Annotated in this window: 130 protein-coding genes, 1 other RNA gene, 4 pseudogenes and 1 riboswitch (2 of these 136 cut by a window edge); of the genes and pseudogenes, 45 read left to right on the top strand and 90 right to left on the bottom strand. The window is 44.1% G+C overall.

Translation table 11 applies throughout. The features are described from left to right. Positions 1-275, top strand: partial view of a LysR family transcriptional regulator gene (locus MJQ52_RS01725; RefSeq protein WP_094246861.1) — the end only. Its footprint begins 628 nt before the window's first position; only the last 275 of its 903 coding nucleotides appear in the window; its start codon lies off the left edge, out of view; it ends in the stop codon at positions 273-275. A gap of 60 nt (positions 276-335) precedes the next feature. Here the strand turns inward: MJQ52_RS01725 and proB are convergent, their stop codons facing one another. The 4 genes from proB to MJQ52_RS01705 all read right to left on the bottom strand — a co-directional run bounded on the left by proB (position 336) and on the right by MJQ52_RS01705 (position 3,878). Beyond that, positions 336-1,454 (bottom strand): glutamate 5-kinase, encoded by a 1,119-nt coding sequence (gene proB / locus MJQ52_RS01720; RefSeq protein WP_014305177.1) that lies wholly within the window; start codon positions 1,452-1,454, stop codon positions 336-338. Between the two features lie 24 nt (positions 1,455-1,478). Further along, entirely contained in the window at positions 1,479-2,327 is an 849-nt protein-coding gene (gene proC, locus MJQ52_RS01715; RefSeq protein WP_014418088.1) for a pyrroline-5-carboxylate reductase, read from the bottom strand. A gap of 176 nt (positions 2,328-2,503) precedes the next feature. Then, entirely contained in the window at positions 2,504-2,872 is a 369-nt protein-coding gene (gene rtp, locus MJQ52_RS01710) for a replication termination protein (RefSeq protein WP_003153833.1), read from the bottom strand. Positions 2,873-3,161: 289 nt separating this feature from the next. Further along, the gene (locus tag MJQ52_RS01705; RefSeq protein WP_003153828.1) at positions 3,162-3,878 is read right to left on the bottom strand and encodes a 3-ketoacyl-ACP reductase; all 717 of its coding nucleotides are present in this window, start codon (positions 3,876-3,878) and stop codon (positions 3,162-3,164) included. Positions 3,879-4,007: 129 nt separating this feature from the next. On the opposite strand from MJQ52_RS01705, the gene MJQ52_RS01700 reads away from it, so the two are divergent. Both MJQ52_RS01700 and MJQ52_RS01695 read left to right on the top strand, forming a co-directional pair. After that, on the top strand, positions 4,008-4,313 hold the full coding sequence (locus tag MJQ52_RS01700) for a DUF948 domain-containing protein (protein WP_025852259.1): 306 nt from the start codon (positions 4,008-4,010) through the stop codon (positions 4,311-4,313). A 65-nt stretch (positions 4,314-4,378) separates the two neighbouring features. After that, positions 4,379-5,140, top strand: a complete 762-nt coding sequence (locus tag MJQ52_RS01695; RefSeq protein ID WP_069448817.1) for a hypothetical protein — start codon at positions 4,379-4,381, stop codon at positions 5,138-5,140. 30 nt (positions 5,141-5,170) lie between these two features. Here MJQ52_RS01695 and MJQ52_RS01690 read toward each other — a convergent pair whose 3' ends face one another. Genes MJQ52_RS01690 through MJQ52_RS01680 form a run of 3 tightly spaced genes read right to left on the bottom strand, consistent with a single transcriptional unit; the run spans position 5,171 to position 8,941 of the window. Beyond that, positions 5,171-6,418 carry an RbtT/DalT/CsbX family MFS transporter gene (locus tag MJQ52_RS01690; protein ID WP_014305179.1) on the bottom strand — a complete coding sequence of 416 codons (1,248 nt, stop codon included), beginning with the start codon at positions 6,416-6,418 and terminating at the stop codon, positions 5,171-5,173. Between the two features lie 47 nt (positions 6,419-6,465). Beyond that, positions 6,466-7,932, bottom strand: coding sequence for an FGGY-family carbohydrate kinase (locus MJQ52_RS01685; RefSeq protein WP_094246859.1), 1,467 nt, complete (start codon positions 7,930-7,932; stop codon positions 6,466-6,468). Then, the gene (locus MJQ52_RS01680; RefSeq protein ID WP_094247881.1) at positions 7,925-8,941 is read right to left on the bottom strand and encodes a 2-hydroxyacid dehydrogenase; all 1,017 of its coding nucleotides are present in this window, start codon (positions 8,939-8,941) and stop codon (positions 7,925-7,927) included. The genes MJQ52_RS01685 and MJQ52_RS01680 overlap by 8 nt, the downstream gene beginning before the upstream one ends. Before the next feature lie 122 nt (positions 8,942-9,063). Continuing rightward, a riboswitch (SAM riboswitch) is annotated at positions 9,064-9,156 on the bottom strand. A gap of 146 nt (positions 9,157-9,302) precedes the next feature. Between MJQ52_RS01680 and MJQ52_RS01675 the strand changes: the two genes are divergently transcribed. Next, on the top strand, positions 9,303-11,366 hold the full coding sequence (locus MJQ52_RS01675; RefSeq protein WP_094246858.1) for a molybdopterin oxidoreductase family protein: 2,064 nt from the start codon (positions 9,303-9,305) through the stop codon (positions 11,364-11,366). A gap of 220 nt (positions 11,367-11,586) precedes the next feature. Here the strand turns inward: MJQ52_RS01675 and MJQ52_RS01670 are convergent, their stop codons facing one another. Then, positions 11,587-11,811, bottom strand: a complete 225-nt coding sequence (locus MJQ52_RS01670) for a hypothetical protein (RefSeq protein WP_094247880.1) — start codon at positions 11,809-11,811, stop codon at positions 11,587-11,589. A gap of 199 nt (positions 11,812-12,010) precedes the next feature. Here MJQ52_RS01670 and MJQ52_RS01665 point away from each other — a divergent pair, with 199 nt between their 5' ends. After that, positions 12,011-12,589: a MarR family winged helix-turn-helix transcriptional regulator gene (locus MJQ52_RS01665; protein WP_094246857.1), complete on the top strand. Its 579-nt coding sequence runs from the start codon at positions 12,011-12,013 to the stop codon at positions 12,587-12,589. Beyond that, the gene (locus MJQ52_RS01660) at positions 12,582-12,863 is read left to right on the top strand and encodes a hypothetical protein (protein ID WP_070081957.1); all 282 of its coding nucleotides are present in this window, start codon (positions 12,582-12,584) and stop codon (positions 12,861-12,863) included. Before MJQ52_RS01665 ends, MJQ52_RS01660 begins: the two co-directional genes overlap by 8 nt. A gap of 267 nt (positions 12,864-13,130) precedes the next feature. Here MJQ52_RS01660 and MJQ52_RS01655 read toward each other — a convergent pair whose 3' ends face one another. Then, positions 13,131-13,877, bottom strand: a complete 747-nt coding sequence (locus tag MJQ52_RS01655; protein ID WP_070081958.1) for an SDR family NAD(P)-dependent oxidoreductase — start codon at positions 13,875-13,877, stop codon at positions 13,131-13,133. Positions 13,878-14,045: 168 nt separating this feature from the next. On the opposite strand from MJQ52_RS01655, the gene MJQ52_RS01650 reads away from it, so the two are divergent. Then, positions 14,046-14,402 carry a winged helix-turn-helix transcriptional regulator gene (locus MJQ52_RS01650; protein ID WP_014417586.1) on the top strand — a complete coding sequence of 119 codons (357 nt, stop codon included), beginning with the start codon at positions 14,046-14,048 and terminating at the stop codon, positions 14,400-14,402. Between the two features lie 599 nt (positions 14,403-15,001). Here MJQ52_RS01650 and csaA read toward each other — a convergent pair. The 4 genes from csaA to MJQ52_RS01630 all read right to left on the bottom strand — a co-directional run bounded on the left by csaA (position 15,002) and on the right by MJQ52_RS01630 (position 17,450). Next, positions 15,002-15,334 carry a chaperone CsaA gene (gene csaA, locus MJQ52_RS01645; RefSeq protein WP_094246856.1) on the bottom strand — a complete coding sequence of 111 codons (333 nt, stop codon included), beginning with the start codon at positions 15,332-15,334 and terminating at the stop codon, positions 15,002-15,004. A 68-nt stretch (positions 15,335-15,402) separates the two neighbouring features. Beyond that, positions 15,403-16,113, bottom strand: coding sequence for an AraC family transcriptional regulator (locus tag MJQ52_RS01640; RefSeq protein ID WP_094246855.1), 711 nt, complete (start codon positions 16,111-16,113; stop codon positions 15,403-15,405). A gap of 51 nt (positions 16,114-16,164) precedes the next feature. Further along, the gene (locus MJQ52_RS01635) at positions 16,165-16,731 is read right to left on the bottom strand and encodes a TetR/AcrR family transcriptional regulator (protein WP_094246854.1); all 567 of its coding nucleotides are present in this window, start codon (positions 16,729-16,731) and stop codon (positions 16,165-16,167) included. After that, positions 16,731-17,450 (bottom strand): MBL fold metallo-hydrolase, encoded by a 720-nt coding sequence (locus MJQ52_RS01630; protein WP_094246853.1) that lies wholly within the window; start codon positions 17,448-17,450, stop codon positions 16,731-16,733. The genes MJQ52_RS01635 and MJQ52_RS01630 overlap by 1 nt, the downstream gene beginning before the upstream one ends. Positions 17,451-17,674: 224 nt before the next feature. Between MJQ52_RS01630 and MJQ52_RS01625 the strand changes: the two genes are divergently transcribed. Further along, positions 17,675-18,196, top strand: a complete 522-nt coding sequence (locus MJQ52_RS01625) for a kinase (protein WP_094246852.1) — start codon at positions 17,675-17,677, stop codon at positions 18,194-18,196. Between the two features lie 29 nt (positions 18,197-18,225). Here MJQ52_RS01625 and czrA read toward each other — a convergent pair whose 3' ends face one another. Then, on the bottom strand, positions 18,226-18,558 hold the full coding sequence (gene czrA / locus MJQ52_RS01620) for a Zn(II)-responsive metalloregulatory transcriptional repressor CzrA (RefSeq protein WP_007407993.1): 333 nt from the start codon (positions 18,556-18,558) through the stop codon (positions 18,226-18,228). A gap of 191 nt (positions 18,559-18,749) precedes the next feature. Between czrA and MJQ52_RS01615 the strand changes: the two genes are divergently transcribed. Next, complete coding sequence (locus MJQ52_RS01615) at positions 18,750-19,415, top strand: lysozyme family protein (RefSeq protein ID WP_003153802.1); 666 nt, start codon at positions 18,750-18,752, stop codon at positions 19,413-19,415. 64 nt (positions 19,416-19,479) lie between these two features. On the opposite strand, the gene MJQ52_RS01610 is transcribed toward MJQ52_RS01615, so the two are convergent. Both MJQ52_RS01610 and MJQ52_RS01605 read right to left on the bottom strand, forming a co-directional pair. Next, entirely contained in the window at positions 19,480-20,016 is a 537-nt protein-coding gene (locus tag MJQ52_RS01610) for a DUF420 domain-containing protein (RefSeq protein ID WP_003153801.1), read from the bottom strand. A gap of 144 nt (positions 20,017-20,160) precedes the next feature. Continuing rightward, complete coding sequence (locus MJQ52_RS01605; protein WP_031379041.1) at positions 20,161-20,943, bottom strand: VLRF1 family aeRF1-type release factor; 783 nt, start codon at positions 20,941-20,943, stop codon at positions 20,161-20,163. A 188-nt stretch (positions 20,944-21,131) separates the two neighbouring features. Between MJQ52_RS01605 and MJQ52_RS01600 the strand changes: the two genes are divergently transcribed. Both MJQ52_RS01600 and MJQ52_RS01595 read left to right on the top strand, forming a co-directional pair. Then, a complete protein-coding gene (locus tag MJQ52_RS01600) occupies positions 21,132-21,635 on the top strand; it encodes an N-acetyltransferase (protein ID WP_014305189.1) in 504 nt (167 codons plus the stop codon). 63 nt (positions 21,636-21,698) lie between these two features. Continuing rightward, complete coding sequence (locus MJQ52_RS01595; protein ID WP_077722447.1) at positions 21,699-22,676, top strand: S66 family peptidase; 978 nt, start codon at positions 21,699-21,701, stop codon at positions 22,674-22,676. A gap of 31 nt (positions 22,677-22,707) precedes the next feature. Here MJQ52_RS01595 and MJQ52_RS01590 read toward each other — a convergent pair whose 3' ends face one another. The 7 genes from MJQ52_RS01590 to gerPC all read right to left on the bottom strand — a co-directional run bounded on the left by MJQ52_RS01590 (position 22,708) and on the right by gerPC (position 28,383). Further along, on the bottom strand, positions 22,708-23,100 hold the full coding sequence (locus tag MJQ52_RS01590; RefSeq protein WP_094247879.1) for a hypothetical protein: 393 nt from the start codon (positions 23,098-23,100) through the stop codon (positions 22,708-22,710). 161 nt (positions 23,101-23,261) lie between these two features. Further along, entirely contained in the window at positions 23,262-24,134 is an 873-nt protein-coding gene (locus tag MJQ52_RS01585; RefSeq protein WP_003153795.1) for a 3D domain-containing protein, read from the bottom strand. Between the two features lie 235 nt (positions 24,135-24,369). Then, complete coding sequence (recQ, locus tag MJQ52_RS01580) at positions 24,370-26,148, bottom strand: DNA helicase RecQ (RefSeq protein ID WP_070081962.1); 1,779 nt, start codon at positions 26,146-26,148, stop codon at positions 24,370-24,372. 107 nt (positions 26,149-26,255) lie between these two features. Continuing rightward, positions 26,256-26,441: non-coding RNA, 6S RNA (ssrS, locus tag MJQ52_RS01575), on the bottom strand. 214 nt (positions 26,442-26,655) lie between these two features. After that, on the bottom strand, positions 26,656-27,282 hold the full coding sequence (locus MJQ52_RS01570; RefSeq protein ID WP_094246851.1) for an FMN-dependent NADH-azoreductase: 627 nt from the start codon (positions 27,280-27,282) through the stop codon (positions 26,656-26,658). Positions 27,283-27,426: 144 nt separating this feature from the next. Continuing rightward, positions 27,427-27,918, bottom strand: coding sequence for a TraR/DksA family transcriptional regulator (locus tag MJQ52_RS01565; protein ID WP_094246850.1), 492 nt, complete (start codon positions 27,916-27,918; stop codon positions 27,427-27,429). Between the two features lie 84 nt (positions 27,919-28,002). Continuing rightward, complete coding sequence (gene gerPC / locus MJQ52_RS01560; RefSeq protein WP_094246849.1) at positions 28,003-28,383, bottom strand: spore germination protein GerPC; 381 nt, start codon at positions 28,381-28,383, stop codon at positions 28,003-28,005. A gap of 92 nt (positions 28,384-28,475) precedes the next feature. Here gerPC and MJQ52_RS01555 point away from each other — a divergent pair, with 92 nt between their 5' ends. After that, positions 28,476-28,709 (top strand): hypothetical protein, encoded by a 234-nt coding sequence (locus MJQ52_RS01555; RefSeq protein ID WP_014305194.1) that lies wholly within the window; start codon positions 28,476-28,478, stop codon positions 28,707-28,709. On the opposite strand, the gene MJQ52_RS01550 is transcribed toward MJQ52_RS01555, so the two are convergent. Further along, positions 28,696-29,178, bottom strand: coding sequence for an Hsp20/alpha crystallin family protein (locus MJQ52_RS01550; RefSeq protein ID WP_094246848.1), 483 nt, complete (start codon positions 29,176-29,178; stop codon positions 28,696-28,698). The genes MJQ52_RS01555 and MJQ52_RS01550 overlap by 14 nt on opposite strands. Positions 29,179-29,248: 70 nt before the next feature. Here MJQ52_RS01550 and MJQ52_RS01545 point away from each other — a divergent pair, with 70 nt between their 5' ends. After that, positions 29,249-29,521 (top strand): hypothetical protein, encoded by a 273-nt coding sequence (locus MJQ52_RS01545; RefSeq protein ID WP_003153786.1) that lies wholly within the window; start codon positions 29,249-29,251, stop codon positions 29,519-29,521. Beyond that, the gene (locus MJQ52_RS01540) at positions 29,518-29,751 is read left to right on the top strand and encodes a hypothetical protein (protein ID WP_003153785.1); all 234 of its coding nucleotides are present in this window, start codon (positions 29,518-29,520) and stop codon (positions 29,749-29,751) included. Before MJQ52_RS01545 ends, MJQ52_RS01540 begins: the two co-directional genes overlap by 4 nt. Positions 29,752-29,795: 44 nt before the next feature. Here MJQ52_RS01540 and MJQ52_RS01535 read toward each other — a convergent pair whose 3' ends face one another. The 3 genes from MJQ52_RS01535 to MJQ52_RS01525 form a co-directional block, all read right to left on the bottom strand. Next, positions 29,796-30,140, bottom strand: coding sequence for a PH domain-containing protein (locus MJQ52_RS01535; protein WP_003153783.1), 345 nt, complete (start codon positions 30,138-30,140; stop codon positions 29,796-29,798). Between the two features lie 293 nt (positions 30,141-30,433). Then, positions 30,434-30,574, bottom strand: a complete 141-nt coding sequence (locus tag MJQ52_RS01530) for a DUF4025 domain-containing protein (protein ID WP_003153781.1) — start codon at positions 30,572-30,574, stop codon at positions 30,434-30,436. A gap of 65 nt (positions 30,575-30,639) precedes the next feature. Beyond that, positions 30,640-30,843, bottom strand: coding sequence for a DUF6501 family protein (locus MJQ52_RS01525; protein ID WP_003153779.1), 204 nt, complete (start codon positions 30,841-30,843; stop codon positions 30,640-30,642). A 183-nt stretch (positions 30,844-31,026) separates the two neighbouring features. Between MJQ52_RS01525 and MJQ52_RS01520 the strand changes: the two genes are divergently transcribed. From MJQ52_RS01520 to MJQ52_RS01510, 3 genes are all read left to right on the top strand, one after another. Next, positions 31,027-32,514, top strand: a complete 1,488-nt coding sequence (locus MJQ52_RS01520; protein ID WP_094246847.1) for an aldehyde dehydrogenase family protein — start codon at positions 31,027-31,029, stop codon at positions 32,512-32,514. A gap of 96 nt (positions 32,515-32,610) precedes the next feature. Further along, on the top strand, positions 32,611-34,494 hold the full coding sequence (locus MJQ52_RS01515; protein ID WP_094246846.1) for a terpene cyclase/mutase family protein: 1,884 nt from the start codon (positions 32,611-32,613) through the stop codon (positions 34,492-34,494). Then, positions 34,491-35,336 (top strand): superoxide dismutase, encoded by an 846-nt coding sequence (locus MJQ52_RS01510; protein ID WP_070081967.1) that lies wholly within the window; start codon positions 34,491-34,493, stop codon positions 35,334-35,336. Before MJQ52_RS01515 ends, MJQ52_RS01510 begins: the two co-directional genes overlap by 4 nt. 39 nt (positions 35,337-35,375) lie before the next feature. Here MJQ52_RS01510 and MJQ52_RS01505 read toward each other — a convergent pair whose 3' ends face one another. Next, positions 35,376-36,713 carry a sodium-dependent transporter gene (locus MJQ52_RS01505; protein WP_094246845.1) on the bottom strand — a complete coding sequence of 446 codons (1,338 nt, stop codon included), beginning with the start codon at positions 36,711-36,713 and terminating at the stop codon, positions 35,376-35,378. A gap of 203 nt (positions 36,714-36,916) precedes the next feature. On the opposite strand from MJQ52_RS01505, the gene MJQ52_RS01500 reads away from it, so the two are divergent. Continuing rightward, the gene (locus MJQ52_RS01500; protein ID WP_094246844.1) at positions 36,917-37,885 is read left to right on the top strand and encodes a bile acid:sodium symporter family transporter; all 969 of its coding nucleotides are present in this window, start codon (positions 36,917-36,919) and stop codon (positions 37,883-37,885) included. Positions 37,886-37,912: 27 nt separating this feature from the next. On the opposite strand, the gene MJQ52_RS01495 is transcribed toward MJQ52_RS01500, so the two are convergent. The 9 genes from MJQ52_RS01495 to cdaS all read right to left on the bottom strand — a co-directional run bounded on the left by MJQ52_RS01495 (position 37,913) and on the right by cdaS (position 50,143). Continuing rightward, positions 37,913-38,659, bottom strand: a complete 747-nt coding sequence (locus tag MJQ52_RS01495; protein WP_094246843.1) for an MBL fold metallo-hydrolase — start codon at positions 38,657-38,659, stop codon at positions 37,913-37,915. Between the two features lie 73 nt (positions 38,660-38,732). Beyond that, the gene (odhB, locus tag MJQ52_RS01490) at positions 38,733-39,980 is read right to left on the bottom strand and encodes a 2-oxoglutarate dehydrogenase complex dihydrolipoyllysine-residue succinyltransferase (RefSeq protein ID WP_064107643.1); all 1,248 of its coding nucleotides are present in this window, start codon (positions 39,978-39,980) and stop codon (positions 38,733-38,735) included. 15 nt (positions 39,981-39,995) lie between these two features. Continuing rightward, positions 39,996-42,830, bottom strand: coding sequence for a 2-oxoglutarate dehydrogenase E1 component (gene sucA, locus MJQ52_RS01485; RefSeq protein WP_094246842.1), 2,835 nt, complete (start codon positions 42,828-42,830; stop codon positions 39,996-39,998). Between the two features lie 227 nt (positions 42,831-43,057). Then, positions 43,058-44,974, bottom strand: coding sequence for a vWA domain-containing protein (locus tag MJQ52_RS01480; RefSeq protein ID WP_094246841.1), 1,917 nt, complete (start codon positions 44,972-44,974; stop codon positions 43,058-43,060). A 10-nt stretch (positions 44,975-44,984) separates the two neighbouring features. Beyond that, a complete protein-coding gene (locus MJQ52_RS01475; RefSeq protein ID WP_003153758.1) occupies positions 44,985-45,875 on the bottom strand; it encodes an AAA family ATPase in 891 nt (296 codons plus the stop codon). A gap of 77 nt (positions 45,876-45,952) precedes the next feature. Further along, entirely contained in the window at positions 45,953-46,543 is a 591-nt protein-coding gene (locus MJQ52_RS01470; protein ID WP_057080768.1) for a superoxide dismutase family protein, read from the bottom strand. An 82-nt stretch (positions 46,544-46,625) separates the two neighbouring features. After that, a complete protein-coding gene (locus tag MJQ52_RS01465) occupies positions 46,626-47,867 on the bottom strand; it encodes a LysM peptidoglycan-binding domain-containing protein (RefSeq protein ID WP_014305202.1) in 1,242 nt (413 codons plus the stop codon). Between the two features lie 319 nt (positions 47,868-48,186). Beyond that, positions 48,187-49,398, bottom strand: a complete 1,212-nt coding sequence (locus MJQ52_RS01460) for a macrolide family glycosyltransferase (RefSeq protein WP_024085478.1) — start codon at positions 49,396-49,398, stop codon at positions 48,187-48,189. Between the two features lie 118 nt (positions 49,399-49,516). Continuing rightward, positions 49,517-50,143: a sporulation-specific diadenylate cyclase CdaS gene (cdaS, locus tag MJQ52_RS01455; RefSeq protein WP_014305204.1), complete on the bottom strand. Its 627-nt coding sequence runs from the start codon at positions 50,141-50,143 to the stop codon at positions 49,517-49,519. Between the two features lie 276 nt (positions 50,144-50,419). On the opposite strand from cdaS, the gene MJQ52_RS01450 reads away from it, so the two are divergent. Further along, positions 50,420-51,781 (top strand): MATE family efflux transporter, encoded by a 1,362-nt coding sequence (locus MJQ52_RS01450; RefSeq protein ID WP_094246840.1) that lies wholly within the window; start codon positions 50,420-50,422, stop codon positions 51,779-51,781. A 13-nt stretch (positions 51,782-51,794) separates the two neighbouring features. Next, positions 51,795-52,643: an STAS domain-containing protein gene (locus MJQ52_RS01445; protein WP_094246839.1), complete on the top strand. Its 849-nt coding sequence runs from the start codon at positions 51,795-51,797 to the stop codon at positions 52,641-52,643. Positions 52,644-52,669: 26 nt separating this feature from the next. On the opposite strand, the gene bshB2 is transcribed toward MJQ52_RS01445, so the two are convergent. The 4 genes from bshB2 to rarD form a co-directional block, all read right to left on the bottom strand. Further along, on the bottom strand, positions 52,670-53,335 hold the full coding sequence (gene bshB2, locus MJQ52_RS01440) for a bacillithiol biosynthesis deacetylase BshB2 (protein ID WP_031379023.1): 666 nt from the start codon (positions 53,333-53,335) through the stop codon (positions 52,670-52,672). A gap of 17 nt (positions 53,336-53,352) precedes the next feature. Then, the gene (locus tag MJQ52_RS01435) at positions 53,353-53,703 is read right to left on the bottom strand and encodes a YojF family protein (RefSeq protein WP_007611980.1); all 351 of its coding nucleotides are present in this window, start codon (positions 53,701-53,703) and stop codon (positions 53,353-53,355) included. Continuing rightward, on the bottom strand, positions 53,700-53,978 hold the full coding sequence (locus tag MJQ52_RS01430) for a hypothetical protein (protein ID WP_003153742.1): 279 nt from the start codon (positions 53,976-53,978) through the stop codon (positions 53,700-53,702). The genes MJQ52_RS01435 and MJQ52_RS01430 overlap by 4 nt, the downstream gene beginning before the upstream one ends. Positions 53,979-54,045: 67 nt before the next feature. Further along, entirely contained in the window at positions 54,046-54,888 is an 843-nt protein-coding gene (gene rarD, locus MJQ52_RS01425; RefSeq protein WP_229154247.1) for an EamA family transporter RarD, read from the bottom strand. A gap of 151 nt (positions 54,889-55,039) precedes the next feature. On the opposite strand from rarD, the gene MJQ52_RS01420 reads away from it, so the two are divergent. Further along, positions 55,040-55,504 carry a hypothetical protein gene (locus tag MJQ52_RS01420; protein ID WP_014305207.1) on the top strand — a complete coding sequence of 155 codons (465 nt, stop codon included), beginning with the start codon at positions 55,040-55,042 and terminating at the stop codon, positions 55,502-55,504. Positions 55,505-55,537: 33 nt separating this feature from the next. Here MJQ52_RS01420 and MJQ52_RS01415 read toward each other — a convergent pair whose 3' ends face one another. Beyond that, on the bottom strand, positions 55,538-55,777 hold the full coding sequence (locus MJQ52_RS01415) for a hypothetical protein (protein WP_003153736.1): 240 nt from the start codon (positions 55,775-55,777) through the stop codon (positions 55,538-55,540). 201 nt (positions 55,778-55,978) lie between these two features. Here MJQ52_RS01415 and MJQ52_RS01410 point away from each other — a divergent pair, with 201 nt between their 5' ends. Together MJQ52_RS01410 and MJQ52_RS01405 are read left to right on the top strand one after the other, a co-directional pair. Beyond that, positions 55,979-56,368, top strand: coding sequence for a tautomerase family protein (locus MJQ52_RS01410; RefSeq protein WP_015388106.1), 390 nt, complete (start codon positions 55,979-55,981; stop codon positions 56,366-56,368). A gap of 57 nt (positions 56,369-56,425) precedes the next feature. After that, the gene (locus MJQ52_RS01405; RefSeq protein WP_094246837.1) at positions 56,426-56,791 is read left to right on the top strand and encodes a hypothetical protein; all 366 of its coding nucleotides are present in this window, start codon (positions 56,426-56,428) and stop codon (positions 56,789-56,791) included. Positions 56,792-56,830: 39 nt separating this feature from the next. Here the strand turns inward: MJQ52_RS01405 and MJQ52_RS01400 are convergent, their stop codons facing one another. Further along, complete coding sequence (locus MJQ52_RS01400) at positions 56,831-57,172, bottom strand: winged helix-turn-helix transcriptional regulator (RefSeq protein WP_003153729.1); 342 nt, start codon at positions 57,170-57,172, stop codon at positions 56,831-56,833. A 129-nt stretch (positions 57,173-57,301) separates the two neighbouring features. Between MJQ52_RS01400 and MJQ52_RS01395 the strand changes: the two genes are divergently transcribed. Next, positions 57,302-57,910 (top strand): nitroreductase family protein, encoded by a 609-nt coding sequence (locus MJQ52_RS01395; RefSeq protein ID WP_031379019.1) that lies wholly within the window; start codon positions 57,302-57,304, stop codon positions 57,908-57,910. A 43-nt stretch (positions 57,911-57,953) separates the two neighbouring features. On the opposite strand, the gene MJQ52_RS01390 is transcribed toward MJQ52_RS01395, so the two are convergent. Beyond that, the gene (locus MJQ52_RS01390; RefSeq protein WP_094247878.1) at positions 57,954-58,556 is read right to left on the bottom strand and encodes an alpha/beta hydrolase; all 603 of its coding nucleotides are present in this window, start codon (positions 58,554-58,556) and stop codon (positions 57,954-57,956) included. Positions 58,557-58,558: 2 nt separating this feature from the next. Then, positions 58,559-59,482 (bottom strand): ring-cleaving dioxygenase, encoded by a 924-nt coding sequence (locus tag MJQ52_RS01385; protein ID WP_094246836.1) that lies wholly within the window; start codon positions 59,480-59,482, stop codon positions 58,559-58,561. Positions 59,483-59,667: 185 nt separating this feature from the next. Here MJQ52_RS01385 and MJQ52_RS01380 point away from each other — a divergent pair, with 185 nt between their 5' ends. Further along, the gene (locus MJQ52_RS01380) at positions 59,668-59,868 is read left to right on the top strand and encodes a DUF3311 domain-containing protein (RefSeq protein WP_003153716.1); all 201 of its coding nucleotides are present in this window, start codon (positions 59,668-59,670) and stop codon (positions 59,866-59,868) included. After that, positions 59,868-61,358 carry a sodium:solute symporter family protein gene (locus MJQ52_RS01375; protein WP_094246835.1) on the top strand — a complete coding sequence of 497 codons (1,491 nt, stop codon included), beginning with the start codon at positions 59,868-59,870 and terminating at the stop codon, positions 61,356-61,358. The genes MJQ52_RS01380 and MJQ52_RS01375 overlap by 1 nt, the downstream gene beginning before the upstream one ends. A gap of 34 nt (positions 61,359-61,392) precedes the next feature. On the opposite strand, the gene MJQ52_RS01370 is transcribed toward MJQ52_RS01375, so the two are convergent. Both MJQ52_RS01370 and bglA read right to left on the bottom strand, forming a co-directional pair. Beyond that, positions 61,393-62,871, bottom strand: a complete 1,479-nt coding sequence (locus MJQ52_RS01370; protein WP_094246834.1) for a glycoside hydrolase family 30 protein — start codon at positions 62,869-62,871, stop codon at positions 61,393-61,395. Positions 62,872-63,018: 147 nt separating this feature from the next. Next, on the bottom strand, positions 63,019-64,461 hold the full coding sequence (bglA, locus tag MJQ52_RS01365) for a 6-phospho-beta-glucosidase BglA (RefSeq protein ID WP_094246833.1): 1,443 nt from the start codon (positions 64,459-64,461) through the stop codon (positions 63,019-63,021). A gap of 248 nt (positions 64,462-64,709) precedes the next feature. On the opposite strand from bglA, the gene MJQ52_RS01360 reads away from it, so the two are divergent. Then, complete coding sequence (locus tag MJQ52_RS01360) at positions 64,710-65,435, top strand: GntR family transcriptional regulator (RefSeq protein WP_071391727.1); 726 nt, start codon at positions 64,710-64,712, stop codon at positions 65,433-65,435. Positions 65,436-65,495: 60 nt separating this feature from the next. Here the strand turns inward: MJQ52_RS01360 and ctpA are convergent, their stop codons facing one another. Continuing rightward, entirely contained in the window at positions 65,496-66,899 is a 1,404-nt protein-coding gene (gene ctpA, locus MJQ52_RS01355) for a carboxy-terminal processing protease CtpA (RefSeq protein ID WP_094246832.1), read from the bottom strand. 146 nt (positions 66,900-67,045) lie between these two features. On the opposite strand from ctpA, the gene MJQ52_RS01350 reads away from it, so the two are divergent. Both MJQ52_RS01350 and MJQ52_RS01345 read left to right on the top strand, forming a co-directional pair. Continuing rightward, positions 67,046-67,747: a class I SAM-dependent methyltransferase gene (locus tag MJQ52_RS01350; RefSeq protein ID WP_094246831.1), complete on the top strand. Its 702-nt coding sequence runs from the start codon at positions 67,046-67,048 to the stop codon at positions 67,745-67,747. Between the two features lie 92 nt (positions 67,748-67,839). After that, positions 67,840-68,094 carry a hypothetical protein gene (locus MJQ52_RS01345; RefSeq protein ID WP_003153704.1) on the top strand — a complete coding sequence of 85 codons (255 nt, stop codon included), beginning with the start codon at positions 67,840-67,842 and terminating at the stop codon, positions 68,092-68,094. A 43-nt stretch (positions 68,095-68,137) separates the two neighbouring features. Here the strand turns inward: MJQ52_RS01345 and MJQ52_RS01340 are convergent, their stop codons facing one another. Both MJQ52_RS01340 and deoD read right to left on the bottom strand, forming a co-directional pair. Continuing rightward, positions 68,138-68,956, bottom strand: a complete 819-nt coding sequence (locus MJQ52_RS01340) for a M15 family metallopeptidase (RefSeq protein ID WP_003153703.1) — start codon at positions 68,954-68,956, stop codon at positions 68,138-68,140. Between the two features lie 83 nt (positions 68,957-69,039). Further along, a complete protein-coding gene (gene deoD / locus MJQ52_RS01335; protein ID WP_003153702.1) occupies positions 69,040-69,738 on the bottom strand; it encodes a purine-nucleoside phosphorylase in 699 nt (232 codons plus the stop codon). Between the two features lie 135 nt (positions 69,739-69,873). On the opposite strand from deoD, the gene MJQ52_RS01330 reads away from it, so the two are divergent. Further along, entirely contained in the window at positions 69,874-69,999 is a 126-nt protein-coding gene (locus MJQ52_RS01330) for a hypothetical protein (protein WP_003153701.1), read from the top strand. Between the two features lie 54 nt (positions 70,000-70,053). Here MJQ52_RS01330 and MJQ52_RS01325 read toward each other — a convergent pair whose 3' ends face one another. The 3 genes from MJQ52_RS01325 to MJQ52_RS01315 all read right to left on the bottom strand — a co-directional run bounded on the left by MJQ52_RS01325 (position 70,054) and on the right by MJQ52_RS01315 (position 71,292). Continuing rightward, positions 70,054-70,374, bottom strand: coding sequence for a YodL domain-containing protein (locus MJQ52_RS01325; RefSeq protein WP_003153700.1), 321 nt, complete (start codon positions 70,372-70,374; stop codon positions 70,054-70,056). 59 nt (positions 70,375-70,433) lie between these two features. Continuing rightward, a complete protein-coding gene (locus tag MJQ52_RS01320) occupies positions 70,434-71,045 on the bottom strand; it encodes a phosphatase PAP2 family protein (RefSeq protein WP_094246830.1) in 612 nt (203 codons plus the stop codon). Positions 71,046-71,118: 73 nt separating this feature from the next. Beyond that, a complete protein-coding gene (locus tag MJQ52_RS01315; RefSeq protein ID WP_003153696.1) occupies positions 71,119-71,292 on the bottom strand; it encodes a YozD family protein in 174 nt (57 codons plus the stop codon). Positions 71,293-71,409: 117 nt separating this feature from the next. On the opposite strand from MJQ52_RS01315, the gene MJQ52_RS01310 reads away from it, so the two are divergent. Next, a complete protein-coding gene (locus MJQ52_RS01310) occupies positions 71,410-71,553 on the top strand; it encodes a hypothetical protein (protein WP_012117771.1) in 144 nt (47 codons plus the stop codon). Here the strand turns inward: MJQ52_RS01310 and MJQ52_RS01305 are convergent. The 15 genes from MJQ52_RS01305 to cgeC all read right to left on the bottom strand — a co-directional run bounded on the left by MJQ52_RS01305 (position 71,550) and on the right by cgeC (position 83,315). After that, positions 71,550-72,230 (bottom strand): hypothetical protein, encoded by a 681-nt coding sequence (locus MJQ52_RS01305; protein ID WP_003153690.1) that lies wholly within the window; start codon positions 72,228-72,230, stop codon positions 71,550-71,552. The two genes, MJQ52_RS01310 and MJQ52_RS01305, sit on opposite strands and share 4 nt — an antisense overlap. A 145-nt stretch (positions 72,231-72,375) precedes the next feature. After that, positions 72,376-72,657, bottom strand: a complete 282-nt coding sequence (locus MJQ52_RS01300; protein WP_223883509.1) for a glyoxalase — start codon at positions 72,655-72,657, stop codon at positions 72,376-72,378. Between the two features lie 320 nt (positions 72,658-72,977). Next, positions 72,978-73,202 (bottom strand): YozE family protein, encoded by a 225-nt coding sequence (locus MJQ52_RS01295; protein ID WP_016936640.1) that lies wholly within the window; start codon positions 73,200-73,202, stop codon positions 72,978-72,980. Positions 73,203-73,276: 74 nt separating this feature from the next. Further along, on the bottom strand, positions 73,277-73,555 hold the full coding sequence (locus MJQ52_RS01290; RefSeq protein ID WP_077722472.1) for a YokU family protein: 279 nt from the start codon (positions 73,553-73,555) through the stop codon (positions 73,277-73,279). Further along, complete coding sequence (gene ablA, locus MJQ52_RS01285; RefSeq protein ID WP_031379013.1) at positions 73,552-74,973, bottom strand: lysine 2,3-aminomutase; 1,422 nt, start codon at positions 74,971-74,973, stop codon at positions 73,552-73,554. The genes MJQ52_RS01290 and ablA overlap by 4 nt, the downstream gene beginning before the upstream one ends. After that, the gene (gene ablB / locus MJQ52_RS01280; protein ID WP_094247865.1) at positions 74,970-75,842 is read right to left on the bottom strand and encodes a putative beta-lysine N-acetyltransferase; all 873 of its coding nucleotides are present in this window, start codon (positions 75,840-75,842) and stop codon (positions 74,970-74,972) included. The genes ablA and ablB overlap by 4 nt, the downstream gene beginning before the upstream one ends. Then, positions 75,805-77,106 carry a peptidase gene (locus tag MJQ52_RS01275; RefSeq protein ID WP_374106999.1) on the bottom strand — a complete coding sequence of 434 codons (1,302 nt, stop codon included), beginning with the start codon at positions 77,104-77,106 and terminating at the stop codon, positions 75,805-75,807. The genes ablB and MJQ52_RS01275 overlap by 38 nt, the downstream gene beginning before the upstream one ends. Further along, the gene (locus MJQ52_RS01270; protein WP_025852465.1) at positions 77,078-77,773 is read right to left on the bottom strand and encodes a 3-oxoacid CoA-transferase subunit B; all 696 of its coding nucleotides are present in this window, start codon (positions 77,771-77,773) and stop codon (positions 77,078-77,080) included. The genes MJQ52_RS01275 and MJQ52_RS01270 overlap by 29 nt, the downstream gene beginning before the upstream one ends. Continuing rightward, the gene (locus MJQ52_RS01265) at positions 77,758-78,447 is read right to left on the bottom strand and encodes a CoA transferase subunit A (protein WP_094247864.1); all 690 of its coding nucleotides are present in this window, start codon (positions 78,445-78,447) and stop codon (positions 77,758-77,760) included. The genes MJQ52_RS01270 and MJQ52_RS01265 overlap by 16 nt, the downstream gene beginning before the upstream one ends. 6 nt (positions 78,448-78,453) lie before the next feature. Further along, the gene (locus MJQ52_RS01260; RefSeq protein ID WP_094247863.1) at positions 78,454-79,785 is read right to left on the bottom strand and encodes an aspartate aminotransferase family protein; all 1,332 of its coding nucleotides are present in this window, start codon (positions 79,783-79,785) and stop codon (positions 78,454-78,456) included. A gap of 267 nt (positions 79,786-80,052) precedes the next feature. Next, on the bottom strand, positions 80,053-80,499 hold the full coding sequence (locus tag MJQ52_RS01255; protein WP_014305226.1) for an AraC family transcriptional regulator: 447 nt from the start codon (positions 80,497-80,499) through the stop codon (positions 80,053-80,055). A 137-nt stretch (positions 80,500-80,636) separates the two neighbouring features. Next, positions 80,637-80,783 carry a YjcZ family sporulation protein gene (locus tag MJQ52_RS01250; protein ID WP_014418145.1) on the bottom strand — a complete coding sequence of 49 codons (147 nt, stop codon included), beginning with the start codon at positions 80,781-80,783 and terminating at the stop codon, positions 80,637-80,639. Between the two features lie 78 nt (positions 80,784-80,861). Further along, positions 80,862-81,641 carry a GNAT family N-acetyltransferase gene (locus MJQ52_RS01245; protein WP_063636667.1) on the bottom strand — a complete coding sequence of 260 codons (780 nt, stop codon included), beginning with the start codon at positions 81,639-81,641 and terminating at the stop codon, positions 80,862-80,864. 38 nt (positions 81,642-81,679) lie between these two features. Beyond that, a complete protein-coding gene (locus MJQ52_RS01240) occupies positions 81,680-82,951 on the bottom strand; it encodes a glycosyltransferase family 2 protein (protein WP_094247862.1) in 1,272 nt (423 codons plus the stop codon). A gap of 64 nt (positions 82,952-83,015) precedes the next feature. Next, positions 83,016-83,315: a spore maturation protein CgeC gene (cgeC, locus tag MJQ52_RS01235; RefSeq protein WP_079891442.1), complete on the bottom strand. Its 300-nt coding sequence runs from the start codon at positions 83,313-83,315 to the stop codon at positions 83,016-83,018. 211 nt (positions 83,316-83,526) lie between these two features. Between cgeC and MJQ52_RS01230 the strand changes: the two genes are divergently transcribed. Together MJQ52_RS01230 and MJQ52_RS01225 are read left to right on the top strand one after the other, a co-directional pair. Next, positions 83,527-83,958 carry a hypothetical protein gene (locus tag MJQ52_RS01230; RefSeq protein ID WP_029326144.1) on the top strand — a complete coding sequence of 144 codons (432 nt, stop codon included), beginning with the start codon at positions 83,527-83,529 and terminating at the stop codon, positions 83,956-83,958. A gap of 6 nt (positions 83,959-83,964) precedes the next feature. Further along, positions 83,965-84,921 carry a CgeB family protein gene (locus tag MJQ52_RS01225; RefSeq protein WP_094247861.1) on the top strand — a complete coding sequence of 319 codons (957 nt, stop codon included), beginning with the start codon at positions 83,965-83,967 and terminating at the stop codon, positions 84,919-84,921. A gap of 49 nt (positions 84,922-84,970) precedes the next feature. On the opposite strand, the gene phyC is transcribed toward MJQ52_RS01225, so the two are convergent. Next, the gene (gene phyC / locus MJQ52_RS01220) at positions 84,971-86,122 is read right to left on the bottom strand and encodes a 3-phytase (protein ID WP_070081991.1); all 1,152 of its coding nucleotides are present in this window, start codon (positions 86,120-86,122) and stop codon (positions 84,971-84,973) included. A 315-nt stretch (positions 86,123-86,437) separates the two neighbouring features. On the opposite strand from phyC, the pseudogene MJQ52_RS01215 reads away from it, so the two are divergent. After that, positions 86,438-86,857, top strand: a pseudogene (locus MJQ52_RS01215) (SDR family NAD(P)-dependent oxidoreductase); the annotation flags it as partial. Positions 86,858-86,896: 39 nt separating this feature from the next. Here the strand turns inward: MJQ52_RS01215 and sprB are convergent. Continuing rightward, positions 86,897-87,073, bottom strand: a complete 177-nt coding sequence (gene sprB, locus MJQ52_RS01210; RefSeq protein ID WP_094247860.1) for a recombination directionality factor SprB — start codon at positions 87,071-87,073, stop codon at positions 86,897-86,899. Between the two features lie 350 nt (positions 87,074-87,423). Continuing rightward, positions 87,424-87,759, bottom strand: coding sequence for a DUF3221 domain-containing protein (locus MJQ52_RS01205; RefSeq protein ID WP_223883510.1), 336 nt, complete (start codon positions 87,757-87,759; stop codon positions 87,424-87,426). A 441-nt stretch (positions 87,760-88,200) separates the two neighbouring features. On the opposite strand from MJQ52_RS01205, the gene MJQ52_RS01200 reads away from it, so the two are divergent. Beyond that, on the top strand, positions 88,201-88,437 hold the full coding sequence (locus MJQ52_RS01200) for a hypothetical protein (RefSeq protein WP_063636671.1): 237 nt from the start codon (positions 88,201-88,203) through the stop codon (positions 88,435-88,437). Between the two features lie 123 nt (positions 88,438-88,560). After that, positions 88,561-88,935, top strand: a complete 375-nt coding sequence (locus tag MJQ52_RS01195; RefSeq protein WP_094247859.1) for a YoqO family protein — start codon at positions 88,561-88,563, stop codon at positions 88,933-88,935. 238 nt (positions 88,936-89,173) lie between these two features. Here the strand turns inward: MJQ52_RS01195 and MJQ52_RS01190 are convergent, their stop codons facing one another. Then, positions 89,174-89,626 carry a hypothetical protein gene (locus MJQ52_RS01190; RefSeq protein ID WP_094247858.1) on the bottom strand — a complete coding sequence of 151 codons (453 nt, stop codon included), beginning with the start codon at positions 89,624-89,626 and terminating at the stop codon, positions 89,174-89,176. A gap of 350 nt (positions 89,627-89,976) precedes the next feature. Here MJQ52_RS01190 and MJQ52_RS01185 point away from each other — a divergent pair, with 350 nt between their 5' ends. The 3 genes and pseudogenes from MJQ52_RS01185 (at position 89,977) to MJQ52_RS01175 (ending at position 92,637) form a co-directional block, all read left to right on the top strand. Continuing rightward, positions 89,977-91,113 (top strand): Rap family tetratricopeptide repeat protein, encoded by a 1,137-nt coding sequence (locus tag MJQ52_RS01185; protein ID WP_094247857.1) that lies wholly within the window; start codon positions 89,977-89,979, stop codon positions 91,111-91,113. Continuing rightward, entirely contained in the window at positions 91,103-91,285 is a 183-nt protein-coding gene (locus MJQ52_RS01180; RefSeq protein ID WP_003153655.1) for a hypothetical protein, read from the top strand. Before MJQ52_RS01185 ends, MJQ52_RS01180 begins: the two co-directional genes overlap by 11 nt. A 326-nt stretch (positions 91,286-91,611) precedes the next feature. Continuing rightward, a pseudogene (locus MJQ52_RS01175) lies at positions 91,612-92,637 on the top strand (hypothetical protein). Between the two features lie 59 nt (positions 92,638-92,696). Here MJQ52_RS01175 and MJQ52_RS01170 read toward each other — a convergent pair. The 4 genes from MJQ52_RS01170 to MJQ52_RS01155 form a co-directional block, all read right to left on the bottom strand. Next, entirely contained in the window at positions 92,697-93,056 is a 360-nt protein-coding gene (locus tag MJQ52_RS01170; protein WP_003153654.1) for a hypothetical protein, read from the bottom strand. Positions 93,057-93,268: 212 nt separating this feature from the next. Beyond that, on the bottom strand, positions 93,269-93,727 hold the full coding sequence (locus MJQ52_RS01165) for an SMI1/KNR4 family protein (RefSeq protein WP_094247856.1): 459 nt from the start codon (positions 93,725-93,727) through the stop codon (positions 93,269-93,271). A 15-nt stretch (positions 93,728-93,742) separates the two neighbouring features. Next, positions 93,743-95,542, bottom strand: a complete 1,800-nt coding sequence (locus MJQ52_RS01160) for a T7SS effector LXG polymorphic toxin (RefSeq protein ID WP_094247855.1) — start codon at positions 95,540-95,542, stop codon at positions 93,743-93,745. Positions 95,543-95,578: 36 nt separating this feature from the next. Further along, a complete protein-coding gene (locus tag MJQ52_RS01155; protein ID WP_088412337.1) occupies positions 95,579-96,013 on the bottom strand; it encodes an SMI1/KNR4 family protein in 435 nt (144 codons plus the stop codon). A gap of 261 nt (positions 96,014-96,274) precedes the next feature. On the opposite strand from MJQ52_RS01155, the gene MJQ52_RS01150 reads away from it, so the two are divergent. Next, positions 96,275-97,255 (top strand): thermonuclease family protein, encoded by a 981-nt coding sequence (locus MJQ52_RS01150; protein ID WP_003153650.1) that lies wholly within the window; start codon positions 96,275-96,277, stop codon positions 97,253-97,255. A 138-nt stretch (positions 97,256-97,393) separates the two neighbouring features. Here the strand turns inward: MJQ52_RS01150 and MJQ52_RS01145 are convergent, their stop codons facing one another. Beyond that, on the bottom strand, positions 97,394-97,714 hold the full coding sequence (locus MJQ52_RS01145; protein WP_070081995.1) for a hypothetical protein: 321 nt from the start codon (positions 97,712-97,714) through the stop codon (positions 97,394-97,396). Between the two features lie 520 nt (positions 97,715-98,234). On the opposite strand from MJQ52_RS01145, the pseudogene MJQ52_RS01140 reads away from it, so the two are divergent. Beyond that, positions 98,235-99,919: pseudogene (locus MJQ52_RS01140) on the top strand (recombinase family protein). Beyond that, positions 99,895-100,515: pseudogene (locus MJQ52_RS01135) on the top strand (polysaccharide biosynthesis protein); the annotation flags it as partial. The pseudogenes MJQ52_RS01140 and MJQ52_RS01135, both read left to right, overlap by 25 nt. A gap of 40 nt (positions 100,516-100,555) precedes the next feature. Here the strand turns inward: MJQ52_RS01135 and msrB are convergent. Continuing rightward, on the bottom strand, positions 100,556-100,990 hold the full coding sequence (gene msrB / locus MJQ52_RS01130; RefSeq protein ID WP_007409536.1) for a peptide-methionine (R)-S-oxide reductase MsrB: 435 nt from the start codon (positions 100,988-100,990) through the stop codon (positions 100,556-100,558). 1 nt (position 100,991) lies between these two features. Further along, a complete protein-coding gene (msrA, locus tag MJQ52_RS01125; protein WP_003153641.1) occupies positions 100,992-101,525 on the bottom strand; it encodes a peptide-methionine (S)-S-oxide reductase MsrA in 534 nt (177 codons plus the stop codon). A gap of 128 nt (positions 101,526-101,653) precedes the next feature. Here msrA and MJQ52_RS01120 point away from each other — a divergent pair, with 128 nt between their 5' ends. Continuing rightward, positions 101,654-102,079, top strand: a complete 426-nt coding sequence (locus MJQ52_RS01120; protein WP_003153639.1) for a MarR family transcriptional regulator — start codon at positions 101,654-101,656, stop codon at positions 102,077-102,079. Between the two features lie 50 nt (positions 102,080-102,129). Here the strand turns inward: MJQ52_RS01120 and MJQ52_RS01115 are convergent, their stop codons facing one another. The 5 genes from MJQ52_RS01115 to ilvA form a co-directional block, all read right to left on the bottom strand. Then, positions 102,130-102,693: a YpmS family protein gene (locus tag MJQ52_RS01115; protein ID WP_003153637.1), complete on the bottom strand. Its 564-nt coding sequence runs from the start codon at positions 102,691-102,693 to the stop codon at positions 102,130-102,132. Between the two features lie 9 nt (positions 102,694-102,702). After that, positions 102,703-103,458: an SGNH/GDSL hydrolase family protein gene (locus MJQ52_RS01110; protein WP_077722484.1), complete on the bottom strand. Its 756-nt coding sequence runs from the start codon at positions 103,456-103,458 to the stop codon at positions 102,703-102,705. 77 nt (positions 103,459-103,535) lie between these two features. After that, positions 103,536-104,117 (bottom strand): SCO family protein, encoded by a 582-nt coding sequence (locus MJQ52_RS01105; RefSeq protein ID WP_003153633.1) that lies wholly within the window; start codon positions 104,115-104,117, stop codon positions 103,536-103,538. A 99-nt stretch (positions 104,118-104,216) separates the two neighbouring features. Continuing rightward, positions 104,217-104,468: a DUF2535 family protein gene (locus tag MJQ52_RS01100; RefSeq protein ID WP_094247854.1), complete on the bottom strand. Its 252-nt coding sequence runs from the start codon at positions 104,466-104,468 to the stop codon at positions 104,217-104,219. 92 nt (positions 104,469-104,560) lie between these two features. Then, positions 104,561-105,829 carry a threonine ammonia-lyase IlvA gene (gene ilvA, locus MJQ52_RS01095; protein WP_031379000.1) on the bottom strand — a complete coding sequence of 423 codons (1,269 nt, stop codon included), beginning with the start codon at positions 105,827-105,829 and terminating at the stop codon, positions 104,561-104,563. Between the two features lie 184 nt (positions 105,830-106,013). On the opposite strand from ilvA, the gene MJQ52_RS01090 reads away from it, so the two are divergent. Further along, a complete protein-coding gene (locus MJQ52_RS01090) occupies positions 106,014-107,006 on the top strand; it encodes a sigma 54-interacting transcriptional regulator (protein WP_094247853.1) in 993 nt (330 codons plus the stop codon). Positions 107,007-107,022: 16 nt separating this feature from the next. Next, positions 107,023-107,661, top strand: a complete 639-nt coding sequence (gene trhA, locus MJQ52_RS01085; protein WP_003153625.1) for a PAQR family membrane homeostasis protein TrhA — start codon at positions 107,023-107,025, stop codon at positions 107,659-107,661. 41 nt (positions 107,662-107,702) lie between these two features. Here the strand turns inward: trhA and MJQ52_RS01080 are convergent, their stop codons facing one another. From MJQ52_RS01080 to MJQ52_RS01055, 6 genes are all read right to left on the bottom strand, one after another. Next, a complete protein-coding gene (locus tag MJQ52_RS01080; RefSeq protein ID WP_015417675.1) occupies positions 107,703-108,326 on the bottom strand; it encodes a lysophospholipid acyltransferase family protein in 624 nt (207 codons plus the stop codon). 15 nt (positions 108,327-108,341) lie between these two features. Beyond that, on the bottom strand, positions 108,342-108,827 hold the full coding sequence (locus MJQ52_RS01075; RefSeq protein ID WP_015417676.1) for a dihydrofolate reductase: 486 nt from the start codon (positions 108,825-108,827) through the stop codon (positions 108,342-108,344). After that, entirely contained in the window at positions 108,824-109,618 is a 795-nt protein-coding gene (locus tag MJQ52_RS01070; RefSeq protein WP_003153622.1) for a thymidylate synthase, read from the bottom strand. The genes MJQ52_RS01075 and MJQ52_RS01070 overlap by 4 nt, the downstream gene beginning before the upstream one ends. Positions 109,619-109,717: 99 nt before the next feature. Then, positions 109,718-110,326, bottom strand: a complete 609-nt coding sequence (locus tag MJQ52_RS01065) for a YpjP family protein (protein WP_031378998.1) — start codon at positions 110,324-110,326, stop codon at positions 109,718-109,720. A gap of 262 nt (positions 110,327-110,588) precedes the next feature. Continuing rightward, a complete protein-coding gene (locus MJQ52_RS01060; RefSeq protein WP_031378997.1) occupies positions 110,589-111,359 on the bottom strand; it encodes a class I SAM-dependent methyltransferase in 771 nt (256 codons plus the stop codon). Positions 111,360-111,398: 39 nt separating this feature from the next. Continuing rightward, positions 111,399-111,539, bottom strand: partial view of a BrxA/BrxB family bacilliredoxin gene (locus MJQ52_RS01055; protein ID WP_003153619.1) — the 3' portion only. 294 nt of this gene lie beyond the right edge of the window; only the last 141 of its 435 coding nucleotides appear in the window; its start codon lies off the right edge, out of view; it ends in the stop codon at positions 111,399-111,401.

Raw genomic sequence — 111,539 nt, 5'->3', positions numbered from 1 at the left:
GACAGGCCGGCTTTGCGCCGCTTGTATCGACGGAAGGCGAGGATTTAGATGCCATTAAAGGATTAGTCTCCGCGGGGATGGGAGTTACTTTATTACCTGAAAGCACCTTTGCAGAAACCACACCCCGGTTCACGATCAAAATTCCGATTGAATTTCCTCAAGTGAAGCGCACCGTAGGCATTATTAAACCAAAAGGAAGAGAGCTGGCTCCGTCTGCAAATGATTTCTATCATTTTGTCATTCAATTTTTCTCCAAACTTGAACAATATCAATAAAAAACAAACCCGAGCTTCAAAACGAAGCCTCGGGCTTTTTCATATTTTTATAGATCTTTCTCAGCCGATCGGAATGGATAGTTCAACGTGGCAGACAAACGCTTCCGGATCAATGACTGATTGATCGGTCTGTTTGTGCGGCGTTTCTTTAAATGTCTTCAGCTGGGCTGAGGAATAGTTGACGATGCCGAGTCCGAGCTCTTCTCCCTGCTGATCAAGCAGCCTGACAACCGCTCCGCTGCTGAATCTGCCCTTAATCTGTTCGATATCCTGCGGTGACAGTGCCATATTTCCGTTCGCGACATCGCGGCTGCTTTTCTTTTCCATCACAATTTCGCCTTCGGGGCCGGAATTAAATGCAAGCCATTGTTCTTTGTGGTTTAACGGCAGGGTTCCTTCCGCTTCAAAATAAGTTCCTTCAGCCGCCTCATCTACCGCTTGAAGCAGAATGTCCGGAATGTTAGCCTGCCCGAGAAAGCCTTTAATACCGGAGGCCATCACAATTTTAAAAGCATCCAGTTTCGAACGCATTCCGCCGGTTCCCATTTCACTCCCGGCATCTCCCGCGCTTGCTTCTATTTCCGGAGTGATGTCACTTACATGTCTGATTCTTTTCGCTTTCGGGTTGCTGCGCGGATTATCATCATATAAACCGTCAATGTCTGATAAAATTACAAGCATGTCGGCATCAATTAAACCTGCCACCTTCGCTGCGAGTGTATCGTTATCTCCGAATTTCAGCCGGTTGACTGTGACCGTGTCATTTTCATTAATAATCGGAATAATGCCTCGTTCCAAAAGGACGTTCATCGTATTGCGCACATTATGGTAGCGGTATTCGTCGGAAAAGTCGCTTCTTGTAATTAATATTTGTGATGCGACATAACCGTGCGCTAAAAACAGCTTTGAATAAGCCTCCATTAATAATCCCTGCCCGATGGAAGCAGAAGCCTGTTTTTCAGGGAGGCCTTCCGGTTTCTGAATAAATCCGAGCTTCCGATAACCTGCCGCCACTGCGCCGGAAGATATTAAAATCACTTCATAGCCGCTGTCTTTCAGCTGTGCGATTTGATCCACCAATGCTTCCAGCTTTCTTCTGCTGATTTCCCCGTGCAGGCTCGTCAGTGAGCTGCTTCCGATTTTCACCGCGACTCTTTTGATCTTCGTCCGAGACGTCACTGTATCACTCCTGTTTCTTAACGATTATAGTGCTGCCGTTTTTTCAATTGTTTTGCTGATCTCAATAGAACGTTCGGTCGCATGTTTAATGGCTTTGGCAATGGCTTCTCCACCGCCTTCTGACCTGAGCGCATCGAGGCCGGCTTCCGTCGTGCCGTTTGGAGAGGTGATGTTTTCCCGAAGCACATCCGGTTTTTCACCCGTTTCCATCAGCATTTTAGCAGCGCCCAATAACGTTTGCGCGCCGATTTTGCGGGACAGCCGTTTGTCTAAGCCGGCTTCTTCACCTGCTTTTTCAATAAACTCCATTAAATAATAGAAGTACGCCGGTCCGCTGCCTGCGATGCCGGTGAAAATGTCCATCTGATCTTCCTTGATCACGTACACTTCCCCGAGGCATTCCAAAAGGGATACCGCGGTTTTTGCTGAACCGTAAGAGACATGGTCTCCGAAAGCCGCAGCTGTTGCCGATTCGCCGATCATGCTGGATGTGTTCGGCATCACTCTTACAACTGGCTGACGGTCATGTAATGATTGTTGTATAAATGAGGTTGTTATGCCTGCCAGAACAGACAGGATGATTTGATGAGGTTGAATACGCCGTTTCAGCGTAGCAAGAGCGATTTCAGCATCCTTCGGTTTCATGGCTAAAATAAAGACATCAATGTCTTCGGTTTTCATGCTGTCAAAAGCAATGCCTTGAATTCCGTATTGATGTTCCAATTCAGCGAGTCGCTCTGTATTGCGGCGGTTTGTCACGCAGATGTTTTGGTTGGGAATTTTTTTTGCGCGGACCATGCCTGATATCATTCCTTCAGCCATTGATCCTGCTCCGATAAAAGCAACTTTCTTTTGATCTAAGATCGGTAACATCTCCCTTGTTCGTATTTTGTTCGTATTTTTCACACGTTTTTTATGTTACCACTTCAGGAGTCGATGTCAAGTTTGGAGGTTTTATTGATATGTATTGTTCCGAGCCTGTTATTATGTATAATGAATCACAGAACAAACCTTTTGAGCCCGGGAGGCCGGGAGCGTTCCGGCCGGATTTAAAAATTATCTGAAATGGCTTTTTCTATCAGCTTTTTGCAGCGGTCAAGCTCTGTCTTCAGCTGTTTTTTGTAAAGCTTTGCAGCTTCATAGTCTTTAAATTGATAGAGAACGACTTCCTGGAGTTTGGCTCCCTCTTTTTTCACTTTTACTTGCTTTAAAATCCCGTCATCCAAAAGTTCGTGAAGTGAACGGTACACCTCGGTATGATTCGGCTTAAAACCGATGGGTTTAAATTCCGAACGCAGCACTTCGAGAAGCTTCAGTCCGTAAAGCCGTTCCTGCTCTGTCATTGTAATCATGTAAAGCTTTAAAAAGGCTCTTTGTTTCACTAAAAAACCGGTTGAACTTCTTTTTTCTTCTTTCAATATGTGCCCACCTTTCCTTTCCTTCTAACAAATTATTCCATGTACTAAATATTCTCTTTATATCCCGTTTTCCCTTTTATTGTTCGGACAGTTTGGTTTGTATTGATTTGTTTTTTGAATGCGGGGAAAAATAATCTTATTGAACATTTGGTACATAGTTTATTTAGTTTAATTATAGCTGATATCGGTTTCTTTTTCACTCTTTTTTCTGCAAAAACGGATCTTTATGCCTGTTTAATCGGGTTGCGGAAACAAAAAAAGACCCGTCACAAAGACAGGTCCCCTTTGATTAAGGATTAGTTGACCACAAACCGGCCGTTTTGATGAAAATGCGCGGGTGTAATTTCAATTGAGCAACCATATATTCTGCAAGATCCTCAGGCTGCATGACTTTTTCCGGATTGCCGTCTGTCAGATTTAATTCAATAGACATGTCGCTTGCAACCGTGCTCGGAGTCATTGCGCTGACACGGATATTGTGTTTTCTGACTTCCTGCATGAGAGATTCGGTCAGACCGAGAACGGCAAATTTAGAAGCGCTGTATGCACTTGTCGCCGCGGCGCCTCTTTGGCCCGCCGTAGAAGAAATATTAATGATATCTCCTGATTTTCTCTCAATCATTTCAGGAAGAACGGCGCGTGTCACGTGGTATACACCCATTACATTAACTTGAATGATGTCTTCCCACTCTTGAGGCGTAAGATCCAAAAATCCGCCGAATTTGCTGATTCCGGCATTGTTAATCAGGATGTCAACCTCACCGAGTTCTTCTTTAATAGAGGAGACGGCTTGTTCAACCTCTTTTTGGTTTTTTACATCGGCAGCAGCGAATGATGCCTTTACACCAAGGGCTTTCACTTCTTCCGCAACCTTTTCGACATTTGCTTCTGTACGGCCGATTAAACCGATATTGACTCCTTCTTTGGCTAAAGCGATAGCGGCGGCGCGGCCGATTCCTCTGCCCGCACCCGTGATAAGAGCCGTTTTGTTTTGTAAGCTTTCCATGTCTTTCACCCTTTCTGAATGTCCTTATGTACGATTTCACATTATAAGCAGAAAAAAAACAATTAGCAAATAAAATGATTCAGCACGATCCGTAAAGGGTATCAACTGAAAAAAAGGAGTGAAAAGCAGATGATCATCATTTTGTATATCAGTGCTGCCGTTGCGGCTGCCGCTTTAATTTATGCAGCCGTATCCGCCGTGCATTTTAAAAGAAACACAGCGCCTGATATAAAGAAGATTAACGCCGTGACAGCGTCCATGCAGACGTCCGTTGAAGAAATCAAAACAGAAACCCGTTTGTTATCACAAAAGCAGAAAGAACTGCAGGAAGACTTTCTTACTAAAAAAACAGCCGTGCAAACGACGGCAGCCGAAGTTAAAGGAACGCCTCACGTCCTGAAAATGCTCTGGAACGCCGGTAAAAGCGGTTTATGAGCCTGCATGTCATCCGACGTTTTTGATGACACTAAGAGAAACTGGCGGATTCAAGGAGGCATAACATGATTTGCGATCGTGAGCGGCTTGCGCATTTTTTGCAGCAGCTTAAAGCATTATCATCTTCGGGAGGATTTACAAAATCGGATTTGCTGACTTCGGAGTTCCATTTAGCCAAGGACGGAGATCTGGATATGTATTATTCGCCTCATAATGAGTATATCAACCCACATGCTGCGGTTGTCATCTCCGGAATTACACCCGGTTTTTTTCAGATGCAGCGGGCGTACAAAGCAGCGGCACAGCTTTTAAAAAACGGCGAATCTCTTGAGGTGATAGCATATGAGACAAAAAAAGCGGCCGGACTTTCCGGTTCCATGAGGCAGCACATCATCGAAATGCTTAATGAATGCGGTCTGCCGGCCGCGCTTCACGTTGAGGATTCATCCCGGTTTTTTGATTCAAAAAGGGAGCTGCTTCATACGACATCCGTTATCAAACACCCTGTTTTTTATAAACAGAAAAACTATACGGGACACCGGCCGGCCATCAGCAGATCAGCTCTTCTCAGCCGTTACGCGCTGACATGTTTTCCGGATGAAATAGAAATGATGAAAAAAGACATTCTGCTTATCCCTCTCGGAAAAGCAGCAGAATCAGCCTGCCGCACGCTGAAGAAAAACGGCAGAATGGGCCATGCGGTCATTCTGGAAGGCTTCCCGCATCCGTCCGGAGCAAACGGACATCGTTTCAAACAATTTCACGAAAACAAACAATCGTTACGTGAACAAATTCAGCGGTTTGCCGGGTTTCTTCATCAGCCGTAAAAAAAGCCCCGAATTTTCGGGGCGCTGCTGTTAAGAAGCGTATTCAGGCAATGCTTTATTGTGTTTTGCCGTTTTCTCTTCAGGTATTTTGATTTGATTTGTCAAGATCGCACTTACGAAATAGAGCGCTGCGAAAATCCATACAACGCCTTGTGCGCCGACAAGCCCGATGAACGCCCAGGCAAGCGCGGGGCCGACAAATGCCGACAGGCCCGCAGCCAGATTTAACACAGACATAGCAGCACCTTTATTGCTGCCGGCCGCCGTCGGCACGATAGCCCCGATCGGAACGAACCCGGCGAGGAGCCCTCCCCATATAAAACCGACAATGCTGACGAACAGCAAATTCCCATGTGATACAACAGGAGCATAATATAATAAAAGAGTAAAAATGCCGCAGCCCACTCCTCCGAACCACATGACAGTCTTTTTCCAGCCGAAGGCATCGCCGACTGCGCCGAAGATTAAGTTAAAGACGATATTTCCGAGAAAAATCGTTCCCCAAATTTGCAGCCATACATTTGTAGAAATGCCGTGCTGCGCCATATGCATCGGGAGGAATACCGGAAATCCATATGTTCCGATGCTGTTAATGATCCGAATGATCCCCCCAGAGAGCACGCGCGGATTTTCAGCAAGGATGGTGATTCCCTTCATTAATTCCTGCGCCTTTTCCCGCTTATCTGCCTTTTTCTTTTCAAAGCGGTCCCTATTTAAAATCAAAGCAAAAAACGCGCCGAGGCATACCCAGAAAATTGAACTCCACAGCGTATTCAAATAGCCGAAGGATTTGATGGCCCAGCTTGAATACCAAGCACCGAATACAAACATCCCGCAGCAATATGCAATCCAGAACCAGCCGACCGCCGTACTGAGCCTGTTTTTCGGCGACCGGTAAATCACCCATGTCAAAAAAGAATAGGCAAACAGCGGATAACCCAGCCCTTTAATAAAATACGTGACATACATCACCGGCAAATTAAGATTCTCAAATCCGTATGCGATAAACGCGGCTGTGCCGATGACGTAAAACAACAGCCCCATAAACATCGTCCGCTTTGCGCCGAAGGCTTCGAGGCAGACCCCTGAAAACCACGACGCCACAGCAAGAGAAATACCGTAAACCGTAAACAGGGATGCTGATTGCTGTACCGTCAAGCCGTTTTCAACTAAAAACGGGCTGAGCCAGCCTTGTTCAAGGCCATCCCCCATCATAAACAGCACGACCCCTAAAAATCCCCAGGCGAGCTGTTTTGGAATTCCTATTTTATTAAGCATTTTTGTTCCTCCTCAGCAATCTTTCATGTTGTCACCTCATCCCCAAGTCAGGCTTTCACCGCCGGCTGAAAATGAGTAAATAATTTTTGGGTATGTTTCCATTCTTCATATAGGAAGAGATCCGTCTGATCCGCTTCCGGCTCAATTACCTTTGTGCAGGTCGAAAGCTCTGCTTTCACACCGAGAGCTTCGTTGCAAATCATCACCGCTCCCATTGCGGATGCCTGGCTGAACCCCTCTCTCTTATAGATTATCTTTTGAAGAAGGTTAGCAAGAAACTGCGTCAAAGCATCACTTTGGAAACCGCCGCCGCACACCTTCACATAATCTTGTGAAAAGGAAGCCGCCTCTGTTAACGCCTCATAGTTCCATTTGATTGAAAAAGCGATTTCCAGCAGTGCAGCTTTGACAAAATGGGCTCTGCTTAAGTTTTGGGACAGCGGAGCGTCAAAAATAAATCCGCCTTTTGCCAGTGCGTTTTTCTCAGGAGATAAATAGGAGCCTAACGCAGATATACAGGCATGATCATGTTTAGGCAGACTTGCGATTTCCCGTTCCATGACGCTGTAGGATTCATTCGGATAAAAAATGGATTTTAATTTTTGATAATTGAGTCCTGTTACACCCGGATTCGTTTCTAGAAGCCATTCACCTTCTTCTGTATGGCAATTCAGCCATGCATTCTCTAAACTTTCGGTTCCGGTCTCCGCTGTTATCTTTGTAATCGGCGTCGTCGTGCCGGATACGATGACGATATCTCCCGGCTTTGCATCTGCACTTTTGATGGCAAGCTGTGTGTCTCCCCCGCCTGCAATCACAGGCACTCTTTCAGAAAGACCGAGCACCGCCGCTTTCTTAAACGTTAACATTCCGACAACCGTCCCAGATCGGACGAGTGAAGGAAGAATGGCAGAAGGCACACCGAAGATGTTGCATAATTTCTCTGACCACGCCTTTTTCCTTACGTCAAACAGCAGTGTTTCAGCAGCCTGTGACGGTTCATAGCTTAAAATTCCGCTCAGCTCAAATGTCACCCAGTCACTGATGCTTGTGATGCACTTCACTTCTTTCCATAAAGACGGCTGTCTGGCTTTTAATCCGACAAGTTTCATGACGGAAAATAAAGCGCTCGGAAGACGTCCGGTTTGCTGATGCACTTCTTCTTCTGCCTCAATCCCGCCTTCCCATTCACGCCCTCTGTTATCAATGTTGGGCAGACCGAGAAATGCCTTTTTATCTTTATTGATCAGAACGATTCCCTGCCTCTGGCTTGTTGAGGTGATTCCGATCAATGTAATATGAGGGCTCTTGGCAATAGCCTTTCTTGCCATAGCGCTGATTTGCGTCCATAACCCTTCCGGTGAGAAATATCGTCCGTCCGGATAAAGCGGATCCGTCACATATTCAATGTCTTCCCTTTCAAGCGCGGTCACTTCGCCGCCGGCAGTCACGACCGCAACTCGCGCATTCCCCGTCCCGATGTCAAATACAAGGTAGCCTTTTTGTTCAGCCATTACAGCCTCCTCCTTCCGTTTCAAGTTCTCTTTTGTTATAAAGTTCACGTATTGAGCAGGTTTGATCTTGTTTCCATTTGAAAAGCGCTTCATTTAAAATCTTCACATGATGATCTTCCACTTCAAATGTTGCGCCCGCTAAATGGGGAGTCGCGAACACATTCGGCAAAGAGATCAAATCATAATCAGAAGATTCAGGCGGTTCATGATAAAACACGTCAAGGATCGCTCCCTTAATCCGCCGTTCTTTCAGCACCCGCAGCAGCTCTTCCCTGTCTGTAACCGCCGCTCTTGACGTATTGACAAAAACAGCTTCCTGTTTCATCAATTGAAAGTGCCGGGCGCCGATAAGGCCGATGGTTTCTTCTGTGCGCGGCAAGTGAACGGAAACAATATCACTTTCAGAAAATACCCGTTCAATCGTCGTTTTTTCATACTCCCGGTTTTCATGACGGACAAATGGATCATAGTAAAGCACCTTGCAATCAAAAGCGGCCAATAGCCGGGCGATTCTCTGTCCGACAGCTCCGAAACCGATAAGGCCGACTGTTTTCCCCGTCAGCTCATTTCCTCTGAATTTGACGTAAGCCTGCAAATAATCACCATTCCACTTTCCGTCCTTCAGCCACTGATGGGAAGAATACGTATGACGCAAAAATGAAATCACATTTCCGATAAACATTTCAGCAACGGCCTGGGCATTGCGGGCCGGTGTAAAGAAAACGGGGATTTTTCTTTTAGTCGCCGCCGCAATATCCACATTAGACGGCATCCCTCTGCAGACACCGATAAAAGCGGAATCCGGCAATATGTCAATAACACGCTCAGACACCTCATCAAGTTCGGTAATAAGCCCCGACGCGTTTGTCTCTTGAATCATTCGGATTAATTCATCTTCCCGATAGGCCCGGCCGTGCTTCTTCCACGGCCGGTGCACAGTCCGGCCGAACAGCTCAGTCAGCTCCTTCAGCCCCTCGTCGTGATATGGCGCGGTAATTAAAACCGTCATGGTGCAAAACATCCTTTTCACATAAATTTTTTCATAAAAAAAATCTCTTTCCTCAAAGAAGGAAAGAGATTCATATACCGTCTTTATACGCTTGAAGCGCACAAATATGTATAGACCATTCTTTCCTATCTTTCAAGCATACGCTTGCTGGAATTGGCACAATAAATGTTGCCGAGGTTTCATAGGGCCAGTCCCTCCACCTCTCTGGATAGAAAATAAAATGATGAAATTGTCAGGCTGTTTAAAAGAATAAACTCATCATAGAAAAGTCTTTCCGTAATGTCAACACTTTTTTCTGAATTGACGTTCGATTTTGAAATGTTATAATGCTTACAATATAAACAAAGAGGAGAAATGGGCTATGAATTCTGCTGCAACACAGCCGAACGGGGTCTTTAAGTCGGTGTGCTCACTAGACTGTCCCGATCAATGCGGCTTGCTTGTGACAAAAAAAGACGGAAAAATCGTTAACATTCAGGGAGACCCCGATCACCCGGTCACATCAGGGAATATTTGCAACAAAGTCAGACACATGGCTGAGCGTATTTATGATGAGAAGCGCGTAACCGTTCCGTTAAAACGGATCGGTAAAAAAGGTGAAGCCGCGTTTGCGCCTATTTCCTGGGAGGAAGCAATCAATACGATCAGTTCGCGCTGGAAAGAGCTTATTGCCGAAGAAGGAGCGGAAAGCATTCTTCCGTACAGCTTTTACGGCAATATGGGAAAACTGGCGGCAGAGGGAATGGACCGCCGTTTTTTCCATCGTCTCGGAGCGAGTCATCTCGAACGGACGATCTGCAGCAAAGCCGGATCTGAAGGCTATAACTATACAATGGGTGAAGGAGCGGGTACTGATCCGGAGGAGACCATACATGCAAAGCTCTTTATTTTTTGGGGGATCAATGCCGTCAGCACGAATATGCACCAAATCATGATTGCTCAAAAAGCCCGGAAAAAAGGGGCTAAAATTGTCGTTATCGATGTACATAAGAACCAAACCGGCCGGCTTGCCGATTGGTTTATTCCCATTCGTCCCGGCACAGATGCCGCACTCGCCCTCGGTATCATGCATGTCTTATTCGACGAAAACCTTCACGATGAAGCATTTCTCACAGAATACACCGAAGGCAGTGAAGAATTAAAAGCGCATGTTAAACACTATGATCCGGAAACGGTTTCTGCTATTACAGGCGTTAAAGCCGACGATATCAGACGCCTTGCGAGAATGTACGGGGAAACCTCCCCTTCCCTTATCAGGATTGGAAACGGCATTCAGCACCATGACAATGGCGGAATGATCGTCCGCACCGTCTCCTGCCTTCCGGCTGTTACAGGACAGTGGCTCAACACCGGAGGAGGCGCAATCAAGCACAACAGCGCGGTATTAAACTATAACAGACAAGCGCTCCAGCGGCCTGATCTGCTTTACGGCAGGAAGCCGCGATCATTTAATATGAACAGGCTCGGAAGCGTTCTTTTAGAAACAAAACCGCCCGTGCGCTCCCTGTTTATTTACGGTACGAATCCCGCAGTGGTTGCGCCGGAAGCGAATAAAGTCAGAAAAGGCCTGCTGCGGGAGGATTTATTTACAGTCGTTCACGATTTATTTTTAACGGAAACCGCCAAATATGCGGATATCGTGCTCCCTGCTTCATCCGCTTTTGAAAACACGGATTTTTACACGTCTTACTGGCATCATTTTATTCAGCTGCAAAAACCGGTGATCGAACCCTACGGGGACAGCAAATCGAATACGGAAGTGTTCCGTCTGCTTGCCGGAGCAATGGGATTTACCGAGCAGGAGCTTCAGGATTCCGATGAAGAATTAATCAGACAGGCGCTGGACTTTCCCGACAATCCGTATATCGAGGATATTGATTACGAGGCGCTCTCATGCCATTCCTTTATGAAAGCCAAACGGAAAAAACCGCTTTTTCCGGGAAAGCTCAAGACACCGAGCGGAAGAATTGAATTATATTCGGAAAAGATGAAACAGGACGGTTATCCGGCGCTGCCGACACACATCCCTCTTGAGAGCGATGACGATTTTCCGCTTTTATTTGTCCCGGGACCGAATCATAATTTTTTAAATTCGACATTTTCAAATAACGAAAAACACGTAAAACTGGAAAAAGCGCCAAAACTTTTTATTCATACAGAAGATGCTGTACGCCGGAACATAGAAGACGGAGAAACCGTTAGAGTTTGGAATCACCGCGGAGAGTGCGAATTGACTGTTTCGGTCGGCGAACAGGTGCTTCCTGGCGTTGCGGTGAGCCAAGGTCTTTGGGCCGATATGGATGATAAAAAACAGCTCGTCAATTCACTCACGCCCGATCGGCTGGCGGATATGGGCGGAGGTGCTGTTTTCTTCTCCGGAAAGGTGCAGGTGGAAAAGCTCAGCAATCAAAACCGTCCGCAATAAACGCCCGGCGGTTTTGCTGAAGGCTGAATCCTTCGGCCGGCTTCACCGTATAAAAAATGATAACGTTTATTGGAGGTTTGGATATATGACATTCCGCATATCACGAGAAACGGAAAGCGGTATGTGCAGAAGACGGCATTAAGAGAATGGCTGACTTCCATGCTGGAAAAAGAATAACAGCTGCTGTGAAAAGCGGGAAGAGTTTTTCTCTTCCCGTTCATTAAGATTTGCCGCCCTGCCTCTCTTCAACCCCAAACATACGACAGATATCGTTCTTACGTAACGAAACATCCCCTTCTTTAGATTTCAAATAAAACCCTTTCTTATATATCCGTATGACTTCCTCATATGTAAGCTCATGACGAAGGAGCGCCATTAAACGCCCGTCTTTTTCATCTTGTTTATTGAACCATTCATACCGTTCTGACCAGTTCACTTTCTGCATGTCAAACACCTTCTCACTTTGAATTAATGCCCTTTTCGCATTTATTATACTTATTTCCCCTTTTGTAAACACTCCGACTGCCTGTAACATTTTTGAAAACAGCCGTACCCGTCCCTATTAGTCACCATGTTGACTTATTTCCCTTTGTGATGTATATTGTAATTGTCAACATGGTGACAATTTAGTTGGGAGATAATTTATGGATATTAAATTACTAATGAAGGAACTGCATTTTATGCAACAAAGTTACGCATCATTATTTTCGGTTGTCAATAAGGTGCAGACTCGGGGGGACGAATACTTAGAAATGTTGACTTCCCGACAGCATATGACTTTTATTGCTATTGCCCATTTACCGACGGAAGATACCACACTTATGAATATCGCTAAAAAGCTGGGCACAACAAAACAAACCGCTAACAAATTAATTTCAAGCCTCGCGAAAAAAGGATATGTTCACACGGTGCCAAGCAAACTGGATAAACGTGCAATCAATATTGAGATTACCCCTGAAGGAAAAAAAGCGTTAATTTCCTGTTCAGAAAGATCCACCTATTTTTTAGCGGATATGTTTCATGAGTTCACAACTGAAGAAGTTGAAACATTCTGGAGGCTATTGCAAAAACTTTATCGTTTTGATGGTGAAGAACAGGATGGTTTTGAAGGAAAAGCACATTTGAAAGTTGAAGGCCAGGCACGATTCATCTCAGATGACTATGAAGAAAAAATCATGGCTGAATTTTCAAAACGGAGATATGGGAGTGCAGACGATGAATAATATGCTTTATCGAAAAGTAAAAGAAACAGAGGATAAGATGAAAGAAAAATGCTATGAGCTGAAAGATAAAATTGATCAATTTATTTCTCATGCTAAATATAAAATTCATAGCAACCGTAAACTGGACCGAGCCGGCAATTATATATCAATTGCCATTGGACTCTTTATCCTAACTGCCTCATGGCTGACCGGAACACAATGGCTGCTTTGGATAGGCGCGGCGAGTATTTTGAGTAATGCCTGTTTGCTCATTATAAAGCCTGTTAAAAATTGAAAATCTGAAAAAAGCTCTCTAAAAGAGAGCTTTCTTTTATTAATCGTCCCAGTCTTCATCTCCTTCCCGTTACTTTAAGAACATTTATTCACAAAGTAATCTTTTTTACAGGTCATTTAGTGGTAGCCCAGGAAAATGCGAATTTACAACCTTAATCAAATTCAAACATAAAAAGTCGAATTCCCTGTCCTTTAAGGAAAACGACTTCTTCAAGTAAATCCCCATTAACCTTTTTTGGGGACGATTTGTAATCTCTGCGCAGTGAAATTATACCTGTGCTAGCCCGCCATCTACGAACAATTCAACACCCGTCAAGTAACTGCTTTCGTCTGAAGCAAGGAAAGATACAGCGTTTGCTACTTCTTCAGGTGTCCCAACTTTTCCAGCTGGAACAGTATTTCTGCTATTTTCCATTACTTCTTCAAGTGCATCACCAAAAAGCTCATCGTAGGCAGGTGTAAGAATAGCTCCTGGACTAACCACATTTACACGGATTTCAGTATCTTTTAGGTCAAGAATCCAGTTGCGAACTAGTGCTCTTAATGCTGCTTTAGATGCTCCATATACACTAAACGCTGGGTTGCCAATTGATCCAGCAGTAGAGCCCGTTACAATAATAGAACCTACTTTGTCCGGGAATAGTGATAACGCTTTTTGAACAGTAAAGATGGTTCCTTTAACGTTAATGCCGAACGTTCTATCAACCTGCTCTTCAGTAATTTCACCTAATGGAAGGAAGCTGCCGGTGCCCGCATTAGCAAAAAGAATGTCCAACTTACCTTTTTCCTGCTTTATCATGTCATATAGTTTGTCTAAGTCTTCAAGCTTAGAAATATCACCTTGAACACCGGTTACGTTCTTGCCAATTTGGTTAACAGCTTTATCAAGTTCGTTTTGTCTACGTCCCGTGATATAAACATATGCACCTTCGTTTACAAATTTTTGTGCTGCAGCAAGACCAATCCCACTTGTTCCACCCGTTACAAGCGCTATTTTACCTTCAAATTTACCCATACTTAACACTCCTTTAGAATTAATTTTATTTTATGTCTAGTACCTTTAAGTACTTGAAGAACAACTTACAAGATATAGTATCCTTCAGTAAGCATATTATCGGAAGTACCCACTTTTTTGTGATATAGTAACTAAAAAGTAATAAATGTGGAATGGAGAGCTTTAGACATGAAAAAATTTAGCTGTGGGTTTGAAGTGACAAAGGAAGTTATTGGCGGAAAATGGAAAGGTCTTGTATTATACTTTTTAATGAATGGACCAAAGAGAACGAGTGAATTAAAACGCATTATCCCAAATATAACTCAGAAAATGCTGATTCAAACACTTAGAGAGCTTGAAGCCAGTGGACTTGTGAGCAGAAAGATGTATAATCAAGTACCGCCGAAGGTTGAATATTCATCCACTGAACTTGGAGAATCTCTTAAACCTATCTTGCAGGAGCTCTGTCAATGGGGAGGCCATTATGCGGAGCAAGAGTATGCAGAAGGTGAATATGAAATTGTACAGCCAGAACAACTAAGTTAGGATTGATGTAGCTGCTGAAGTAAATGCTAAACAACTTCAATACCATCACCTGACAGATGAAGAACAGTCAGAAATAAATGAGATATTCAATTTTGAAAGTGAAGTTCTAATAAGAAGTGTCATGGACTATATTCAGGAGAACTTTGATGAAATTCAAAAAAGAGCTGTTTCAAATGTTAAAGAGAAGGTTCAGAAACTTAGCAAAAAGATAAATGAAGACATCAGTAATAACATTTAATGCCTATATGGTCTCTTCGCATGCATTTTTTACACAAAAAGACCCGGATTTTAATTCCAGGTCACACTTCAGGTCACAATTTGCTCAAATTCCCTCTTGCATTTCTCGAACTGCTTTATTCAAGATCATAAAATTTCAAACGAAACCTTACACGAAGGAATCGGGGATCGGCAAAACAAAGCCAGATATAACATATATTAAAAAATCTCTTGCATTTCCACACCCGGCATGCTATATTCATATAGCGATGAGCTGAATTGTGTAAGCCGATGCACATGCCCTTGCGGCACACACGAATGTGGCGTGTGGTGTATCGCCTCAATACGCAAAAGACGTTTGCTTCTGCAAACGTCTTTTTTTATTATCCGATTTTCGTTCCGTTCGGTACTGTCTGCTCTGGCGTAAGCAGGACAACGTCTCCTTTTTCCGGGATGCCGCCGAGAACGAGAACTTCTGACTTAAATCCGGCGATCCGCCGCGGCGGAAAGTTGACAATCGCGGTAACCTGCCTGCCCGTCAGATCATCCGGTTCGTACCGTTTTGTAATCTGGGCGCTTGATTGTTTCATGCCGATCTCTTCGCCGAAATCTATTGTCATCTTAATAGCCGGCACCTTTGCTTCCGGGAATACTTCCGCTTTTACGACCGTTCCTATTCTGAGATCGAGCTTGATAAAATCTTCGATGACTGCCATATCAAAAACTCCTTTTTTACAATCATGATATCAAAAAAAGACGCAGTTTATTTAACCGATTTTCAGGATTATTTATCAGATTGAAAGGTGTTTCGGAAGACGCGCGGCGTTATTCCCTTATGTCTGACAAACCATCTGGTAAAGGAAGACAAATTTTGAAAGCCGACCTCCTGACTGATGTCTGTCAGCCGGCATTTTGTTTCAATAAGCATTTGTTCCGCTTTCTTCATACGGAGCTCAGCAATATAAGCTTGCGGGCTTTTCCCCGTCTGCTTTTTAAACCAGTCGGAATAATACGCCGGGTGGTAATGTTCCATTGCGGCAAGCTCTTTAATTGAAAAAGTCTTTGAGAGATTTCGGCGGATATACGCAATTGAATCATTCGTACGGTTTTCTTGTATCTTTTCAGCAATATATTCTGCAAGCAGACTCAATGAATGAGCCGACTGCTGCTTTGTCTCTTCTGTCAGCAGAAACCGAATCGATGTCCAAAAAGGATCAAGCTTATTCAGTACGCCGGGGTCAAATGAACCTTTGAAAAAATATGCCGGTATGTCGAGAACAAGACATTCATTTCGCTCCAAAGAACGGAACCGATGTTCATGCCCGGGCGGAATATACAGCATTTGATCAGGTTTTAATCTGATTTCACGTCTTTCTGTCTCCAAGTCCAGCTGTCCTTCGAGCGGAAAGAGCATTTGGCAGTATGTGTGTGCATGAGAATCAAAAATATGCGAATAGGTGCGCCGCTCACAGATGATATGTTGTAATGAATCCATTTGTCCCTCCTTTTACATGATGCGTTTTTTTATTTAGTTTACATAATAATATTATTGTCCCCTCATCTGTAAACCTCTTAGGAAAGCAACAACTGCAAACTTCCGGCTTTCTTTAATTGATTCGGTTAATTCAAATGCACTCTGTTTTCTCAACACGGCAAATCCGTGAAGAAGACTCCTCAGTCCTCTCGCAGCATGAATCGCAGTGTCAGACTGTGCATAACCGTTAGCTGTCAGCTGCCTGACAACAAGCTCTACAAGCAGGCTTGACAGATTCTCAATCCGGCCGTCTTTTATCTTTTGAAATGTTGCGTCATATAATCCGGGATTGGCTTCGGCGAAATTGATATAGGCATCGGCAAGAGCGAGCAAAGCCGTTTCACCCGTCAGTCCTTCTGCAGAGGCCGCCATTTTTTCATATAACATAGTTAAACCGGAGACAGCCAGCTCTGTTTTAATTCCTTGAAGGCCATTGACAAAATTGTAAAGGGAAGGCGGTTTTACGTTTAAGGACTTTGCAACGGCCGCAAGCGTCACTTCGTTCAGCCCTTTTTCGTCAGCGATACCTGCTGCGGCTCTCAATATCATGTCAAGGCTCATTCCGACTCTCGGTGACATTATGATCGGCCTCCCGGCAGGCTTCGTTCAGCTTCCTCAGCAGCCTCAGCCATCAGTTCAACGGGATTGCAGAGAACATTTCCATGTCCGGCGGCCAGACTGCTTGGTTGATGAGCGATAAGCGTTCTTGCTGTTTTTACAGCTTCTTCTTTATTCCACGTAGCAAAAGCCGGAAACGGAAATTTCCATTTCAGCTTCCCTGAAACAGCAAGGCCGCCCCGTACTTGAAAGGCATCTCCGACGATCAGCATATCATTTCTCATATCTTTAAAAGCGAGGCTTCCCGGCGTATGACCGGGAGCGGGAATGACAAGTAAAGATCCGATCCGCTCGCCGCCTTTCAGCAGGCGATCAGGTTCGGTCTGAACATTTTTCGGCACTCCCCCCTTTATCGGCGTTTGTGCTTCATGCTCAAATAAAGAAGTGTCACCTTTCAGCAAGAAAGAATCCCGCTCAGAAATACAGACGGAAGCATCCGGAAATTCCGCAGCTAATGAGTCAAGCGAACCGATGTGATCCCCGTGCGCGTGGGTGAGTAATATGTCATTCAGCGGCTTCCCAAGCTGCCGCAATGCTTGTTTGATTCCTTTATGACTGTTAGGCAGTCCGGTGTCAATCAGGGTTACTCCTTCTTCTTCTTCGACCAAATAACAATTCACCGGGAAAAGCGCTGGAAAAAAAGTCAGCTGCCAAACCCTTCCGTATTGTAAGATTCTCATCAACATCCCCCTAAAACTAATATCATTAGTTTTATTATAACTAATGCCGTTAGTTTATCAAGCGTTTTCTGTCTAAATCCTGAAAAAGGCGCGGGCGCTTCTCTCATGCCAAAAAAAGAAACGCGCATACTGTGATAAAAGATGCTTTCAGCCTGCGAATAAATCAGACTACTAAAACCAGCCGGATAAGCATACACTACTCAACGGAGGGGGAGTTCCACATCATGCATATCACACTTCAAAGCATCTGCCCTGTCTTAATGATTGCCTTTTTTCTGTATAAAAAGGTGAAACGGTCCGTCGGCTTTCAGCCTTTGAAACCCCGCTGGCTTTACACAAGAATGATTTTATTTTCATTGCTGGCCGCCGCTCTGGCGTTTTTCAGCATCACACACCCGGCTTTATACGGGTATCTTATATTCGGCACTTTTTGCGGCTGGCTTCTGGTCCTGTTTGCCAAACGGAACATTTCTTTTGAAGAACGCCGCGGAAAAATGTATTTTCGCACTCACCTGTGGATTGAACTTATTCTATTAACGTTATTCCTATCGAGATTTGTTTATCGCGTTATTGAAATATACCGGGTCACAGCGGACTTTACCCATCCGGAGGCATACAGCCAAACGGTCGGGGCTGATCCGCTGACCATCAGTATCTTTTATTTCATCGCAGTTTATTACAGCGGCTTCTCTTTTTATGTTTTAAAAACGAGCAGAGACCAAACCAATAACAGTCAGTACGGCTGACATCCCTGTCTAAAAAGCAGGGATGTTTTTTAATCGTGCCGCGTATGGTGAATCATTTGCTGAAGCACATCTAACACATGTTCATCCTCAGGTGAATAATAGATGGATGTTCCTTCTCTGCGTGATTTGACGAGGCGCAGATTTTTAAGAAAACGCAGCTGATGAGAAACGGTAGACTGCAGCAAATTCAGCTTTTCTGCGATATCATTTACCGCGTGTTCACCCTGTGACAGCAAATGGAGAATTCTGATTCTGGTCGGATCAGACAGCGCCTTAAAAGTCTGGGCAACCAAAAATAAAGTTTCCTCATCTAAATCGACAGCGGGGTCATTCGTGTTTCCGGATTCGTGAAATTCAGTCATATACCTCACCCTTCTTTTCTCAAGTAGCCCAATTATACCAAATGTCAATTGATGCAGGTACATCCTGCGCCTGACAAAAGAACCGTTATTTTAAATTTATGTTTCAAATACGGGTTTCCGCTTGGTTTCGCGCATTCATCTGTGTCATAATGAAAAAGTCATAATGCTCCTGAAATTGAGGGTGAAACACAGTGGAGAAAAAGAAAAAAGGCTGTTTCGCTGCCGCGGGTCTTATGATGATATGTGTTTTTGTCATGGTTTCCTTCTTCCTCATTCTGTTATTTTCAAATAATGAATGGCTCAAAAGTCTTCCGTTTGATGTCAAACCGATCGTGCTTGAACGGCTGACAGATTACAAACCGCTTGTTGAAGACGAGCTGGATGAAAAAGGACTCACCAAATATACATCGCTTGTACTCGGCATGATATATCAGGAGTCAAAAGGAAGAGGAAATGATCCCATGCAGTCTTCAGAATCTCTGGGTTTAAAGCGAAATGAGATTAAAAACCCTCAAACCAGTATCAAACAGGGAATCAAACAATTCACTCTCATGTACCAAACAGGCAAGAAAAAAGGCGTAGACTTGGATACGATTATACAAAGCTACAACATGGGAGCCGGCTATATTGATTTTGTGGCTGAACATGGAGGATCGCATACTGAGGAACTGGCAAAACAATACTCCGAGCAGCAGGTCAAAAAGAATCCGAAACTTTACACTTGCGGAGGGAACAAAGACAATTTCCGTTATCCCTACTGCTATGGTGATTACACGTACGCAGAAAAAGTAAAAGCAAAAACAAAAACCGTTGAACAATCCTTAAATGTAACAACACTTGAAACGCTTGAAGAGTAAAAGGCGCCCTGATGAGGCGCCTTTTTCAATCAATAGAAAAAAGCCGCGCAGAGCACGGCTTTTTTTAATAATACGGTGAGATCATTAAGTATACAATGACACCCGTCAGACTGACATACAGCCAGAGCGGCATCGTCCATCTCGCGATTTTTTTGTGGCGCTCCACTTGCATGCTGAATCCTCTGATCAGCGTAAACAGCGCAAGCGGCACGATAACGGCGGAAAGACAGATGTGCGTAATCAAAATAAAGAAATAAATCCCCCGAATGATGCCGTGGCCGCCGAATAAAGTATTCTCAGCTATCGAGTGGTACACGACATAGCAGATCAAAAACAGCAGAGTCGTCGTAAACGCCGCCAAAATAAAGCGTTTATGCGCTTGAATATTTTTTTGCTTAATCATAAAGAGCGCTGCCAGCAAAAAGATAAAAGTAAAGCTGTTAAAAATGGCATTTAACATCGGCAGAATATGAATATTGGCAATGCTGACCTGTCCCGATTTCGGCATAAAAAACAGCACCGCAATTAACCCGTTGATCAAAACGGTCAATGTCAGCACGATACCGGTATAACTTTTAGGTTTGTTTTCTGTCTGATTCATCTTATGACCTCTCTCAATTTTACTGACTATCCAAATGGTATGAGAATTCAGCTTTGATGTCAACGGTTTCGTCCGCTTCGTCAGAAATTAGACAAACTTAAGCCCTAAAAAGACCGGGTGTTTGAGACCCGGCCTTTCGTCATATTATGCTTCCTTCAACAGTTCTTCTATCACCTTATGTTCGTTTTCATTCAACAGATTTTTTGGAATGATCCGATCTATCGGTTTATTCATATGCTGATCGAGAATATCGGCTGTTTCTTTGTCCCCTGCGATTACGAGACGCTCCCATTGGTGTGAAGCGGCCTTTTGATCAAGGTTTGAAGCCAATCGTTTATACAGCCTGTTTTGGTTTTCTTCGACATGGGCTTTGGCAGCGTCTTCGTCCATCGATGCGGAGCTTCCGCTTACATCCTGCGGTTTCCACGATTCATTGATGACGTCGTATTGATAATGCTCCACCCCTTCAATTTTTCCGAGTACGGTTTCTATGATCTTCACTTCATTCTGCTGGGTGAGAATAAAAGCCGTGCTCGGAAATTGTTCACGGAGAAGTTCTAATTGATCAAGGACAGCCGTTTCTTCCCAATAAAATCGTGTTTCGACAGGCACCTGCAATTCAATCGTCTCCCAGATGCCGCCTTCTCCCGATGCAAAAAATACGAGACTTCGCGGCATCTCTTTACCAAGCCCATCGATATATTGATAGACGCGTTCCATGATGCGGACGAGAGATTTTTCTTCTTCCGGATCACTTACAGACAGATACTCTTTTAATCTCCGAAAACCGGTTTTCAAGGCGATTTTCCACTCTCCCCCCTGCTGATCCGGATTTCTCATATCCGTATTTACATATAAGGAAAGCATTTTATCAGGAGATTCCGTCATTACGTACTTCAATTTGCCGATGAGTGAGTCAATTGCCATTATAGATTCCTCCTTTTTCCGCTGCTCACTGTTCCTTTCCCTATCCGCACCGCCTTAAAAACGTCAATCCACATATAAACGGCAGACTTTTCTAAAAAAGTTTTTGCAAAACCCATTTACAAACCAAGACATCATTTACTACAATGGATACTTGTGTTTGACTAAGACTTTTACGCTGTGAAAGGAGTATGATTTTGTTTACTGCAGAAGAAAGAGATCAGAAAGAGCTGGAAAAAGAGCTTCATAAACTTGAATTTCAGATTTTCAGAATGCGGGAAAATCTGATAGATGTATCAAAAGACGCGCGAGTGCTTGGTATTGATCAATCGAACAATGACGATTGGATCATTGTTTCCTCGATTGATGATGGCCAAACATGTAAGATTATGCTGACTGATTGTGAATCAGCCTACCGGGGAAGAGGCTGTTTTTCACTGATCGCCTCTTATTATGATAATGCCATTCATATCGGGGACATTAAAGGGCCGCCGAACCACGGCTACGGCTCGATCTGCATGAAATTTTTAAAACATATCGCCAGAGAGCAGAATATCCCGAAAGTGACGGGCGACATCGCTAAGCGTGATTGGGATCATGTCGACCGGCTCGTTCATTTTTATGAAAAGCATCAATTTGATGTCTGGATTGACAATGATACGCAATCAGGCGGCATTAAATGGGTCGACCTGTAAAAAATGATAGATAAACCCTCGTTAATATGGTGTAATAGATTAAACCATTTAAGGAGGGTTTTTTTGTATCCGGAAAAATTGAAAAAAGGCGACGGCATTCGTATTGTGTCTCCGGCCACAAGCATGTCCGCTATGTCAGATGAAAATATAAATGCCGCGAAGACAAAATTGGAGGAGCTGGGCTTTTGTGTCTCTTTTTCAGAGAATGCAAAAGAAATAAATGAATTTCATTCATCATCGATTGAATCGCGTGTACGGGATCTGCACGAAGCTTTCGCTGATCCTGACATCAAAGCGATTTTGACGACACTCGGCGGGTTCCAATCAAATCAGCTGCTCCGCTATCTTGATTATGAAAACATCAAGCGGCATCCGAAAATCCTTTGCGGCTATTCAGATATTACCGCCCTCGGCCATGCCATATATCAAAAAACCGGCCTTATTACATATTCCGGTCCCCATTTTTCTTCATTTGCCATGAAAAAAGGGCTGGACTATACGATTGACTCTTTCTTGGCCTGCTGTGCTTCTGACAACCCGTATGAGGTAAAACCTTCATCCGAGTGGAGTGATGATAAATGGTATTTGAACCAGGAGGACAGACGTTTTTATCGGAATCCGGGACCGCTCGTTATTCAACCCGGATATGCGGAAGGAACACTGATCGGAGGAAATCTATGCACGCTGAATCTTCTGCAGGGCACGGAATACTTTCCGGAGATGGAACAAGTGATTCTGTTTATAGAAGATGATCATATGTCGGACATTCATATGTTTGACCGGGATTTGCAGTCACTCATCCATCTTCCCGCTTTTTCAGCCGTGAAGGGAATTGTCATCGGACGTTTCCAGCATGCTTCAAATGTGTCTGAGGAGGCTCTGCGTACCGTCATCCGTACAAAAGAAGAACTGTCATCCATGCCTGTTATCGCAAATGCTGATTTCGGCCATACCTCCCCTTTGATGACATTCCCGATCGGAGGAACATGCAGGATAGAAGCCGGCTCAGAAGGCGGACGGATATGGATTGATCGGCATTAATACATAAAGACGGGAAAACCGCCCCGTCTTTTTATTTTGACGCCTTATGCCGCGGCGTGCGCGGAGCGATCATAATTCGTCCGCCAGCCGCTGCCGTCACCCATACGGAAGCTCCTTCATAAAAACGGCTGATCTCTTCATTATATACGGCGTGTGTCAGTTCACGTTTATCATGCGTTCCATCTTGGTTTTTTACGTTTAAAATAAGTACAAGCTCGTGCCTGCCATTCTTCATCACGCCAGTACTTCTCACCTTTTCAATAACGGCTGGCCTTCCTCTCCCTCTGTCAAGCGCCTGAAACAGCCTGACAGCAGGCATAGACAGTCCGATAACGAGCACAATGACGAAAGCGGTGCATATACCTGCTTGAAACACTGGTGATTCTGTGAAGGCATTCCATAAACATATAAATTCCGGCTCCATCAGATTCATCATCCCTTCAGATTCCGTTTTCACATCCATTCCTTATTATATTAGAGAAACGCTTTTTCTTTTTCCGCATATAACGATTATATACAGTCAAAAAAGGGAAGAAAAAAAGAACACAAAGCATTTCGCCTTGTGTTCTTCATCTCTATATGAAACTAGTCTAATACTTTAACATTTACAGTTCTGACGCCCCAGTTGTTAGCGTCACTTTTCTTTGCAACAAATACGTCAATTTTATTTCCTTTAATTGCGCCGCCTGTATCTGCTGCTGTTGCCACTCCGTAACCTTCAACATAAACCTTAGAGCCAAGCGGAATGACACTAGGGTCTACCGCGATGACTTTTGCATCAGGGTTTTTGTTTAAGTCAACACCGGTTGCCGTTACACCGGAAATGCCGCCGTCGTTAGCAGAGTAAGCAGTTGCAGTCATTGTCAGCTGCTTTTTAGGCTCTTGTTGGTTTGTATTTGATTGAACAGGCTGCTGTTTTGCTTCGACAGCCTTCGCTTCTTGTTTAGGTTGTTGTTGTTCTTGAACAGGTTCTTGTTTAGGCTGCTCGTTTTTGACAGCTTCTTGTTTCGGCTGTTCTGTCTCAGCAGCTGGTTTTTGTTCAGTTTGCGGCTGGCTGGCTTCTTGAGCCGGCTGTGCAGCCTGAGCCTGACCTTTCACATTTAACGTTGTGCCTGCGTAAATTATATCTGATTGCAAGTTATTCAAGCTTTTCAGATTGCCGACTGATGTTCCGAATTTCTGAGCAATTTTCCAGAGGCTGTCGCCCTGCTTCACTGTGTACTGCCCAGATGTGGTTGTTTCTACTGAAGAAATAGTCAGTTTCTCTCCTTCAATAATTAAATCAGAAGATAACTGATTCCATTCTTTTAAGTCCTTTAGGTTCACTCCGTTTTTTTGCGAGATCCCCCAGAGCGTGTCACCCTTTTGCACCGTGATTTCTTTAGCAGAAGCGTGAGCTCCAAATGCAGTTGTTGAAATTGCTGCAACTGCGACAAAGGACATAATCGTCTTCTTCATAAGTAAATCCTCCCTTGTTAGCTTTTTATTGGCGGCTAACAGGTGATATCGTAACATATGAAAATGTCAGTTCAATAACAAAACGATTTGAATTAGATTACAGTTCCTTTACATGAAACATTTCTCTCGCTTGGTAAGTCTTGCTGAAACCTTGATACAGCAAGGGTTTTCAAGCTTCTGATTTTTCCGGCGCCGATGAAAAACACAATGTGCAAATTTCTAAAAAAACTTTTTTTCACTCTGTTTCTCTTACATAATTTCGGATTTCTTCTAAAAAAACCGCTCCGTATTTCAATCTTTTTTGTTCCCCGACCCCTTTTACGGAAAGAAGATCCTGATCTGTTTTCGGAAGTTTCGCCGACATTTCTTTTAACGTCTGATCTGAGAACACGACAAATGGAGGAACACCCTGTTCAGCTGCAATCTCTTTGCGGAGACGCCGGAGAAGCTCAAATAATTCATCATTTTCGGTAACGGCGGCGGCCTGTAAGGCTTCTTTTCTCGCGACTGCGCTTTTTCCAAGCAGGACGTCCCTGCCTTTTTGGGTGACCATAAGCGTCGGAAATGTGCCGTCCGCCATTCTGATATATTCGTCTGAAATAAGAAATTCGATAAAATCACTGATTTCCGCTGCGGATTGATGCTTCATAATGCCGTAAGTGGACAGGCTGCTGAAGCCGTTTTCCAGCACTTTTTTATTTTTAGACCCGCTAAGCACCTGCGCCACCATCGTTTTTCCGAAGCGCTCATTCATTCTGATGATGCATGACAATACCATCTGCGCTTCTTTTGTGACGTCATGGGCGGTCCTTGTATCAGTGCAATTGCCGCATGCTTCGCAAGCTTCCGCCTCATTCTCGCCGAAATACTTCAGAATAAACCGCTGCAGGCAATCTTCCGTATGACAGTAATCCACCATCTGTCTCAGTTTTTTGAGATCCTGCTTTTGTTTTTCTTCTCCGGCGGCCGATTGGTCTATTAAAAAACGCTGCACCATAATATCCTGCGGCGAAAATAAGAGCACACACTCGCTGTTAAGGCCGTCGCGTCCGGCCCGTCCGGCTTCCTGGTAATAGCTCTCCATATCTTTCGGGATCTGCGCGTGTAAAACAAACCTGATGTTGCTCTTATCGATTCCCATTCCGAAAGCGGACGTAGCTACCATCACTTGTATCTGATCGTTAAGAAAACGCTCCTGCTGGTCTTTTCTGTCATCATCCGCCAATCCGCCGTGATAACGGCCGGCATTGATGCCGCTGCGTTTTAATTTCTCATATAAACGGTCGGTTTCTTTTCTTGTCGCTGTATATATAATGCCGGCTTCGTGTTTATTTTTTTCGAGGTACCGCTCGATAAACCGGTCTTTGTTTTCGCCCTTTACTACTTTAAACGTTAAATTCTCTCTGGCAAAACCGGTATATACAGTTTGTTCTTTCTTAATATGAAGCTGCTTGCAGATGTCATCATGAACCTCAGGCGTAGCCGTCGCCGTTAAGGCGATGATGACGGGCGGTTCTTTTAATTCATTAAAAAGGATTTCGATATTCCGGTAACTCGGCCTGAAATCATGTCCCCATTGCGATATACAGTGAGCTTCGTCAATGGCGACAAGAGGAACCGTAATATTCTGCAGGATGTGAATGAATTCAGAAGAAGTCAAACGCTCCGGTGTGATGTAAAAGAGCCGGTAAGCCCCTTGTTTCAAACCGGTCAGGCGCTCATGAATGTCACGGCTTGTCTGGGTGCTGTTAATATAAGCTGCCGCGACACCCGCTTCTTCAAGCGCGTCCACTTGATCTTTCATTAAAGAAATAAGAGGGGAAATAACGATTGTGGTTCCTTCAAACAGCAGTGCGGGAATCTGATAGCAGATTGATTTTCCGCCCCCCGTCGGCATAATGCAGACCGTGTTTTTTCTCTCCTCTGCAACTGATTGTATCGCCTGCTTTTGGCCCGCGCGAAGACTGTCGTAGCCAAAATAATGCGCCAGAAGGGATTGGGCTTTATCCAGCATATGTTGTAAAACCTCACTTTGTCTTTGATTCTTTCATTTTATCATAATGATAAAGTACGCTGCTCAAGGGCAATTCAAAATAAAAAGCCATCTCCGCAAGGGAAATGGCTTTCGCTACGTATGCCGTACGCAAGTAAGAAAGTTTTAAACCACCACTCCTCAAAGTGGGTGTTTGCAGAAGCGTTCCTGTCGTCCTCTGCAATGGAGGCATGACATTCCGGCTTCGATATAAAACTCCCTATTACAGCTTAAAGGTTAAAACTTAATTAACAATACGAACAATGTAGCTTCTCTTATATCCTACACCATCAGTCGTATTTTGGCAAGAGGGTTAATTCTTTTACAGAAAACCTTTTTTCTTTGTAAAAAATGCTTTATTCTACATAAAAATTGTTTTTTCGACAAAATATCAATATATCAATATAAGATCAGATCGAAAGCTTCCGCCAGTTTCTTCTATAATAGAAAAAACTCTCACACCCTGTAGGGGCGCAAGAGTTATGGCAATTAGAATTTTGCAGCCAGATCTTTCGCTTCTTGCAGTCCTTTTTCAATGATCGCTTGAGCGTTATCCGGTGCAGCATTATGACCTTCAACGACAACAGTGTGAAGATCTTGGACACCCCAGAAACCGAGAACGGTTTTCATGAAGTTTAATGACATTTCAAGAGATGCCATCGGTCCTTCAGAATATACGCCGCCGCGTGCGTTTAAGAGCGCTACTTTTTTATCTCCCATCAGACCTTTAGGGCCTTCAGGCGTGTATGTGAAAGTAACCCCTGCGCGAGACAGGTAATCAACATAAGTATGAAGCACAGCAGGCACTGTGAAGTTCCAAAGCGGGAATGCAAACACGACTTTGTCAGCTTTGACGAATTGATTTAAGTAAATGTCAGCAGTTGACGCTAGTTTTTTCTCTTCGTCTGTCATTTCAATTCCTTTTGAAGCTTTGAATGTTCCGTTAATCATATCTCTTCCGAGGTAAGGAAGGTTTTCTTTATGAAGATCAAGTTCGATCACTTCATCATTCGGATTGTTTTCTTTATAAGCAGCCAGAAACGCTTCGTATAATTTTACGGACACGCCTTCTTCAGCCGTACGGTCACTTGATTTTACAAATAATACTTGAGACATTCTAAATTCCTCCCGGTAATCTTTTAATATTTACTTACAAATAGTATGTTACTTTCTTTTTTATATAAAGTCAATGATTTTATTTCGATTCTGAGATTTTTTATGGAATAAAAAAACAGGTACATATGAATGTACCTGCTGCTATTATTGTGAATCCTGCTCGCGATCCAGGATTTCGTAAGTTTGTGAGCTTTTTTGATCAACGGTTTCTTTATTTGAGAGGTCTTTCACCTGCTCGTGAAATTCCCTTTCATATGACGGAGCGTCTGTTTTCACATCCCCTTCTGTTTCTCGCTGCGCTTCGACAGTCATTCTGGCGTACGGAACGGCTTCAAGTCTTTCATAAGGAATTTCTTTTCCCGTTTTCTCACAAATCCCGTATGTTCCTTTATCCATTCGTTCAAGCGCGGCGTTCACCTCATCTAAAAGATTCTGATCGACACCGTCCAGCGTCTGATTCGTGACCCTGTCCAAATAAATGCTTCCGTGATCAGCTAAGTGATTATCTACTCCGTTCGACAATTCTCCTGTGTCTTCGCTCATTGAATGATTTTCTTTTGATTCTCCCTGAAGACTTTCCTTTAAATCGATTAATTTATGATAAAGGCTGTCCTTCTGTTCTTTTGATAATGACATATTCATCATCTCCTTTTTCGTCTGTATTCTTCGCTGCATCTGTTAATACATACCCTCGAAAAAGGAGGATGAAACAATGGGGGGTCAATGCTTTCTCCCCCTGATGGTGACATTGGGTGTCTGCTGATTTGTCTGTCTTTTTTCTTTTGCAGCATCATTTTGCGGGTTGTCCCGACTTTCTTCAGCGCAGGCTTGTTTGAGCCTGTGCGCCGGTGTATGGTAAGTGGCGCCGATATTCAGCATACCGCTCAGCTCTTCTATACTCAGCTGTTCAAAATCAATATTGTATTCAATCTTGTCCACTTTGACGTGCTCAATATGGACATATGTTTTTTCTCCTTCAACCGTTTGCGGCTCAAAATGACACTTATCCTGAAGCTCATCAAGCTGTTGTTCCACTTTCTTAAGCCGGTCTAATTCTTCTTCACACACTTTTTTGAAAATCTCTTTCATTATTTTTTTCAAAGAAAATCACTTCTTTCCCCGTCACTCTTGGAAAGTTCTATGCGTCCCGCATTGCGAATATATAAACATGATATACAAAAAGGAGGCGAATCATGATGTTTTTTCCATCCGTTATCAACTTTGAGTATATAAAAATGAACGGAATCAGCGGCGGAGCGGCTTTTAACACCGGCTCTTCCGTTATGGTGAGAAACACAGCAGCCAATAAAAGAAATGAAGGGTACGGTGAACAAAACGGTGATTGCACCGTTGTCGCCATCCCTATCATGAGTATCGATGATTCAGATCTGATAGATGGCACAGCGAACAAGATCAGCCTTCGATAATGATCTGGCTTGCATCCCCCAGATGTTTAGCAATCGATATATATAAAATCCCGTCTTTGAATACCGCCTGCATTCCCTTCGTACCATGAGCGGAATGCGGAAGATCGAGTTTTTTTTCAAAATCGCCGTATTTTCCGGTCTTCTGTTTAAAATCCTGTTCATTGAAAAAGGATTTTCTCGTGCCTTTTACGACAATATATTCTCCATAGGACAAAAGCTGAACATCTTGTTTCCGGTAGCCGGGCAGATACAGCAAAAATTGGAGCTCATCATGGGTTTCCACAATATCTATAAGAGGAAAAGCCTCCTCATTTCTTCTCATTTGCCCATCTCCCTGTTGAAAGGGAAAATGAGAATGGCCGTTTTGAAATGATTTCAGTTGTTCATCATCAAAAACGTTTTTCCAAAAGTCGCCGCCGGACATGTTTTGCGCCATTTCCATCCATTGCTTCATCTTATCGAAATCCATTTTTATCGCCCCCTGTCTAAGCATACGGTCATAACAGCCGGCATACACCTGTATTAAAGGAGGTTTGCCTGTGGTTCAACCAACTCCATATATCAATATTAATATTTTCATGTTGAAAATTAATTCCTTTGAAAATGCTTCAGCGGTGAATGTCGGACAAAATTTACTGGCGGAATGGCAGAATTCTGATAAAAAGAATCAGGGATACGGACAGAACTTCGGAGATGCAAGCGGCTTCATCGGCACGAACGGCAAAGTGGATGACCGGGATCAAATTGATTCTCCATCAACCTTTGAGTCTGCATGCGACAAAATCCCTGCCGGAAAAGGAGGCCCATTATGATGTTTTCGCCGGTTTTGGTAAATGTAGGAGGCTTTAAAGTAAATGCAGTCGACCGCGGTTCTTCCATTACGATCGGGCCGTATCAGCAGATCGATTATTTTTTATCCAATAAGATCAACTACGGATTCGGTGAAGAAAATGGTGATTTGGCGCCGATTTATATCCCCATCAGTTCTATCGCTGATCCGGATCTCATTGATTCGAACTCCGGAAAAACAAGCATTATATAATAAAAAGGCCATCCGCATGCATTCGGATGGCTTTTATGTGATATTTAACTGCATAAGTATTTTGTTAAGATGGCTTGAACCTCAGTCAAGTCCGTTTCTTTTGCAAATTCCAATTCGAAAGTTTTTCCCCTTGTCATTAATACAAGCCCGGTATCGGGATCAAACATCCCCGCTTCTTGAATGGCGAAGCTTTCAATTGTTTTATATGGAAGAAATACGCGCACTTTCTTTTTGGAGAACATTTTATTATCAAAGAAAATCACTCGTTTATTCGTAAAGCATATTTGGTCAACCCGCAGTTTATAAATCGTTTCGATCCGTTCTCCCTCAACGAGCAAAGCCTCCAGCTTTTTTGTGTCGGTTGATCTGCTGACAGAAAAAATTCCCAATGAAGAACCCCACTTTCTGCTTCTATACTATTGTTTTATTACAATCATAAAAAAATAAGTTCTTTATCCCTATATAAGAATACGACATAGACGGCATTTAAACCATTACGAACAGATTACATTTTTAGAACGTTCATCAAAAAAGCCCTTCGCGAAAGGTGCCGCTGTTATGAAGTAATACGGTTCAGCGGAAGAAAAGGTTTCAAGAAAACGGTATTTTTTTCGAAAAGTCAGTTTTTTATTTTCGCCATAAAAAACCGCGGCTTCTCCAATGCCGCGGTTTCAACAAAACATCAACGATCCGTATCTTCAATTGTTCCTTCTTTATAGGTATCTGATATTTGTTCCATCGTCGTGTCGGTGCCTTCTTCAGGTTGCACTTGCTGAAGCTGATCTGATGTTTTATTTTGTTTGTCTTGCTCTGTTTTTTTCATTTTGCAGCCACCCTTTATATGTAGTCTTTTTTAGTATGGCTCAGGCAAAATGAATTCATTCAGCCTTAAACTTCTTCAAAATACTCTTTGTAGAAGCCTCCGACTTTGTTTGTATTGTCTGCAACAAAAATGAATTCTTCTGTTTCATTTTTGACTTCATACTCTTTACCCGGCGTCAGCACATTTTTGACAATGTATTTTTTCGCATCTGTATGTACGCATTTGACCTTTTTGACGCTTTCTTTTGTCTGCCAATTATTATGAATCATTTATAAAACTCCTTTTCTTAATCGATAAGCTTATTGTAGCCGTTTTTTCTTGTGAATTGCAATAACGGTTATCGATTGATTTTACTGGGGGTGTTATTATAGAATGACTGTATGCGCTTACTTTGCGCGGACATCAAGATGCTCAAAACAGACCATAAAAAAATTTCGGGAGGTTTGTTACGAATGAGTTCTTTAACGATGCAGATCACGAAAAGGCTGGAAACATTTTTACAGGGTACGAAGAAACTTTATATTGACGGAAAATTTGTTCCGAGCGCTTCAGGATCAACATTTGTCACACCGAATCCGGCAACCGGAGAAACGCTGATGACGCTTTACGAGGCACAGACAGAAGACATTGACAGTGCAGTGAAAGCGGCACGCAAAGCCTTTGATCACGGCGAATGGCGCACTATGCCGGCCGCTTCCAGAAGCAGGCTGATGTATAAGCTTGCCGATTTAATGGAAGAGCACAAAACAGAACTCGCGCAGCTTGAAACACTTGATAACGGAAAACCGATTAATGAAACAACAAATGGGGATATCCCGCTCGCAATTGAGCATATGCGTTATTATGCCGGGTGGACTACAAAGATAACCGGACAAACAATTCCGGTCGCCGGCTCATATTTTAATTACACCCGCCATGAGCCTGTCGGCGTCGTGGGGCAGATCATCCCTTGGAACTTCCCGCTCCTTATGGCGATGTGGAAAATGGGCGCCGCCCTTGCCACAGGCTGCACAATCGTTTTGAAACCGGCGGAGCAGACACCGCTGACCGCCCTCTATTTAGCGGAATTAATAGATCAGGCGGGCTTCCCTGACGGCGTCATCAATATTGTCCCAGGGTTCGGCGAGACGGCCGGGGAAGCGCTGACCAACCATGACGATGTCGATAAACTCGCTTTTACCGGTTCTACAGAAATCGGCAAAAAAATCATGGAAAAAGCCGCAAAAAAAATTAAACGCGTGACACTGGAGCTTGGCGGAAAGTCACCTAACATCATTTTGCCTGACGCCAATTTGAAGAAAGCCATTCCCGGCGCTTTAAACGGGGTCATGTTTAATCAGGGGCAGGTATGCTGCGCAGGCTCCCGTGTCTTCATTCACAAAGACAAATATGATGAGGTCGTCAGCGAAATGGTTTCATATGCGAAATCGCTTCAGCAAGGCGCCGGCCTTCACCAAGATACACAAATCGGCCCGCTCGTCAGCCAGGAACAGCATGAGCGCGTGCTTTCATATATTGAAAAAGGAAAAGCGGAAGGAGCCAAAGCTGTCGCGGGCGGCAGCTGCCCGTTTGAAGAAGGGTATTTTGTCTCCCCGACTGTATTTGCGGATGTGGATGACAGCATGACCATCGCAAAAGAAGAAATTTTCGGCCCGGTCTTAGCCGCCATTCCGTATGATACGGTAGATGAAGTCATTGAGCGGGCGAACCGCTCGGAATACGGCCTTGCAGCCGGACTTTGGACTGAAAATGTGAAAAACGCCCATTACATTGCTGACCGTCTCCAAGCCGGCACCGTTTGGGTCAACTGCTACAATGTTTTCGATGCGGCATCTCCTTTCGGCGGCTATAAGCAATCCGGCCTCGGGCGGGAAATGGGCTCTTACGCGCTGAATAATTATACAGAAGTGAAAAGCGTCTGGATCAACCTGGAAGATTAAATCAAACAAGAAACTGCTGCCTGTCAGCAGTTTCTTTCTTTTGTCATGCCGCCTTTTACATATGAATATATATGCTTCTGAAGGAGTTGAGCGAGTGTGAGCACAATTCATGAAAACGTCAGAAGCCGCCAAAAGAAAACCATCTCCCTATTAAGAGAAACGCAAAATGCGGACGGCTCATGGTCATTTTGTTTTGAAGGACCGATTTTGACAAACGCCTTTCTGATCCTCCTTCTCACTTCTCTTGGAGACATTGATAAAGAACTGATCGCTGAGCTTGCAGAAGGCATTCGCGCTAAACAGCGCCCGGACGGAACTTTTGCCAACTATCCTGATGACCGGAAAGGAAATGTGACCGCTACTGTACAGGGCTATGCCGGATTGCTGGCTTCCGGTTTATATAGCCGTTCTGAGGCGCATATGATTCAGGCCGAACGCTTTATCATCTCAAATGGCGGCTTGCGCAACGTACACTTCATGACAAAGTGGATGCTTGCGGCAAACGGCCTATATCCATGGCCCGCGCTGCATCTGCCATTATCTTTCTTAGTCATTCCCCCATCCTTCCCGCTGCATTTTTACCAGTTCAGTACATACGCTCGTATTCATTTCGTACCGATGGCCGTGACGCTTAACAAAAGATTTTCGCTGGAAAATCCCAACGTTCCGTCTCTCGCGCATTTAGATCGGCATATGACTAAAAATCCGTTTACATGGCTTCGTTCCGATCAGGATGAGAACAGAGATCTCTCTTCTCTTTTCGCGCACTGGAAGCGGCTTTTGCAGATTCCTGCCGCTTTTCACCAGCTCGGTCTGCGTACGGCCAAAACGTATATGCTTGACCGGATTGAAGAAGACGGCACATTATACAGCTATGCGAGTGCCACTATTTTTATGGTGTACGGCCTGCTCGCTCTCGGTGTATCGCGCCACTCCCCCGTTATCAGAAAAGCGCTTGCCGGCACGAAAGCTTTGCTCACGTCTTGCGGCGATATACCGTACCTGGAAAACTCAACGTCGACCGTTTGGGATACGGCGCTTCTCAGCTATGCGCTTATGAAAAGCGGCATCTCAGATAACGATCAAATGATAACCGGCGCCGCCCGGTTTCTGCGTGAACGGCAGCAGACGAAAGTCGCTGATTGGGCCGTTCACAACCCGCATGCTGAACCGGGAGGATGGGGTTTTTCAAACATTAATACAAATAATCCTGATTGTGATGACACAGCCGCAGTGCTCAAAGCCATTCCGCGAAAACGTTATCCCGCCTCATGGGAACGCGGACTGAGCTGGCTTTTGTCCATGCAAAACAGTGACGGCGGCTTCTCTGCTTTTGAGAAAAATGTCAATCATCCGCTGGTCCGCCTGCTGCCGCTGGAATCGGCTGAGGAAGCTGCCATCGATCCTTCAACAAGCGACTTAACCGGACGGGTGCTGCACTGTTTAGGAGAAGCGGGGCTTTCTTCTGATCACCCTCAGATTGAAAAGGCCGTCCAATGGCTGATCCGCCATCAAGAAGAGGACGGATCGTGGTACGGCAGATGGGGTGTCTGCTATATTTACGGCACATGGGCAGCGCTGACAGGGATGAAGGCTTGCGGCGTGAGCCAAAACCACCCGGCCGTGAAAAAAGCGATCCGCTGGCTGAAGTCCATTCAAAACGAGGACGGAAGCTGGGGAGAATCCTGTAAAAGCGCAGAAGTCAAAACCTATGTTCCGCTTTCTTACGGGACGCTTGTACAGACGGCTTGGGCGGCCGAAGCTTTGCTGCAATACGAAAAACCTCATCATCAAGCCGTCACAAAAGGCATATCCTTTCTTATTGAAAACCGGCATTACGAAGGCGACGCTTTCAGCTATCCGACCGGAATCGGCCTGCCGAAACAGTTTTACATCAGGTATCACAGCTACCCGTATGTGTTTTCTTTGCTTGCGCTCAGCACTTTTATGAAAGTGAGTGAAAAGGAGGAAGAAAAATGAAACGGCACGCTTATCAAACCGAAATGCTGAATTGGTGTGAAACCTTGAAGGAACAAGTCATACAGCAAGGTCGGTTCGATCGCTTCGCGGCACAAATCGACCGGATTTTTCACACCCTTCAGGATGATGGATTAACGGAGGCGGAATGGTACGAACAGGCATCAGCACTTTACCGGGACATTACCGAACCGGATGAGCCGGATGAGCGCAGAGCCTATGTGCCGATCGGCAAGCACGTCCTCCCTAAACTGCCATACAGTTATTCCGCACTGGAACCGTATATTTCAAGAGAGATTATGAAACTCCACCATACAAAACACCATCAGAGCTATGTTGACGGTCTGAATAAAGCAGAACTGGAGCTCAAAAAAGCGAGACAAACGAAACAGTACGACTTAGTGGCGCATTGGGAGCGGCAATTGGCGTTTCACGGTGCCGGCCATTATTTGCACAGTATTTTCTGGTTTTCCATGAATCCAAACGGAAAAAGACGGCCGACGGGTGCGCTCTTTCAAATGATTGATGTGTCATTCGGAAGCTATTCTGCTTTTAAAGAGCAATTTTCTCAAGCGGCGAAAAAAGTCGAAGGAGTCGGCTGGGCTATCCTAGTCTGGGCGCCGCGCGCCGGGCGGCTGGAGATTTTGGCCGCTGAGAAGCATCAGCTCTACAGCCAGTGGGACGTCATTCCTTTGCTTCCGCTGGATGTGTGGGAACACGCTTATTATTTACAATATAAAAACGACCGCGCGGCTTACGTGGATCAATGGTGGAATGTCGTTGATTGGCGGGAGGCGGAGAAACGGTTCGAACAGGCGCACCGCGTGATATGGCCGCTTTATTAAAAAAGCCCCCGTCTTGAACGGGGGCCTGCTTCTTTTGGTCTAAAAAATACCAAGCACGTGCAGAAAAACGATAATAATGGCTACAGGAGCCACATAACGGATTAATAGGAGCCAGACTGCAAACCATTTTCGTTTTATACCGGAACCGCTTTTCAGTTCGTCAAACAGCATCTGTTTCGGAATTTTCAGCGGTACGAAAACGGCAATTAAAAGCGCGCCCAGCGGCATTAAGACATTGCTGACCAGAAAATCCGCAGCGTCAAAAATACTGCGGTGAAAAATAGAAACATCACTCAAAATTCCGTACGACAGCGCCGAAGGAACCCCGACAATAAATATAGCAAGTCCCCCGATCCATGCATACCGCTTCCGTTTTGCCGAATCGCCTTTTGACAAAACAGCAACTAAAATTTCAAGCATTGAAAAAGCCGATGTCAGCGTCGCAAATAAAAACAGCAGCAAAAAGGCGAGTAAAAACACGATGCCCAACGGCATTTGGTTAAAGACTGTCGGCAGCACGTTAAATAAAAGCTGCGGACCTTGATCCGGCTTGAGGCCGAATGCAAACACCGCCGGAAAAATCGCCACTCCCGCCATCACGGCAACAAGGACATTTAATACCGTCACCGATACGGCGGATTGAACAATATTTTCTTCTTTTTCTAAATATGCGCTGTATGTAACCATTACGGACACTCCGACGCTTAACGAGAAAAATGATTGTCCCATCGCATATAAAACGGTATTGGCATCCATCGCGCCAAAATCAGGCATGAAGAAAAATTTTAATCCCTTCGCTGCATCATGCAGCGTAACGGAGCGGATCATTAAAAGAATAAACAGAATAAACAGAGCCGGCATCAGCACCTGGCTTACCTTTTCGATGCCGCTGCTCACCCCTTTTGCCACAACTAAAATCGTCAGCACGATAAACAGCAGCTGACCGAAAACCGCTGCATAAGGGTTGGAAATGGTATCGATAAATAACGTATCAAATCCCGAAGAAAGCGATAAACCGCCTGTAAAGCCTTTTATAATGTAGATTAATATCCATCCCCCCACTACGCTGTAGAAGGATAATAGAATAAAACACGTAATGATTCCGAGATATCCGATCCAGTGCCACTTTTTCCCCGGCGCCAGCGCCTTATAGGATTCAACGGCGTTTTTTTGTGTTTTTCTGCCGATAATAAATTCAGCAAGCAAAAGCGGCAGTCCGATTAAAACAGTAAATAAAATAAAAACAAGCAGAAAAGCGCCGCCTCCGCTGGTTCCCGCTACGTAAGGGAACTTCCATATTGCGCCGAGCCCGATTGCAGAGCCGGCCGTAGCTAAAATAAATCCCAGCTTAGATGACCATTGATTAGCTTCTTTCACTTCAGCACTCCCAATTCATTTCAGTATAAAAATCAATTGTAAGAATATATGTCTGAATAGTCAAGATGATATTAGTTTACATAATAATTTTATCGAAAACTAATATTTAATATTGAATTATTCAGAATATTATTTATAATGGAGTACAGAAAAGTCAGTCATATTTTCTGACTGATTGATTGGATATAAAAGGAGCTGTGTTTATGGAATGGCTGAAAAAAATAAGCGGGTTTGCGGGCCAAACCTTTGGCTTGTGGGTTATCGTCTTTGCCGGTTTGGGATTCGCCTGCCCTGATTTGTTTACTTGGATCAGTTCTTATATGACGATTTTCCTTGGTATTATTATGTTTGGGATGGGGCTTACTCTTCAAACAGACGATTTTAAAGAATTAATCAGAAAGCCTTGGCATGTCGTGATCGGAGTCGCTGCCCAGTTTACGATTATGCCGCTTACGGCTTTCTGTTTATCAATCGGGCTCCGTCTCCCCGCAGAAATCGCCGCGGGCGTCATTCTGGTCGGATGCTGTCCGGGCGGTACGGCATCAAATGTCATGACGTTTTTGGCGAAAGGCAATACGGCACTTTCTGTTGCGGTCACCACGATCTCAACATTGCTTGCTCCTATTGTAACGCCGGCACTTATTATGCTGTTTGCGAAAGAGTGGCTTCCCGTTTCTTTCGGTTCACTGTTTGTTTCCATTATGCAAGCCGTGCTTTTGCCGATCGTCCTCGGGGTGATTGTGAAGCTGTTCTTCAAAAAACAGGTCGGACAAGCCGTGCACGCGCTTCCTCTCGTATCGGTAATCGGCATCGTAGCGATTGTATCCTCTGTCGTCAGTGTAAATCGTGAGCATCTGCTTCAATCCGGACTGCTGATTGTGTCTGTCGTCATCTTACATAACGGAATCGGATATTTGTTAGGATTCCTGACTGCAAAGCTGTTCAGAATGGATTATGCTTCACAAAAAGCGATTGCGATAGAAGTCGGGATGCAAAACTCCGGACTGGGCGCAGCGCTTGCGACAGCGCATTTCTCCCCTTTGTCAGCCGTGCCGAGCGCAATTTTCAGCATATGGCACAATCTGTCGGGGTCTGTTCTTGCCACCTACTGGTCTAAGAAAAAAGAGAAAAACAGCGCCGAAGAAGAAACGGCAAAGATTCCGTTTTCATAACTGAACAAGGATAGGCTGCTGCAGCTCCTATCCTTGTTTATTCTGCAGATCACGAAACAGGCGCAAAAGCGCTTTTTTTACATCCCCCTGAAATAAACCTCCATGATAACAAATCAATTGGCGGATATCGTAATCGAGCAGCCGCTGCACAGAACGGACCGCATCATCCATATGTAACGTATAGCCAGGATTAGCAAGGTTCAGCTTTCCGTCTTCAATGACGACCGCATCACCTGTGACCATTGTTTTTTCGGCAGGCAGATAAAGACTGATATGTCCGGGTGTATGACCCGGCGTGGCTACAACGCGAATGCCTCCGCACCAAGGCAGCAGCTCACCGTCAGTAACTGTCCGGTGAACTGGGGCCGATTCGACTGATTGAAGCGAGCGGATGAACTGTTTTGCATAAGGCTTTGCATCCTCTGGCAATGAACTAAACGTTGATTCAGCCTGCTCAAGCCGTAAAGATTTTTTAGAGCCGTCAATATACGGCGCTTCACGCTCATGTACTGTCACGCTGATATCCGGGTGCAAACGGTGTAATGCAGCGAGTGAGCCGATATGATCTATATCGTGATGCGTTACAATGATTTTTGTCAATGAATGAAGCGACATTCCATGCCGGGCAGCAGCATGTTGAAGATGGTTTGTAAAACCGGGATATCCGCAGTCTATTAATATCGTGTCATGTTCGTCTTGCAGAAGAACCGGAGTGATTGAATGCAATTCTTCATTATATTCAAATTCGATCTCAAGCGGATAACAGCTTTTCATATAAATTCTCCCCTTCGCTCAATAAAAAAAGTACACTGCTTGTAAGGGCAGTGTACTTTTTGTCTGTCTCAAATTATCCTTCCAGCAGCAGCTGTTCCGGATCTTCAAGCAGGTTTTTAATGGTGACAAGGAACCCGACCGCTTCTTTACCATCTACAATTCTGTGATCATATGATAAAGCGATGTACATCATCGGACGGTTTTCAGAGCGCTCCGCATCAATTGCTACTGGGCGCAGCTGAATTTTGTGCATACCTAAGATCCCGACCTGAGGGCTGTTTAGGATCGGTGTTGACATAAGCGATCCGAATGTACCTCCGTTTGTGATCGTGAAGGAGCCTCCTTGCAGCTCACCTAATGTTAATTTATTGTTTCGCGCTTTCTTCGCAAGTTCGCCGATCTCTCTTTCAATGCCGGCAAACGTCAGGCGGTCAGCGTCACGCACGACTGGGACGACAAGCCCTTCTTCAGCCGCGACAGCGATACCGATGTCATAGAATTTTTTCACGATCAGCTCATCGCCTTGAATTTCAGCGTTAAGGAGCGGGAATTTTTTCAAAGCAGCCACGACGGCTTTTGTAAAGAACGACATGAAACCGAGTTTTACATCGTTTTGCTCAAGGAATTGGTCTTTACGGCGTTTTCTTAGATTCATAACGGCCGTCATGTCAACTTCGTTAAATGTAGTCAGCATCGCAGAAGTCTGCTGCACTTCAACCAATCGTTTCGCGATCGTCTGTCTGCGGCGGGACATTTTTTGCACTTCGACAGGTTTGTCAAAGCTTTGCTGTGTTTTTTGAGCCTGCTGTTTCGGCTGTGCCGCAGGTTTTGAAGCCGGTTTTTCATAAGCTTCCACATCTTGTTTGCGCACGCGGCCAAGCGGGTCCCCCGTCGGAATTTGTGATAGATCAATCCCTTTTTCCCTTGCCAGCTTGCGTGCAGCCGGAGACGCTACCGTTCTGGATTTCGCTTCTGATTGTGCTTCCTGGCTGACTTCTTGTGCAGCAGGTTCAGCTTTTGCTTCCTCTTTCGTTTGTTCATTGGCTTGAGCACTTTCTGAAGGGGCGGGTGCAGAACTTTCGCCAGCGCCTTCTGTAATGGTACCGATAATTTCTCCTACTTGGACGGTATCACCCGAATCTTTCAATACCTCTTTTAGAACACCCGATTCTTCTGCTGTCAATTCAACATTTACTTTGTCCGTCTCCAGTTCAAGCAAGTACTCACCCTGTTCTACATAATCACCGGGCTGCTTTAACCATTGGGCTATCGTTCCTTCTGAGATTGATTCTGCTAATTCAGGTACCTTAATTTCCGCCATTTTTACATTTCCCCCTTAGTTTTTGCGAGTCAAGCTATCAGATACAATGCGTTCCTGTTCTTTTTTGTGGACTGTCGGATCTCCTTCTGCGGGACTGGATCGTCTTCTTCGGCCGATGTATTGGACATTTACTCCTTTTGGCGCAATTTCCGTCAGATACGGGCTGATATAACTCCATGCCCCCATGTTCTGCGGCTCTTCCTGAACCCAAACGATCTCTTGCAGGTTCGGCAGTTTGGCGAAAAGCTCCTTCGTATCTTTTGCCGGGAACGGATACAGCTGTTCGATTCTGGCAATATGAAGCCAATCCTTATCGCCTTCCATTTTGTTGAAGTGATCGCTGATATCAATTGACACTTTTCCGCTTGATAATACGACGCGAGTCACTTTTTCGTAAGCGTGGGAAAGACCGGACTGCTCATAGACAGGCTTGAATCGGCTTTCGCTCAGTTCCTGCACTTCAGATACCGTATTCGGGTTGCGCAGCAGGCTCTTCGGCGTCATGATCACAAGCGGACGGATTTCCTCACGAAGCAGCATTTTCGCTTGTCTTCTTAAAATGTGGAAATACTGAGCCGCACTTGTCAGGTTGGCCACTGTCCAGTTGTTTTCCGCCGCCAGCTGCAGGAACCGCTCGACGCGGCCGCTGGAGTGTTCAGGGCCCTGCCCTTCGTAACCGTGAGGCAGCAGCATGACCAGCCCTGATTTTTGTCCCCATTTTGCCCGTCCTGCAGATATGAATTGATCAAAATAGACTTGAGCCGCATTGGCAAAGTCTCCGTACTGCGCCTCCCACAACACAAGCGTTTCAGGCGAATACACGTTGTATCCATATTCAAAGCCGAGAACCGATCCTTCAGAGAGCGGGCTGTTATGCACCGTAAATGAAGAAGCGCAGTCGTCTAAGTGATGGAGAGCAACAAATTCTTCTCCTGTTTCGCTGTCATGCAGCACAAGGTTTCTTTGAGCGAACGTTCCGCGCTCTGAATCCTGTCCGGTCAGCCGGATCGGCGTGCCGTCTTTCAAAATGGAAGCAAACGCAAGCGATTCAGCCAATGACCATTCAACTTTACGGTCATCATCAAACGCTTTTGCACGTCTTTCCAGGATTTTTTTCAGCTTGCCGAACACGTTAAAGGATTCCGGCCAGTTGATAAGTTCGCCGTTCAGCTTGCGGAGAACATCAAAATCAATGGCTGTGTCAACGTCTGGAAAACCGTTGGACACCGGTTCCGGCAATTCAATTTCCCGTACGGCGTCTTCTTTTTTGGCGGGCACCTTTTTATAGGCGTCTTCAATTCGTTTTGTCACTGCCATTTCGATGTTTTGCGCTTTTTCCTCGCTGATCAGTCCTTCACTTACGAGTTTTTCCGCAAAGATCCGCTTGACAGTCGGGTGTTTTCTGACGGCATCATACAGCATCGGCTGTGTCGTTGACGGCTCATCCATTTCATTGTGGCCGTATCGTCTGTACCCGATTAAATCGATTAAGAAATCTTTATTGAACCGCTTCCGGTATTCAACCGCAAATTTAACGGCTGACAGGCATGCTTCCGGATCATCCGCGTTGACGTGAACGATCGGAATTTCATAGCCCTTCGCCAAATCACTGGCATATTTCGTTGATCGTGATTCATCGCTTTCAGTTGTAAAGCCGATCATATTATTGGCGATGATATGAATAGCCCCGCCGACCTGATAGCCTTTCAGAGAGCTTAAGTTCAGCGTCTCGGCGACAATGCCTTCTCCCGGGAACGCTGCGTCACCGTGAATTAAAATGGCGAGCGATTTTGTTTCATCTTGAACCGGGTACCCCTTTTGCGTTCTTGTTTCCTGTGCCGCCCGCGTGCTTCCTTCAACAATCGGATTGATGAATTCCAAGTGGCTCGGGTTATTTGCAAGCGTAATCCGCGCGCTTTTGGTTTCAGCATCCTGAAGCTGTCTGTCTGCACCGAGGTGATATTTTACATCGCCCGTCCAGCCGTAGCTGATGCCGGTCGATCCTTCAGACGGCACAAGGTCTTTATTCGGCGCGTGCTGGAATTCTGAGAAAATAATTTCATACGGTTTGCCGAGCACATGCGCAAGCACATTTAAACGGCCTCTGTGCGCCATCCCGATATTGACATTGGTTGTGCCCGCTTTCACAGACTGGGCGATAATGTCGTCAAGAACCGGCACAAGCGCGTCTAATCCCTCAATTGAGAAACGCTTCTGACCGACGAATGTCCGGTGTAAAAATTGTTCAAATCCTTCTACTTCCGTCAGTCTTTCTAAAACGGCTGACAGTTTTTCCGGTGAATTTTTCCGGAACAGTTCTCCGGACTCGACCATTTTTGTAATCCATGCGCGCTCTTCGAAATCATGCACATGGTCAAACTCGAAAGAGATGGTTCTTTTATAGGTATTGCGTAAATGCTGGATGGCTTCTAAGCCGTTTGTTATATTGGCAGGTGCGTCTTTACAGATGACAGACGCGGGTATTGCTTTCATTTCTTCTTCTGTAAGCCCGTACTCGGATAACGGAAAGAGCTCGCTCTTTTTCGGATCCTTTCTGAGCGGATTGACGGAAGCGTTCAGATGGCCATAGGTTCGAATATCTTCTGCAAGTTTAACTGCTGCTGCGATCTTTTGAATCAGATCTGCGGTGACGCGTCCCTGTTCCTTTGTTTCCGATGCCTCTTTTATTTGGCTTGGCGGAGCGCCGAGTTCGTCAAACATGTCTTTCAGATCCGGATCAATGCTGTCTGGATCTTCAGCATATTGGTCGTACAGCTCCAGTGCGTAGCCGAGGTTCGGTCCGTAAAAATCTTCCCAATTCATTCTTTGTTTCATATTATTTTGAAACATTTGAATATTACCCCCAACCTAGATAATCAAGTGATCAATTCACTATCTTGAAATAACTTTTGAACGCTGTGCCCAAAATTATGTAATAAAAACGCTTCCAAGGATATTTTACCACTGATTGCGTTTGGATTCTACCTTGATTGTTCACAAAATAGTAAAAAAAACAGATCAATACCGAAAAAATTAAATCATTTTAAAATAAAAAGCGAAAAAGCATAGGAAAAAGCCTATCCTATGCTTTTATGAAGCAGTTTTTTCAAGAGCGGATACAGCACATCGGGCAGCTGATCGACATCCGGAACAAAAATACTGTACTTTCCGTACATATCCTGAATGGTTTTCATCTGGGATTCTTCTATCGCAGTATTGGACAGAAAAACATTTATGACTTCTATCCCTTTTTTTCTCGCTTCGATGACAGCCTCGCTCGTATCGACGATGCCGTTTTGTTCGTATCCGAATGCTGCCGGCTCTCCGTCTGAAAACACGATTAAAAATTTTTGCGCCTCACTCCGCCGCATCAGCTGTTTCGTCATTTGTCTGATGGCGTATCCGTCTCTGTTATCTTCTTCAGGCGCAAGCTGCATGATTAGCGGACCCGCAGCCTGCAGCAGCGACTCTTCAAACGGAATGACGGTATTGAAGAAATTCGGCTGGCTCGTTTCGGTTGCTTCGTTTGTATCCTCCCAAAATCCGACGATTTGGTGAGGGACGGACACTGATTTCAAGGCTTCATGAAAAAGAACGATCCCTCTTTTTGTTTCATCCATTTTGTCAAACATGCTGGCCGAACAATCGACAAGCAATGTAAAAACGGCGTCAATGTCTGAGGACGGGTCCTGCTTTTTATAGAAAAGGCGCGGGTTCCGTTCCGTAAAATAGCGGATCAGTTTGCGATTCAGCCGGCCTGCGTGAAGGTCGGTCCGCGGGAGCGTTTTTTTGTGCTCAAGCGTTTTTTGTATCATCTGCTTCAGGCGTTTTTGATATGATTCTATCGTTTTTGCCTGTTCTTTATAAGACTGCTCCTCTTCAGGAGACGCTTTATGAGGCGTTTGATAAACCGGGAAGGCAAATTTGTTTTCTTTTCCGTCAACCAGCCCGGCGCCCTCATGTTCATCCTGAATGGATTCAAGCGCTTCCAGTTTGGAGTAATCCTCTCTTTTCGTTTGACGTGCGGAACCTTGAACGGAGCCGAGCGCCTGGTCACCGTCATCGCCTTCTCTGGCCGCGTCTTTCCCAAGATCTGATTTCGCGCCGTGCTCAATATCAAATTGAAGGAAGCTTTTTGACGGCGCTTCGGTTTCCCGGTGCCACGTATTCATTTTCTCTTCAAGGATTTCTTCATCTCCGTCGGAAGACTCAGGGAGCGTGAGATCGTCACTTAATGAAGGCGCTTTTTTTACGCTTTCGAATAAAGGCTCTTCAGCCGCTTTTTCGTAATCAAGTTCCGGCAGAAAAAAGTATGTGTTCAGCATATCTTTCTCAAGCACTTCATCAAGGCCTTCCATGAGGTCTTCCGTTATTGTTGCGATTTGTTCAGTAGAATCCGCCTCATACACCCGGATGAGCTGACGTTCAATATACGGGATCATCATATCAATATTTTCATGCATGGAAGGAATGCCTTCAAGCGGAGACTCAGCCGTCAGCTTGACAAACATCGCGCAATACAAAGCGTCGGTGAAAATGCTCCGTTCTAAATTCAGTGTCAGCTGCGTCGTGAAATATTTCCTGTACATCTCCCTCCGCTTCTGAAAAACACGTTTCGTTCCCGGCCGTTCTTTTTTGATCAGCTCTTCAATTCTGATATCCTCAAGCAGCATAAACAGCTGCTTGGCAAAGCTTTGGCGGGTGAAGTGCCGGTGAATGTCATTTAAAAACCCCGCAAATACCCGAAATGAGCTGCTGCGTGTTCCGACAGCGCGCAAATAGACATCGCTTTTCAGGCCGGCTTCCATATCCCCGGCTGATCGGTCTTTCCAAAAGTGGCTCATGTAAATTTTCTTTTCAAAGGGATTGTAGTAAGACTGCACGCCGTATTCCACTTCAACTTCACTGCTTCTGGTCAGTGTTTTGGCCAGATCAGTCAGCATCATGAACAAAAACGAATCAATCGTGCTGTCGTTAAATTTGATAAACTTCATTGTATATCCCTCATTCGAACAGCGTTTCTGCAATATTTCTGACAGCGGCTTTTTCCCTGTCATCGTCAAGTTTTTCCACGATGCCTCTTTCAATCGCCCGTTTCGGCGGGATGTACGCAGCCAAGTCGCACGTATCAATGAGAGCCCTGATGGAGGCCGCTTCTTCTGACACTTGTCCGTTATGCGCTTGTGCGATTAAATCAGAAGACAGCGTCATAAAGCGCTCAATTAATTTCTCATCTTTTAAGACAGACTGAGAGGTCAGCACCTGCTTCAGGAGGCTTCCTTTAATATACGGAACATCAATGATGACAAAACGGTTTTTAAGGGCTTCGTTCAGCGGAACGGTGCCGACGTACCCTTCATTAATCGCGGCGATAACACCGAATCCTTCGCTTGCCTTAATCACTTCTCCTGTAAAGGGATTTGTCATCATTTTTCTGTAATCAAGCACGCCGTTTAGAATCGGAAGGGTTTCAGGCTTTGCCATATTGATTTCGTCAATGTATAAAAAATGTCCCTCGTTCATTGCGGTTGTTACAGGTCCGGGAACGAATTCAATTGTCGCCTGCCCCTGTTCATTTTCAATCGTTTTATAGCCGACAAGCGCTTCTGCATCGAGGTCTACGGAGCAGTTGACGCTGTGCATCGGTTTATGAAAATAGTTCGAAAGCGTTTCCGCCAATTTTGTTTTCCCCGAACCCGTCGGTCCTTTTAATAAGATATTTTTTCCCATTGTCAAAGCGATGACGGCATCGAATACAATCGCTTTATCTTCGGCCTCATAGCCTGATGATCCGATTAAATCCCGGAATTCTTGGGAAACGGGATGATTTTGATAAGCCTGCAGTTTGTTTTGTATATCTTCCGGAAGTGATAGGTGCTGTAATTCTGAAGTCATAGGTGATGTTTCCTTTCCATTTGTATTCCATAACCGAGTATACTAAAAAAGCCCTTGTATACTCAATACAAAAGGGCTCATTCCCTGCGGGCGCTTTTTGTCAGGGGAGCGCAGGCGATTCTGGCTCCGGAATTTCCGCTCGGGTTTGTTAAATAATCGTCCGTATGTTCATGAATGACGAACGCGCTTCCGTCCCGGTCGAGCAGGCTGAGTCTGCTCCCTTCTTTTAATGAAGTTTGCGGCGCGTTCATAATGACATCCACTTTACCGTCAGCCCCCACTTCAAGATTGGGGAGATCCCCGGCGTGATGACCCATCGGATTGTTGAAGCCGTGTTCTTTGTTCAAAGGGTTGAATGGACCGCCGGCTGATTCGAAATCAGGTGCCTGACATGTCCCTTTTTCATAAATATGAAATCCGAGAGAAGCGCCGGGCGGCAGATGTCCCGCTGATATATGAATGTCTGACCCTTCATCATCAGATTCCCTCACTTCGATATATCCGATCGTTTTTCCGTTTTGATTGATGAGTCCGGCATGCTCACGGTATGCAGATGCTTCCAATGCACGGCTTTCCCCATGTTTTTTGGGCGGAACAGGAGCGGGTCTCCCCCCGCAGCCGCAAAGCGTAATTGATGCGAGCATGAGAAAAAGCAAGAGACGATTCATGCTTCCTCCCCCTTATTTTTTACCCATCAGTCTTGTCAAAACGTGAAAATGGTAAACAAAAAAAAGCCCCGAAAGGCTTTTTTTAAAAATAACTGCGCGCTCCTAAATAAGCTTTTTTCCAATATGGATTGCTTAAGTTTGAAATTTCAACCCCGGAGGAGCTTGCGTGAATAAAATCTCCTCCGCCTAAATACATTCCCATATGAGAAGGGCCCGCTTTATATGTCGTAAAGAAGACAAAGTCGCCTGCTGACGGCTGGCTGATATGTTTCATCGTATTCCAATATCCGGCCGTGCTCAGACGGGAAACAGAGCTTACCTTATTTAAAAGGTAATAGATGTAACCGCTGCAATCGAAGCCCGCAGGCGTATTGCCTCCCCAGCGGTAAGGCACGCCGACATGTTTTTTCGCCTCGCCTATCATTCTGTCAATCTTTGACCCTGTCACCGGAGGTTCGGGGGTATTTGGCTTGTTTGGCTTTGCCGGTTTGTTACCCGGCTGCCGCACAGGATCTTCTGTTTTTCCCGTTCCGTTAATCAACAGAACCTGTCCGATTTGAAGCACATCAGTTGTCAGTTTATTTTTTTCTCTGATGAGCTGAGCGGTGATGCCGAACCGATTAGCAATTTTCCAGAGGGAATCGCCTGCTTTTACTTTGTAAGTGGATGGCTTCTCAGAAGGGTTTGAATGAGATGGCGGTGTTGTGCCGCTGTTTCCGTTATGTGAAGAACCTTTGATCTTTAATACTTGATTCGGATACAGCATGTCTGATGTTAATTGATTCAGCTTTTTCAGTTCGGCGATGGTGATGCCGGTTTGATTGGCGATTTTCCACAGCGAGTCACCCGGCTTCACAGTGTAAGTCCCTGATGCGCCTTTATCAGGCTTTGTCTGTCTGCCGCCTCCGTCCGTGCCGCCGGCAGACCCTTTAATTTTCAGTTTTTGGCCCGGATAGATGACATCTGAACTCAAACGGTTCAGGCTTCTCAGTTCAGAAACGCTCATTCGGTATTTTTTAGCGATCACCCATAATGAGTCTCCGTATGTAACTGTGTAGGCACCAGTGTTTCGTTTTCCTTTTTGCCCTGTTTTATGTGTGCCGCTGCCGTCGGGAATGTGCAGCCGCTGTCCTGGGTGGAGTATCGTTGATTTCAGTTTATTTTCCGCCTGCAGGGCTGAAATACTTGTATGATATTGCCGGGAAAGCTTCCAAAGAGAGTCGCCGCTTTTTACTTGAATGGTTTTTGCTTCAGCGGGATGCACGGCGAAGGTTGAAGTCATTACTGCAGATACAGCCAGTCCGGCTGCGATTTTTTTCTTCATATAACGAAAAACCTCCTATTTATCATTGCTGAAAGGGACGTTCCTTTTCTTTGGACGCCGCCTGTTATGCAGGATTCATTCAGAAGTCGACATTAATTCCGATTCATTTGGTCTTAGATCATCACCAATGCCACACATTTTACATAAATTGAGAACATTTCACAAAAGACTTTGGAATCATTTTCATAACATGGCTTTTTTCCGCGACATTCCACCTTTCTTGTCTGTTTTTCATACAATTCTCTTCACGGCGTGAAAATCCTCCCGAAAAACAAACAAAAAAAGCCCGCTTCCTTTAAAGGAAGCGGGTGACGGCTGATTACAGAACCCGGGTCTCGGCAGTTTTCACGTCTTCTGCTATCAATTCCGCTGCACGCTGTGCTCCGCCGGCCGCTTTCAGGGATTCTCCGATTTCAGAAGCTTTTGTCTGATATTCAGGATTTTCGCTCAATTCTTTTATTGCTTCAGTGAGCAGTTCCGCTGTTACATCTTCTTTTTTAAACATCTTGCCCGCGCCCGTGTTTTCCACTTGGCTTCCGACGGCGAACTGATCTGCTCCCATCGGAATGACGATCATCGGGGTTTTGTAGTAAAGCCCTTCGCTCGTACTGTTCATTCCGCCGTGAGTGATAAATAAGTCCGCTCTCTTCAGGATCTCAAGCTGCGGAACATAAGGCTTTACAATAACATTCTCAGGAATTTCATCAAGCTCCGCCGGATCAAGATGTTTGCCGATTGACATGACGGCTTTTCCGTTAAAGTTCCTGACCGCTTTTAAGCATTTATTAAACAATTCCTTCTGATTGTTAAAAATCGTGCCCATTGAAATAAACAGGACTTTTTCTCCTTCAAGCTGGTCAAACGGGAAATCCTGAGCCGCCGGCCTTTCAGTTATGGACGGACCGACAAAGAGATAAGAATCGCCAAACTCTTCTTCTTTCGGCTGAAACGCTCTTGAAGTAAATACGATGGTTTTTCTGCCGTCATTTGAGAAAATATCATACGGCGTTTTAATGTCTGCGCTGAATTCTTCATTAAGCCGGCTGACCGCTTCGGTATAAGCCGGATAATGAGATGATTCCTCTGATATAAGGTTTGTATTTGAAAACACTTCTTTAATAAATGCTTCATTCATTGCAAATGTTGTGCAAAGTGAATATGCCGGCAGTTTCAGCTTATTTCTCACAAGCCTTCCTGCCAGAAAATGATGATCATAAAGGATGTAGTCGTATGATTCATCTTTTACTTCCTCAAGAATACGGAGTGCGGCTTTTTCGGAAGTCTCAATCATTAACAGTAAAAACTCGGTAGCATCCCGCTGTTCATCACCCGTTGCGTTTTTTCCGAATTCATCTTTTCGGAAATCTTCACATTCACGGAATTCCGCTCCGCTTGACGCGATTTTGTGCTCATATTCCTTCACGCCGTAATATACGACATGTTCCCCTTTTGCCTTCAGTTCTTTTACGACGCCTAAAGACGGATTGATATGGCCTTCTCCCGGAAAGCCGATCATCAATACATTTGCCATCTTTCCACTCCCTATTCTTTTAAATTTTATGTATATTTAAACGATAACACCAATACAGAAAAAGGTAAAGATGTTCACCTTATTAATATTAAATGGGTACAATATTCCCATTTTCTTATTATTTCGTATGAAGCGCCCGCGGCGAAACAAGCGGATACAGTCCGCCGTCTTTAGCAAAAGACATTTTTCCCGTTTCTTCTGAAACAACGAGCACGAGTGCATCAGTCACGGCCGAAAGTCCCATCGCGGCCCTGTGGCGCGTCCCGTATTTGAGATCGACATGTTTTGTTGTGAGCGGAAGCACATTGGCTGCTGATACAACCCGGTTTTCTCTGACCAATACGGCTCCGTCATGAAGCGGATTGCCGGGATAAAAAATACTCTCAATTAAAGCTGAACTGATCTCGGCATGCAGGCTGGTCCCTTTTTGTATCATTCCGTCCAGCGGATCTGCACGTTCAATCACAATCAGCGCTCCGTGCTTTTCTTCCGCCAGATGCTGCACGGCCCTCGCCAGCTCTGTATAGGAAGGCGTAAAATGTTCGATATATGACTGCAGGTAAAACGACGAAGCGACAGCCTGCATTTCCTGAAACGTATGTCCCAGTTCATCTAATTCGCAAAGAAGGCATTGGTCTTTTTCATCCAATGTCCGCAGTATCATTCCGGCATCCTCGGTAATTTGTTTCAAGTACGTTTGAACGGCAGCCGTAAACGCGCTTTCCGTCATTTGAGTGTGGCGCATGTCACATCATCTCCTTTCCCTTATTTTCTGCATCGCGCGCATGGATATGCGCCGCTGTGTACACCATAATCATGAAAGGAGGAGACATCATATGGAATTCGCACGGCTGATGCAATATATCTGCACCTTTTTAGGGGTCATTTCACTTTCATTCATTTATGCCAAGATGTTTAAAAAGCCGAAACCGGACAAAAAAGAGTAGGCCGGCTTTCATTGCTTTTTATACATAAAATGTTATAATTTCTCTCGTTAAAATAAAGAAACGGGGAACCTAAATTGAGAGAAACGAACACGATCGGCCAAAAGGTCAGACAGCTGTTACATATCTTCATTCCGATTTTAATCACACAGGCGGGCCTTGCCCTGATCACCTTTTTGGACACGGTGATGTCAGGGAAAGTGAGCGCCGCCGATTTAGCCGGTGTTGCAATCGGTTCAAGCCTGTGGACGCCGGTGTATACGGGCCTTGCAGGAATATTAATGGCCGTTACGCCCGTTGTTTCGCAGCTGTTTGGAGCCGGCAGACAAAAGGAAGTGCCGTTTTCCGTCATCCAGGCCGTTTATGTAGCGGCCATTCTCAGTGCGGCGGTTATCCTGGTCGGCTTTTTCACCGTTGATATGATCTTGGGACATTTGGGCCTGGAACCTCGTGTCCGGACGATCGCCAAACACTTTTTAGGCTTTTTATCCCTCGGTATTTTTCCTTTGTTTGTGTACGCCGTTTTGCGCTCGTTTATTGACGCACTCGGCAAAACGCGAGTCACGATGCTTATTACGCTTTGCTCATTGCCTATTAATTTTGTTTTAAATTATGTATTTATTTTCGGGAAATTCAACATGCCGGCATTGGGCGGAGTCGGTGCGGGGCTCGCTTCTGCCCTGACTTACTGGTGTATTTGCGCCATCAGCTTTTTTATCGTCTTCAGATTTGAGCCGTTTGCCGGGTACTCTGTTTTTCGGAAACTGTACCGTTTTTCTCCGTCTGAATGCAGAAAACTTTTGAAAATCGGTTTGCCTATCGGTTTTGCGGTATTTTTTGAAACGAGCATTTTTGCGGCTGTCACACTTCTAATGAGCCATTTCCGGACGGTGACAATTGCAGCCCACCAGGCGGCAATGAATTTTGCTTCCCTCTTGTATATGCTGCCGCTCAGCGTATCTATGGCCATGACGATTTTAGTCGGCTTTGAAGCAGGGGCAAAGCGCTACAGGGATGCCCGGTCATACAGCTATATCGGCATTGTGATGGCCCTTTGTTTTTCTTTATGCACGGCGGCTTTCATTTTACTGTTCAGGCCGCAAATCGCCGGAATGTATACATCAGATCCGGAGGTGCTCATGTTGACGCAGCACTTTTTAATCTATGCGCTGTTTTTCCAGCTTTCTGATGCCGTAGCAGCTCCGATACAAGGCGCCCTGAGAGGATATAAGGATGTCAACTATACACTCGGTGCGGCTTTTGTTTCGTATTGGATTATCGGGCTTCCGCTCGGTTACGCAGTCGGCACTTACACGAGCCTCGGGGCATACGGCTACTGGATCGGGTTAATTGCAGGACTTGCCGCAGGAGCTGTCGGTTTATTCTTCAGACTGATGAAGCTGCAAAAGCGTTATGTGAAAAAAATGATGATTTTATAAAGGAGGAGCAGCAATGCCAAAACATAAACTGCTGTACGATTATTTAACCGAACGGGCGGAGGACATCAGTCAGACATGGTTTGATACCCTTCATGATACGGATCCTGATTCTGTTTATGCTTCTACTGACCCGGCTGTTCTCACAAATCTGAAAAAACAAAATCTGGCGTTTAATTATCAACTCAATCGGATTTTTTCTGAAGAGAAGGAAGTATATACAGCGGCATTGGAAAAGTGGGCGTTTGAAGCCGCACGGGATAAAGAACATTTAAAAACTCCCATCCATTACATCATTCGCGAGTTTATCAGAGTTCGTGATTTGTATGTCGGCCATGTAAAGCAGTTTACCAGACTTCATTCAGACACCGTGACAGAAGAAGATGCCGAAGATATATTCCATACGCTGATTAAATCGTTTGATGTGGTCATTCATATTTTCATAGAGGAAATGTATAAAAACACAAACATTCAGCTTGAAGCGCAAAAAGAATTGATTACCGAGCTGAGCTCGCCGGTCATTGTGCTTTTTGACAATGTCGGACTGCTGCCTCTGATCGGGGATATTGACACGGCAAGAGCCAAAATGATTTTGGAGAATACGCTGCACCAGTGTTCAGAGAAGCGCATCACGCAGCTGTACATTGATTTATCAGGCGTATCCATGGTTGATACAATGGTTGCCCAACAGCTTTTCACCTTAATTGAATCACTCGGAATGCTCGGCGTGAAAGCGACATTATCCGGAATCCGTCCTGAAATCGCACAAACCGCGGTACAGCTCGGACTGAGTTTTTCAAATTTATCAATACGGTCTTCGCTTGCGGAAGCGATCGCTTCCGATCTGACACAAAAAAAGGGATAAGGCATTTCAGCCTTATCCCTTTTTTATCAGTCTTTCCACGGATATGTCCAATACACTTCTTCTTCAAACCATGTCTGAAGAACCGGCTCGTTATTTTTAATTTTTTCTTCCAGCTCTCTCAGCATGCCTTCCGTTTGGGTGCGGTGCGCTTTTAAGGCATTCATTTTAATATCGGCAACCTCTTTAATATCAAGAATGACATCAGGCTTGCCGACGGCTTCCTCCCTGTTGCGGGTGATTGCCATGCAAAGCGTGCGCGGGCGGTCCTCTTTTTTCTTTCTGTAAAGCGCTCTGATGACCGCTTCGCCGCATGCATCATGATCCGGATGGACGCCGTGCTCCGGATAGAATGTGACAATCAGACTCGGTTTTACATCGTCGATAATCTCTTCCATCATATCCGCGAGCCACTCGTCATCTTCAAATTCAAGTGTTTTATCACGAAGCCCGAGCATTCTCAGGTCAGTGATGTCCATTGCTTTACATGCGTCAATCAGCTCTTGCTTTCTTAACAGCGGCAGTGTTTCACGGTTCGCGAAAAAGGGATCTCCCATGTTCCGGCCCATTTCGCCAAGCGTTGCGCATGCATACGTAACGGGAATATCTTTTTGTCTGTGTAAAGCAATCAGTCCTGCCACTCCGTATGATTCATCATCAGGGTGAGGCAGGATGACGAGTACATGTTCTTTCATGATTTTCACCCTTTTCTTTAAACTGTAAACGGCTTTTCGCTGATTTGAAGCGAAATCGCCAATTTTCCGCCCGGCAGATGCCCCGCCATTAACAGACGGTCTTCGTCATCTACTGTATACTCAGTCAAACCTTCTGCGTAAATCCAGCCCTCTTCTGTTTTCAAACCGACGCGGTACGGGCCGTTTCCTTTGATTTTCGCCTGATGGTACGTCACTTTTGCATTGCGTATATAGGCTACAACCGTCATGTTTTTCTCATTCAGATGCGCTGAATAAGAACCGGTCGTTGTTTCCAAATGGATATATACAGGACGATCGGCATATCGCTCTAAAGAAGTTTGCACATCTTCTTTTATGATCGCTTTCATAGCTGCTCCCCTCTTTCTTCTTTTAAAAATTGCAAACGCTTCGTATGTAGTTCAACCAATTCATATTTCTCAATCGGCCGCAGCCGGGAATCTACAATTCGCTGCACCGCCAGAGCAAACTTTTCCTCGGGTGACTTCCGGAGCCTCGGATGTGTTCTTTGATCAAGCAGTTCAAGATCAATCGCCTTCTCCGCTTCTTCAAGGGTTGAAGCCGGGAGAGTGCGGTTATTCCACAGTGCCTGATAGGCTTTTGCTATGTCTTTATCAGTGCCCATTGTACAGCTCCTTTACATACTCGTAATGATTATACATAATTTAAGCTATCGCTGGAAAGCGAAAGGCTTAGCGGCTTTTTATCGGCCGCTTCCATTTTATCTGTGAAAATGTAAACAAAAGCAATGCTGCCCATATACAAATGAAGGTAAACGCTTTTTGCCCGGAAAACGGTTCATGATACACAAACACGCCGAGCATAAGGGTAATGGTCGGCGCTATATATTGCAAAATGCCGACTTGATACAGGGGCAGACGCTTTGCCCCCTCTGCAAACAATAACAGCGGCAGGGCCGTAAATACGCCTGCGAAAAATAGGAGCGCCCATGTTCCTGCCCCCAAGGAGCCAAAAGTGCTCCCGTCAGCTGTAAATCCTAAATAAATAAGTGCAGCCGGGGTAATCAAAAGCGTCTCCAGCGTCAGCCCGATCGTGCTGGACATGCGGGTTCTTTTTTTACATAAGCCGTACAGGCCGAAGCTGAATGCAAGCAGCAATGCGATATAAGGAACCGCGCCATATTGAAACGCAGATATGAGCACGGCCGCCCCGGCAATAGAAACGGCTGCTGTTTGCATCTTGTTAAGCTTTTCTTTTAAGAATAGGATGCCCAAAAGAACGGAAACGAGCGGATTAATGTAGTACCCGAGACTTGCTTCAAGCAAAAAGCCGTGATTGACGGCCCATATGTACACAAACCAATTAACGGAAATTAAAACGGAAGCGAAAAAAAGCGCCAGCAGGCCCCCTTCCGATTTCAAAAGACGCAGTTCACGCCATCCGGTTTTCCACTTCTTAAGCACAGTTAAAAGCACACACATGAAAACAAATGACCATAAAATCCGGTGAGCTAAAATGTCCAATGCGGGTATTTGTTCAAGAAGTTTCCAATAGACCGGAAACAGCCCCCACATGACGAAAGAACAAGCGGTATAAATGATTCCTTTTCTTACGTTATTCCCTTGCACGGCCTTCCCCTTCCTTTCTGTAAACAGATTATATTATATCACGGGAAGCTTCCGGCGGGCATATACTATGTTGTCCGTTAAGAAAGGGTGAGATGCCGTGTTTGATTGGAACAGATATTTTCCCTTCCAAAATCAGTTCTCTAAAGAAACGTTTAAAAATGCTGATCCGAAAGATGTCGAGACATATGTCAACCGAGTGATGGAAAGCGTATTCGGCGCCGGTTATGCCGGACAGTTCCCTTTTCGCGACCCGATGTCCAAAAAGACCGATCCGGTCGAAGCGGAACCGCCCAAGCCGGAAATTGACCTGTTTGAAACATCCGATCATGTTTTTGCGAAAATTCCCGCCGAACAAGAGGAACTCGACCGTATCAGGATTAAGCATACGTCACACAGCCTCGTTGTAGAGAACAGCAGCCTGGGAGAAGGAAAAAAAGAAATCGTACTTCCGAGCCTCGTCAAACGGAAAGGAACAAAAGCAGTCTATAAAGACGGGATGATTGAAGTTATGTTTTCAAAACAGGAAGACTACAATCTATCGGAAGTGGAGATTTTAAGATAAAAAACGGCCCGCGCGATGCAGGCCGTTTTTTCTTTAATAAAATGGCGGATAACCGCCGGCTCCCGGCCCGAAACCGCCGTATGGGACGCCTCCGTATCCGTAACCGGCAAACCCGTACGGATAGCGGGGTCTTGTAAAACCTGTGGCAATCACGCCTCCGAGAAGACCGCCTAAAAATCCGCCGAATAAAGGAGCGCCGAACAAAAAAGGACTTCTCGCCGGAAATCCGGCAGGACCGAAATTCCCGCGATACAATGCATGACGAGGGTACATGTTTTTCCTCCTTTATGTCTGCCTATTCTTAAGCGTATTCATAAAATGAGGAAATTGATTGGGCGATTGTAACAACATGTGCCTCTCTTTAATATTGCATTAATATGTAAACATTTTGGTTATAATTTGATTATATTTTGATTAACTGTTATACTTTTTTTACAAGTTACGATATTATAAAACCATCAGGGGGAATAAAATATGCCATTACTTCGTTTTGACGTTATTGAAGGCCGGGATGACGCAGCATTAAAAAAGTTACTGGATACCGCCCATTACGCCATGGTTAAAGCTTTTGACGTCCCAGTAACGGACCGTTATCAGATCGTTCACCAGCATCGGCCTCATGAGCTTATCATTGAAGATACCGGGCTCGGTTTCAAAAGAAGCAAAGATCTTGTCATCATCAGCATTGTCAGCAAAGCGCGCACCGAACATCAGAAAGAAACGTTATATCAACTGATGGCTGAGCAGCTTAAAACAGAATGCGGCATATCACCCGAGGACGTCATGATTTCCATTACAGAAAACGGGAACGCCGATTGGAGCTTCGGGCTCGGTGAGGCTCAGTTTTTAACCGGGAAACTGTAAAAGGCCTCCCTGCTTGTTTTTTGGATGATTTCAAACTGAATAAAAGAGGGATGTACGTTGGCTAGTGAGTTGTATCCTTGTTTGATATGCGGATTTAAAGGATTAGAGACGAGTCCCGTTTATAACGGCGAATATCAAAAAACATTTGATATCTGCCCTTGCTGCGGGTTTGAATTCGGCTACAGTGAGGACCATGACGTAAGCTTAGGGTTTATTGTAACGCCTGATCATTTAATTGAAGCGGCATTTCAGTTATACCGGAAACAGTGGATTGAGGGAGGAATGGAACTATTTTCTCCAGATGATGTTCCGGCGGAATGTAAAAATGATCATTTCCTTACATTCGATGCTTTATTAAATCAATTAAAAGGCTTGAACCTCAATCTGAACAATTTTGATATTAATGGTTTTTATGACGATTAAACATTATCATTAAGAAAAGGCTGCCTTGGGCAGCCTTTATTATTCATCACATGTGTCGTTGGCAGATCCCCCGGGCTCGCAAAAACTGTCTGCCCATTTTTGCATTTCCTGAAAAACGGCTTGCAGTGCCATGCCTTTATCAGTCAGTTTATAAATGACTTTGACAGGTGTTTCTGGCAGCACCTGACGCTCGACGATTTCATTTTGTTCCAGCTCTTTGAGCCGCTCCGCGAGCATTTTTTGACTGATTGTCGGTATCGTTTCGGTCATATCTTTAAATCGTTTCGGCCCGTCCATCAGTACATGGATAATGAGGCCGTTCCAGCGTTTTCCCAAAAGAGAAAAAGCGGATTCCATTTTAGGACACATTGTATATCCCACGTGAATTCATCCCTTCATCTATGAATTGACAAGTTTTTTGTGATCCATTAAAATTAGTTTTCAAGTTACATTTAGTAAGCTTCTAACTTTTCTATTATGATAACACGTTTATCCGAAGGAGGAAACATGATGACATCCGTATTAGACGTTTTAAAGGAACGCGCATCTGTTAAAGAATACGATAAAGACGCGGTCATTACAAAAGAGGAATTGACAGAACTCCTTGAAATCACAACGCAAGCGCCTTCCGCCTGGAACCTTCAGCATTGGCATTTTCAAGTCTTTCACAGTGATGAAGCAAAAGCTGCCCTGCTTCCGGTTGCTTTTAATCAAAAACAGATTATTGATTCATCAGCAGTTATTGCCGTATTAGGCGACTTAAAAGCAAATGAAAATGGTGAAGAAGTTTATGCTGAACTGGCTGAGCAAGGCAATATCACAGAAGAGATTAAACAAACGCTTTTAGGCCAGATTAACGGTGCATACCAAAATGATCAGTTTGCCCGCGATTCAGCATTTTTAAACGCTTCTTTAGCAGCGATGCAGCTGATGCTTGCCGCTAAAGCAAAAGGCTACGACACTTGCGCGATCGGCGGATTCAATAAAGAGCAATTCGTTAAAGAATTCGACGTGAGCGAGCGTTTCGTGCCCGTCATGCTGATTTCAATCGGTAAAGCCGTTAAGCCGGCGCATAAAAGCAACCGGCTGCCTGTATCTAAAGTCTCAACTTGGCTGTAAGATGAAAGAAACCCTTAGTCCGCTTAAGCAGACTAAGGGTTTTTTATAGGAATCGCTCACTGTACCAGCCTCGTGCCTGCTCGGCTTCCTGCTGTGTGAGCTGATGACCGCCCTCCTGCCATTCAAGAGCAACGGATGCATGAGCATCTGTCAGATACTGATAAAGCTCCTCCGATTCTTCTTTTGTACATAGGGGATCGCGTTTTCCCGCACCGATAAACACAGGCAGCCCTTCCATATCAGGCAGCTTCACTCCGCGTATCGGCACCATCGGATGATGCAGAACCGCTCCTTTCAGTACATCTTTATAATGAAACAAAAGACTTGCTGCAATATTGGCGCCGTTTGAATAGCCGGCAGCAATCACGTTTTCTCTGCTGAACCCGTACATTTGCGCCGCTTCATCAATAAAATTCTTTAATTCTTCCGTCCGTTCAATTAAATCTTTCTCGTCAAATACGCCTTCTTTCAGCCGCTTAAAAAAACGGGGCATGCCGTTTTCCGACACTGATCCTCTGACCCCTAGCAGACTTGCGTTCGGATCGATAAAACGTCCGAGCGACAGAAGATCATGTTCATTTCCTCCCGTTCCGTGCAAAAGCAGCAGAACATTTTCTGACGTTCCCTGTTCAAACACATGTTTCATCATCATTCTCCTTTCTCCCTTTTGGGCAGAACAGCTGTAATCTGACTGCGATGCTCTTCCAGCCATTCCGGAAGCTTCAGCTCTGTTCCGAGATTTTCAAAGGATTCATCCGTCATAAAGCCCGGTTCATCGGTTGCCATTTCAAATAAAATGCCGCCGCTTTCTCTGAAATAGATTGAAGTAAAGTAAGACCTGTCAAGAATGTCAGATGAAGCAAGATGAGAATCAGCAAGAATGTCCTTCCACTCCGCCTGCTCTTTTTCGCTCGTGCGGAAAGCGACATGATGAACTGTCCCGTAACCGCCGGCACCTGCTTCTTTCGGCGCAAGGTCAACATCTATAATATGTCCGATCCGTGCCTCCGATTGCAGCCTGACAATCTGATTTTCTTCTCCTGTCTTTGAATAACCGAAGCGTTCTATGAGAAATTGAATGGTTGCTTCAGGACGGTACGAGTACAGAAGAACACCTCTCATGCCTGTGATCGCTTCTTTTTCAGTAATGCCCGAAGGAGTCCATTCACTCTGTCCGCTTCTTTCATCTTCCATTATGGCAAGCGGCAGGTCTTCTGTATCATTAAAGAGAAGGACTTGTTCAGACAGCATGATCTGTTCTTTTACAGACAAGCCGTTTTCTTCAAGCCGGCGCTTCCAAAACGCGAGTGCTCCTTTCGGCACGGAAAAATAAATTCTTCCGGCCTGCCCTTTTCCCACGGTTCCCGGGCGGCTTCCCTGAAAAGGAAAAAATGTAATGATCGTGCCCGGCTCTCCGTTTTGGTTGCCGAAATAAAAGTGATAAGTGGCCGGGTCGTCAAAATTAACGGTTTTTTTAACAAGCCGCAAACCCAGCACTTCAGTATAAAACCGAAGATTTTCAGCAGGATCTTTTGCAAATGCGGTAACATGGTGCAATCCTTGTGTATTCAATGTATTCACTCCTAAATATCTTGAGTTCGAGATATTAACTATTCTAATTTAATATGAATGAAGATGCAACTAAAGTGTTTCAGTTAAAAAAGTAATAGAATTCTTTTTTTTCTGAAAAATATCTTGTGATCTTATCTGACACCTGCTATGATAAGGAGCATTATCAAGTTTCAGGAGGAAAGTAAATGGTCAGAAAAGCACTAATTTTCGTTCTCATCTTAATCCCTTTCAGCCAGCTGGCCCTGCTGTCAGTCGCTAATCGGGTTCATCCGATCATTATCGGGCTGCCTTTTTTTCATTTCTGGCTGCTTTTATGGATCGCAGTCACTCCATTATGTTCGTTTCTTATTTATAGGCTGCAGAAGAAACAAGGAGGACTGGACTGATGCCCGCAAATATAACAGCATTGATCATTACAGCCGTAATCGTTTTAACCGTTGTCTGTATCGGCTTTATAGCCGGAAGAGACAAATCATCACGTACTTCTGTTGAGGAATGGTCTGTCGGCGGCAGACGGTTCGGAGGGCTCCTCGTCTGGTTTTTAGTCGGCGCGGACCTCTATACGGCTTATACGTTTTTAGGCTTGACAAGCACCGCCTACACAGGGGGAAGCGTAGCTTTTTTTGCAATTCCGTATTCTGTTTTGGCGTATTTTATTGCTTATTTCTTTCTGCCGAAGCTGTGGAAAGTGGCAAAAATCCATAAATTAACGACGCTTGCCGATTACGCCCGTGAGCGTTTTGACAGTAAGCTTTTGGCCAGTCTTGTCGCCATTGTCGGCGTTCTTATGCTCATTCCTTATATTTGTCTCCAGCTGAGCGGGATTCAAGATACGCTTCAGGTGGCCGGAACGGGTGTCATTAATGTCAATATGGTCGTCATCATCTCTTTTATTCTTGTAGCGCTGTATACTTTTTTCAGCGGGATTAAAGGGCCGACGTTTACGGCGATTATTAAAGACATTCTGGTGTGGGTGATTATGCTGTTTATGGTCGTCTCACTCCCGCTGATCCATTTTCACGGCTGGACGCCGATGATTCACACTTTGGCTGAAAAAGCGCCGCAAATGCTGACGATTCCGGACTCGGGGCCGAAAGGAATTCCTTGGTTTATCACAGCTTCCATCGTATCTGCACTGGCGCTCTTTATGTGGGCGCATGCGGCAACCGGCGTATTTACGGCAAAAAGCGCAGATGCCGTCCGCAAAAACAGCATGTTTCTGCCGCTTTATAATATTGTTTTGATTCTTGTTATCTTTCTCGGCTTTATCGCGTTTCTTGTCCTGCCGGAAGATACCAATCCGCGGCTCGCTTTATTGAAGCTGATTCAAACGTCTTACGGCGGAGTCGCGCAGGGCTTTGCTTACTCCACGATCGCCCTTGCGTCATTGATTCCCTGCTCTATCATGGCCATCGGAGCATCAAACTTATTTGCGAATAACTTATATCGGGATTTGATTCACCCGAATGTGTCACCAAGCAAGCTGACGATGATCACCCGTTCAATGGTATTTGTCGTCATCGGGCTCGCGCTTTTATTCGGCATGCTGTTCCCGACTGCGCTCGTTACCCTTCAGCTTCTCGGTGTTTCCGGCATGGTTCAGATCTTTCCGGCTATCGCCGTCAGTCTATTTTGGAAGAATCAAACGAAAGAAGCGACAATTATCGGTCTTCTCGTCGGTCTTCTCGTGACATTCACGGTAAATATCACCCAATCCGCCCACGGTATATATGAAGGGTTTTGGGGTTTGACCGCTAACATGGCAGCCGTTATTATCCTTAACCCGTTTTTTGTAAAAAAAGCGGCTTCAAACGCCGTCAAAGACGGTTTATTCAATAAAGCGCCTACTGATAAACTGAACCAAAAAGGCGCTTAACAGAAAGAAGCCGGCACGTAAATGTGCCGGTTTTTTACTTTTTGTGCTGCCATTTGTAGGTGGCGACGGTTTTTGCCGGGATGACGGCTTCAAACTGCCGATTTTCTGAAACGACATGGAATTTTTGTTCTGAAGATGTCTGGTTGATTACGACTGTCACAATGGATTGATCAGGATTAAGAAACGATACATTCGAGACTGTGTTTTTGGAGCCGTAATTACTTTCTATCCGCTTTGCTCCCCGGTCGATAAATTTTGAAAAGTTGCCTGTCATATGAAAGATCGGGATATTCCAATAGCGGTCAGGGTTTTTAGCATCCTGAATAAACAGCGTCGGGTCTGGGGTGCCTATCCAATGATGCGTCTTAATTTGACTGTCGAGCATCGTCACCCACGCATTGTAGCTCGACGCGCCGTTGCGGAAATACTGTGCGATCCGATCCGCCCCTGCCGTCCCCCAGACAGACCGCTCCGTTAAGTGAATAGATTGATCAGGATATCTCTTTCCGATTTCCGACATGACAGAAAGGTCACCGTCATAATCGTGAAAAGCGATGCCGTCTGCCGCCCGGTTTCCTTTTTTATCATCTAAAATCGGCGGAATATAGTTCCACGCCCCGCTCGCATTGTGATCATAAATCCAAATTTTCGTGTCAATTATGTGTTTTTTCAATTCTTTTTTCACGGCTATCGCCAGTTTGCGCTGCTGAGACGGCGGCATGTACATGCTCGGATAGTCGATTTCCAGCAATGGTTCATTTTGAAGGGTCATCGCATAAATCGGAATTCCCTGCTTTTCGTACGCCTCAATAAATTTGCGGAAGTAAACGGCCAGTGCGCCGATATATTTATCTTTCAGCTTTCCCCGCTTGAGGTTTTCATTCGTTTTCATCCAAGCCGGCGGGCTCCACGGTGAGGCAATGATTTTCAGTTCCGGATTTATCGCCAGCGCTTCCTTGATGGTTGCTGTAATGTGTAAATCAATATCCTTTTGGATCGAGAAATGACGGAGCTTAGGATCTCTTTGGCCTTCAGGCATATCGTCATACGTATAAAATTCCTGTGCCGTAAAATCAGATGTCCCGATCGTTATGCGCATAACGTCCATGCCGATACCATCTTTGGGATCAACCAATTTTTTCAGCACTTCTTTTCTTTTTGCGGGTGTCATTTTTGATAAATTATGGATTGTGGATTCTTCCAGGGACGATCCTACGCCTAACACACTTTGATAGCGGCGCGACGGATCAATATACACGGCGGCGGAGTCAGAAGCCTTCTTTTTTGTCCATGTAAGCGGTGTTTGTTCGTCTAAGGCGTATTTCACTTCCAGCGGCCCGTCATACCACGTACGGGAAGCCGGATCTTTTTCAGAACTGAACCACACCCTTACTTTGTTTTTGTCTGAAGCCTTCCGATCAGCCGCATACACTTCGGCTTCCGTGCTGCTTGATATGAAAAAGAAAAACATAAGAAAAACCAGGGTCATGTGCAGACTTTTTTTAAAAAACATGAACCACCATCCCTTTCCTTATTTTTATAAGCGATTCTAAATGAAAAGCCGGACAGTCACCTCCTTCCCGCTTAAATGAATGCGCTTTCAAAACCACTGATAAAAAGCCGGCTTCACACAACGGTGAAGCCTTCCCTTTTTACACCTTTAGGATACATATGCGCCGTTTGTTTCAATCACTTTTTTATACCATTCAAATGAGTCTTTCTTAAGCCGCTTCATTGAACCGTTGCCTTCATTATCCCGATCAACATAAATCATGCCGTAGCGTTTTTTCATTTCTCCGGTTGTAAATGACACGATATCAATAATTCCCCATGGTGTATAGCCCATTACATCCACGCCATCATATGTGACTGCTTTTTCCAAAGCTTTTATATGTGACGATAAATATTCAATTCTTGAAGCGTCATGAATTGAACCGTCCTCTTCTAATGTGTCAATGGCGCCGAATCCGTTTTCCACGATAAATAATGGAATCTGGTAGCGGTCGTATAAGCGGTTTAATGTGTACCGTAAACCGGTCGGGTCAATCGCCCAGCCCCAATCACTCGCTGTAATATAAGGATTTTCCACGCCGTTTGGCAATCCTCCGTTTACGACATCCCCGGTATTATCGTTTGATACGTCACTTTTTACGGTAGTGGACATGTAATAGCTGAATCCGAGGTAGTCCACTCGGCCGTTTTTCAAAATCTCTTCATCACCGTCTTCAAAGTGTATCTGATAGCCTTCTCTTTCAAACTCTTTTAACGCATAGCTTGGATAATATCCGCGAACCTGCACGTCCGGGAAGAAAAAACGCTGTCTCATCGTTTCTTCAGCCAGCATCACATCATCGGGGTGAGATGAGTACGGGTAAATCGGGACATGTGATACCATCGCGCCGATCCTGAACTCGGGATTGATTTCTCTTCCCTTCGAAACTGCCAATGCGCTTGCCAGCAGTTCGTGATGGCCGGCCTGATACATGACTTCTTTTGCGTTTTCGTTTTCTTTAACGGCGACGCCCGAGTTCGTCCATAAAAAGATCGGATTATTCACATCCATCTTATTATTGATTTCGTTAAACGTCATCCAATATTTCACCTTATGTTTATAGCGTTCAAAACACACTTCAGCGAATTTCACAAAAAATCCGACTGTTTTTCTGTTTCTGAAACCGCCGTATTCCCTCGCCAAATGCAGCGGCATCTCAAAATGTGACAGCGTGATTACCGGTTCAATCCCATGTTTCAGCAATTCATCAAACACCCGGTCGTAAAAAGCCAATCCTTCCTCATTGGGCTCGGCTTCATCACCTTTAGGAAAAATTCTGCTCCAGCCGATGGACGTTCTTAAACATTTCAGGCCCAGCTCGCTGAATAATGCGATGTCCTCTTTATAACGATGATAAAAATCGATCGCTTCATGATTCGGATAAAATTCCCGCTCTTCAATTGTATCTGTTATTTTCCGGGGCACACCATGCGCGCCTGCCGTCATGACGTCCACTACACTCGGCCCCTTGCCGCCTTTATTCCATCCCCCTTCAAATTGGTGGGCGGCCAGAGCGCCTCCCCATAAAAAATCTTTTGGCAATGTCCCCATCGTGTATATCCTCCTTTATTTGACTGCCGCTTGCATGCCGAATAAATGCACTGCAGCAGCTTCAACCATCCGCTTCACAAGTGTAGAAGAATTCCTGCCTTCATTTTCATATTATACGTTTACATTATAATTGTACCGGTATAATTTATCAATACATAAACAATTATAGTTAATTTAGAAATGGCTTTTAAAAACGATTATGCTATAATTCTGAAAGAAGCGGGACAATAAATGAATGAGGAATGTATATGTTAAAATACCAGCAAATCGCGTTAGATATTGAAAAATACATAGAAGAACATCAGCTGCAGCAAGGGGATAAACTGCCTGTGCTTCAAACCTTAATGACCCGGTTTAACGTGAGCAAAAGCACGATCACCAAGTCCTTAGATTTATTAGAAAAAAAGGGGATTGTGTTTCAAGTGAGGGGAAGCGGCATTTTTGTCAGACGGAATAAAAGAAAAGGGTATATCAGCCTGCTTTCTAATCAGGGATTTAAAGAATCACTTGAAGATTTTAATGTCACTTCCAAATTATTAGCGCTGGAAGTGAGAAAACCCACGCCTGAGGCTGCCCAAAATCTGAATATGCCGCCTGACGGCGACGTGTATTATGTCAAGCGAATCCGATATATTGACGGGCTGACATTGTGTATCGAAGAGTCATTTTACAACAAATCGATTATTACGTATTTGAATAAAGAGATCGTGGCAGAATCAATATTTGATTATATTAGAGAAGGTCTCGGGTTAAAGCGCGGTTTTTCAGATTTATATCTGTACGCGGGGATGTTAAATGAGGAAGAAGCGGAGTACTTAGGTCTGTTTACAGGAGCGCCTAAGCTTTGCGTTGAAACGATTTTTCATTTAACCAACGGCCAGCCGTTTGACTTCTCAAAAGTCACCTATCACTATGAGCAATCACAGTTCTTCATTCAGGCGAACAGCCACCTTTTTGAACAGGAAACGACATAAGGCGGGCTTTTCGCAAACAAAAAACACCCCATGCGCGAGCGACGCATCGGGTGTTTTTTACTATTTCATATTCTTATTTAATGTTTCAACGGCTTTTTTCATTTGTGTATCGTTGTCCGCAAGCTGTTTTTGCAGATCCGTCATCAATTTTGCCGTTGTGTCTCCTGTTAAAATGCCTGTTTGTTTCAGTTTCTCTTTTGCTTGGAATTGTTTGACTGCTTGTTCAAATGCTTTATCATATGTGCCGTTTACATTCACGCTGTACCCCAGCGCTTTCAGCATTTTTTGCGCATTGGTGACGGTCGTTCCGGAATCCCCGTATTTGTATGTTTTTTTCGCATCTAAATACGGCAGGTTCGCATATTCAGGAAGCTTAACCTGATATTGCGGTTTGATTCCTTTTTTATGAATCCACTCTCCGTCCGCTGTCAGCCATTTTGCGATTGTCAGTTTAACGGTAGAACCGTCGCTGTAATCTTTTGCCGTCTGCACGGTTCCTTTTCCGAACGTTTTCTCGCCGATCAGCGGAATTCCGGATGATTCATGCAGCGCAGCCGACATGATTTCCGCGGCGCTCGCGGTGCCGTCATTGACGAGGACGACTGTCGGTTTTGTCACTTTGCGCTCTTTCATCGCTTTCATGACTTCTTTCGTGCCGTCTTTGTATTCGACCTGCATGATATTTTTCCCTTTATCGATAAACATGTTGCTCATTTTGATGGCTTCATCCATCAGGCCGCCCGGGTTGCCCCTTAAATCGAGAATGTATCCTTTCGCTCCTTGTTTTTCGAGGCTGTCAATGGCTGAATTCAGCTCTTTTGCCGTCGATTCGGAGAAGGATGTGATTTGGATTTCGCCGATGTCTCCTTTTTTCATTTCAGAATACACCGTTTCAACCGGGATGGTGTCACGTTTGATCGACAGGTTCAGATCGCCGACACCCGCTCTGTGCAGCACAAGCTTGACGTTTGTTCCCTTTTTGCCGCGGATTAATGCGACGGCTTCGTTTACATTAAGGCCTTTAACGCTTTTGCCGTTGACCTTCAAGATCTGGTCATTCGGTTTAACCCCCGCTTTTTCCGCGGGTGACCCTTTAATCGGCGATACGATCAGGATGCTGCCGTCCTTTTCTTCCACTTGTGCGCCGATGCCTTCAAACGAAGCGGAAATTGTTTCTTCAAACGACTTTCCTTCCTGAGGATCCATATAAGAAGAATACGGATCATCCAGGGAACTGATCATGCCTTTTATCGCTCCGTCTATTAATTTGCTGTCATCTGTTTTTTGATAGTAATCACTTTTAATCTGCTCATAGGCTTTATTGAATTTCTCAAATTTGCTGTTCGTCAAAGCAGCCGAGCCTTGCCCGAAAATGGTCGTATTGCCCGTGATAAACAGCGTAAGCGCCGAGGCTGCGACCGCAGTGATCAATATAATAAAAAACAGTTTAAATTGCCGCTTCAAGAAAACACCACCTTTTTATTCTTACATTATTATCATAGACGAACGCTCATTCGTCAACTTCAAACGTGAGGCGCCCTTCTTTCCCGTTTACCCAAACCTATGCTTTTCTCTCAACATATGCTGAGGAAAAAAGGAGGATTCGGCCTTTGAGCAAATATTTAGAAATGCTGTCCTTATTCGGAGTCGGAGGGGCTCACCCGGGCGGGCTCGCTTTTTCCAAAGCCGTTCTCACAAAAGCGGCTCCTCCTCCTGGCGAACCGATTCTTGACGCCGGCTGCGGAACGGGACAGACGGCCGCTTATCTCGGCCACCTGCTGTATCCCGTCACCTGTGTGGATAAGGATCCCCTTATGCTTGAAAAAGCAGCAAAACGATTTGCCGCTGAAGGCTTAACCATTCCGGGCTATTTGGCGGAGCTTGAGCGGCTTCCGTTTGCTGAAAATCAATTTTCCGCCGTTCTTTCCGAATCAGTTCTCACCTTTTCAAATCTTGATACATCGCTGTCTGAAATCCTGCGGGTCCTTAAACCCGGGGGCATGCTGATCGGCATTGAAGCTGCTTTACAAAAGCCCATGCCGGAAAACGCCATCACACAGATAAAAGACTTCTACGGTTTTACCGTATTGCAGGATGAAACGGCATGGAAACAGAGATTGCTTCAGCAAGGATTTCAGAAAGCGGATTTCATTCCCGCTGTCTATGAAAACAATGCGCAGGAGCCGACTACAGAAATGGATTTATCGCCCGTTATTCAGCCGGTTCACTACGATACGCTGACGGCTCATTACGAGCTTATGCAGACGTACCGTGAATATATGGGACACTGCGCTTTTGTCGCTTACAAGTAAAACGGCAATTGTCCTCCTGTTTTCGTCCAACCTTTTTACCGCACTCTATCATAAGCTGACATAGAAAGATAGGTTGGATAGGAGGAGAAAAGATGCAAAACTATTATCATCTTTGCCGGCAGCACCAAGGAAAAGTAGCAAGGATTACAGAACGAAACGGCAGAGTCCACGTCGGAAGAATCGTACGGGTGACTAACAGCAAAGTGTATATCACCCCTGTCGGCGGCCGTCACAGAGGGTACGGATTCGGTTATTGGGGAGGAGGCTGGGGAGGCTGGGGAGCAGCCTACGGTATCGGCCTTGGTTTCATTACCGGATTTGCGCTTGGAGGTCTGCTCTTCTGGTAATAAAGAAAGCCCGCTTTCTATTTTTCAAGCGGGCTTCTTCTCATTACACTTTCTTTACTTCATTAAAATATTCTTCAAGCGTTAATTGATGGTCATGGATGGCTTTTGCCGCTTTTTTGCCTACATAGCGTAAATGCCATGGTTCATACTCATACTTTGTAACATTTTCTTTGCCTTTAGGATAGCGGATGATAAAGCCGTATTCATACGCATGGTCTTTCACCCATTTGCCGTCCGCCGTGTTTCCGAACGCTTCATTCAGCTCATATCCGTTGCTTTTGCTGGAGATGTCCATGGCAAGCCCCGTCTGGTGTTCGCTTTGCCCCGGATATGCGACGGCTTCTTTCGCCTTTTTTTCACCTTTCAGACTGACTTCATTATCGAAAATAACTTTCTGTCTGTCATAAGAGCGGTATCCTGAAACGGCAACCAGGTCATAACCTTCTTTTTTCCCGGCGCTGAATAGTTCCGCCAAAGCATCGGCGGCAGGTTTGCGGATATATCGTTTCTCGATCTTCTCAGTAAAAGAAAATTCGACTTTCGGGATCACGAGATCATTCGGTTTATAATCTCCCGGCAGCGTATATGTCTTATTCACGAGCGCAAGTGTATTTGTCGGGTTTTGAATGGTCTCAAGCCCGTTCACTTCTTTAATATCATTAAAATATTTGCTCTCCAATACAAAATCGCTGTTTTCTGTCTTCGTTGTTTTTTTGCTTGATGTGTCATCTGATTGTTTTGTTTCAGCTGCTGTTTTTGTGTCCTTATGGCTGTCGCCGCCTGAAATGCTGCAGCCGGTGCCCACGATTGCGGTTACGCTGAGAGCGGCAGCGAGCGAGAACCATTTAGTGGATTTCTTCATTTTACCCTTACCTTTCTTTTTTTGAATCAGGGCGATGCATAAAGAAGAGGGCTGCTTTAATCAGCATAACCCTCATCTCAAGTTTACGATACAGTATGCAGCGCCAGTTTAATCATATCATGAAAAGTCGTTTGACGCTCTTCTGCCGTTGTTTCTTCTCCCGTTAATACGTGATCGCTTACAGTCAGGATAGACAGCGCTTTTTTGCCGTATTTAGCGGCAAGCGTATATAAAGCAGTCGTTTCCATCTCTACGCCGAGGACGCCGTATCTGGCAAGCTTTTCGATTTGGGAGTCTTCATTGTAAAACTGATCGGCGGTGAAGACGCTTCCGACCGCTACGGGAAGATTGTTTTTTTGCGCTTCCTGGTACGCTTTATGAAGCAGTTCGAAGTCTGCGCAAGGAGCATAATCTACACTGCCGAAGGCGACACGGTTCATCTGTGAATCCGTTGAAGACGTCATCGCCAAAATCACGTCACGCACCTTCACGTCATTACGGATGGCTCCGCATGAGCCGACTCTGATTAAGTTTTGAACATCATAGCTTTGAATCAGTTCATTCACATAAATAGAGATAGACGGAACACCCATGCCGGTGCCTTGGACTGATACTTTTTTGCCGTTATATGTACCCGTAAATCCGTACATTCCTCTGACTTCATTATAGCATTCCACATTTTCAAGATACGTTTCCGCAATAAATTTCGCTCGGAGCGGATCTCCCGGCAAAAGCACTGTATCCGCAATTTGGCCTTTTTCTGCGTTTATATGTACACTCATTTCCTTTTCCTCCTGCCTATTCAAACTCTCACCCATTGTACACTGAATAACGGTAAGAGACAATCATCAGCATGATCAGGGCGATCTTGGGCAGAATATGCGGGATGACAGCCTAAAGAAAAAGGAGTGAACATAATGGGCAAAAAACAGCGCAACCGGGTGACCGGCCAGAAAAAGAACAATCACGTGCCCGTTTCAGACGTCATTGCAGCTGATGAAGCGCATGGAAAAGAGCATTCCGCCGCTAAACGGAAGCCTTAACACTGTCTTTCCCAGACAATACGGAAGCCGGCTGAAGATTCAGCCGGCCCCGTCTTACCTCGGCTGGACGAGCAGCCGGTTAATTTTGCTCCATCCCGCAGGGTTAAGCCTGTAATAGGTCTTTCCTTTTCTTCCTTCGTCTATGAGTATGACGTCTCCGGTCGCTATGAATCTGGCTTGATAGTCGTTTGGGACCGTATCAGGCACATTAAAAACAGAAAATGCCCTTTCCAGTGCGTCTTGATGATTGTCAGCGGCCAGCTCTGTCCGATAGACGACCCTGTATCCCTTTTTCTCGCCGTAGCGGGGTGTTTGAAAAATCGTCACATCATAGGCACAAGTCTTTTTTTTAAACACGGGCAGCGATAACAGCATCAAGATCCCTCCCTCTTATTTCTTAATAGTATTAGCGTTTTTTCTCAATTTTCCTGTCTCTATTTTTGTCGAAACGGATGATACTTTTCGTCAAAGAGCGCAAAAAGCGAAACGAGGCAAAGTCCGAGACTGAATCCGGCAAGGACATCCGTCGGAAAATGCGCGCCCAAATAAATTCTGCTGAATCCGATCAGAATGACGAGAACTCCGGTAAAGACGGTGACGGCCCTCTTTCTTTTCGTGAAAAACGGAACATGCTTGATCAAAAAGTAAGCGATGATGGGATACATCACTGCCGAATTCATGGAGTGGCCGCTCGGAAAACTGTATGAAGTTTCATGGACGAGCGGTTCAAAAGCGGGTCTGGCTCTTTCAATCAATTCTTTTATTTTTATGTTTACAATCCGTTCAATGAGAAAGAGAAGCGGCAAAAAAACAACATCCGGCGTTTTTTTGTACATATACAGAGCTGCGCCTGTCAAAAGAAGAAGCGGCAAAAGCACCGCGGTCGTGCCGAGCTCCGTTATCCATAACATCAATTCATTCAGCCAGACAGACCTGATCCTGACAGCCGCTTCTATCACACGCTCATCAAAAGCCCGGACGGCTTCTATCCGGATCGCTGCTGCGAGCAGAATAAACAATGCGAAAAGACTTGCTGGCTTGTACAACGTTTTCCCCCCATGTTTCATTCTCCCGAGCTGATTGAAAAAACCGAAGCTTTTTCACTTCGGTTCCGCAGTTTCAGTCTTCATCAAGCTCTTCGTCTATCATACATTTTTCTAATAAATAATCAAAGGTGATGTCGGCTATTTCGAAGATTTCCTCTTCACTCGGTATGTACCCGCGCATAGCAAGCTGACTGTAAAAATAATCAGCTATTTCTTCTGTGTCAATCACAAGATCTATTTCTTTCATGCAAACACCGCCTCCTTTTTTATGTTTTATGAAAAAACCGTTCAAATTATACCCGAAAGTTCTAAACGTTTTGTCCGCTCATATACTTTTAAAAAACAAGCCCCGGAGGGAGAAAAGATGATGACGAAAATGATGGCTTTATTGGACGGAGATGGATTTGATATCGTATTGGAAAAAGTGCTGAAAGGAATGTCGTTTGTCATCTTTGCCGGCTGTCTGCCCTGGTTTTTATATGTCACCGTCCGTTTTTTTGCCGGCTAGCTGAAATGCTCCCGCAGGCTTTCCAGCACAAAATTCATCATATCTTTATATTCTTCGTCACCGAACAAATGATAAAGAATCTTATAATCGTTATAAATATCAAGCAGCTCATCTACAATCGATACCGCCAGCACATGCAGGGCATCGGGATCATCAGCATCGCCTTCAAACTGAAGAAGAGCAGACGCGACGGTATCCTCGCCGATCTCATGAGATGCTTCCCCAACATAGTGGACAAACAGCAGCTGATGCACAAACTGATCCATTTCATATTTTCTCAGAACCAGCGTGAGATCCTCTTCCTCCGTTTCAAGCCACTCTCCGTCTTTCAGCCGAGTCAGCTCATAAATAATATCCTCCCAGCCATCCTCTAAATATCTCCAAATTTCAGTTCTGTGACCGATAACTCGGAATAATTCCTTTCCGTAGTCCTTTACATATACGACGTCGCCGATCAGAAATTCATATTCAATATCCAATTTTTCCATATCGACGATCACGCCCTCATAATCTTTATAAAGCTGGATGGACGATTCAAAATAAAGCACTTCATTATGATTGACTTCATAAAGATAATGTTTATCAATTTGATGAACCTTCGTAATGGTGCCGACGGTTCCGTACATCACGACGACCACGATGTCTCCCACTTGAAATTTCGGTTTATCTGGCTTCATGCTGTCTCCCCCTTGCCGCGGACTGTCATACGCTATCGTATGCCGGCCGCCATCATTTCGCATGGGCATGAAAACCACAGGAAATATCTATTTCTGCACCTGTTCAAAAAGACAAAATCCCCAACATGCTTGTGCGTTTTTTCACTTACCGTAACAGAAGCGTCTGATGGCATTGCGCTCTCGATCGAATGAGCAGTAATAAAAAGCGCCTGTTTTGAATGAGTTTTTGTTTATTTCTCCATGACGCAAAGATAAATACCCGGCCCGAAGGCATGTTGACAATATCACCGCCGTGATGTTCAAGATTTGCCGTGAAACACATCATCGAAGATGTATGGAGATCCAATTCCGGCTGCATATTCGTAATGGCTTGTTTATCATGAAGAACCAAACTCGTTTCGGCTTTCAATGAAGTCACAAACTTCAATCCGCTTCAACCTTGTCACATAAAATCCCCTTTTCCTTCCAAACGTCAGTGCTTCACCATAGATCATTTGATTCCTCTCACTTCATTTAAATGTTTGATGATTTCTCAGTGAAAAGAGGCTCCTTACCCGGGACCCCGCCGGCAGCAGGTCTGATCCGGTGAACTCTGCAGCTATACATTCTATTGCCTTATGATCCGTGCCGTCAGGAAGATTTGTTTACGTGCTGATCAAAACGGACGGCATTGCGGGATTTGATCATACGGCACCTCATAAGCGAGTGATTTCAACAGAAAAAAACCGCACAATGTGCGGTTTTTCGTCAGGCGTGATGCACCTCGGTCTCATATTTTTCCCAAGCTTCATCAAATGTCGACATCGTTTCTAAATAGTCGGCGCTCAGTTCTAAATAAGAACTGAGCTCGTGATAATCGCTTGACGTTTTCGGAAAGCCGTGATCTTCGTATGCCTGATTCGCAAACCGGCTGATTGCGTCCTGCGGTTTGGGATGCCTGTATTTCATCAAATAGTGATAAAAGGATTTCATGGGTTTCCCCTCCTGATGACTGTCTTTTGTTGTACTATTATACAATTCAAGTGTGAAATTACAACAAAAGAAGACTAGGAGAAGTCAAAATAATTCCGTTTCAAGATCCTTTCTGTCCTCATCAGCTCTTGATATGTGAGTGTTTCCGGTAATTTTTTTGCATTGACTAAAAAAAGCTGATTTTCGATTTCCGCTATGACCGCTTCCTCCTGATACGTCATGCCGCAGGAGGAACAGGCGAATGCGGGTGTTTCTGTAATTTCTATGGCTCTCGTACCGTCAGGAAGCTCCCAGTACACAGCCGCCTGACAAGCTGACGCCTTCTGATTGCCGCACCACTCGCATGGCTTCACGGCGACTCACCTCCGACTTCCGATCCTGCTTTTTGCTCTTTCTTTTGCTGTGCAATAAATTTCTTTTCTTTCAATTCATCTCTCTTTTCCCTGCGGTCTTTCAGCGTTTCATGATCAGGGTTTGATGTAAACGTTTTCCTTCTGTCAATCCTCGATACATTTTCCGGTGTGAACGAAACCTCTTTGTCCGCGAAAATGGCGCTCAGTCCGACCGGCTCGCGTTTGGCCATTGTTCCCGGAAAAACAGATTCAAAATAGTCGTCGGCTTGATTCGGGATATAGTTTTCCGGCTCGGGATAAGATGTAATCACCCCTTCGAAGTTTCTGATCACTACTTTCTCCGGACTTTGGGAGAGCAAGTAGTTCGGCTGCAGGGCGATTTTACCGCCTCCGCCCGGGGCGTCGACGACAAAGGTCGGCACGGCAAAGCCTGTTGTGTGGCCTCTCAGCCCTTCAATGATTTCCAATCCTTTTGAAACAGGCGCTCTGAAATGGCCGATTCCCTCTGACAAATCACATTGATAAATATAGTACGGACGCACGCGGATTTTCACTAAATCATGCATGAGTTTTTTCATAATCGGCACCGAATCGTTAATGCCTGCTAAAATAACGGCCTGGTTACCGACCGGAACACCTGCGTTAACGAGCTTTTCACACGCCGCAACCGATTCTTCCGTCAGTTCGATGCTCGTATTAAAATGAGTGTTCAGCCAGACCGGATGATATTTTTTCAAAATCTGACAAAGGTTATCCGTTATCCGCTGCGGAAATACGACGGGCGCTCTCGTTCCGATCCTGATAATTTCAAGGTGGGGAATGTCACGCAGGTTTTTCAAAATATATTCCAGAATCTGATCGTTGATTAAAAGCCCGTCTCCGCCGGAAATCAGGCAGTCACGGATTTCCGGCGTTTCCCGGATGTAAGCGATTGCCGCATCGAGCTGTTTTTTCGGCACCCCCATTCCGATCTGTCCGGAAAAACGCCTTCTGGTGCAGTATCGGCAATACATCGAGCATTGATTTGTCACCAGAAAAAGAACGCGGTCGGGATAGCGGTGCGTAAGACCGGGAACCGGTGAATCTTCATCTTCAAACAGCGGATCTTCAAGGTCATATTTCGTTTTGTGCATTTCTTCTGACAGCGGCACGGACTGCATGCGGATCGGACATCTCGGGTTATCGGGATCCATTAAAGAAGCATAATAAGGCGTAATGTTCAGGGGAATGGTTTTTACAGACATCCTGACGCCTTCTTCTTCCTCTTCGGTCAAATGAATGACTTTTTTCAGGTCATCGACGGTTCTTACAGTATGGGTGAGCTGCCACAGCCAATCATTCCACTTGTCTTCCGGCACATCTTTCCACAATTCAATCTCCTTCCAATGACGCTTCGGCTGAAACCATTTGTTTGTCAAACGAATTCCTCCTTATGAATGGCCAAACGTAAAGTCTTGCACCATATATTCATATTTTCGAGCCCTTCTGAAATGCGGCAGTTGTTCACAAGCCTGCCTCTGTAGCCGTATCCCGCATGATACAAAACGGCGTTCATCCCGTAAGACGCTGCACGGGCCAAGGAAAAAAGATGAATGATTCCCCGGCCAGCGAGTTCCTGCTCCAACGCTTTAAACAAGTGTGCCGTTACGGAGTTCCCCCTGTAATCTGACAGAACCGCGCAATCGGTCATTTCAGCGTGCCCCAATACCGGATTGATATCTGCGCTTGCCGCCCCAATGAGACGATCCTGATCGAATGCGGCATAATAGATGGTGTTTTCTTTCATTGTTTTTTTAATATAAAGGGGATTAAAGACAGGAGTCGGATAGGTAAGAAAAACATGTTTATATAAGTGCGATAAGCAGTCTGCATCATCTTCGTCCGCTTTTCTGAACATCAGCGTGCTTTCTGTCTGAGTCAGTCCCCGCCGCGGTGTCTCATATAAACGGTCAACAGCCGAATCTTCTGATACATATGAATCTGATCGTCTCCGTTCCTCTGATAAATAGCGCACCATCACAACAGCCTTATGCCCGTTGTAATACCCGTCTATGACACCCTCAACAATAAAAAGATGCTTGACAAATTCCGGCTCATCGCCGCGCTTGGCAAAGAAAATCACCTTTTGGGCTCCTTCTTGCTTTGCTTCTGCCAAAACGGCCGGTATAAGCGCCGTGATCTGTCCGTCATAACGAATGACTCTGAGCCGCTCGTTGAAACGGTCTGCATCAATCTCGGCCGCGCCGCTTTCAGCCCTCAGTTCCTTTATCAGCGCTGTCACCCCCATCTGCCACCCCGCACCATTCCATGATAAAAAGAGAAATGATTTTGACGGCATCGATTAACGCCCGGACTTCAATGTATTCATTCGCCTGATGCGCCGCCTTGACTTCCCCCGGACCGAAGACGATGACCGGCGTCTGTCCCGCGTGCTGCAAAAGCCCTCCGTCCGTTCCCCACGGGGACGCTTCACGAACTGGTTTTGCCCCTTTCATTTTCTCAAAAGAAGATTCCAGAGCGGATATCAGCGGATGCTCATCCGGGAGATCATTCGGAAGCCACTGAGCCCCAAACCATTCTATTTCCGCGGGGTGGTGTTTAAACCATTCATCCCGGTACTCCAAATCTTTCAGCCAGCTTGCCAGCTCTTCTTTTACTGCTTCGGGCGTTTCATCCGGCGCTATTCCGCACCTGCCTTCTATCACCACACGGTCAGCTACCGATGATGGCCACGTTCCCCCTTGGACGGTGCCGATATTAATGGGAACCGGAATCGGAACGTCCCGATAAAGCGGGTCTGTGATACGGGCATTGCGGACGTGTTCAAGCTCTTTAAGGGCTGTGATGACATGCAGGCTTTTTTCAATGGCGCTCACCCCTTCATAGCGGGTGCCGCCGTGTGCGGACAATCCTCTTACCGTAATGCGGAACCACATAGACCCTTGCTGCTTAACAAACAGCTTTAAATTAGTCGGTTCGGGAATAAGCGCCCCGTCAGCCTTGTAGCCCCTCATAACAGCCGCCAGTGTTCCCGCGCCGCCGCACTCTTCATCTACGACACTTTGAAACAGAACATCTCCTTTTAACGTAATCCCGCAGGCTTCAAGCGCTTCTAACGCAAACAAGAGGGCTGTATTGCCGCCCTTCATATCCGTTGAACCGCGTCCGTAAACTTTGCCGTCCTTTTCAACAGCGGTAAACGGTTCATACGTCCATGCGGCGGGATTTCCTTCCGGGACAACATCAATATGTCCGTTCAGTATCAGTGATCTTCCGCCCCCGGCCCCTTTCTTTACGGCTGTGATATTCGGGCTTTCATGGAAGTCTTCGCGTTCCGATACAAAATAAGGATGCTCTTTCAACTGTTTGACACTCGGCTCCCAGACATCAATATCCATGTCAAACTGTCTCAGTTTTTCTAAAACGACTGCCTGTGCGTTAAATTCATGGCCGAACGTGCTTTTTTCCCCGATCAGCCGTTTCAGCAGGCTTACCGCTTTTGCTGTGTTTTCTTCCGCCCACTCAGTGACTTTCTTTTCTAATTGATCCATGGACAGACCCCCTTTTAAGAAAACATTCTCCCAATCTGATTTCGGCATCCGTTGTTTGAATGACATCGTCTATGGTCGTGCCATTCAGCAGTTCCTCAAGAACAAAAGCTCCCTCATCTATGCTGATGACGGCTTTCTCTGTAATGATGAGATCTGCACAGCCCGCTGCTGTAAGCGGCAATGAACAGCTTTCGACCAGCTTCGGCCGGCCTTTCTGATCGGTGTGGCTCATGACGACAACCACTTTTTTCGCGCCTTGGGCAAGCTCCATCGCCCCGCCCATTCCGGGCACTTTTTTCCCCGGCACGAGCCAATTGGCGAGATCACCTGTCCTGCTGACTTGGAGCGCGCCTAAAATGGTAATATCTATCAGCCCTTTTCTGATCATGGCAAAAGACAGAGCTGAATCAAAATAGGAAGCACCCTTAACTGTACTGACAGGAAATCCGGCCGCATTGCATAAAAGCTCATCCTCTTCTCCGCGCTCCGGACTACCGCCGATACCGAGGACGCCGTTTTCCGCCTGCAGCATTACCTCCATGCCGGCCGGCAGAAAGTTCGGCACTAAAGAAGGAATGCCGATCCCCAGGTTGACAATCATACCTGAGGTAATTTCACTGGCGGCCCGCCTCGCGATACTCTCTCTTTCCGCTATTCCCAAGCCCATCTCCACTTCACTCCTTCACTTTGCACGACACCCTCTACGAAAACGCCCGGCGTTACAATATGCTCGCTGTCAAGTTCGCCGGCAGGCACAATCTCTGCCGCCTCAGCAAATGTTCTTTCGGCCGCAGCAGCCATCAGTGGGTTCATGTTGCGCGCCGTTTTGTCAAACGTCAGATTTCCGAATTCATCAGCAATATGTGCGGACACAAAAGCGAAATCAGCCGTCAGCGCTTTTTCAACTAAATAGGACTTTCCGTCAATCGTTACGGTTTCTTTGTTTTCACAAACGGTTGCGTTATCAATGCCGATATCAGTTAAAATACCGCCTAGCCCCGCTCCGCCTGCGCGAATCCGTTCAGCAAGCGTCCCTTGCGGCGAAAATTCCACCTCAAGCGCTCCGTCAGTCATTTGTCTGCCCGCGACAGGATTTGAGCCGATATGGGAAGCGATCAGCCTTTTTACCCGCTTATGAACGATAAGCGGGCCGATACCGATTTCCGGAAATCCGGCATCATTGCAGATGACGGTCAATTCTTTAGCGCCGCTTTCCAAAATCGCTTCGATTAATGACGGAGGTGAACCCACTCCTCCAAAACCGCCGAACATGATGACAGATTCGTCCTTGACATCGGCAATTGCTTCATGAATATCGATTTTTTTATGAAAAATAGACATATCAGCTCAATCCTTCTTCATCATTTTTTCAGCTTCTTCTGCGGACTGGGAAAATAGATCTGACAGCTCATCCAGCTCCGCATATGAAATCGTGAATGGCGGGGCGATAATGACGGCGTCTCCTTCTCCGCTGTCAATACCGGGCTTTGCAGGGTAAATAAGCAGGCCCCGTTTTTTTGCTGCTTTAATGATTTTTTCGGTGAAGGCCTGTTTTTTCGAAAAAACGTCCTTCGTCGTTTTATCCTTAACGAATTCAACCCCGATCAGGAGGCCTTTACCGCGGACATCCCCGATCACCCCGCTGCGGTCTTTGATTTCTTCTAATTTCCGCTTCAGCATTACGCCTTTTTCCTCTGACTGCCGAAGCAGCTCGTGTTTCTTGACATAGCGAAGCACTTCAAGCGCCGCTCTTGCACAGTATGGGTTGGCACTGTACGTATGTCCGCTCATAATGACCCCGGAGCCCCGCTTGATCGTTTCAATGATGTCATCAGACGCAACAGCTGCCGCAATCGGAGCGTAACCGGCGCCTAACCCTTTTCCGAGCACCGCGATATCAGGGGCGATCCCCCAATGCTCAGAAGCAAGCATCCGCCCTGTTCTCCCGAGCCCCGTCATGACTTCATCCGCAATAAACAAAATACCGTGCCTGCGGCAGACAACCTCAAGCGCTTCATAATAACCTGCCGGCGGAGTGATGGCCGCCCCGGCTGCTCCGACAATCGGCTCTGCGACAAAACCCGCGATAAATGAGGAACCGATCCGCTGAACAGCCGTTTCCAGTTCAGCCGCCGCAGCTTTCACAAATTCCTCTCCCTGCAGCTCTGAACGATACATATTAGGCGCTGAAACGGCCGGAAACCGTTCAAGCAGCTGGGTGAAGCGGTATCTCCGTTCGTAGAACCCCGATAATGAAAGCGCTCCCAAAGTAATGCCGTGGTAACTGCCCCATCTTGATAGAAAGACGGATTTTTGGTATTGCCCTTTTTCCTGCCAATATTGAACGGCTATTTTCATCGCTGTTTCGACTGCCTCTGAGCCGCTGTTTACAAAAAATGACCAATTCAGCCCGCCCGGCAGATGATCGGCCAGAAATAAAGCCAGTTCTTCTGCCGGAGTACTGGTGAATTGCGAGCGATACACAAACGAAACGGAGTCAAGCTGCTCTTTTAAAGCTTGTATAATATCCTCGGTGCCGTGACCGATATTGCAAGTGACCGCCCCCGATGCTCCGTCAAGATACTTGTTCCCCTCCTGATCATACACATATGATCCCTTTCCATGACTGACTGACGGATAATTTGCGTCAAGCTCCGGTTTGATTAAATAGCTCCCCATATCTTTCCACCTCGAAAACCCATTTGCTTCATTGTATGAACAGATGAATAACCGCATTCTTTCCTTCAAAAAGTTTTTTGCAGAAAATACCTTTCTGTAAAACAGGCTGCCGGAGATGTCCCGACAGCCTGAAGAGCGTTCTGGAAATTCTATTACTACTGTTGATTTTATTCTTTCTTCGGTTCTGCTATTTATCTGCTCAGCTCATCATCACATCATTTTTGATCTGAATCTGTATAAGCAGAAGGCGGAAAATTCCCGTCTTCTTTACTGTATGGGAATCAATATTTCACACAAATGATGATTCACCTTTTGTAAAGTATACCTTTCGATAATGGGCTGTTCTCTGATTGATAAATTATTTTTTTCGATCTCAGAAAAAACAGTGTTCCAAAATCCGCTGACTGCCTCTTTTGTATGATCAAGCAAGAAAACAGCGTACTTCCCTCCGGAAAATGTACCGATCCGGGCTGGTTCAGGCACATGGTCTTGATTGATAACAAGACAAACATCATAGCGGCATTTCTCTTTAGGAGTACGATTCGGATGATCTTGCGGAATTCCTAAAATGACAGAATAATCAAGCAGGCCATTCAATTGTGCCCAGTTTTTAAATGACTCCATCAGTTCTTTGTTTTGCTTTCCTCCATACTCTCCGACGTTTCGGAAATAAGCAATTCTGGATTCGGGTAATTCTTCAATCGTTATGTTCACATTTTCTCCCCCTTCTCCAGAAAGGCAATATGTATTAAAATGTTTTTCAAGCTGATTTTTCAGCATGGAAATAACAAAAAGCCTGCAGAAAGTGATGTTCTCTGCAGGCTGATTTTCATTATAGGATTTTTTTCAGTCTAACAAATAAAAGCCGCACCGACGATGATTAATAAAATAAACAATACAACGATCAGCACAAAAGTGCTGGTTCCGCCTCCGCAGCCGCCGTGCCCGTAACCATAGCCAAAACTGCCGCAACCGTAGCCATATCCGTATCCGTACATACGCAAATCATCCTTTCTTCTTACGATATACGGCATTGTATGCGGGCCAACTCCCAATTGGTTTATGCGAATGCCCAACTATGTAAGAAAATAATGAAAAATTGTATGCACGCGCCGAAATCTTTTGAAACCGAGTTTTTCATAAAAGCGGTTTACACCGTCCATCCCGGACGTCACAAGGTATACGGTTTCCATGCCGTTCAGCTTTGCCGCCGCCATCAGCTCATTCATCAATATCGATCCGTAGCCTTTTCGTTGGAATTGATCCAGAATTGCGACTTCTTCTATTTTTGCGGTTTTATCTGCTTTGTTGATGAAAAGCTCTCCGCAGCCGATCGGAATCGTTTGCGAGGCGTCGCTGTAGCACACGACAAGCATAACCGTTCCGTCCTTATACAAAGGATATTTCCGCTCAAGCTTTTGTTCGGCCGCCGCCTCGCCAATGTAAAGGGCATCATAGATGTTCATAATAGACGACCCGTCGGCGAGGCTTTTTTCCGTCCCCCAAGCAGTGAGCGGGTGTCCTGCCTGCAGGTCCCCATTTGCCAGTTTCCTTGCAAAAAACAGCTCATCTTCCACTACGCAGCCCTGCTTTACCAGAGTTTGTTTCAGAAGAAGCGGAAATGCGTGCTCCGGAGACGCTTTCACATGAATATAATTGGCTTGAAGCATGCCCGGAACGGACGAAAAAAACGGCAGCAGTTTGTCTAACGGAAATGTACGGTGCAGCTGAACAAAGTTATGCGAAAAAATCTGCGGCAAAAAAGGGTCCGTATATACACTGAAATGCTCGAACCTCTGAATGCCGGAAGTAAGCTCTATATACTGCTTCTCGGTTTTATCAAATTGATCGGTCATAAAAGCTCTCCTTTTCCTTACACATCCGACTGCATCTCTCAACCTTTTGTTATATTGAGATTTCTCATAATTTCATCGTACACCGGATAGAACGGCATTCCAATTGGTAATTGTTTAATTTGCTGAAAGGAAATGGGTATCGCCTTCTGATTCGCAAAAAAGCGTTTCGCTACATCATGACTGATCGGATGGAGAACCCCTCTCAAATAAACATAAAATTTCCGTTCAATGCGAAACAGCATTCTCCCGGGCAGATGTTGAATACAGCCCGATGCCCCCCGGCTGATCGGCGGACCGTCCGGAAGCGATTGTATTTCGGCCCGTTCTAAAGCCGGAATGTCATGCCGTTTAAATCGGTAAAAGCGAAATGCGCTATGATCAACCAGCCTTTTCTCCCCGTCTTCTATAAAATAAACATGAAACTGATCCCTGACGAGCTGAAAATTCGGAATACTGGCGGAGTCCTCTTCCTCATATTGAAATAAAAACGGATCCGGAATGACGACGGTTCGGCCTTCATATAACGTATGCCAGCGCTCGTTTACAGGCTTCCTTTTATTTCGGTCAAGCTGATATACTTTCTGATCCGTCCCCTTTACAAAGGATCCGTCGATCAGGACAGACGGAAGCGATTGATACGTGTTCTGAAATGAGTGGGGTGTTTTATAGGTCGTATCCAACACTTCTTTTATCGGCAGAAATGATGTAAATGTGTTGAGCCTGCTCCAAAAAACAGAGTCTCCGTGATTCCAATGGATAACATCTTCGTCCCAAAAGCTGCCGAACTTCTCTTTCACACGCTCAAGCAATGATCTCCGGTGCATCACTGAACAGTGATCAACGAGAAAAGCGGCCTGATCAAGCACCTCTTCAGCGAAACGATAGAAGTGGAATTGTTCTGTTCCGCGCCCGTTTACATGTATCACCTTCTGGCTGGAATAGACGGCATCAAACTCGCTGCATTGATTAAGCGCTTCCGCCATGCGGCTGAGCCTATTCGGATGAAATACGGTGTCGTCTGTCAAATAAGTGATGTATTCGCCTTCGGCCCGTGAAAGCGCATCATTAATCAAAACGGCATACCGGGTCGACTTCAGCCGTTCGGCCGGATTGATAAAACTGTTGTCATAATATATGCGAGGATCTTTTATATACGTACTGATGGCAGCCGAGGTTTCTTCATTTGAATGATCATCCATCACAAACAGCTCCCAATTGCTGTAGGTCTGATGCAAAACACTTTCAATCGCCTGTTTCACAAGATCCGGTTTGTTGTAACTCGTTAAGATAATTGAGATCTTCTTTTCCATCCCATCACCCCTTCTGTAAAACGTAAAAAACGGCTCCGAAAGAGACAGAGCCTGATATCCGTTATTAAAAAGCACCCCAGCTGACGATGCTTGAAATCGCGACGTTTGATCTCGTATTATTGAGCGGATTTTGAAAAACGGCCAAATCTGACAGCACTTCTTTGACAATTACGTTCTGCAGTGTGCTGCCGTTAATCAGATTGACGCGCGGTACAGGAACCCCAAGCTCTTTTGCCATTATAAGCTGACGCCGCAAATCTGAATGATCTCCGGACGGCTGATGAGATAACAAAAGAAGAAGAAGCAGTACGAGCTGAAATTCCTCCTCAAAACCCCCGTGTTTTACAGTTTCTCCTGAATCCAAAATATTCCTCTCCTTCATTTTTTTAATCTATACAACGTATGTCATACTCTTACAATCCGCATAGGCAAACAAAGCCTGATTCGAAAATTCAGCTGTTTGATTAAATATTGAAAAAAACACAAGCAAAACGGCATTCGACTTATACCAATCTCTTCAATCAGGAATATGAATAAACGTGAGGTTGAAATTGTTAAAGGAGGTGTATGTCCGCATGAGCGAGGATCGTTTGGAGCTTAAAAAGAACTTATTGAAAACTCTTTTAGCCCCTGTATTTGACAACAGCGCTTTATCTGGCGGCACAGATGGAGGAGATAACGTGAAAAACAGCGTAAAAGAATTATTGGAATCGGCAATTGATGCAAAAGTAGATGAAGCAGCGGCGAAAGACAGTCTCAGCGCACAATCTGTATTGGGAAGCGGTATTTCATTAGCGGCGAGATGGATTTTTGCAAGAATTCAGCCCGGCACTGTCATCAGCATTGTGATGGATTCAGGAGACATGATCGGCCCGGTTCAATTTGTTGCCTTTGACGAAATTCACGGAATCGTTTTTGTTACGCAGGAAAATTCCGTTACACCGGCAGGCTCTGCTACAACATTGCTTGACGTCGACAAAGTTGAAAGTGTCACGTTCACTTCGTAACAGCATATGAACGTTTTATATATCCGTTCAGGATATAAAGGCATATACACGTATTTTGACCGCTGGATCGAGGAAGGCTTTTTACAGTCTTCCGTCCGCTTTTTTTCTGTTTCTGAGTTTGAGGAAGATACCATCAGCAGTATACGGGCATTCAAACCAGACATCAGTCTGATGATGACGGGAGACCGTATTCCGTCTGAATGGCTTCAATGGCTGAAGACAGAACAGATTCCCGTTTATCTATGGATGACGGAGGATCCTTTTTATTTCGATGTGAGCATGACAATCGCCCCGCTTGCCGATGCCGTTTTAACGATAGAACAAAACGCGCTTGATGCTTACCGGCAAATGGGCTTACAGCACGTATATTATGTCCCGATCCCCGTTAATCAGCGGCTTTTTAAGAAACAACCTGCTGAAGCCTCTCTTCACACAAATCTGCTTCTGATCGGATACCCGTATCCGAACCGCGTTGAACTGGTGAAAGCAGCGGCGAAGCTTCCGTATACGCTTCGTATTATCGGGAAGGGATGGCGCAGACATCTGCCTAAAAAAATCGCCAGGCAGCAAAATGTGCTCGTAATGGATGAATGGATTGAACCCGAACATGCCGCATTATATTACAACAGCGCAGACGTGGTCTTAAACCCTCACCGTTCTTATCGGTTTGCGCTCAATCAGAACGGACGCGGCATCGAAAATACCAGTTTAAATACGAGAAGCTTAGACATTGCGGCTTGTCAGGCCTTTCAGCTGACAGACCTTTCTCCCGCGCCCCCGTTTTCATCATTTGTTTCTTACAGCGGGTTTGCGGATTTTGCGGATAAGATCCATTTTTATATGACAAACCCGGGTGAACGTAAACAAATCGCGGCGCTTAATTATCAAGAGACAGTACCGGCGTACACGTATGACCGGCTGCCGGCTGTGCTTACGGCTATCCGTTCCAAGACTTTCTCATGAAACGCTCTTCACATCAAAAAGCAGCTTGGATAAGCTGCTTTTTTCATGTTTATTTTCCGCTTCTGTCAGTCAGTTTTCTCGGGTCAACCTGTTTATTGACCTGCGGATGAAAGCCGATTTTATCAGCGATTCTTTCCCATGGCACCATTTTAAAATTTTGATTGGCCTTTTGGCCGTGATCTATATTCTCTCCGTCCTGTGCGACAAAAAGACCGAACGGATATTCAGGCCCCAGCCCGAAACCCAGAACGTCAATTCCGTCTGTATCGCTTGTGCCGTCTGTTTCAGGCCCGTCTGTTATCTGAAAGTCCGCAACATATTTGTTCTGTCCCTGTCTTTCATAAATCGCGTAGCTGCTGTTACCCTGGCTTGATGCAAGCAGATAACCTTTCCCGTCAGCAGCGTAGTAAATCGTCAGTCCTTCAATATCAGGGGTTAAATGCCTGCCGTCGGCACGATCGATAACCGTTCCGTTACTGCCGCCGTCCGGCTCAGCACTGAACTTCCAGATGGCCTCATCTTCTTCTGCGATATAAAGACTGCCGTATTCATCGTCTGCTGCCATTCCTTCTGTCTGAGAATTCATTTTAAACGCCCTTACCTTTTTGCCGGATATGTATCCATTTTTATCCGCATTTAATTCGTATTGTTCAAATTCGCCTTCTTTCCCTGTCACCATCGCGTAATATTTTCCTGTTTTTTGACTGTGGTACAAGCTGAAACCGTATACTTCATCAATTGCTGATGCAATCGGGCGGTCTGGATCCGTAATGCTTTGTAATGTGCCGTTTTTCCCGTCAATGGCGTAAATCTCAATGGTATTCTTTCCTTCAGACCGATTGGATGCCGCCGCAATATCGACTTTTTTTCCGTTCAACGGAAAATCATAGCGGATATCAACATTGTTCAGCTTCCCGGTATGATAGGAATGAAGCATCTTTCCCTCTAGGCTGTACACGACTAAGCCTGATTTTTTATTGGTTGTGATCAATTTGCTGTTCTGAGGATTCTTGGGGTCGAGCCAAATCGCAGGATCATCAGCTGCATCACCGGCTGTATCAACCGGCTCCGTTTCCGCCGCCGCATTCACGGTAAAATGATAAGGATCAGACAGCTTATGTTTGGCCTGGGAAGAAACCGCACTGCATGTGAGCATCAATCCGGCTGCCGCGGTTAACAAAAGTGTTTTTGAATGATTCATTTTCCATCCTCCTTTTATGAACGTGCACTTTAATTGTAAAATACATACAGGAAGTTCAGTGTTAAGTTTTTGTGAAGATTGTCCGCATGTGAGAATTTATGGAGAGAAAAAATTGACGTGGACAAATATTTGAAATGAATATTTAGTACAATGTTTTATTTGTGATTTCTATTCTATTAATCGGGTAAAGCCATATGAAAGCGCATCAGATTAATGTTTTTCTCTAATTTTTGATTTATTGGTTTCTTTCATTAACTCGCTGAAATTGTTCAACATATGATGCATGGTAGAGAAACGAGAGTTGGAGGATAAGCCATGCCTAAACAGCAAGCAGTAGAGCTACAACCGTTTTTTCACGATAAAACTGTTCTCGTCACAGGCGGAACAGGATCAATCGGAAGCCAAATAGTAAAACGCCTTTTGCTCTTAACCCCTAAAGAAGTCATTGTGTTCAGCAAAGATGACAGCAAACAATATGTGATGAAACAAAAATACGCGGATGAACAAAGACTGTCGTTTGTGCTCGGCGATGTTCGTGACTACAGAAGAGTCAACCAAGTGATGAAAGGTGTTGATATTGTCTTTCACACAGCTGCGCTGAAGCAGGTTCCGACATGTGAGGATAATCCCTTTGAAGCCATTCAAACCAACCTTATCGGCGGACAAAATGTCGCAGAAGCCGCTTTGCTGCAAGAAGTGACGCATGTGATTAATATCAGTACCGATAAAGCCGTTTATGAAGATACTTACCACAAACAAATCAAAAAAAGAAGCCTACTCTGCACTCCTTTCCAAAGCAGCCTCCAATAAATGCTGAGCAAATTGTTTATAAAATTCATCTAAGTCATTACTCGCTTCATCCTGATCTATATAGCGGATACTGTAATTATCTTTATGGACAACCTTTATTGTTTTCTTCTTTAATTCCTTATAACGTTGGTAAGGTTCCAAAACTACACCCCCGCTTTCACAGGAGTATTATATGTATGTAATGGTTCGTCTCTTGACTGTTCTTTCTTTATCAAAGCCTCGCAAGCTTGTTCAAATGTATGATCAGCGTTCAGTACCGATCTCTTCGCATATGAATATGGGAATGCTGGCTTTATTCAAGGTGCCCAGTCATTCAAAATGTGTTCTTGACATATGCCTTCTCTGCACCTGAGTCAACAATCGTCAAATAAATCCCGGGGCAGGAATAAGCCACCGCGAATGAAGAATGACGTGAGGTTTGAAGACATTATCTCGGTTCAATATGCCGCTTCAGTTTTGCAGCGGTATTTCTGAGAATTAAAGAATAAACACTAAATACTTTCAAACTTTGAGATATTTGTTTTTGGCGGTGAAGATTCATTTAATTTTTTATACCAAATACGAATTTTTTGTCCTTTGCTCAAGTCATCTTTATTGTTAAGCTGACTAAGTCCCAGTAAAACTATATCCGATCTATACTTTTCAATAATCTCTTTTTCACTAAGATTTTCATAGTCTTTAACATCAGCTTTTTCATTAGGTATGAGAATTGCTTGATTCTCTCCTTTTAAAATGACATAGCCGACCATAGTTTGCTCAGCCTCCATAAAATGTTTGTTATGTTGGTTTTGACACCCTAATGTTATACATAACAAAATTAACAGCATTATAAACACTCTATACAAGGTCAAACCGCCCTTCTTGCATATTTGTGAAAAGAGTAAAACACTGTTTTAGGAAATGACAGACTAAAACGACTCATTCTTATGGAACACGGCGAGGTCTTCACCAACATAGAACCGCACAATTGCATCATGAAATATTCAATTGGCTGATCAACCACAACACCTTCTTTAAGCGATCTAAGTTTAGGTAAGGTCTGACTTATAAGTCTATACAGCCTTTCCGCGTAATCATTTTGCTTATCTCTAAGCAGGTTAAATTAGCTAAGGATATGTACAGTTTTTCAGACATGTCCAGCTTGTCCTTGAAATGCCGGATTGCTTTATCTTGTTCTTGACGTAAAATGTTTATCATTTAATCATGCTGACTTAATATAATGTTTAAGTGTTTTTATATGGGGGAATATGTGTAAGGAGGCGGTTTATTTGAAAAACGATCAGAAAATAACACTTGAATCTTCTTTTGCGTTATCCACTCTTATTGTCTTACTTATTGCATTGTACCCGTCCTATTCTTCTTGGTTTGTCACAATATTCTTTTTAGGATTTGCACTAATATACACATTTGAAAAAAAGAGCAAATCTTCAAAACTAATTGCTGTTATCTCTTATCCATTATTTATTGTTGCGTTTGTTTACAGCATAATAAACAGCATGTCATGATCCACTCTAAATTTGTTCTTAAAATTACGATTTTAAGTTAACTTTAAACTGCATTATGTTGAGAATATCACCTTTAATTGGTAAGCTGACACCAGATCATACTTATCCAATGAAGGTGAAATCATGAATAAAATAATCGGAATGACCGGATTAATTATCTCCTTACTTGTGCAAGGGTTTTCAGCAAGTGATTCATTGACTCATAAGATCGCCATGGCTTGTCTATTTTTGTTCTTATTGATTTATAATTTTAACCATACTAAGGAGTTCTCTAAAAAGTCTCTCGCTATTATAGGCGCTTCCTTTATTGTGCTGATGCTTGGAATTTATCAATTGCTCTTTTTTACTGAGGATTACTTTGAAAGGGGCGGTTTGAATTTTGGGTTTATCCTCTTACTTGAAATTGTTTTAGTTATTGCATTAGTGACTGCTGCGCTGAGTTTAATTAAGCATATTGCAGACCGCTTAAGGAAAACACCTGATGGTAAAGAGCGTTGACTCTTTGCCTTTTTTTAGCTAACCACTTCTTTTTATGCCGTCTTTCTATGTACAAAATCAAACGCAATGCAATATCGACTTTTGCCGGCTCTCTTCTGTCAAATGATGAATTGACTTCAGGCACTCCATCTTAACGAACTCTTCATCATTTTTTACCAGAATTTCTCGAACAATTACCTTTTTTGACAATTTACAAAAGATCAAGCGCACTGCTCTCTTTGATAAGAGCTCTACATTTCTAATAGCAAGATTGGATATTGTTTGTTAATACACTCGGCCCCAACTTTTGCGTCTTAGAATTTGAAAGGCGTACTTGCACTTTAACATTTGTCATTTCAGCCGATATGGAATCAATCCTTCCAGCCCAATTAGGGCTCTCTTTCTCGGGAGTCGGATATAGTTTAAATCGCCAACTGATCTCCCCTGTTTTGGAGGCAAATCCTTCATAACCGTCGTAGCTTCCGTAAGAAGATGGCTGAGGAAGGTGGACAGCAAGAATACTCATATTCGTTCTCGCAGCACTTGGCGGGTATAACTGCACTTTATAGATTAGGGCCGCACCCTTCGCATTTTTCAGTTTTTGATTTACCGGTTCGAGTACTGTACTACAAGGCATTGGACTTGCTTTTATTTGAGTTGGAGAGGCAATAACAGCAGCCAATAAAGGTATAACCAAGATAAATCGTTTCATCTAAATTCCCTCACATTTTTTTGTTAATTTCCCTTACTCCCGCCTTGAATATTCATCACTTTTGAATGGTTAGCTTCATTAAAAAGGCAGTACTGGAGCTACTAACGCTGCCGGTGAAGATGGAAAATCAGCATATGAATTAGCCGTTCAGCAAGGTTTCTCTGAAACATTAGATGAGTGGCTTGCCTCACTGAAAGCAACAGGAAATTGATCATATCTCCTTCTCGAACGAGGGGGGTTCCATCGCATTCCACACCGAATTGAGAAATTAAGAAAAAACACCCTTCCCAACATATTACATTATGATAAAATATTACATAATCAGACGAAATACTAGGAGGTTGATTTTTTTGGAGCAATTGATCTCTTCTTCAAAGGTTGGCTTAAAAATCAATGAATGGTACAAATATATAAGATTATTCAGTGTTGCAGATGCAGAAATTCTAAAGGGTGAAATTGAACAAGAAATAGAGCATATGGAAGAAGATCAAGATTTATTGTTGTACTACTCTCTCATGTGTTTTCGACATCAATTAATGCTTGATTACCTTGAACCAAAAACCATGAATGAAGAACGACCTAAAATTTCAGACTTATCAGAAGAGATCGAAAGTAAACAAAGCGATCTAAAAGGAATCCTTGAATATTATTTTAACTTTTTTCATGGGATGTATGAATTTGAACAGTACGAATATCTTAAAGCAATAAGTTTTTACAACCGAGCTGAAAAGAAGATATCTATTGTCCCCGATGAAATAGAGCGAGCTGAATTTCACTATAAAGTTGCTGAAGTGTACTATCACATGAAGCAAACCCACATGTCTATGCATCATATTGTTCAAGCAATAGAAACCTACAAAGCACACGAGACATACTCAATAAGAGTAATCCAATGTTCATTCGTCATCGGTCTGAATTATTTAGACATGGAGTATCCAGAAAAAGCAATACCGCATTTCATGAATGCATTAAAACAAGCACAAGAAATTGATATGCCACGGTTAATAGGTTCTTCTTTGTACAATCTCGGTTTATGCTCATTTACAACAGGACATATGGAGAAGGCATTGGAGTATTTTAAAGAAGGCGTCTCAATTTATCAAAGTAATTCTCTTCACAATTCTAGCCGACTGCTTGACATACTTCTAATGTTGGCAAAAACGCACTTTAAATTATTCAACACGGTTGATGGAAAACAGGTTTGTGAACAAGGTCTTATGCTGTCAAAGGAGTTGAACGATGACGTATTAGGAAAAATGTTTGATTTTCTTATGGGTTTATTCGTTGAGAATGACAAAGAACGACTTTTTAAAATCTTAGATTACTTAGAATCAAAAGCTATGCTTTCAGATGTGGAAGACCTAGCGACTGATGCAGCAATGTATTATAATGTAAATGAAGACCATAAAGTAGCTACAGCCTTTTATGAGAAAGTGCTTTATGCCCGAAAACAAATTCAGAGAGGGGATTGTCTTTATGAAATTTAAATTTGCATCGGCTTTTATCTTTTTGGTTATCTTACTTGGGCTTGTTGGACATTATCTTCTTGACGGCCACAAAGTTTTTAAAGAAGCCCGAAGAGGCCACACAGCCAGTATCCATATCGCGCTTGATCACCATAATGACTTCTCAGCGGAACGCCGAGGGCAAACCGCATAAATGTTTTGGCACTCCCGCATAGGGGGTGTTTTTTTATGATCTGTGTTCACCTGTAGAGCTCTATGCAATGCTGTCCTTCATAGTAAAACAGGTAAGCCTTATTCATAGCTGCAACCAAAAAAAGCACAAATAAATAGTATTGCTCTAATCTTGTGTGGCAATCATACAAAAACACAAAAGGAACCGACCTAGACAGTAATGGAGGCGCACTTTTCACACCTGCAGATATTGACCGCTCATCAAAAACTGTCTGCTCCTAATCATTTACTTTGCAGATTTATTCTGCAAGTGTCTTTTTATTGTATATAAAAGATAAGGAGCGTTATATGAAAAAGTCTTATGTTTTATATGGGATTTCAGGAGTTCTAATTGGTGCAATAGTTATATTGTTGATCAATGCATTCTTTATAAATAAAGGTGAACACTCTGTACGTACTTCTAAAATTAATCCAACCGAGGATAAAATCTTTTTTATCTATTCAAATCCACTCATCAAGAAAAGCGTACTCATATCCACATCCCAAGGAGAAAAATTCAATAAACGATACTTTAAGGTACCGGATATACCATATATCCAGAAAAAAACCCCCTCTTCAGACGATATCGTCTTGTTAGCTGAACATGAACCATATTATTACACATTAAAAAACAACACCATTAAAGAACATAAATTATCCAATCCATTTGCTTTTTGGTATCAAGGAGAAGATATTTCTGTAAAAGCCTATAATGTCGACACCAATGGAAATGAACTGAAAGTAAATGATAAAAAGTTCAATAAAAAATATAGCCTGACTTTGCCTACCCTCGTAACCATGGGAGGAAGCGATGATAATGATAAGTATATTTACGTCATTCAAGGAATGTCTTTGTACGTCATTGATAGAAAAACAGAAGAGATTATTAAAACGATTGGATTAGCTTCCTATGGAGATGTATTTGATCACTCTGAAAAATATGTTGTGGCTAGCTCAGAACATGAACTAACTGTAATCGAAAAAGGATCATGGAAAGCAAAATTCATAAAATATCCTGATGATCTCGAACAAGCGGACGCTATGTATTACGACAAAAAAAGCGGTAAATTTTACGTTACATATATTAACAAATTCGGATAAACCTGCTTACTTGAGTACGATAAAGATTTTTCTTTTGAAAAATTCGATTTAAAATTTCCGTATTATGAATGCAAAGTTTAAAGATCAAAAACTTTATGTGATTTCACAAGAGGAAAACAAAAAAGGCATTGGCGGCTATATGGGGATTTTTGATATCCGTACTAAAAAGAAATTTAATGAATTTGATTTGCCTAAAAAGAAACAAAAGTGCAGGACTTTATGGTTTTAGATTAAACATCAAGAATGAGTTGCAAAGCAAAAGCCCCTTCCTGAATAGGGGCTTTAATTTTAAATTAAATAGATGTTTTATACGCGTTAATGGCTTGATTTCTCAAAAGCATATTATCTCTCGTCACCATTCCAAGATTGTATGCTTGTTTGATGATATCCAGCACTTGATTATCAGTTTCAGTTACAGCTCGTCCCCCAGTTATTCTGGACTTCCAGTAATCAAACTGGTGATTTAATTCCGAACTGCTTTTAAGGTTTTTATTATCAACTACTTTGCCATTCTCCAGCGCTTCTTTGAATTCATTAAAACCAATTGAACATTGCTGATTCGAACTAATTCCTGCACCTTCTGTCGCTAAACTGCAAAACGCTAAAAATTTCGGATCTTTCGTGATATTGTAAGAGTTATTTAGACCTTCCATAGCATTCACCCTCTCTCAAATTTTGACGGGATGTGACCAACACCATGCTCTTTTTATTTTATGCATTTCTTATTAAAGAGATACACTATAACCAGTTTGTATTTTACAGTTTGATTATAACAGATCAAATGAAACCATTGGAATGATTTACAAAAAATTTGTTTATTGGATAAAAACATTTTTTATAGATTACACAAGTGTAATCCTTCGACTTAATCGTCCCAGTCTTCATCATCGATCCAGTCGTCTTTCGCTTCTTCAAGCTCTTCTATTAAAAACTCTAGGAATGTGCTACCAACTTGTTTACCATATCCCTCTTGGTTATCCCAAAGAATGACGGGGCATTCACTATTTTTCATCTTGTTAGTATCAAGACAATAAGAAAATTCATCTACATATTCGATAACTACGAGACCATCGGAAAGGTTATAATACTTTTTATATTCATTGGTCTGCTCGACAACTTCAGCACCGTGAGAGTCATAACCGAGTATCATTGTCCCGTATGCTCCCCCTGAACCATACTCAGTCAAAAACCATTTATAGCTGTCCGGAAGGGTTACATTAAGATCCTCTTCTATTTCTTTAATCTGATCTTCAGTAACACCTCCTGTGAGAATTGAATTTTCTTTATTTTCATTGAAGAAAGTTTTCACTTTTGAATAATCCATTAAACCTTCACCTCATTATTTTTGGTTCTCAAATTGCTGAGCTCTCCATCTCCAATACTTTCTTCTGAAACTTTTATATTGTTTATCAAGTACTGGGTCACTTCTAAAACTCTGTCCATTCCCTTTCAAACCATGTAAAACATCACTGTACTTATTATGCCAGCTTTCAGGTATCTCGAGCATATTTCCAGGTTCTTCTTGAATCAAGTGATGCAAATTAATTTGGGTTCCATCTTTTGCAAACGGAGCGTTACCATTTTTCATCAGTTGAAGATTCGTAAGGCCTTTCCGATTTTTTTGATTAAGATCAATATCTTTCATTGTATAGACTCTACGGCTTACATCTCTAGGCTGTCCTTTAACTTTTACCTTACCGTCTATTTCGTATGCTTCATATTTTTCTTTATTTAACCAAGGGACATTTACTTTCTGGCCTGTAAATGGCTTTCTTGTTTCATCTAATTTCTTTGCATTAATAAAAAGTTCATTTTTAAGGTTTTGGCTGTCAACCACATTGTATGGTACGTCACCCGACAGAGCAAGATCATACTTAGAGTTATAAGGAAGCAAATCTGCAACCTTAACGTCTTTAATTTTCTTCCCTGCCTGTCCTGCTTTGTTTATGACCTTCCCCGCCGCATCTGCTTTGTTAACGGCTCCTGCGCCTTTCGTTCCGACGACAGCCACAGCTGCTGAACCAATTGCATATGACACCCATCTTGATCTGGAGTAAGCATCTCCGTTCACCATATCTTTTTGATACGATTCCTCGATTGCTGCTGAAACAGCATCATATGTTTTAACTGGATGAAGTACTGCGTTTCCCAGTGCTGACAAGGTTTCTCCCGGATCGATTATGAAGTCCCATAGACTGGTTACCGTGTCTTTCACGACATCATATAAACCAACGCCGGCTCCTTTTAATATATCCCAAGTCACTTCTCCGGCTTCTTCCAGCTGTTTTGCTTGTTCAAGCTGAATGACATATTGCTGCTGAGAAGGTTCAAGGCTTTCATAGCCGATCTTCTTCGCAATTTCCAAATATTCATCCGGATCAGTTACAACGTCAGCGAGCTTTTTCTTCAGATTCTTGATTTCCTGCTCTTTCGCCTCTTTCTTCTTAACCGTCAAATAAGCATCTGAATGTCTTGCAATCTCGCCTTTTTTCTTATGTATATCGCTTTCCTTGTACGCCTTGGCGTTATAGTGAAGCGGAGTGGCGTTTTTTCCTTTGCCTGTGGCATTTTGAAGCTGTTGAAAATCAGCTTGAATGAAATGTTCATTTGCCTCGGTTTCTGCATATTCTTTCGTTAGATCATGATCAAGCTTGCCGAGCTTATGTATGGCCTCATCCCGTTTTTTATCTGCTGAATCCAGCTTTTGATCGACATCTTCTGTCGAGAAAACTTCTAGTTGAATGATATCACTGATTTCATCAAGGATACCTTTCATTTCATTGCGCTGCTCCTGCATGATGGCTTGTGATTTATTCTTCGCATGAATCAGCTCATGTTCTAAAAATGACTCTTCCACAAACGAATCGGTCAATCCGGCATCAGCTACTTTTCCTGAAATGCTGTTAAGAAAAGCAATCTTCATATCGATCAAATCAAGCCAGCTGTCTGTGACACTAGCGTGATCTTGGAAAAAAGCTTTAATGTTGTCAGCGCCTTTGCCTGAAAACTCATTGTCATCTAAGTCAGCCATTTCCTGAAAAGCTTTCCTGAGATTGATAAATTGTTCTCTAATCTGATCGTATTCTTTCGCCCGCTTTTCCGCCGCTGAAATGAACGAGGCTGCTTCAAATACTTTCATAGCTGTCTCCTTCCCACTTGATTTTATCTAAACTTTCTATTCTGAAACATATTTATAATACTCTTGAGTTTTCGGGCTCACTTCCCAGTATTTTGTTCCATTTGAAGACACTAACATGTCAAACCATACCTCAAAGTTAGAGTCTAAATATACCGTATCTTCAATGTCATCAATTGAATCTAGATACAACATATACTCTAATCCCTTATTTGATTTGTTTGTGTCAATAACATACCTGCCATCATAGTGGTATCCAATTAGGACATAGCCTTTAGGGAAGTCTTGAACTTCATTAAATTCAATTATCCCTTCTGTGCTAAGAAGCTCAATACCATTAAACATTTCCATTCCGTTGTGATTGAATAGGAACTCTTTATAATCATTAGGCAAAGTTATCCCAAGCTTTTTTTCTAAACTGCTAACTTCGTGAGGACTGGCCGGATCTCTGAATTGAAAAGCAGCGTCTTCCATGACATGCCCCCCATGTTGGAACATAGGAAAAGTTCCGTATTTAGAAACAGCATCCTTTATTCCATTAAGAGTCATGTGAATTAACTTCCCTTCTTCCATATAAATTCCCTCCTCTAATGTTTAGACCACTAAATTTTACCTCAAAACTGTATTTGAGTGTCTTAAAATGCCAAAATGGAATTTACAATCTTTGGTTTTATATTTATAATTAGGAAGGTTTGTCCGATATAGAGACAGAACAAACAAATTGGGGGAATTACATTGAAGAAATGGCTGTTAGGTATTTGCGCATTATCTTTAAGCTTTTCTTTGGCCGCGTGCGGGTCTGATTCTGATTCTTCAGATAAAACAGATTCAGACAAAGCTAAAACAACGCAGCAAGAAGAAAAGGATGTAAAAGAGACAAAGGCAGACACTCAATCAAATGACAAAAGTACTAATGACAACAATGAAAAAGCCGAAAATGCTTCAAAGAAGGATTCGTCGGATAAAAAGGCGTCTGACAAAAAGAAAAGGCTGGTCGATGTAACACTTAACAGAACAGTTGATGGGAATACGATTAAAGTAAACTATAAAGGCGAAGTCAAAACGGTTCGTTATTTACTTGTTGACACGCCTAAAACTAAGAAGCCAAACTCTTGCGTACAACCATATGGTGAGGAGGCTTCAGCAAGAAACAAACAGCTGGTTAACAAGGGAAAACTTCAACTGGAGTTTGATAAAGGAGATCGTACAGACAAGTATGGCAGAATGCTGGCTTACGTTTATGCAGATGGCAAATCAGTACAAGAAACACTGCTTAAAGAAGGATTAGCACGAGTAGCTTATGTATATGAGCCAAACACGAAGTATTTAGACACGTATAAGAAAGATGAGCAAGCTGCGAAAGATAAAGACTTGAAGATTTGGAGTAAGAATGGGTATGTGACTGATAAAGGATTTAATGGCTGCGCAACGAAACCGAAGAAATCAGTAAGTGTATCTAAGCCGGCTCAAAAGTCAGTTACAACACACCAATCCGAGACACATAAATCGAACCCCAGCAATTCAAATTCAAGCAGTTCAGCATCAAGCAGCTCTTCTAACTCTGCACAAGCCTCCCCTTCTGCTGGAGGAACAGAACACTTTGCAAACTGCACAGAGCTGAGAAAGAAATACCCGCATGGCGTACCAAGCACTCACCCTGCTTATACATCTAAGATGGATCGCGATAATGACAACTTTGCATGTGAGAAGAATTAATAATTTTAGAAGTCCTCTGAGGCTTCTTTTTTTATTTGGATACATTCAAATCTAAACAAAAAAACCACAGAGCGTGTGAGGGACTCTGTAGTCTATAGTGGCTGATTAAACCCCTATGATACATCAATTAGGATTTTATCAAAACTTTTCTTTTAAAGATAACATCATCTCTGTCTCAAATAATGCCTGCAGCAGTTCATCTATATTAATTTCGTTCTGCTTGTAATTATTCTTTTCATAAGTACGAATAATTTCTTCATATTCTGATCGATTATCTCCTTTAATGGAGCTAATTCCAAGCTCTTCACCATATCGGGTAATGAATAATTGCTTACTCATTTCTTTCGCTTTATCATTTTCATAATTACAAAATGCACCTGACAACTGGACGAGAAAAGTTTCGTCTTCAGAATTTAGGTTATTTTCGTTACACCAGTCTACAAAACGATTTCCAGTCATGGTATCACCTTTAATTTTAGTATTTAAAGAACAAGATAATCTGCAGCAAGGATGATATATTCTACCGCCATGCCAATTGTTTCAGCAACTCCTGCGCCAACTGCACCTTTAATAACTGGTGGAATTTGTTTTCTTGCCATAGCAGCAACCTCTTTAGGAGCTCCGGTTATACCTTCGAGAACCTTACAAATTTTGTTTGTGTTTTTAATAATCTTGTTTACCGTGGACTTTCCGAACATTGTACCTAAAATGAAGTCAGCCCTACGTTTGAAACCGTTCAAAAATCACTGCGGTGATCAAATATTCATTCACAATTTAAGATATATTTACTACACAAAAAAGACTGTTTTTGAGACAGTATTAGATGTTTTTAATCTATATATCCGTTAGAATAGATCAATATTCAAACAATACAATCCTTACAATATATTACGTTATTTTCGTATTCAATGTCAGACAGAATATTGTACGAATACTTCTGTTTTTACAGTAAATACAATAAAGAGGAGGTGCTGATTTTTTGGAGTTAAAAAACATCGTTCATTCTTACAACGTTACAAATATTTTGGGTTATCTTAGACGCTCTCGTCAGGATATGGAGCGGGAAAAAAGAACAGGCGAAGATACGCTAACAGAACAAAATGAACTCATGAATAAAATACTGAAGTCGATTGAAATCCCCTATGAATTAAAAATGGAAATCGGGTCAGGAGAAAGCATTGAGGGTCGCCCTGTTTTTAAAGAATGTCTTAAAGACCTCGAGGAAGGCAAGTACCAGGCAATTGCTGTTAAAGAAATAACAAGACTCAGCCGCGGGAGCTACAGTGATGCGGGACAAATTGTTAACCTTCTTCAAAGCAAGCGATTGATTATCATTACACCATATAAAGTTTATGACCCTCGAAATCCTGCAGACATGCGTCAGATTCGTTTTGAATTGTTTATGGCCAGAGAAGAATTTGAAATGACCAGAGAGCGTATGACAGGCGCTAAATACACATATGCGGCACAAGGGAAATGGATTTCCGGACTAGCGCCTTATGGATACCGGTTAAACAAAAAAACATCCAAACTAGTCCCAGTCGAAGAAGAAGCAAAAGTCGTTCAATTCATCTTTAACATCTTTTTAAATGGGTTGAATGGAAAAGATTATAGTTATACAGCGATTGCTTCTCACTTAACAAAATTACAAATACCGACTCCATCAGGAAAAAAGCGCTGGAATCAATACACAATTAAAGCAATTCTGCAAAACGAAGCGTATATCGGAACTGTTAAATATAAGGTTAGGGAAAAAACAAAAGACGGTAAACGAACAATTAGACCTGAAAAGGAACAAATTGTAGTATCGGATGCACACGCCCCTATAATAGATCAAGAACAATTTCAACAATCACAAGAGAAAATTGCAAACAAAGTTCCCTTGCTGCCTAATAAAAACGCATTGGAATTAAGTGAATTGGCAGGCGTATGCACTTGTTCTAAGTGCGGTGAACCATTATCTAAATACGAAACTAGGCGAACGCGAGAAAACAAAAACGGCACGGAAAGTGTGTATCACGTTAAATCACTCACTTGCAAAAAGAATAAATGCACTTATGTGAGATATAACGATGTTGAAAATGCCATTTTGGATTACCTCTCTTCTTTAAGCAACTTAGATAATAAGACTTTAACAAAACATATCATTTCGATGATTTCTAAATACGAAGACGTAAATAGTAATGTGAAAACAAAGAAGCAAATGTCTGAACATCTTTCACAAAAAGAACAAGAGTTAAAAAACAAAGAGAATTTTATCTTCGAGAAATATGAAAGCGGCATTTACACTGATGAACTTTTTTTGAAAAGAAAAGCTGTTTTAGATGAAGAATTTAAAGAACTCCAGATTGCCAAGCATGAACTCAATGGAACTCAAGAAGCGCAATCAGAAATAGACAGTAATACAGTCAGAAACAACATAAATAAGATAATTGATCAATATCACATTGAAACAAGCACAGAGAAAAAGAACTCACTATTAAGAATGGTCTTCAAAGATGTTATCGTTACGATGACACAAAAAAGAAAAGGGCCAATTCCGGCTCAGTTTGAAATCACCCCTATCCTGAGGTTTAATTTTTCGCTTTCGATCTCACCGCCACTGATAGTTCCTCAAAATGCAGTAAATATCTTAAAAAACCGATAAAGCCGTTTCCCCGGTAAACACAATGGGGGCTACGAAGCTGTTGTCCGAGAAGCTGTTTCATCAGGCAAATCATCATGTTCAAAACCGCGGTACGGTGTTTTGTTCGGTCCGCTTCGGCAATGTGCTCGGTTCACGCGGTTCCGTTATTCCTATTTTATTTGAGCAGTTGATGGCAGGCGGTCCGCTCACCATTACGGATAAAAACATGACGAGGTTTTTTATGTCGATTGATGACGCCGCAACGCTCACCCTGCAATCTGCGGCGATTACAAAGGGCGGAGAAACGTTTATTTTTAAAATGGAATCCCTGAGGCTTGAAGAACTGCTTCACGGGTTTGAAGAATATGCGTTCCGGCATGGACTGCCGCGGCCAGCCGCTGTTGAAGTGGGAAAACGCCCGGGTGAGAAGCTTCATGAAGAACTGACCTCTCCTCATGAGACGGAATCTTTATATGAATGGGGCAATCTTTACGCGATATTGCCGGATCCCGCCAAACATCCGGAATTTCGGAAGGTCAATCTCCCCAGATATCAATCCGATCAGGCGCCGCTCATCACAAAAGACACAATCGTAAAAATTATTGAACGATTACATGAAGAAAAAAAAACATAGAAAAAAGGCCTGTCTGATAGGCAGGCCTTATTGCTGAGCTCTATTTTTCAAATAAATGCAGGCAGGCTTCATAGCCCTCTTCCTTCAGCTTGTCTTTCGGAATAAACCGGAGTGCCGCAGAGTTAATGCAATAACGGAGACCGCTTGGCCCCGGGCCGTCATTAAATACGTGGCCTAAGTGGGAGTCCGCTGTTTTGCTTCTCACTTCCGTCCGGATCATCCCGTGGCTTGTGTCCAGTTTTTCGTCAACCTCTTCTTCCTCAATCGGTTTTGTAAAGCTGGGCCAGCCGCAATGAGAATCGAATTTATCCAGAGATGTAAACAAGGGCTTTCCTGATACGATATCAACATACAGCCCCTCTTCTTTGTGATCCCAGAATTCATTTTGAAACGGCGGCTCCGTTCCGTTATTTTGCGTGACTTCATATTGCATGCGGTTTAATGATTTGATTTTTTCTTCTTTATTAAAAGCCATCTTATCTGTCCCTCCAATGCTCATCCAGAAAGCCTTGACGTCCGGAACCTACACGGTAGCGCCCGTAGTGATCAGGATTTTTCTTATAAAAGTGCTGATGATAGCCTTCCGCTTCATAAAAAGGCTCAGCCTTTAAAATGTCTGTGACGATCGGCTTTTTAAATATGCCGCTTTCTTCAAGCTGTTTTTTTGAGGCTTCAGCGATTTGTTTTTGCTCATCATTATGGTAATATATCGCCGCCCGATATGAACTTCCGCGGTCTGCAAACTGGCCGCCTGCATCAGTCGGGTCGATCTGCTGCCAAAACAGCTCGACAAGCTTTTCATACGGATAAATGTCAGGTTGAAATGTGATTTGAACGGCTTCTCTGTGTCCGGTCGTTTCACTGCACACTTCTTCATAAGTCGGATTCTCAGTATGACCTCCTGTATAGCCGGACACCACCTTTTCAATCCCGGGCTGTTCGTCAAACGGCTTCACCATGCACCAAAAACAGCCGCCTGCAAATGTGGCGATTTCTTTTTTTTCTGACATACGGGTGCCCTCCTTTGTTCATACGTGGTATTATTATATTATAGCATGTATAAACAGAATAAAAATAATTCTGCTCTCAGGGGAAGCTGAACGAATGCCACGCTGACTACATATTGGAGGTTCATGATTTGAAAGTAAGGACACAAATGATGTATGATATGGAAGCTTTGCTTCGAAAAGTGTTTAAACAAATCAGAAATGAAGTTAATGAAATTCTAGATAAAGAGCTGTCCAGGAACGAATTCACCATTTTGCGGATTCTCAGTGAACAAGGGCCTAAAAAAGTAACGGAATTCGCCCCTATTCTTGAGGTCTCCGCAAGCCACATTACCGCAGTGACCGACGCTTTAGTAGAAAAGGAATGGATCACCCGCATCCGTTCTAAAGAGGACAGGCGAATTATCAGAATCCATATTACGGAAGCCGGGGAGAAAATTGTCGATCATTTCAACCAGAAAAAAACAGAATACTTTTTTAAACGGTTTGACTGCTACTCTGATGAAGAGCTTGCGACGTTAATCAAACTGTTCAGCAAGCTAGACAAAAAACGCTGACACAAAAAAACACAAATCCCTGAAAGGATCTGTGTTTTTTTTATGAAAACTTATTGTTTCGGATGATAATAGGAAAATTCAATTTCATCCGTATCGAGATTGATTTTATCCGCTTTTACATACATGCCGTTGTCTAAAGGCATTTCTGACAGACGGATCTCGATGCTTTTATCCCCGGAATGAACGTGCACAAATGACGGGAGTTCGTAAAAGCTGTCCATATAATTCAGCACAAAGCTGATCGGCAGGCTTAATTCGCCTAATGAAAACTTCGTCACTTTCAAAACCACATCTCCGTTCTCCTGTACGGACGGTTCAAATGTGACGACCGCGTTAATGGAGGTTGAGAATGCTTTGATTTTACCTGCCACGTGCACATCGTTATTGATGTCCACTTTGTAGTCAAGCTGATTCGATGCCTTCTCTTTTAAGTACGAATTCACAAACCTGGCAAGTGATTCTTTGGAGCTTGTGATATGAAAGCCGTACTCACTTTTTGTCTGATCTTGTATTTTCGCCTGCTCTCCCGGCATAACCAATAATGTCACAATTACCGCGGCGGCAATCACATTGAGTGCGAGAAGAACAAAAAACAGCGATTTCCACTTTTTCATCATTTCACCCTATTCTGCTGGTAACCCTTGTTTTTCTATGATGCCGTATAATCGGTCGGCGATGAGTGCATACCCTTTTGCGTTCGGATGAAAATCATCATCCTTTGAAATCCGTCTGCTGCCGCTTTTTTGACTGAACAAGTCTTCAACATTCACCGCAGCGGCGTGGGGATCTTTTTCCAGCTCTTTTGCGGCGATCTTGTTCCAATCCGTCACAACCCCATTAATTTCTTTTAATTCAGGCAGCGTAAACGTGAACGGATTATACATGCTGACATACACCAGCTCTGCGTTTTCATTATATTTGCGGATTTTTGAAATGATCGCCTTGAACCGTTTTTCAAAAGGTTTCTCTTCCTTTTGGAACGGCTGAACCGTCAGCTGCATCATATTCTGGCGGAGCACCTTCATTAAGTCATTGCCGCCGATGGTAAAAAAGATATAGTCGGCGCTCTTTAATGATTTCTGCACTTTTTTATTATCAAGCTTTTCCAACAGGTCCGACGTTTTGTCGCCCTGCACCGCATAATTTTTAATATCTACCGTTTTCACATGTCCCTTTTTCTTAAGAGACTCCGCTGTCTTGCCGACGTATCCTGAACCGTCAGGATCTCCTACTCCTTCAGTCAATGAATCACCGACCGCAGCTATGACAATATGATCTTTCGTTTTCGGTTCTTCAGCGTCAGAACCGGTGCGCTGGACAGAACAAGCTGATAAAAGCAAAGCCAGTCCGGCGATCAATGAGAACATTCGCAGCTTCAATCTGGTTGCTCCTTCCCCGTCTACTAGTGGAAAGTGTAACATGTTTTTTCAGTTTTGAAAATGTCTAATCTGCCAGTTTACTTGAGCTCCTCAGCCGCTTTGACATCTGAGAGGATATCATCATACGGAACCTTCTGCACGCCGTCATAATCTTTAAGCACCTTGCCGTCAGGTCCGACTAAATAAAAAGAAGTTTTATGTATTACCTGATCCTCTCCCTCCGGCTTTTTGACGATTGCTTTAAAGCTGTTCAGCGCAAAATCTTCAATGTCCTTTTGGCTGTAACCGGTCAGAAAATCCCAGTTGCGAAGCGAAAGCGGATATTTGGAAGCAAAGGCTTTCAGCTGTTTCGGCGTATCATTTTCAGGATCTACACTGAATGACACAATCCGCACGTCCAGGTTCTCAGCCTTCAGTTTTTTTTGCAGTTCGGTCATGTGGGCCGTCATCGGCGGACAGACTGTATTACAGTTTGTAAACATAAAATCGGCAATCCAGACATGCCCCTTCAGGCTTTTCAGTGACACTGTTTTCCCGTCTTGGTTCTGATATGAAAACGGCTCAATCTGATAGTTCAGCGGGTCTTTTATCGTTTTCCCCCCGCAGGCGCACAAGAGCAGCAAACAAAAGACGGCAGCGAAGCTTTTCATTTTTTTCATTTCCATTCCCCCCCATAGATAAAACGCTTACAGCGTTCATCATAAAAAAATTCCCGCACCCTCCCTTATCAAAAGGAAGGCGCTAAGGAATGTGCACCGTTATGCGTTATGTTTTAAAATCTCTTGGATGAAAACGGCCTCATAATCTTTCCACTTCATACGGCGCTTGACATATTGTCGGAATGAATACACTGTTCTCACACTTTGTGAAGCAAAAACTTCTCTCAAATAAAGCTCAAGGTGCTGATGAATTTGAAAAAAATAATGTTCACCTTCCGTGACAACCGGTATTTCTGTCACTTTTACCTGAATCCCGTCCTGTCGTTTGAACTCTAGGCTTTTGAGTAACAAGATATCAATCCTTCTTTTTCGATTGTTTTCTTTTTATTATATACAATCTGAGAAAGCGTGTCTGTCATTTTGCGCGGCCGTTCTAAAAAAAGTCAGATTAACAGGTGGAACAGATCCTGATCTTTATTCACCTCTACGTAATGAAATCCTTTTTGATTCATCCGGGCAATGAGCGCGCCGTAATCTTCCCGATGCTTAAGCTCAATGCCGACCAATGCGGGGCCGCTGCTTTTGTTATTTTTTTTCGTGTATTCAAACCGGGTGATGTCATCATCAGGACCGAGCACCTCATCAAGGTATTCGCGAAGCGCTCCCGCCCTTTGCGGGAAATTAACGATAAAATAATGCTGCAGCCCCTCGTAAATCATGGAGCGCTCCTTCATCTCCTGCATTCTGCCGATGTCATTATTCCCTCCGCTGACCATGCAGATGACGTTTTTCCCTTTAATCTCTTCTTTGTACAGATCAAGTGCTGACACGGACAATGCACCCGCCGGTTCAGCCACGATAGCGCATTGATTATATAATTCAAGAATCGTGCTGCACACTTTTCCTTCCGGGACAAGCAAAACGTCATCGACGATGGTTTCGAGCGTTTGAAAGGTTTCAGCGCCGATTTTTTTTACGGCCGCCCCATCGACAAATTTATCAATTTTCTCAAGTTCAACCACTTGTCCGGCTTTTTTCGATTCAAAATAGGAGGCTGCGCCCTTCGGCTCTACCGCTATGATTTTTGTATCCGGCGAGATGTTTTTCATGTACGTGCCGAGCCCGGACAGGAGTCCCCCTCCCCCTACGCCTGCAAAAAGAAAATGCGGTTCAACATCAATGTCATTTAAAATTTCGATGGCAGCCGTTCCCTGTCCGGCCATGACATCGGGATCGTCAAACGGATGAATAAACGTGCGGTTTTCTTTTTCACAGCATTCCGCAGAACTCTTATACGCATCATCGAAAGTGTCACCCGTCAATATGATTTCAACAAATTCTTTTCCGAACAGCTCCACTTGGGATACTTTCTGTCTCGGTGTAGTTGACGGCATAAAAATCTTGCCGTGAATGCCGAGGTGTTTGCATGAAAACGCAACCCCCTGCGCATGGTTTCCCGCACTTGCGCATACAATTCCGTTTTCAGTCTGCTCTTTTGAGAGCTGCCTCATTTTATTATAAGCCCCTCTGAGCTTAAATGATCTGACCACCTGCAGGTCTTCTCTTTTCAAATAGATATTGCAGCCATACCTCTCAGAAAGTCTGTCATTCCTCTGCAAAGGCGTATGTATCACAACGTCCTTTACGTTTTGGTGCGCTTTTAAAATGTCTTTTACCTGGATGAGAGAGTCTTCTTTAAGCAACGGTTTCATTTACAGAGTCCTTTCTTATTTAAATCCCTATTTAATATGCCATTATAACATGAATATTCGAACAATAAGATAATTATTTTAATTTTGTAAATAAAAATAAATGAACCGATACAAGAGAAAAAGATATTTTCGATCGCATAAACGTGTTATACTTAAACCAATTAGAACCAAAAGGAGCCAATTCATGAGTGTAATTGAACAAACTGATCCTTTTTATCAGCTAGCCGGCGAACATCACACCTTTTCAGAAGCGAAACGATTGGCCTTGCAATTTGCCTTATCTGATTTGCCAGTCTTCATAACAGGTGAAGTCGGAACCGGAAAAAAACAAATGGCCAGAGCGATCCATCATAAATCCGGCAGAAACAGCGAACTATTTATTACCGTTCACTGCAGCCAAAGCGAAGAGCGGCTCGAATATGAACTGTTCGGTGCTGAAGGTGCATTAAACAGAGCCCGCCGCGGAACATTATTCTTATATGAAATCGGAGACATGCCGCTCTCGGTACAGGCCCGCCTTCTTTCCGAGCTGGACGCCGGGCTTTCCGCCCGCATCATTGCAAGCAGCACGGCGAATCTTGGCGATACCGGCGCGGAAAACACGTTCAGCATAGATTTATTTTACAGGCTTCACGTGTTATGCCTTCCGCTCCCTGCTTTATCTGAACGAAAGAGCGATATACCGCTTCTTCTGCAGCATATGCTGACAGCCTCGGGACAGCATATTCATATCGATCCGTCTGTTTATCCGCTGTTTGAGCGGCACACCTTTAACGGCAACATCAGAGAACTTCAAAATGCGGCGCACTATATGGCCGCGGCAGCATCCGGCAGCACGATTTATCCCGAGCATGTCCCGCCGTATATCAAAAACAGCCAGAAAGCGAAAACCGCTAAGAAAAAAGAAAAACGGCTGACATTGATGGAGAAAGAAGAGTTTTTGTTTATTTTGGAAGCAATTAAAGACTTAAATACAAAGGGCGAACCCGCCAGCAGACGGAGCATATCCGAATTAAGCGAAAACAGCACAATGACATTAACGCCCCAGCAAGTCAGAAACAGGCTTGATTACTTAGAAAAGATGAACTATGTGACAAAAGGCCGGGGACGCGCAGGAACAAAAATCACATTAGAAGGGTTGACCTTTTTGCAGTCACTGCAAAAACAAATCCTTTAAAAAGGAGGACATTTGATTGTTCACAATAAAAGAAGAAATCGCAAATGCCGTCACACACGGAATCGGTGTATTGCTGTCGATTCCGGCGCTTATTTTTCTCATTATCTTCGCGGTGAAATACGGCTCGCCGACAGACATCGTCAGCTTTTCAATCTTCGGCGCTTCAATGCTCCTGCTGTATCTCAGCTCGACTCTTTTGCACAGCATCCAGCATAAAAAAACGAAAGACATTCTTGAGATTGTGGATCATTCCGCGATATACGTATTAATAGCCGGAACATATACGCCATTTTTATTAGGACCCCTTAAAGGGGCGCTCGGTCTGACCCTTTTAATTATTGTTTGGTCGCTTGCCATCGGAGGCATCGTGTTTAAAATCTTTTTCGTGAAGCGGTTTATCATTTTTTCAACGCTTGTCTATTTAATGATGGGCTGGCTGATCATCATCGCCATTAAACCGCTGTACGCTTCGCTGTCAGGCCCCGGTTTCGGTCTTCTTCTTTTCGGCGGCTTATTGTATTCCGCCGGCACAATATTTTATATTTGGAGAAAGGTTCCGTATCATCACGCCATTTGGCACAGTTTTGTTTTAGGCGGCAGCGCCTCGATGTTTTTCTGTATTTTGTTTTATTGCGTCAAAGTTCCCTTTATCTGAAATAAAAAAGCACAGCCTCTCGTATAGAGACTGTGCTTTTTTTATGCACGGAGCCGTTTCTGACCGGCCGGATAATAAGCGGGCTTTATATGTAATTCAATGTCAGCCGGTTTCAGCCGTTTCAATAATCTGCCCCGCAGCAGCCGGTCTGTTCCCGAAGTGCTGACGGGCACAATCGGGAGATCGAAACGTAGGGCCAGTTCCTCCGGATTGATTTTGCCGTCTTCGGACAGAATCAGACTTTGCCCTTTTTGCAGACGGACTTCCGCCTCCTGAAGCACTGCATCCCGGCTGTCTCCGCCACAAATGACACCCATCAGACGCAGCCAATTTCCGAGAAACGGCATCCGGAAAGCTTTCTCGCCAGCGATAAAACCAGCCGGCTCTTCAAGATGTCCCGCGAGCAGCAGAAGATCAGCCGGGCGCAATTTGGGATGCACATACAATACGGGGCCGTCCGGGATCGGCTGATCATGGTGAATGCCGATTGTCGATCCCGAGACGTCAATACAGCCTCTCATAAAGGCTTTCGGCCGCTCATACACCAGCCTCATCTGTTTTTGAAAAGAAAGCCGCGGGTCAAGCTCTTTTTGATTGATATATTCCTGAATATTTTTCATGAACATAAATACAACGTACATCACAAGGCAGCCGTAACGAATCAATTCTTGTCCCCCTGCTTAATTCTTTTTCTCGTATACAAGGTACTCATAATCGTAAGGATTTTTTTCATTTTTTACTCCCTGTTTGCGGGAGGTCAATTCCCATTCAGCTTCATTAAATTCCGGAAAAAAACGGTCTCCTTCAAAGACATGGTGAATTTTTGTCATGTAGAGTCTGTCCGCATAAGGAAAGAGCGCACTGTACAGCTGGGCGCCGCCGATTACAAAGCATTCTTCATCCGCCGGGATCAGCTTGAGCACTTCCTCAGCCGAGTGGGCGGCAATACAGCCCGGGAATGAAGATTCGTCCCGTGAGGTTACAACGATGTTACGCCGGTTTGGAAGCGGGCGTCCGATTGATTCAAACGTTTTCCGCCCCATTACAATGGTGTGACCCGTCGTCACTTTTTTGAAATACGCGAGATCATCGGGAAGGTGCCAAGGCAGATCGTTATCTTTTCCGATCAGCCGGTTCTCATCCATCGCAAAAATAAACGAAATCATACGCTGACAGCTCCTTTTATGTGCGGATGCGGGTCATAATCCTCAATGATAAAGTCTTCAAACGTAAAATCAAAAATAGAATCAACATTTCGCGCAAACCGCAGTTTCGGCAGCGGACGGACATCCCTTGTCAGCTGCAAATTCACCTGCTCCACATGGTTTTGGTAAATGTGGACGTCTCCGAATGTATGAACAAACTCACCCGGTTCAAGCCCCGTCACATGCGCGATCATCATTGTTAAAAGCGCATAAGACGCAATATTAAACGGCACGCCGAGAAAGACATCCGCTGAGCGCTGATAAAGCTGACACGACAGTTTTCCATCCGCGACATAAAACTGAAACAGGCAGTGGCAAGGCGGAAGCGCCATATGATCAATTTCGCCGACATTCCAAGCGCTGACGATTAAACGTCTGGAATTCGGGTTTGTCTTGATGTCATGAATCAGCCGGGAGATTTGATCAATGGTCTCGCCGTCCGCTCCGCGCCATGAACGCCATTGAGAGCCGTAAACCGGTCCGAGTTCTCCGTTTTCATCCGCCCATTCGTTCCAGATGCGGACTCCGTTTTCCTGAAGGTAGCGGACATTCGTATCTCCTTTTAAAAACCAAAGCAGCTCATGCGCGATGGATTTAAAATGGAGCTTTTTCGTCGTAAGCATCGGGAAACCTTCCTGAAGGTTAAACCGCATTTGGTAGCCGAACGTGCTGATCGTACCCGTTCCCGTACGGTCTCCTTTTTTTTCTCCGTTTTCTAACACATGACGGCACAAATCTTTATATTGTTTCATTTTTTTCATCCTTTTAAATTAGTCTTTTAGTAGTGTAACACAATAAAAAATCATTTCTGCAAAATTTCTCAGAAATGATTTTTTTATTTCTTCTCGCTATTACACGCTCATCCAGTCAGGCGGCGTATTGCGGTCCCAGTAAATGCTGCCGAGCTCATGATGTGATTGAAATCCGTCTTCAGCGGTATGGTAATGAAAATTAAACCAGTAGCCGTCTTGCGGAGGATGATCCCGGCGGACGTGGAACCTTAAAAGATCTTCACCTGTCAGCCTGTTATACACATGAAAAATTTTTTCGGTTTTTCCGGCCGACGGTTTACTGGAAATAACCACATCCTGATACGCTTCATCATCTTGAAACTTGGCTAAATGTCCTGTGATCACATCTTCGATTTTCGGCAGAATTTCACTTCTGTAATCATCTTCAATGACCGGAGAGATTTTGCTGCCGAATTTTAAAAATGATTGATTTTCAGCATCACCGAGAAGCTGCTGCTGATACGATTGAAACAGTAATTCAGGCTCCCGCCCTGCCTTCGCTTCTCCCGGCAGGGCGTGTTCATCATAAAAAGCGGTGTAATCATTCTGCTCAAGACTGCTCGACTGTCCTGAAGGCTTGTCTGTCATCAAAGCAGCCGGAGGAGACACGAGTCCGAACGTTACAATGGTAAACAGAACCACAAGGGTCTTTTTCATCCACAATTTCATGATAGATTGTTCCCCTCTGTTTTATTGTCCTCTTTTCCTTTATTTTAGCATAGATTAAAGCGCGGCGTCATGCCCGGCAGCGTATTATCATGCAATATGGGAAATTGGTAACTGTGACCGAGCGGATAAACCGCTTACAATAAGAAGGAGAAAAAGGAGGGGATGAGATGATTAACGCTTTATTTGCGACTGTATCACTTCTCACGCTGCTTTATTTTGTCGTTATGGAAATCACTGATTAACGAAAAAGAAGCCCATGATATCATGAGCTTACATGGATGACACCGAAGTGGAAAAGCGCCGTCTTTCTTTTCAGCACCTTGAAGCCGTGTCGTTCAAACCGCGGGCTTTTCCAATGGTCTTTAAGCACTACGCATTTTTTCGCCGCCCGGACGGCTTGCGTGATGCACTCTTCGTTAAAACCCTCTTCTGCCAGCGCGCGGAGCGGTGCAATGCCGTCTGACGTTTCAACAGGTTCGTGAAACATCGGGTCAAAATAAATGACATCCACCGATGAATCAGGAAGCTCCCGCAAATAATCGGCGCAGTCGGCATGTTTAACCTGAATGCGTTTCATGGCGGTTTGGAGCGGCTCCATTCCGGTTTCCCACGTTTGAAGTCCTGTTTCTACAAGCAATGAGACAAGCTTGTTTTTCTCCAGGCCGATGACTTGTCCGCTTTTTCCGACTGCCAGACTTGCCAAAATCGCATCGGATGCCAGGCCGAGTGTACAATCTAAAAAGGAATCCCCCTCGCGTAATCCGGCTGCTTTTAACAACGGCTCGGCTTCCCCTCTCAAAAACCGCTTTGCGCGGAACATCGCTGTATTCGGGTGAAAAAAGAACTTCTCCCCTTGCTTCGTGTAAAGTTCGAACCGTTCCTTTCCGATAACTAAAAGATCGCTAGCGGCTCGTTCCAGCATTTTTTCAATGGGCTGTTTATTGCGGCTGCAGTAAGTGTCACCCAGCCTGACACTGAGTGACTGCGCTGTGTGTATCGTATATTCGCTTGGTCTGTAACTCGTTGTAATCATCTTTTTCTCCAAAAAGAAAATGCCCGGAATTCGGGCATTTCAGCAGTGCGCATCGAAGGCATCCGTCAGATTTTTCATAATTTCCTCCATGTCATGCCCTTCGATTTCGTGGCGGGGAATAAAATGAACGACCTCTTTCCCTTTTAACAGTGCCATTGATGGCGAGGAAGGTTCCTGCCC

Source organism: Bacillus sp. jun7, from assembly GCF_051034795.1.
Classification (GTDB): Bacteria; Bacillota; Bacilli; order Bacillales; family Bacillaceae; genus Bacillus; species Bacillus velezensis.
Note: the sequence above shows the minus strand (reverse complement) of the source record. Positions and strands in the feature narration are given on the sequence as shown.

Bases quoted from the DNA above. Each gene is read 5' to 3' on its own strand.
- proC (WP_014418088.1), bottom strand. From the start codon at position 2,327: ATGTTACCGATCTTAGATCAAAAGAAAGTTGCTTTTATCGGAGCAGGA.
- MJQ52_RS01705 (WP_003153828.1), bottom strand. From the start codon at position 3,878: ATGGAAAGCTTACAAAACAAAACGGCTCTTATCACGGGTGCGGGCAGA.
- MJQ52_RS01700 (WP_025852259.1), top strand. From the start codon at position 4,008: ATGATCATCATTTTGTATATCAGTGCTGCCGTTGCGGCTGCCGCTTTA.
- MJQ52_RS01695 (WP_069448817.1), top strand. From the start codon at position 4,379: ATGATTTGCGATCGTGAGCGGCTTGCGCATTTTTTGCAGCAGCTTAAA.
- MJQ52_RS01690 (WP_014305179.1), bottom strand. From the start codon at position 6,418: ATGCTTAATAAAATAGGAATTCCAAAACAGCTCGCCTGGGGATTTTTA.
- MJQ52_RS01685 (WP_094246859.1), bottom strand. From the start codon at position 7,932: ATGGCTGAACAAAAAGGCTACCTTGTATTTGACATCGGGACGGGGAAT.
- MJQ52_RS01680 (WP_094247881.1), bottom strand. From the start codon at position 8,941: ATGACGGTTTTAATTACCGCGCCATATCACGACGAGGGGCTGAAGGAG.
- MJQ52_RS01675 (WP_094246858.1), top strand. From the start codon at position 9,303: ATGAATTCTGCTGCAACACAGCCGAACGGGGTCTTTAAGTCGGTGTGC.
- MJQ52_RS01670 (WP_094247880.1), bottom strand. From the start codon at position 11,811: ATGCAGAAAGTGAACTGGTCAGAACGGTATGAATGGTTCAATAAACAA.
- MJQ52_RS01665 (WP_094246857.1), top strand. From the start codon at position 12,011: ATGGATATTAAATTACTAATGAAGGAACTGCATTTTATGCAACAAAGT.
- MJQ52_RS01660 (WP_070081957.1), top strand. From the start codon at position 12,582: ATGAATAATATGCTTTATCGAAAAGTAAAAGAAACAGAGGATAAGATG.
- MJQ52_RS01655 (WP_070081958.1), bottom strand. From the start codon at position 13,877: ATGGGTAAATTTGAAGGTAAAATAGCGCTTGTAACGGGTGGAACAAGT.
- MJQ52_RS01650 (WP_014417586.1), top strand. From the start codon at position 14,046: ATGAAAAAATTTAGCTGTGGGTTTGAAGTGACAAAGGAAGTTATTGGC.
- csaA (WP_094246856.1), bottom strand. From the start codon at position 15,334: ATGGCAGTCATCGAAGATTTTATCAAGCTCGATCTCAGAATAGGAACG.
- MJQ52_RS01640 (WP_094246855.1), bottom strand. From the start codon at position 16,113: ATGGATTCATTACAACATATCATCTGTGAGCGGCGCACCTATTCGCAT.
- MJQ52_RS01635 (WP_094246854.1), bottom strand. From the start codon at position 16,731: ATGTCACCGAGAGTCGGAATGAGCCTTGACATGATATTGAGAGCCGCA.
- MJQ52_RS01630 (WP_094246853.1), bottom strand. From the start codon at position 17,450: ATGAGAATCTTACAATACGGAAGGGTTTGGCAGCTGACTTTTTTTCCA.
- MJQ52_RS01625 (WP_094246852.1), top strand. From the start codon at position 17,675: ATGCATATCACACTTCAAAGCATCTGCCCTGTCTTAATGATTGCCTTT.
- czrA (WP_007407993.1), bottom strand. From the start codon at position 18,558: ATGACTGAATTTCACGAATCCGGAAACACGAATGACCCCGCTGTCGAT.
- MJQ52_RS01610 (WP_003153801.1), bottom strand. From the start codon at position 20,016: ATGAATCAGACAGAAAACAAACCTAAAAGTTATACCGGTATCGTGCTG.
- MJQ52_RS01605 (WP_031379041.1), bottom strand. From the start codon at position 20,943: ATGGCAATTGACTCACTCATCGGCAAATTGAAGTACGTAATGACGGAA.
- MJQ52_RS01600 (WP_014305189.1), top strand. From the start codon at position 21,132: ATGATTTTGTTTACTGCAGAAGAAAGAGATCAGAAAGAGCTGGAAAAA.
- MJQ52_RS01590 (WP_094247879.1), bottom strand. From the start codon at position 23,100: ATGGAGCCGGAATTTATATGTTTATGGAATGCCTTCACAGAATCACCA.
- MJQ52_RS01585 (WP_003153795.1), bottom strand. From the start codon at position 24,134: ATGAAGAAGACGATTATGTCCTTTGTCGCAGTTGCAGCAATTTCAACA.
- recQ (WP_070081962.1), bottom strand. From the start codon at position 26,148: ATGCTGGATAAAGCCCAATCCCTTCTGGCGCATTATTTTGGCTACGAC.
- MJQ52_RS01570 (WP_094246851.1), bottom strand. From the start codon at position 27,282: ATGTCTCAAGTATTATTTGTAAAATCAAGTGACCGTACGGCTGAAGAA.
- MJQ52_RS01565 (WP_094246850.1), bottom strand. From the start codon at position 27,918: ATGTCATTATCAAAAGAACAGAAGGACAGCCTTTATCATAAATTAATC.
- MJQ52_RS01555 (WP_014305194.1), top strand. From the start codon at position 28,476: ATGATGTTTTTTCCATCCGTTATCAACTTTGAGTATATAAAAATGAAC.
- MJQ52_RS01550 (WP_094246848.1), bottom strand. From the start codon at position 29,178: ATGGATTTCGATAAGATGAAGCAATGGATGGAAATGGCGCAAAACATG.
- MJQ52_RS01540 (WP_003153785.1), top strand. From the start codon at position 29,518: ATGATGTTTTCGCCGGTTTTGGTAAATGTAGGAGGCTTTAAAGTAAAT.
- MJQ52_RS01530 (WP_003153781.1), bottom strand. From the start codon at position 30,574: ATGAAAAAAACAGAGCAAGACAAACAAAATAAAACATCAGATCAGCTT.
- MJQ52_RS01525 (WP_003153779.1), bottom strand. From the start codon at position 30,843: ATGATTCATAATAATTGGCAGACAAAAGAAAGCGTCAAAAAGGTCAAA.
- MJQ52_RS01520 (WP_094246847.1), top strand. From the start codon at position 31,027: ATGAGTTCTTTAACGATGCAGATCACGAAAAGGCTGGAAACATTTTTA.
- MJQ52_RS01510 (WP_070081967.1), top strand. From the start codon at position 34,491: ATGAAACGGCACGCTTATCAAACCGAAATGCTGAATTGGTGTGAAACC.
- MJQ52_RS01500 (WP_094246844.1), top strand. From the start codon at position 36,917: ATGGAATGGCTGAAAAAAATAAGCGGGTTTGCGGGCCAAACCTTTGGC.
- MJQ52_RS01495 (WP_094246843.1), bottom strand. From the start codon at position 38,659: ATGAAAAGCTGTTATCCGCTTGAGATCGAATTTGAATATAATGAAGAA.
- odhB (WP_064107643.1), bottom strand. From the start codon at position 39,980: ATGGCGGAAATTAAGGTACCTGAATTAGCAGAATCAATCTCAGAAGGA.
- sucA (WP_094246842.1), bottom strand. From the start codon at position 42,830: ATGTTTCAAAATAATATGAAACAAAGAATGAATTGGGAAGATTTTTAC.
- MJQ52_RS01480 (WP_094246841.1), bottom strand. From the start codon at position 44,974: ATGAAGTTTATCAAATTTAACGACAGCACGATTGATTCGTTTTTGTTC.
- MJQ52_RS01475 (WP_003153758.1), bottom strand. From the start codon at position 45,875: ATGACTTCAGAATTACAGCACCTATCACTTCCGGAAGATATACAAAAC.
- MJQ52_RS01470 (WP_057080768.1), bottom strand. From the start codon at position 46,543: ATGAATCGTCTCTTGCTTTTTCTCATGCTCGCATCAATTACGCTTTGC.
- MJQ52_RS01465 (WP_014305202.1), bottom strand. From the start codon at position 47,867: ATGAAGAAAAAAATCGCAGCCGGACTGGCTGTATCTGCAGTAATGACT.
- MJQ52_RS01460 (WP_024085478.1), bottom strand. From the start codon at position 49,398: ATGGCAAATGTATTGATGATCGGCTTTCCGGGAGAAGGCCATATCAAT.
- cdaS (WP_014305204.1), bottom strand. From the start codon at position 50,143: ATGCGCCACACTCAAATGACGGAAAGCGCGTTTACGGCTGCCGTTCAA.
- MJQ52_RS01445 (WP_094246839.1), top strand. From the start codon at position 51,795: ATGCCAAAACATAAACTGCTGTACGATTATTTAACCGAACGGGCGGAG.
- bshB2 (WP_031379023.1), bottom strand. From the start codon at position 53,335: ATGAAAGAACATGTACTCGTCATCCTGCCTCACCCTGATGATGAATCA.
- MJQ52_RS01435 (WP_007611980.1), bottom strand. From the start codon at position 53,703: ATGAAAGCGATCATAAAAGAAGATGTGCAAACTTCTTTAGAGCGATAT.
- MJQ52_RS01430 (WP_003153742.1), bottom strand. From the start codon at position 53,978: ATGGGCACTGATAAAGACATAGCAAAAGCCTATCAGGCACTGTGGAAT.
- rarD (WP_229154247.1), bottom strand. From the start codon at position 54,888: ATGTGGGGGCTGTTTCCGGTCTATTGGAAACTTCTTGAACAAATACCC.
- MJQ52_RS01415 (WP_003153736.1), bottom strand. From the start codon at position 55,777: ATGTACCCTCGTCATGCATTGTATCGCGGGAATTTCGGTCCTGCCGGA.
- MJQ52_RS01410 (WP_015388106.1), top strand. From the start codon at position 55,979: ATGCCATTACTTCGTTTTGACGTTATTGAAGGCCGGGATGACGCAGCA.
- MJQ52_RS01395 (WP_031379019.1), top strand. From the start codon at position 57,302: ATGACATCCGTATTAGACGTTTTAAAGGAACGCGCATCTGTTAAAGAA.
- MJQ52_RS01390 (WP_094247878.1), bottom strand. From the start codon at position 58,556: ATGAAACATGTGTTTGAACAGGGAACGTCAGAAAATGTTCTGCTGCTT.
- MJQ52_RS01380 (WP_003153716.1), top strand. From the start codon at position 59,668: ATGGTCAGAAAAGCACTAATTTTCGTTCTCATCTTAATCCCTTTCAGC.
- MJQ52_RS01375 (WP_094246835.1), top strand. From the start codon at position 59,868: ATGCCCGCAAATATAACAGCATTGATCATTACAGCCGTAATCGTTTTA.
- MJQ52_RS01370 (WP_094246834.1), bottom strand. From the start codon at position 62,871: ATGTTTTTTAAAAAAAGTCTGCACATGACCCTGGTTTTTCTTATGTTT.
- bglA (WP_094246833.1), bottom strand. From the start codon at position 64,461: ATGGGGACATTGCCAAAAGATTTTTTATGGGGAGGCGCTCTGGCCGCC.
- MJQ52_RS01360 (WP_071391727.1), top strand. From the start codon at position 64,710: ATGTTAAAATACCAGCAAATCGCGTTAGATATTGAAAAATACATAGAA.
- MJQ52_RS01345 (WP_003153704.1), top strand. From the start codon at position 67,840: ATGCAAAACTATTATCATCTTTGCCGGCAGCACCAAGGAAAAGTAGCA.
- MJQ52_RS01340 (WP_003153703.1), bottom strand. From the start codon at position 68,956: ATGAAGAAATCCACTAAATGGTTCTCGCTCGCTGCCGCTCTCAGCGTA.
- deoD (WP_003153702.1), bottom strand. From the start codon at position 69,738: ATGAGTGTACATATAAACGCAGAAAAAGGCCAAATTGCGGATACAGTG.
- MJQ52_RS01330 (WP_003153701.1), top strand. From the start codon at position 69,874: ATGGGCAAAAAACAGCGCAACCGGGTGACCGGCCAGAAAAAGAACAAT.
- MJQ52_RS01325 (WP_003153700.1), bottom strand. From the start codon at position 70,374: ATGCTGTTATCGCTGCCCGTGTTTAAAAAAAAGACTTGTGCCTATGAT.
- MJQ52_RS01315 (WP_003153696.1), bottom strand. From the start codon at position 71,292: ATGAAAGAAATAGATCTTGTGATTGACACAGAAGAAATAGCTGATTAT.
- MJQ52_RS01310 (WP_012117771.1), top strand. From the start codon at position 71,410: ATGATGACGAAAATGATGGCTTTATTGGACGGAGATGGATTTGATATC.
- MJQ52_RS01305 (WP_003153690.1), bottom strand. From the start codon at position 72,230: ATGAAGCCAGATAAACCGAAATTTCAAGTGGGAGACATCGTGGTCGTC.
- MJQ52_RS01295 (WP_016936640.1), bottom strand. From the start codon at position 73,202: ATGAAATCCTTTTATCACTATTTGATGAAATACAGGCATCCCAAACCG.
- ablB (WP_094247865.1), bottom strand. From the start codon at position 75,842: ATGGGGGTGACAGCGCTGATAAAGGAACTGAGGGCTGAAAGCGGCGCG.
- MJQ52_RS01275 (WP_374106999.1), bottom strand. From the start codon at position 77,106: ATGGATCAATTAGAAAAGAAAGTCACTGAGTGGGCGGAAGAAAACACA.
- MJQ52_RS01270 (WP_025852465.1), bottom strand. From the start codon at position 77,773: ATGGGCTTGGGAATAGCGGAAAGAGAGAGTATCGCGAGGCGGGCCGCC.
- MJQ52_RS01265 (WP_094247864.1), bottom strand. From the start codon at position 78,447: ATGTCTATTTTTCATAAAAAAATCGATATTCATGAAGCAATTGCCGAT.
- MJQ52_RS01260 (WP_094247863.1), bottom strand. From the start codon at position 79,785: ATGGGGAGCTATTTAATCAAACCGGAGCTTGACGCAAATTATCCGTCA.
- MJQ52_RS01250 (WP_014418145.1), bottom strand. From the start codon at position 80,783: ATGTACGGATACGGATATGGCTACGGTTGCGGCAGTTTTGGCTATGGT.
- MJQ52_RS01245 (WP_063636667.1), bottom strand. From the start codon at position 81,641: ATGACCGATCAATTTGATAAAACCGAGAAGCAGTATATAGAGCTTACT.
- MJQ52_RS01240 (WP_094247862.1), bottom strand. From the start codon at position 82,951: ATGGAAAAGAAGATCTCAATTATCTTAACGAGTTACAACAAACCGGAT.
- MJQ52_RS01230 (WP_029326144.1), top strand. From the start codon at position 83,527: ATGAGCGAGGATCGTTTGGAGCTTAAAAAGAACTTATTGAAAACTCTT.
- MJQ52_RS01225 (WP_094247861.1), top strand. From the start codon at position 83,965: ATGAACGTTTTATATATCCGTTCAGGATATAAAGGCATATACACGTAT.
- phyC (WP_070081991.1), bottom strand. From the start codon at position 86,122: ATGAATCATTCAAAAACACTTTTGTTAACCGCGGCAGCCGGATTGATG.
- MJQ52_RS01205 (WP_223883510.1), bottom strand. From the start codon at position 87,759: ATGCTGTTAATTTTGTTATGTATAACATTAGGGTGTCAAAACCAACAT.
- MJQ52_RS01195 (WP_094247859.1), top strand. From the start codon at position 88,561: ATGAATAAAATAATCGGAATGACCGGATTAATTATCTCCTTACTTGTG.
- MJQ52_RS01190 (WP_094247858.1), bottom strand. From the start codon at position 89,626: ATGAAACGATTTATCTTGGTTATACCTTTATTGGCTGCTGTTATTGCC.
- MJQ52_RS01180 (WP_003153655.1), top strand. From the start codon at position 91,103: ATGAAATTTAAATTTGCATCGGCTTTTATCTTTTTGGTTATCTTACTT.
- MJQ52_RS01170 (WP_003153654.1), bottom strand. From the start codon at position 93,056: ATGGAAGGTCTAAATAACTCTTACAATATCACGAAAGATCCGAAATTT.
- MJQ52_RS01165 (WP_094247856.1), bottom strand. From the start codon at position 93,727: ATGGATTATTCAAAAGTGAAAACTTTCTTCAATGAAAATAAAGAAAAT.
- MJQ52_RS01160 (WP_094247855.1), bottom strand. From the start codon at position 95,542: ATGAAAGTATTTGAAGCAGCCTCGTTCATTTCAGCGGCGGAAAAGCGG.
- MJQ52_RS01155 (WP_088412337.1), bottom strand. From the start codon at position 96,013: ATGGAAGACGCTGCTTTTCAATTCAGAGATCCGGCCAGTCCTCACGAA.
- MJQ52_RS01145 (WP_070081995.1), bottom strand. From the start codon at position 97,714: ATGACTGGAAATCGTTTTGTAGACTGGTGTAACGAAAATAACCTAAAT.
- msrB (WP_007409536.1), bottom strand. From the start codon at position 100,990: ATGGCTTTTAATAAAGAAGAAAAAATCAAATCATTAAACCGCATGCAA.
- msrA (WP_003153641.1), bottom strand. From the start codon at position 101,525: ATGTCAGAAAAAAAAGAAATCGCCACATTTGCAGGCGGCTGTTTTTGG.
- MJQ52_RS01115 (WP_003153637.1), bottom strand. From the start codon at position 102,693: ATGAAAAAGTGGAAATCGCTGTTTTTTGTTCTTCTCGCACTCAATGTG.
- MJQ52_RS01105 (WP_003153633.1), bottom strand. From the start codon at position 104,117: ATGAAAAAAATGAAAAGCTTCGCTGCCGTCTTTTGTTTGCTGCTCTTG.
- ilvA (WP_031379000.1), bottom strand. From the start codon at position 105,829: ATGAAACCGTTGCTTAAAGAAGACTCTCTCATCCAGGTAAAAGACATT.
- MJQ52_RS01090 (WP_094247853.1), top strand. From the start codon at position 106,014: ATGAGTGTAATTGAACAAACTGATCCTTTTTATCAGCTAGCCGGCGAA.
- MJQ52_RS01075 (WP_015417676.1), bottom strand. From the start codon at position 108,827: ATGATTTCGTTTATTTTTGCGATGGATGAGAACCGGCTGATCGGAAAA.
- MJQ52_RS01070 (WP_003153622.1), bottom strand. From the start codon at position 109,618: ATGAAACAATATAAAGATTTGTGCCGTCATGTGTTAGAAAACGGAGAA.
- MJQ52_RS01065 (WP_031378998.1), bottom strand. From the start codon at position 110,326: ATGAAATTGTGGATGAAAAAGACCCTTGTGGTTCTGTTTACCATTGTA.
- MJQ52_RS01060 (WP_031378997.1), bottom strand. From the start codon at position 111,359: ATGATTACAACGAGTTACAGACCAAGCGAATATACGATACACACAGCG.